The organism is Shimia sp., from assembly GCF_039969785.1.
Taxonomy (GTDB): Bacteria; Pseudomonadota; Alphaproteobacteria; order Rhodobacterales; family Rhodobacteraceae; genus Shimia.
In genome coordinates this window covers 1-113432 of record NZ_JBDVNC010000016.1, presented here as the reverse complement: position 1 = coordinate 113432, position 113432 = coordinate 1, and the positions used below count along the sequence as shown (strand labels likewise).

Annotated in this window: 107 protein-coding genes, 2 tRNA genes and 4 pseudogenes (1 of these 113 running past the window's edge); 69 read left to right on the top strand and 44 right to left on the bottom strand. The window is 57.8% G+C overall.

Annotated elements, in window-relative coordinates; translation table 11 throughout:
• On the top strand, positions 1-1323 hold the 3' portion of the coding sequence (gene hpaE / locus ABJI08_RS07185; protein ID WP_348401138.1) for a 5-carboxymethyl-2-hydroxymuconate semialdehyde dehydrogenase. The gene continues 186 nt to the left of window position 1, outside the view; the window shows 1323 of its 1509 coding nt (coding positions 187-1509); its start codon lies off the left edge, out of view; the stop codon is at positions 1321-1323.
• Between the two features lie 44 nt (positions 1324-1367).
• The gene (gene hpaD / locus ABJI08_RS07180; RefSeq protein ID WP_348401137.1) at positions 1368-2222 is read left to right on the top strand and encodes a 3,4-dihydroxyphenylacetate 2,3-dioxygenase; all 855 of its coding nucleotides are present in this window, start codon (positions 1368-1370) and stop codon (positions 2220-2222) included.
• A gap of 81 nt (positions 2223-2303) precedes the next feature.
• On the opposite strand, the gene ABJI08_RS07175 is transcribed toward hpaD, so the two are convergent.
• The 4 genes from ABJI08_RS07175 to xylF all read right to left on the bottom strand — a co-directional run bounded on the left by ABJI08_RS07175 (position 2304) and on the right by xylF (position 6460).
• Positions 2304-3236 carry an ROK family protein gene (locus ABJI08_RS07175; RefSeq protein WP_348401136.1) on the bottom strand — a complete coding sequence of 311 codons (933 nt, stop codon included), beginning with the start codon at positions 3234-3236 and terminating at the stop codon, positions 2304-2306.
• Positions 3237-3257: 21 nt separating this feature from the next.
• The gene (locus tag ABJI08_RS07170) at positions 3258-4016 is read right to left on the bottom strand and encodes an ATP-binding cassette domain-containing protein (RefSeq protein ID WP_348401135.1); all 759 of its coding nucleotides are present in this window, start codon (positions 4014-4016) and stop codon (positions 3258-3260) included.
• A gap of 11 nt (positions 4017-4027) precedes the next feature.
• Positions 4028-5293: a sugar ABC transporter permease gene (locus ABJI08_RS07165; protein WP_348401134.1), complete on the bottom strand. Its 1266-nt coding sequence runs from the start codon at positions 5291-5293 to the stop codon at positions 4028-4030.
• Between the two features lie 144 nt (positions 5294-5437).
• A complete protein-coding gene (gene xylF / locus ABJI08_RS07160; protein ID WP_348401133.1) occupies positions 5438-6460 on the bottom strand; it encodes a D-xylose ABC transporter substrate-binding protein in 1023 nt (340 codons plus the stop codon).
• Between the two features lie 204 nt (positions 6461-6664).
• Between xylF and ABJI08_RS07155 the strand changes: the two genes are divergently transcribed.
• Positions 6665-7858 (top strand): ROK family transcriptional regulator, encoded by a 1194-nt coding sequence (locus ABJI08_RS07155; RefSeq protein ID WP_348401132.1) that lies wholly within the window; start codon positions 6665-6667, stop codon positions 7856-7858.
• Positions 7848-9374 carry a CRTAC1 family protein gene (locus ABJI08_RS07150; protein ID WP_348401131.1) on the top strand — a complete coding sequence of 509 codons (1527 nt, stop codon included), beginning with the start codon at positions 7848-7850 and terminating at the stop codon, positions 9372-9374. Before ABJI08_RS07155 ends, ABJI08_RS07150 begins: the two co-directional genes overlap by 11 nt.
• A gap of 16 nt (positions 9375-9390) precedes the next feature.
• Here the strand turns inward: ABJI08_RS07150 and ABJI08_RS07145 are convergent, their stop codons facing one another.
• A complete protein-coding gene (locus tag ABJI08_RS07145) occupies positions 9391-10242 on the bottom strand; it encodes an EAL domain-containing protein (RefSeq protein ID WP_348401130.1) in 852 nt (283 codons plus the stop codon).
• Between the two features lie 117 nt (positions 10243-10359).
• Between ABJI08_RS07145 and ABJI08_RS07140 the strand changes: the two genes are divergently transcribed.
• Positions 10360-10959, top strand: coding sequence for a DNA-3-methyladenine glycosylase I (locus ABJI08_RS07140; RefSeq protein ID WP_348401129.1), 600 nt, complete (start codon positions 10360-10362; stop codon positions 10957-10959).
• A 33-nt stretch (positions 10960-10992) separates the two neighbouring features.
• Here the strand turns inward: ABJI08_RS07140 and ABJI08_RS07135 are convergent, their stop codons facing one another.
• The 5 genes from ABJI08_RS07135 to lgt all read right to left on the bottom strand — a co-directional run bounded on the left by ABJI08_RS07135 (position 10993) and on the right by lgt (position 14935).
• Positions 10993-11730: a hypothetical protein gene (locus ABJI08_RS07135; protein WP_348401128.1), complete on the bottom strand. Its 738-nt coding sequence runs from the start codon at positions 11728-11730 to the stop codon at positions 10993-10995.
• 213 nt (positions 11731-11943) lie between these two features.
• A complete protein-coding gene (locus tag ABJI08_RS07130; RefSeq protein ID WP_348401127.1) occupies positions 11944-12084 on the bottom strand; it encodes a hypothetical protein in 141 nt (46 codons plus the stop codon).
• Positions 12085-12246: 162 nt separating this feature from the next.
• Entirely contained in the window at positions 12247-13005 is a 759-nt protein-coding gene (gene pgeF / locus ABJI08_RS07125; protein WP_348401126.1) for a peptidoglycan editing factor PgeF, read from the bottom strand.
• Positions 13002-14060, bottom strand: coding sequence for an SAM-dependent methyltransferase (locus tag ABJI08_RS07120; protein ID WP_348401125.1), 1059 nt, complete (start codon positions 14058-14060; stop codon positions 13002-13004). Before ABJI08_RS07120 ends, pgeF begins: the two co-directional genes overlap by 4 nt.
• Complete coding sequence (lgt, locus tag ABJI08_RS07115) at positions 14057-14935, bottom strand: prolipoprotein diacylglyceryl transferase (protein WP_348401124.1); 879 nt, start codon at positions 14933-14935, stop codon at positions 14057-14059. The genes ABJI08_RS07120 and lgt overlap by 4 nt, the downstream gene beginning before the upstream one ends.
• Before the next feature lie 98 nt (positions 14936-15033).
• On the opposite strand from lgt, the gene ABJI08_RS07110 reads away from it, so the two are divergent.
• From ABJI08_RS07110 to ABJI08_RS07045, 14 genes are all read left to right on the top strand, one after another.
• Positions 15034-15273, top strand: coding sequence for an accessory factor UbiK family protein (locus ABJI08_RS07110; RefSeq protein WP_348401123.1), 240 nt, complete (start codon positions 15034-15036; stop codon positions 15271-15273).
• A 159-nt stretch (positions 15274-15432) separates the two neighbouring features.
• Entirely contained in the window at positions 15433-16836 is a 1404-nt protein-coding gene (locus ABJI08_RS07105) for an efflux transporter outer membrane subunit (protein ID WP_348401122.1), read from the top strand.
• Positions 16837-16912: 76 nt separating this feature from the next.
• Positions 16913-17641: an ABC transporter ATP-binding protein gene (locus ABJI08_RS07100; protein ID WP_348401121.1), complete on the top strand. Its 729-nt coding sequence runs from the start codon at positions 16913-16915 to the stop codon at positions 17639-17641.
• 4 nt (positions 17642-17645) lie between these two features.
• Positions 17646-20009 (top strand): FtsX-like permease family protein, encoded by a 2364-nt coding sequence (locus tag ABJI08_RS07095; protein WP_348401120.1) that lies wholly within the window; start codon positions 17646-17648, stop codon positions 20007-20009.
• Positions 20010-20014: 5 nt separating this feature from the next.
• The gene (locus tag ABJI08_RS07090; RefSeq protein WP_348401119.1) at positions 20015-21247 is read left to right on the top strand and encodes an HlyD family efflux transporter periplasmic adaptor subunit; all 1233 of its coding nucleotides are present in this window, start codon (positions 20015-20017) and stop codon (positions 21245-21247) included.
• A gap of 242 nt (positions 21248-21489) precedes the next feature.
• On the top strand, positions 21490-21990 hold the full coding sequence (locus ABJI08_RS07085) for a YbjN domain-containing protein (RefSeq protein WP_348401118.1): 501 nt from the start codon (positions 21490-21492) through the stop codon (positions 21988-21990).
• A gap of 32 nt (positions 21991-22022) precedes the next feature.
• Positions 22023-22838, top strand: coding sequence for a pyrroline-5-carboxylate reductase (gene proC, locus ABJI08_RS07080; RefSeq protein WP_348401117.1), 816 nt, complete (start codon positions 22023-22025; stop codon positions 22836-22838).
• Entirely contained in the window at positions 22831-23169 is a 339-nt protein-coding gene (locus ABJI08_RS07075) for a tRNA-binding protein (protein ID WP_348401116.1), read from the top strand. The genes proC and ABJI08_RS07075 overlap by 8 nt, the downstream gene beginning before the upstream one ends.
• Positions 23166-24119, top strand: coding sequence for a D-glycerate dehydrogenase (locus ABJI08_RS07070; RefSeq protein ID WP_348401115.1), 954 nt, complete (start codon positions 23166-23168; stop codon positions 24117-24119). Before ABJI08_RS07075 ends, ABJI08_RS07070 begins: the two co-directional genes overlap by 4 nt.
• A 123-nt stretch (positions 24120-24242) precedes the next feature.
• Positions 24243-25028 carry a uracil-DNA glycosylase gene (locus tag ABJI08_RS07065; RefSeq protein WP_348401114.1) on the top strand — a complete coding sequence of 262 codons (786 nt, stop codon included), beginning with the start codon at positions 24243-24245 and terminating at the stop codon, positions 25026-25028.
• Positions 25025-25621, top strand: coding sequence for a metallophosphoesterase (locus ABJI08_RS07060; protein WP_348401113.1), 597 nt, complete (start codon positions 25025-25027; stop codon positions 25619-25621). The genes ABJI08_RS07065 and ABJI08_RS07060 overlap by 4 nt, the downstream gene beginning before the upstream one ends.
• A 17-nt stretch (positions 25622-25638) precedes the next feature.
• A complete protein-coding gene (moaB, locus tag ABJI08_RS07055) occupies positions 25639-26181 on the top strand; it encodes a molybdenum cofactor biosynthesis protein B (RefSeq protein ID WP_348401112.1) in 543 nt (180 codons plus the stop codon).
• A 201-nt stretch (positions 26182-26382) separates the two neighbouring features.
• Positions 26383-27837 carry an HlyD family efflux transporter periplasmic adaptor subunit gene (locus ABJI08_RS07050; RefSeq protein ID WP_348401111.1) on the top strand — a complete coding sequence of 485 codons (1455 nt, stop codon included), beginning with the start codon at positions 26383-26385 and terminating at the stop codon, positions 27835-27837.
• A 4-nt stretch (positions 27838-27841) separates the two neighbouring features.
• Positions 27842-31240, top strand: a complete 3399-nt coding sequence (locus ABJI08_RS07045) for an efflux RND transporter permease subunit (RefSeq protein ID WP_348401110.1) — start codon at positions 27842-27844, stop codon at positions 31238-31240.
• A gap of 49 nt (positions 31241-31289) precedes the next feature.
• Here ABJI08_RS07045 and ABJI08_RS07040 read toward each other — a convergent pair whose 3' ends face one another.
• Positions 31290-32090, bottom strand: coding sequence for a protein-disulfide reductase DsbD domain-containing protein (locus ABJI08_RS07040; protein WP_348401109.1), 801 nt, complete (start codon positions 32088-32090; stop codon positions 31290-31292).
• Positions 32091-32259: 169 nt separating this feature from the next.
• On the opposite strand from ABJI08_RS07040, the gene ABJI08_RS07035 reads away from it, so the two are divergent.
• Entirely contained in the window at positions 32260-32814 is a 555-nt protein-coding gene (locus tag ABJI08_RS07035) for a YqgE/AlgH family protein (protein WP_348401318.1), read from the top strand.
• A gap of 6 nt (positions 32815-32820) precedes the next feature.
• Here ABJI08_RS07035 and ABJI08_RS07030 read toward each other — a convergent pair whose 3' ends face one another.
• The gene (locus tag ABJI08_RS07030; RefSeq protein WP_348401317.1) at positions 32821-33753 is read right to left on the bottom strand and encodes an L-threonylcarbamoyladenylate synthase; all 933 of its coding nucleotides are present in this window, start codon (positions 33751-33753) and stop codon (positions 32821-32823) included.
• 131 nt (positions 33754-33884) lie between these two features.
• Between ABJI08_RS07030 and ABJI08_RS07025 the strand changes: the two genes are divergently transcribed.
• The 5 genes from ABJI08_RS07025 (at position 33885) to ABJI08_RS07005 (ending at position 37993) form a co-directional block, all read left to right on the top strand.
• Positions 33885-35606: an acyl-CoA dehydrogenase gene (locus ABJI08_RS07025; RefSeq protein ID WP_348401108.1), complete on the top strand. Its 1722-nt coding sequence runs from the start codon at positions 33885-33887 to the stop codon at positions 35604-35606.
• Positions 35606-36649 (top strand): MBL fold metallo-hydrolase, encoded by a 1044-nt coding sequence (locus ABJI08_RS07020; protein WP_348401107.1) that lies wholly within the window; start codon positions 35606-35608, stop codon positions 36647-36649. Before ABJI08_RS07025 ends, ABJI08_RS07020 begins: the two co-directional genes overlap by 1 nt.
• A gap of 15 nt (positions 36650-36664) precedes the next feature.
• Positions 36665-37114, top strand: coding sequence for a DUF6173 family protein (locus tag ABJI08_RS07015; RefSeq protein ID WP_348401106.1), 450 nt, complete (start codon positions 36665-36667; stop codon positions 37112-37114).
• Positions 37115-37194: 80 nt separating this feature from the next.
• A complete protein-coding gene (locus tag ABJI08_RS07010; protein WP_348401105.1) occupies positions 37195-37329 on the top strand; it encodes an aa3-type cytochrome c oxidase subunit IV in 135 nt (44 codons plus the stop codon).
• 22 nt (positions 37330-37351) lie between these two features.
• Positions 37352-37993, top strand: a complete 642-nt coding sequence (locus ABJI08_RS07005) for a hypothetical protein (RefSeq protein ID WP_348401104.1) — start codon at positions 37352-37354, stop codon at positions 37991-37993.
• 18 nt (positions 37994-38011) lie between these two features.
• Here ABJI08_RS07005 and ABJI08_RS07000 read toward each other — a convergent pair whose 3' ends face one another.
• Both ABJI08_RS07000 and ABJI08_RS06995 read right to left on the bottom strand, forming a co-directional pair.
• Positions 38012-38338, bottom strand: a complete 327-nt coding sequence (locus ABJI08_RS07000) for an AzlD domain-containing protein (protein ID WP_348401103.1) — start codon at positions 38336-38338, stop codon at positions 38012-38014.
• Positions 38335-39048 carry an AzlC family ABC transporter permease gene (locus tag ABJI08_RS06995; protein ID WP_348401102.1) on the bottom strand — a complete coding sequence of 238 codons (714 nt, stop codon included), beginning with the start codon at positions 39046-39048 and terminating at the stop codon, positions 38335-38337. The genes ABJI08_RS07000 and ABJI08_RS06995 overlap by 4 nt, the downstream gene beginning before the upstream one ends.
• Before the next feature lie 172 nt (positions 39049-39220).
• Here ABJI08_RS06995 and ABJI08_RS06990 point away from each other — a divergent pair, with 172 nt between their 5' ends.
• The 6 genes from ABJI08_RS06990 (at position 39221) to ABJI08_RS06965 (ending at position 45244) form a co-directional block, all read left to right on the top strand.
• Positions 39221-40105, top strand: a complete 885-nt coding sequence (locus tag ABJI08_RS06990) for a formate dehydrogenase accessory sulfurtransferase FdhD (RefSeq protein WP_348401101.1) — start codon at positions 39221-39223, stop codon at positions 40103-40105.
• Positions 40102-40746: a molybdenum cofactor guanylyltransferase MobA gene (gene mobA / locus ABJI08_RS06985; protein ID WP_348401100.1), complete on the top strand. Its 645-nt coding sequence runs from the start codon at positions 40102-40104 to the stop codon at positions 40744-40746. Before ABJI08_RS06990 ends, mobA begins: the two co-directional genes overlap by 4 nt.
• 3 nt (positions 40747-40749) lie before the next feature.
• Entirely contained in the window at positions 40750-41241 is a 492-nt protein-coding gene (gene mobB / locus ABJI08_RS06980; protein ID WP_348401099.1) for a molybdopterin-guanine dinucleotide biosynthesis protein B, read from the top strand.
• The gene (glp, locus tag ABJI08_RS06975) at positions 41238-43343 is read left to right on the top strand and encodes a gephyrin-like molybdotransferase Glp (RefSeq protein WP_348401098.1); all 2106 of its coding nucleotides are present in this window, start codon (positions 41238-41240) and stop codon (positions 43341-43343) included. Before mobB ends, glp begins: the two co-directional genes overlap by 4 nt.
• Before the next feature lie 200 nt (positions 43344-43543).
• The gene (locus tag ABJI08_RS06970) at positions 43544-44620 is read left to right on the top strand and encodes an agmatine deiminase family protein (protein WP_348401097.1); all 1077 of its coding nucleotides are present in this window, start codon (positions 43544-43546) and stop codon (positions 44618-44620) included.
• Between the two features lie 144 nt (positions 44621-44764).
• Positions 44765-45244: a GFA family protein gene (locus tag ABJI08_RS06965; protein ID WP_348401096.1), complete on the top strand. Its 480-nt coding sequence runs from the start codon at positions 44765-44767 to the stop codon at positions 45242-45244.
• A 172-nt stretch (positions 45245-45416) separates the two neighbouring features.
• On the opposite strand, the gene ABJI08_RS06960 is transcribed toward ABJI08_RS06965, so the two are convergent.
• Entirely contained in the window at positions 45417-45839 is a 423-nt protein-coding gene (locus ABJI08_RS06960; protein ID WP_348401095.1) for a VOC family protein, read from the bottom strand.
• A 132-nt stretch (positions 45840-45971) separates the two neighbouring features.
• Here ABJI08_RS06960 and ABJI08_RS06955 point away from each other — a divergent pair, with 132 nt between their 5' ends.
• Together ABJI08_RS06955 and ABJI08_RS06950 are read left to right on the top strand one after the other, a co-directional pair.
• Positions 45972-46343 (top strand): GFA family protein, encoded by a 372-nt coding sequence (locus ABJI08_RS06955; protein WP_348401094.1) that lies wholly within the window; start codon positions 45972-45974, stop codon positions 46341-46343.
• Positions 46344-46651: 308 nt separating this feature from the next.
• Positions 46652-47032: a hypothetical protein gene (locus ABJI08_RS06950; RefSeq protein ID WP_348401093.1), complete on the top strand. Its 381-nt coding sequence runs from the start codon at positions 46652-46654 to the stop codon at positions 47030-47032.
• A 205-nt stretch (positions 47033-47237) separates the two neighbouring features.
• On the opposite strand, the pseudogene ABJI08_RS06945 reads toward ABJI08_RS06950, so the two are convergent.
• From ABJI08_RS06945 to ABJI08_RS06935, 3 genes and pseudogenes are all read right to left on the bottom strand, one after another.
• Positions 47238-48004, bottom strand: a pseudogene (locus ABJI08_RS06945) (tripartite tricarboxylate transporter permease).
• 82 nt (positions 48005-48086) lie between these two features.
• A pseudogene (locus ABJI08_RS06940) lies at positions 48087-48407 on the bottom strand (tripartite tricarboxylate transporter permease); the annotation flags it as partial.
• Between the two features lie 298 nt (positions 48408-48705).
• Positions 48706-49140 (bottom strand): hypothetical protein, encoded by a 435-nt coding sequence (locus tag ABJI08_RS06935; RefSeq protein WP_348401092.1) that lies wholly within the window; start codon positions 49138-49140, stop codon positions 48706-48708.
• A 614-nt stretch (positions 49141-49754) separates the two neighbouring features.
• Between ABJI08_RS06935 and istA the strand changes: the two are divergent.
• Together istA and ABJI08_RS06925 are read left to right on the top strand one after the other, a co-directional pair.
• Positions 49755-51243 (top strand): annotated as a pseudogene (gene istA / locus ABJI08_RS06930) (IS21 family transposase).
• Positions 51240-51853, top strand: a pseudogene (locus tag ABJI08_RS06925) (ATP-binding protein). Before istA ends, ABJI08_RS06925 begins: the two co-directional pseudogenes overlap by 4 nt.
• Positions 51854-52044: 191 nt before the next feature.
• On the opposite strand, the gene ABJI08_RS06920 reads toward ABJI08_RS06925, so the two are convergent.
• The gene (locus ABJI08_RS06920) at positions 52045-53067 is read right to left on the bottom strand and encodes a hypothetical protein (protein WP_348401091.1); all 1023 of its coding nucleotides are present in this window, start codon (positions 53065-53067) and stop codon (positions 52045-52047) included.
• 27 nt (positions 53068-53094) lie between these two features.
• The gene (greA, locus tag ABJI08_RS06915) at positions 53095-53565 is read right to left on the bottom strand and encodes a transcription elongation factor GreA (protein WP_348401090.1); all 471 of its coding nucleotides are present in this window, start codon (positions 53563-53565) and stop codon (positions 53095-53097) included.
• Positions 53566-53817: 252 nt separating this feature from the next.
• Here greA and ABJI08_RS06910 point away from each other — a divergent pair, with 252 nt between their 5' ends.
• The 3 genes from ABJI08_RS06910 to ABJI08_RS06900 all read left to right on the top strand — a co-directional run bounded on the left by ABJI08_RS06910 (position 53818) and on the right by ABJI08_RS06900 (position 58099).
• Positions 53818-55467: an electron transfer flavoprotein-ubiquinone oxidoreductase gene (locus tag ABJI08_RS06910; RefSeq protein ID WP_348401089.1), complete on the top strand. Its 1650-nt coding sequence runs from the start codon at positions 53818-53820 to the stop codon at positions 55465-55467.
• Positions 55468-55587: 120 nt separating this feature from the next.
• A complete protein-coding gene (locus ABJI08_RS06905; RefSeq protein ID WP_348401088.1) occupies positions 55588-57297 on the top strand; it encodes a tetratricopeptide repeat protein in 1710 nt (569 codons plus the stop codon).
• Entirely contained in the window at positions 57287-58099 is an 813-nt protein-coding gene (locus ABJI08_RS06900; RefSeq protein ID WP_348401087.1) for a 4-(cytidine 5'-diphospho)-2-C-methyl-D-erythritol kinase, read from the top strand. Before ABJI08_RS06905 ends, ABJI08_RS06900 begins: the two co-directional genes overlap by 11 nt.
• An 84-nt stretch (positions 58100-58183) precedes the next feature.
• On the opposite strand, the gene ABJI08_RS06895 is transcribed toward ABJI08_RS06900, so the two are convergent.
• Entirely contained in the window at positions 58184-59185 is a 1002-nt protein-coding gene (locus tag ABJI08_RS06895; protein WP_348401086.1) for a polyprenyl synthetase family protein, read from the bottom strand.
• A 58-nt stretch (positions 59186-59243) separates the two neighbouring features.
• Between ABJI08_RS06895 and ABJI08_RS06890 the strand changes: the two genes are divergently transcribed.
• The 3 genes from ABJI08_RS06890 to ABJI08_RS06880 all read left to right on the top strand — a co-directional run bounded on the left by ABJI08_RS06890 (position 59244) and on the right by ABJI08_RS06880 (position 60598).
• Positions 59244-59465 (top strand): DUF2007 domain-containing protein, encoded by a 222-nt coding sequence (locus tag ABJI08_RS06890; RefSeq protein WP_348401085.1) that lies wholly within the window; start codon positions 59244-59246, stop codon positions 59463-59465.
• A complete protein-coding gene (locus tag ABJI08_RS06885) occupies positions 59462-60217 on the top strand; it encodes a methyltransferase domain-containing protein (RefSeq protein WP_348401084.1) in 756 nt (251 codons plus the stop codon). Before ABJI08_RS06890 ends, ABJI08_RS06885 begins: the two co-directional genes overlap by 4 nt.
• A gap of 216 nt (positions 60218-60433) precedes the next feature.
• On the top strand, positions 60434-60598 hold the full coding sequence (locus ABJI08_RS06880) for a YdcH family protein (protein ID WP_348401083.1): 165 nt from the start codon (positions 60434-60436) through the stop codon (positions 60596-60598).
• Here ABJI08_RS06880 and ABJI08_RS06875 read toward each other — a convergent pair whose 3' ends face one another.
• From ABJI08_RS06875 to ABJI08_RS06865, 3 genes are all read right to left on the bottom strand, one after another.
• Positions 60599-61462: an EamA family transporter gene (locus ABJI08_RS06875; protein WP_348401082.1), complete on the bottom strand. Its 864-nt coding sequence runs from the start codon at positions 61460-61462 to the stop codon at positions 60599-60601.
• Positions 61459-62406, bottom strand: coding sequence for a transcriptional regulator GcvA (gene gcvA / locus ABJI08_RS06870; RefSeq protein ID WP_348401081.1), 948 nt, complete (start codon positions 62404-62406; stop codon positions 61459-61461). Before gcvA ends, ABJI08_RS06875 begins: the two co-directional genes overlap by 4 nt.
• Before the next feature lie 372 nt (positions 62407-62778).
• Positions 62779-63669 (bottom strand): LysR substrate-binding domain-containing protein, encoded by an 891-nt coding sequence (locus ABJI08_RS06865; RefSeq protein WP_348401080.1) that lies wholly within the window; start codon positions 63667-63669, stop codon positions 62779-62781.
• An 18-nt stretch (positions 63670-63687) separates the two neighbouring features.
• Here ABJI08_RS06865 and ABJI08_RS06860 point away from each other — a divergent pair, with 18 nt between their 5' ends.
• Positions 63688-63963 carry a hypothetical protein gene (locus ABJI08_RS06860; RefSeq protein ID WP_348401079.1) on the top strand — a complete coding sequence of 92 codons (276 nt, stop codon included), beginning with the start codon at positions 63688-63690 and terminating at the stop codon, positions 63961-63963.
• Positions 63964-64162: 199 nt separating this feature from the next.
• On the top strand, positions 64163-66100 hold the full coding sequence (locus ABJI08_RS06855) for a DUF3604 domain-containing protein (RefSeq protein ID WP_348401078.1): 1938 nt from the start codon (positions 64163-64165) through the stop codon (positions 66098-66100).
• 69 nt (positions 66101-66169) lie between these two features.
• Here the strand turns inward: ABJI08_RS06855 and phbB are convergent, their stop codons facing one another.
• The 3 genes from phbB to ABJI08_RS06840 form a co-directional block, all read right to left on the bottom strand.
• On the bottom strand, positions 66170-66895 hold the full coding sequence (phbB, locus tag ABJI08_RS06850) for an acetoacetyl-CoA reductase (RefSeq protein ID WP_348401077.1): 726 nt from the start codon (positions 66893-66895) through the stop codon (positions 66170-66172).
• A 190-nt stretch (positions 66896-67085) separates the two neighbouring features.
• Positions 67086-68261: an acetyl-CoA C-acetyltransferase gene (locus ABJI08_RS06845; RefSeq protein ID WP_348401076.1), complete on the bottom strand. Its 1176-nt coding sequence runs from the start codon at positions 68259-68261 to the stop codon at positions 67086-67088.
• A gap of 321 nt (positions 68262-68582) precedes the next feature.
• Positions 68583-69845 (bottom strand): cytochrome c peroxidase, encoded by a 1263-nt coding sequence (locus tag ABJI08_RS06840; protein ID WP_348401316.1) that lies wholly within the window; start codon positions 69843-69845, stop codon positions 68583-68585.
• 354 nt (positions 69846-70199) lie between these two features.
• Between ABJI08_RS06840 and ABJI08_RS06835 the strand changes: the two genes are divergently transcribed.
• From ABJI08_RS06835 to ABJI08_RS06815, 5 genes are all read left to right on the top strand, one after another.
• Positions 70200-72701, top strand: coding sequence for a heavy metal translocating P-type ATPase (locus ABJI08_RS06835; protein WP_348401075.1), 2502 nt, complete (start codon positions 70200-70202; stop codon positions 72699-72701).
• Between the two features lie 14 nt (positions 72702-72715).
• Positions 72716-73111: a Cu(I)-responsive transcriptional regulator gene (gene cueR, locus ABJI08_RS06830; protein ID WP_348401074.1), complete on the top strand. Its 396-nt coding sequence runs from the start codon at positions 72716-72718 to the stop codon at positions 73109-73111.
• Between the two features lie 319 nt (positions 73112-73430).
• Positions 73431-73940 carry a TRAP transporter small permease subunit gene (locus tag ABJI08_RS06825; protein WP_348401073.1) on the top strand — a complete coding sequence of 170 codons (510 nt, stop codon included), beginning with the start codon at positions 73431-73433 and terminating at the stop codon, positions 73938-73940.
• Positions 73937-75259, top strand: coding sequence for a TRAP transporter large permease (locus tag ABJI08_RS06820; protein WP_348401072.1), 1323 nt, complete (start codon positions 73937-73939; stop codon positions 75257-75259). The genes ABJI08_RS06825 and ABJI08_RS06820 overlap by 4 nt, the downstream gene beginning before the upstream one ends.
• A 124-nt stretch (positions 75260-75383) precedes the next feature.
• A complete protein-coding gene (locus tag ABJI08_RS06815) occupies positions 75384-75893 on the top strand; it encodes a TrmO family methyltransferase (RefSeq protein ID WP_348401071.1) in 510 nt (169 codons plus the stop codon).
• On the opposite strand, the gene ABJI08_RS06810 is transcribed toward ABJI08_RS06815, so the two are convergent.
• The 3 genes from ABJI08_RS06810 to ABJI08_RS06800 all read right to left on the bottom strand — a co-directional run bounded on the left by ABJI08_RS06810 (position 75890) and on the right by ABJI08_RS06800 (position 78242).
• The gene (locus ABJI08_RS06810; protein WP_348401070.1) at positions 75890-76720 is read right to left on the bottom strand and encodes a universal stress protein; all 831 of its coding nucleotides are present in this window, start codon (positions 76718-76720) and stop codon (positions 75890-75892) included. The two genes, ABJI08_RS06815 and ABJI08_RS06810, sit on opposite strands and share 4 nt — an antisense overlap.
• Positions 76721-77088: 368 nt before the next feature.
• Entirely contained in the window at positions 77089-77712 is a 624-nt protein-coding gene (locus ABJI08_RS06805; protein ID WP_348401069.1) for a hypothetical protein, read from the bottom strand.
• Positions 77709-78242 (bottom strand): DUF2141 domain-containing protein, encoded by a 534-nt coding sequence (locus ABJI08_RS06800; protein ID WP_348401068.1) that lies wholly within the window; start codon positions 78240-78242, stop codon positions 77709-77711. Before ABJI08_RS06800 ends, ABJI08_RS06805 begins: the two co-directional genes overlap by 4 nt.
• A 171-nt stretch (positions 78243-78413) precedes the next feature.
• On the opposite strand from ABJI08_RS06800, the gene ABJI08_RS06795 reads away from it, so the two are divergent.
• Entirely contained in the window at positions 78414-79211 is a 798-nt protein-coding gene (locus tag ABJI08_RS06795) for a LytTR family DNA-binding domain-containing protein (protein WP_348401067.1), read from the top strand.
• Between the two features lie 207 nt (positions 79212-79418).
• Here ABJI08_RS06795 and ABJI08_RS06790 read toward each other — a convergent pair.
• From ABJI08_RS06790 to ABJI08_RS06760, 7 genes are all read right to left on the bottom strand, one after another.
• Positions 79419-79493: transfer RNA gene (locus tag ABJI08_RS06790), tRNA-Glu, on the bottom strand.
• 52 nt (positions 79494-79545) lie between these two features.
• A tRNA-Glu gene (locus ABJI08_RS06785) sits at positions 79546-79620 on the bottom strand.
• A gap of 84 nt (positions 79621-79704) precedes the next feature.
• Positions 79705-81447: a single-stranded-DNA-specific exonuclease RecJ gene (gene recJ, locus ABJI08_RS06780; RefSeq protein ID WP_348401066.1), complete on the bottom strand. Its 1743-nt coding sequence runs from the start codon at positions 81445-81447 to the stop codon at positions 79705-79707.
• Positions 81444-82007 (bottom strand): cysteine hydrolase family protein, encoded by a 564-nt coding sequence (locus ABJI08_RS06775; protein WP_348401065.1) that lies wholly within the window; start codon positions 82005-82007, stop codon positions 81444-81446. The genes recJ and ABJI08_RS06775 overlap by 4 nt, the downstream gene beginning before the upstream one ends.
• Positions 82008-82976 carry a class II fructose-bisphosphatase gene (gene glpX, locus ABJI08_RS06770; protein ID WP_348401064.1) on the bottom strand — a complete coding sequence of 323 codons (969 nt, stop codon included), beginning with the start codon at positions 82974-82976 and terminating at the stop codon, positions 82008-82010.
• A 163-nt stretch (positions 82977-83139) separates the two neighbouring features.
• The gene (locus ABJI08_RS06765) at positions 83140-84426 is read right to left on the bottom strand and encodes a homoserine dehydrogenase (RefSeq protein WP_348401063.1); all 1287 of its coding nucleotides are present in this window, start codon (positions 84424-84426) and stop codon (positions 83140-83142) included.
• Between the two features lie 117 nt (positions 84427-84543).
• A complete protein-coding gene (locus ABJI08_RS06760) occupies positions 84544-84783 on the bottom strand; it encodes a hypothetical protein (RefSeq protein WP_348401062.1) in 240 nt (79 codons plus the stop codon).
• Positions 84784-84881: 98 nt separating this feature from the next.
• Between ABJI08_RS06760 and ABJI08_RS06755 the strand changes: the two genes are divergently transcribed.
• Entirely contained in the window at positions 84882-85469 is a 588-nt protein-coding gene (locus ABJI08_RS06755; RefSeq protein ID WP_348401061.1) for a TetR/AcrR family transcriptional regulator, read from the top strand.
• A 27-nt stretch (positions 85470-85496) separates the two neighbouring features.
• Here ABJI08_RS06755 and ABJI08_RS06750 read toward each other — a convergent pair whose 3' ends face one another.
• Entirely contained in the window at positions 85497-86408 is a 912-nt protein-coding gene (locus ABJI08_RS06750; protein ID WP_348401060.1) for a pirin family protein, read from the bottom strand.
• Between the two features lie 198 nt (positions 86409-86606).
• Between ABJI08_RS06750 and ABJI08_RS06745 the strand changes: the two genes are divergently transcribed.
• The 7 genes from ABJI08_RS06745 to ABJI08_RS06715 all read left to right on the top strand — a co-directional run bounded on the left by ABJI08_RS06745 (position 86607) and on the right by ABJI08_RS06715 (position 93087).
• Positions 86607-88238 carry a long-chain-fatty-acid--CoA ligase gene (locus tag ABJI08_RS06745; RefSeq protein WP_348401059.1) on the top strand — a complete coding sequence of 544 codons (1632 nt, stop codon included), beginning with the start codon at positions 86607-86609 and terminating at the stop codon, positions 88236-88238.
• Positions 88239-88306: 68 nt separating this feature from the next.
• A complete protein-coding gene (locus tag ABJI08_RS06740; protein WP_348401058.1) occupies positions 88307-89047 on the top strand; it encodes a hypothetical protein in 741 nt (246 codons plus the stop codon).
• Between the two features lie 127 nt (positions 89048-89174).
• Complete coding sequence (locus ABJI08_RS06735; RefSeq protein WP_348401057.1) at positions 89175-90164, top strand: nitronate monooxygenase family protein; 990 nt, start codon at positions 89175-89177, stop codon at positions 90162-90164.
• The gene (locus ABJI08_RS06730; RefSeq protein WP_348401056.1) at positions 90161-90832 is read left to right on the top strand and encodes a histidine phosphatase family protein; all 672 of its coding nucleotides are present in this window, start codon (positions 90161-90163) and stop codon (positions 90830-90832) included. The genes ABJI08_RS06735 and ABJI08_RS06730 overlap by 4 nt, the downstream gene beginning before the upstream one ends.
• Before the next feature lie 10 nt (positions 90833-90842).
• Positions 90843-91868 (top strand): phosphotransferase family protein, encoded by a 1026-nt coding sequence (locus tag ABJI08_RS06725; protein ID WP_348401055.1) that lies wholly within the window; start codon positions 90843-90845, stop codon positions 91866-91868.
• Positions 91861-92646 (top strand): SDR family oxidoreductase, encoded by a 786-nt coding sequence (locus ABJI08_RS06720; protein ID WP_348401054.1) that lies wholly within the window; start codon positions 91861-91863, stop codon positions 92644-92646. The genes ABJI08_RS06725 and ABJI08_RS06720 overlap by 8 nt, the downstream gene beginning before the upstream one ends.
• A 21-nt stretch (positions 92647-92667) precedes the next feature.
• A complete protein-coding gene (locus tag ABJI08_RS06715) occupies positions 92668-93087 on the top strand; it encodes a PaaI family thioesterase (RefSeq protein ID WP_348401053.1) in 420 nt (139 codons plus the stop codon).
• A gap of 11 nt (positions 93088-93098) precedes the next feature.
• Here ABJI08_RS06715 and ABJI08_RS06710 read toward each other — a convergent pair whose 3' ends face one another.
• Positions 93099-94490, bottom strand: a complete 1392-nt coding sequence (locus ABJI08_RS06710) for an aminotransferase class V-fold PLP-dependent enzyme (protein WP_348401052.1) — start codon at positions 94488-94490, stop codon at positions 93099-93101.
• A 109-nt stretch (positions 94491-94599) separates the two neighbouring features.
• Between ABJI08_RS06710 and ABJI08_RS06705 the strand changes: the two genes are divergently transcribed.
• The gene (locus ABJI08_RS06705) at positions 94600-95067 is read left to right on the top strand and encodes an Lrp/AsnC family transcriptional regulator (protein WP_348401051.1); all 468 of its coding nucleotides are present in this window, start codon (positions 94600-94602) and stop codon (positions 95065-95067) included.
• 87 nt (positions 95068-95154) lie between these two features.
• On the opposite strand, the gene ABJI08_RS06700 is transcribed toward ABJI08_RS06705, so the two are convergent.
• Complete coding sequence (locus ABJI08_RS06700) at positions 95155-96093, bottom strand: alpha/beta hydrolase (protein ID WP_348401050.1); 939 nt, start codon at positions 96091-96093, stop codon at positions 95155-95157.
• A gap of 146 nt (positions 96094-96239) precedes the next feature.
• Here ABJI08_RS06700 and ABJI08_RS06695 point away from each other — a divergent pair, with 146 nt between their 5' ends.
• The 4 genes from ABJI08_RS06695 to arsJ are packed head-to-tail and all read left to right on the top strand — an operon-like array spanning position 96240 to position 99907.
• Positions 96240-96584, top strand: coding sequence for a metalloregulator ArsR/SmtB family transcription factor (locus ABJI08_RS06695; RefSeq protein ID WP_348401049.1), 345 nt, complete (start codon positions 96240-96242; stop codon positions 96582-96584).
• The gene (gene arsB / locus ABJI08_RS06690; protein WP_348401048.1) at positions 96581-97633 is read left to right on the top strand and encodes an ACR3 family arsenite efflux transporter; all 1053 of its coding nucleotides are present in this window, start codon (positions 96581-96583) and stop codon (positions 97631-97633) included. Before ABJI08_RS06695 ends, arsB begins: the two co-directional genes overlap by 4 nt.
• Positions 97634-97644: 11 nt before the next feature.
• On the top strand, positions 97645-98655 hold the full coding sequence (locus tag ABJI08_RS06685) for an ArsJ-associated glyceraldehyde-3-phosphate dehydrogenase (RefSeq protein ID WP_348401047.1): 1011 nt from the start codon (positions 97645-97647) through the stop codon (positions 98653-98655).
• A gap of 10 nt (positions 98656-98665) precedes the next feature.
• Positions 98666-99907 carry an organoarsenical effux MFS transporter ArsJ gene (gene arsJ / locus ABJI08_RS06680; protein ID WP_348401046.1) on the top strand — a complete coding sequence of 414 codons (1242 nt, stop codon included), beginning with the start codon at positions 98666-98668 and terminating at the stop codon, positions 99905-99907.
• Here the strand turns inward: arsJ and ABJI08_RS06675 are convergent.
• Both ABJI08_RS06675 and ABJI08_RS06670 read right to left on the bottom strand, forming a co-directional pair.
• On the bottom strand, positions 99904-101562 hold the full coding sequence (locus tag ABJI08_RS06675; RefSeq protein WP_348401045.1) for an adenylate/guanylate cyclase domain-containing protein: 1659 nt from the start codon (positions 101560-101562) through the stop codon (positions 99904-99906). The genes arsJ and ABJI08_RS06675 overlap by 4 nt on opposite strands.
• Positions 101563-101727: 165 nt before the next feature.
• Entirely contained in the window at positions 101728-103374 is a 1647-nt protein-coding gene (locus ABJI08_RS06670) for an adenylate/guanylate cyclase domain-containing protein (protein WP_348401044.1), read from the bottom strand.
• A gap of 120 nt (positions 103375-103494) precedes the next feature.
• Between ABJI08_RS06670 and lepA the strand changes: the two genes are divergently transcribed.
• Positions 103495-105309 (top strand): translation elongation factor 4, encoded by a 1815-nt coding sequence (gene lepA, locus ABJI08_RS06665; RefSeq protein WP_348401043.1) that lies wholly within the window; start codon positions 103495-103497, stop codon positions 105307-105309.
• Here lepA and ABJI08_RS06660 read toward each other — a convergent pair.
• A complete protein-coding gene (locus ABJI08_RS06660) occupies positions 105281-105787 on the bottom strand; it encodes a deaminase (protein WP_348401042.1) in 507 nt (168 codons plus the stop codon). The genes lepA and ABJI08_RS06660 overlap by 29 nt on opposite strands.
• A gap of 14 nt (positions 105788-105801) precedes the next feature.
• On the opposite strand from ABJI08_RS06660, the gene ABJI08_RS06655 reads away from it, so the two are divergent.
• The 5 genes from ABJI08_RS06655 to ABJI08_RS06635 all read left to right on the top strand — a co-directional run bounded on the left by ABJI08_RS06655 (position 105802) and on the right by ABJI08_RS06635 (position 109441).
• Positions 105802-106443 (top strand): hypothetical protein, encoded by a 642-nt coding sequence (locus tag ABJI08_RS06655; RefSeq protein WP_348401041.1) that lies wholly within the window; start codon positions 105802-105804, stop codon positions 106441-106443.
• Between the two features lie 139 nt (positions 106444-106582).
• Positions 106583-106981, top strand: coding sequence for a rhodanese-like domain-containing protein (locus tag ABJI08_RS06650; RefSeq protein WP_348401040.1), 399 nt, complete (start codon positions 106583-106585; stop codon positions 106979-106981).
• Positions 106982-107173: 192 nt separating this feature from the next.
• Positions 107174-107443 (top strand): phosphopantetheine-binding protein, encoded by a 270-nt coding sequence (locus ABJI08_RS06645; RefSeq protein WP_348401039.1) that lies wholly within the window; start codon positions 107174-107176, stop codon positions 107441-107443.
• Entirely contained in the window at positions 107440-108648 is a 1209-nt protein-coding gene (locus ABJI08_RS06640; RefSeq protein ID WP_348401038.1) for a beta-ketoacyl-[acyl-carrier-protein] synthase family protein, read from the top strand. Before ABJI08_RS06645 ends, ABJI08_RS06640 begins: the two co-directional genes overlap by 4 nt.
• Positions 108641-109441, top strand: a complete 801-nt coding sequence (locus tag ABJI08_RS06635) for a MaoC family dehydratase (protein ID WP_348401037.1) — start codon at positions 108641-108643, stop codon at positions 109439-109441. Before ABJI08_RS06640 ends, ABJI08_RS06635 begins: the two co-directional genes overlap by 8 nt.
• A gap of 5 nt (positions 109442-109446) precedes the next feature.
• On the opposite strand, the gene ABJI08_RS06630 is transcribed toward ABJI08_RS06635, so the two are convergent.
• Positions 109447-109830 carry a DUF3307 domain-containing protein gene (locus ABJI08_RS06630; protein WP_348401036.1) on the bottom strand — a complete coding sequence of 128 codons (384 nt, stop codon included), beginning with the start codon at positions 109828-109830 and terminating at the stop codon, positions 109447-109449.
• 229 nt (positions 109831-110059) lie between these two features.
• On the opposite strand from ABJI08_RS06630, the gene ABJI08_RS06625 reads away from it, so the two are divergent.
• Positions 110060-113068 carry a cyclic nucleotide-binding domain-containing protein gene (locus tag ABJI08_RS06625; protein ID WP_348401035.1) on the top strand — a complete coding sequence of 1003 codons (3009 nt, stop codon included), beginning with the start codon at positions 110060-110062 and terminating at the stop codon, positions 113066-113068.
• Positions 113069-113432 lie beyond the last annotated feature (364 nt).

Sequence of the window (113432 nt, the reverse complement as noted above, 5' to 3'; positions counted from 1 at the left end):
GCCGCAGCGACAGCGGCGGCGACAGCCTTTCCGGCGTGGCGCGACATGCCAGCGATTGAGCGGCGCAAGATTTTGTTGCGGGTTGCCGACGCGATTGAGGCGCGCGCCGAAGAGATTGCGCTGTGCGAATGTTGGGACACCGGCCAGACGTTGCGATTCATGTCCAAGGCAGCGCTGCGCGGGGCGGAAAATTTCCGCTACTTCGCGGATCAGGTGGTTCAGGCGCGCGACGGCCAGCATTTGCAGTCTCCAACCCTGATGAATATCACCACACGCAAACCCATTGGCCCGGTGGGGGTGATCACGCCGTGGAACACGCCCTTTATGCTGTCCACATGGAAAATCGCCCCAGCTCTGGCGGCGGGATGTACGGTGGTGCACAAACCGGCAGAGGATTCCCCGCTGAGCGCGCGTTTGCTGGTTGAGATTGCCGAAGAAGCCGGGTTGCCGCCCGGTGTGCTGAATACTGTGAACGGGTACGGGCATGATGCAGGCAAACGGCTGACCGAACACCCCGCGATCAAAGCGATTGCCTTTGTCGGAGAGAGCCGTACCGGTTCGACCATCACCAAACAGGGCGCAGATACGCTGAAACGCATGCATCTGGAACTGGGGGGCAAAAACCCGGTGATCGTGTTTGATGACGCTGATTTGGATCGCGCGCTGGATGCCGTGATTTTCATGATTTATTCGATCAACGGCGAACGCTGTACCTCGTCCTCTCGTCTTTTGGTGCAAGACACGATCCGCGAAGAATTTGAGGCGGGGCTGGTGGCGCGTGTGAACAACATCAAGGTGGGTCATCCGCTGGACCCGGCCACGGAAATCGGGCCGCTTGTCACCAAGGAACACTATGACAAAGTCACCAGCTATTTTGACATCGCCAAGGAAGACGGCGCGACAGTGGCCGCGGGTGGGGTCAAGGTTGGGGATAACGGATATTTCGTGCGTCCCACGCTTTTCACCAATGCTTCCAATGACATGCGTGTCGCACAGGAAGAGATTTTCGGCCCGGTTTTGACCTCGATTCCGTTTTCGACTGAAGACGAAGCCTTGGCGATGGCCAATGACACGCAATACGGTCTGACCGGCTATGTCTGGACCAATGATCTGACACGTGCGTTGCGGTTTACAGACAGTCTGGAAGCCGGAATGATCTGGGTGAATTCAGAAAACGTGCGCCATTTGCCGACCCCGTTTGGCGGTGTCAAAGCCAGCGGAATTGGGCGCGACGGCGGCGACTGGTCGTTTGAATTTTACATGGAACAAAAACACATCGGGTTTGCCACAGGTCAACACAAGATCATGCGTCTGGGGGCCTGACGCCGACCCGAAAGATGCGCGACATATTCTGGGAGGAGCCCGCTATGGGAGAGATTGTACTTGCCGCCAAGATGACCCACGTACCGACACTGTTGATGTCCGAGCAAGAGGGGAGAGTGAAGGGAAAACGTCAGCCCGCAATTGATGGTCATCGCGAAATTGCACGCCGTGCCAAGGCGTTAGGCGCCACGACTGTGGTGATTTGTGACACGCATTGGGTGATCAATGCAGGCTTTCATATCAATGCGAACAAGCGGTTCGAAGGGCTGTTCACCTCAAACGAATTTCCGCAATTCATCCAGAACCTGCCTTATGCCTATGACGGTAATCCAGAGATGGGAGACGCGATTGCAAGGATCGCGTCGGACAAGGGCGTCTACACGCTGGCACACCATCTGGACAGTCTGGAACTCGAATATGGCACGCTGGTTCCGATGCGTTTCATGAGCCGCGAGCATGACATGAAAGTGGTGTCGGTGGCGGCTTGGGCGACGGTTCATGACCATGACGAAAGTCGGGTGATTGGTGAGGCCATTCGCGAGGCGATTGAGGCCAGCGACGAAAAGGTGCTGTTGGTGGCGTCAGGGTCGCTGAGCCACAAAATCTGGGCCAACAAGGATTACGCAGCGAACAATGGGACGTTCACCATCAGTTCGGAGTTCAACCGTCAGATGGACCTGCATGTTCTGGAGATGTGGCAGCGGGGAGATCACGCTACGTTCCTGAAAATGCTGGGGGAATATGCAGAATTTTGCTGTGGAGAAGGCTCGATGCACGACACGGCCATGCTGTATGGTGCGTTGGGGTGGGATGCGTACAAGGGCAAATGCGAAGTGGTGACACCGTATTTCCCATCTTCGGGCACCGGTCAGACCAACGTGATTTTCCCGGTAGGTTGATCACATGGCGGATTGCTACGGGCGGTGAAAAACCGCCTTCGGCAAAACGTCGGTATCCCGTCGGTATTGCGTCGGCCTCGCTCAGGCCGGAGCGCTCGCCTTGAGGTGGTGAAAACAACCATGCAACGCGGCGGCGTCTTCGGTGATCAGGGCGACCGGAATGTCGGCCGGGTGCACAACGTCCATACCGGGGGCCAGGAATGTGTCGATGAAAGCTGGCAGAGCGGCTGATTCAAGCACGCCGCGTGACGCGCTTCCTGCAAAGACCAAACCATCGCGGGGCAGGTATTGGCAGATCATGGTGCGCGCCAGTTGGCCCAGACCATTGGCAAACAGATGAACGGTGCGGGTGGCGTCGGGGTCTGTGTCGGCCTCAAACGCGTTCATGATGTCTTCACCGGAAAGCGACCGTCCGGCGACCGCCTGATAAAGCCGTTCCAGACCGCTGCCGCAAAATGCGGATTCGACCGTCTCAAAACGATCTGCCTTGTCGCCCAGTTCGCCGCGCAGAGTGGCCATGACCGATGCGGGAACTTCGGCGTGACCCAGCTCAGCCTCAAATACCACGGTGCGCCCATCAAGGCCGGGTTTGGTCAGGCTGACGTTAAAACCTGTGCCCATGCCAACAACAAGCGCCTGTCCGTTGGTGTTGTCGGGCTGGTGCCCGCAGATTTGCGCGAGCGACAATTGCGGCAGGGCATTGCCCAGAGCCGAAAGATCGTTGATCAATTCGCAACGTGGCGCGCCAACCTTGGCCGCGATTTCAGAAGCCTGAATATCCCAGTCCCGGTTTGTCAGCCGTCCCTGTCCCAGTTGAACGGGACCGGCGATTGCAACACACACACCGTCGAGCGCGTTGCAATCATGCTTTTCCATGTAGGTGCCAATAACGCTGGTCAGGCTATCATGATGTTCGTTGCGGGCGCGCATCAACGTTTCGGACCGCAGCCCGGACGCATCCGCCAATGACAGACGTGTATTGGTGCCGCCCACATCTCCTACAAGATATTTCATGATTCCTGACCTTTGTTAGCCCTAACAGTCCACGCCCTCGGGCCTTTTGCCCAGAATAATCATTCCAAGCAAGTCATCATCTGTCACATCGGACACTTTGACCGTGCCAACCAGCTGTCCGTTTTTCATGACGCTGGCCCGATCACACAGTTCCATGACGTCGTGAATGTCGTGGCTGATCAGGAAAATGCCGATGCCTTCGGCCTTAAGCTGTTGGATCAGTTCTGACACCATTGCCGTCTCGTGTGGTCCCAGCGCGGCGGTGGGTTCGTCCATGATCAGGATGCGCGCATTGAAATACACTGCCCGTGCAATCGCGACCGACTGGCGTTGTCCACCCGAGAGGGCCGATACCGGTTCTGCGAACTTTTGAAAGTTCGGGTTCAACCGGCCCATGATCTTGCGGCATTCCGCTTCCATGGCATCATCGTCAACTGTGCCAAGCGCTGTGACCAGTTCGCGCCCCAGAAACAGGTTAGACGCAGCATCGAGGTTATCGGCCAGAGCAAGGGTCTGGTAGATGGTTTCGATATTGTATTTGCGTGCGTCACGCGGGTTGTTGATGTCGGCCTGTTCGCCGTTGACGTAGATTTCGCCGCCATCGGCTGCATAGGCGCCCGACAGGATCTTGATCAGTGTCGACTTGCCGGCCCCGTTGTGGCCCAGAAGGCCCACAACTTCGCCCGGGTAGAGATCGACCGAGACGTGATCGACTGCTTTGACGCCACCAAACGAGATGTGCATGTCGCGCATTTCGACGAGAGGGGTTTGCTTATCCATAACGTTCTCCCTTATGCGCCGGTACGGCGGCGATAGACGATGTCGACCCAGACGGCAAAGACCAGAACGATCCCGACAACAATATTCTGCAGCGGTGCGTCAACACCCACCGAAGCCATGCCCGATTGCAGTGATTGCATGATCAGCGCGCCGATTACGGCGCCATAGATAGTGCCGGCGCCGCCACTGAGCGCAGTGCCGCCAATCACAGCCGCCGCAATCACGCGCAGTTCGTCCAGCGTGCCCAATCCTACATCAACCGCGTTCAGGCGGGCGGATGCGATGATCGATGCAATGCCGGTCAGCGCGCCCATCAGGGCAAAGACCTTGACCGTCAACAGGCGAGTGTTGATGCCCGACAATTCTGCGGCTTCGGGGTTGCCGCCGGTGGCATAGACATAGCGGCCAAAGCGCGAGCGGCGGGCGATGATAGTCATGACCAACGCGACGATCAGCAAGATCACGACAGGAATGGCCACGCCGTGGTTCCAGGCCATACCATCGGTGTATTCGATGCCTTGCGCGGCGGTGATACGCTTCATCGCGCCTTTGGGGATCGGATAGCTGTTCATGATCCAGACAAAGCACATGATCAGACCAACAGAGATCGCCATCAGGATGCCTTCGGCCCAGACCGGTTTCACCGAGAACCCGTGGCTGGATTTACGGCGACGGCTGAGCAGCATCAGGGCAACCGCTGCAAACGCGGCCACGAGGCCAAATATCCAACTGACAGTCTCGCCCAGTGTGCCTTCGGCACCGCCCCCCAAGAGACGGAAGACAGGGTCAAGCGGGGCTTGGGTCTGGCCTTTGGTGACCCACCACATTGCTCCGCGATAAACCAGAAAACCACCCAGCGTGACAATAAAGGCGGGCACTGCCAGATAGCCGATGATCCAACCCTGAAATGCACCCAGCAGAGCGCCCATGGCGATGGCGGTCAGTGCGGCAATGATCCAGATCGACCAATGTCCCAGACCCAGCACCTGTGGCAACCACTGAACCTGAATCGCGGCCACAGTCATTCCGATGAAGCCCAGCATTGAGCCAACGGAAAGGTCGATGTTGCGGGTTACGATGACGAACACCATGCCGGTGGCCATAACCGCGACAGACGCTGTTTGAACGCTGACGTTGAAAAAGTTGCGAGGTGACAGAAAGCGCCCGTCTGTGAAGACGCCAAATACAATCCAGATGATGAACAGAGCGGCGATCATCCCAAGTAGACGCGCGTCTAACCCAAGCTTGGCAAGGGTTTTTTTTGCCGAATTATCCATAGTGAGGTTCTCCCGGTGGCGAACAACTGGTCCACGCAAAGTTCAGCTGGTTGCAGCGGCGCAGACCGATGCACGTAACTTTACCGCATTTTCCAGGAAGAGGGGGATGTCTCTCCGACGCGAGGTCGGAGAGACGAGGTGTGTTTAGTCGCAGATTGCGATGGACGCGCCCGCACAAACAGCTTCTTTGTTGATCCACTTGGCATCAATCACAACATTCAGGTTGTCCTGAGTGACGGGAACGGGTGCCAGGAAGCGTGCGTGCATTTTGGTGCCTGATGGGGACGTCCAGATGCGCGAGCTGTCCACTTCGGACATTTTTTTGCCTTCCGCCATACGAAGGGCGATTCCACCAGCAGCCATGCCCAGTTCGCGAGCGTCTTTCCAGACAGAGACGGTCTGAGTACCCAGAGCAACACGGTTCAGCGCGGCGTGATCGCCATCCTGACCCGATACAGGGATACCTTCGAGGCCCTGAGCCGTCAGCGCAGCCACAACACCACCGGCAGTGCCGTCGTTAGAAGCGACAACGGCGTCAACTTTGTTGTCTTGCGCTGTCAGGATCTGTTCCATGTTGCGCTGTGCGTTGGCTGGAACCCAGCCATCTGTGTAGGCTTCACCAACAATGGTGATGTCACCTTTGTCGATAGCAGCCTGCAACACTTCCTGTTGTCCACCGCGCAGGAAATCTGCGTTTGGATCGGTGGGCGAGCCTTTGATCATCACGTAGTTGCCGGTTGGCTGTGCGGCCAGAACGGCACGGGCCTGCATGCGGCCCACTTCGACGTTGTCAAAAGTCAGATAAAATACGCGTTCGTCGTCGATCAGGCGGTCATAGGCGACCACACCGATACCTTCGTCCGCAGCAGCCTGAACTGCTGGTCCAATGGAAGCGGCGTCTTGCGCCAGAATGATCAACGCATCAGCGCCCTGAGCGATCAGGCTTTCAACGTCTGAAAGCTGCTTGGCGGACGAGCTTTGCGCGTCTGCGGAAATGTATTTCGCGCCAGCTTTGTCCAACGCAAATTTGATGGCTCTTTCGTCTGTCTTCCAGCGTTCTTCCTGAAAATTCGACCAGCTGACACCGATCACGAGATCTTCGGCCAGTGTTGCGGTTCCGATGAATGCGCCGGCAATGATCGCCGCCGCGGATGCAAATAGTTTCATGAACTTCCTCCCAGTTGTTAACCCGCACCTTCTGTTTGACGTCAGGCGTCAGGTTGAGAAGTAAGTTACGCCATTAAATTTGAAAGTCAAATTAAATAAAGAGCACTTGCAAAAATCTGTGGGATCGGTGCTGTTTGTTGGACGGCTTCATAGCCGGGGTTGAGGCCACGGGGCGGCGACTGGGAAGAGCGATTGGCAGGAAAAATGTCTGTAAATCAAAGAGAAATTGGTCGACGCGTGTTGCTTTCAGACATCCGAAAGGCGCAAAAAATACCGCGTATCTTTCTGGCCGAACGCACAGGAATCAGCCGCGCGACCGTGACCACGATCACCGCTGAATTGCTGCGCGAAGGGTTGATTGAGGAGGTCACCAGCGACTCAGCCGACAAAGATGCGCGCCGGGGCCGTCCAAAAGTTGACCTTAAGATTCGCGGAGATGCCCACCTTATCGGGGGTGCCAAAATCGCCAACAAATCGATCTCGCTTGTCTTGCAGGATTTTGAAGGAAAGCCTCTGGCCGACCACAAGGTTGATCTGAGCAAAAGCGTTTTCGAACCCGAGGAACTGGCGCGGGTTCTGGCCGAAAACGTCGAAGTTCTGGCCGCAAAGGTGGGGCGAACAGCTGACCAGATATCGGGGTTGGGTGTCGGTATTGCCGGGATCGTTGATGCACCACAGGGATTTGTGCACTGGTCCCCGTCGCTGAGCGTGCGCAACGTTGAATTTGCCAAAGTGCTGGAACACCACATTTCTATTCCCTGTTTTGTCGAGAATGACGCGAACCTTGTCGCGGTGGCGGAAAAATCCTTTGGGTTGGGGCAGGATCATTCGGATTTCATCGTTATCATCATCGAAAGCGGTGTTGGTATGGGGATTGTCATCGGGGATGAGATTTACCGGGGCACACGAGGATGTGGCGCGGAATTCGGCCATACTAAGGTGCATCTGGATGGCGCCCTGTGCCGGTGCGGACAGCGTGGGTGTTTAGAGGCGTATGTCGCTGACTACGCGCTGACGCGCGAGGCGATGAGCGCAGGCGGCGGGAGCGACGATCAGCCAATTGAAGCTTTGTTGGCGCGCGCCAGCGACGGCGATCCTGTGGCCAAGTCGATTGTGAATCGGGCCGGACGCATGTTCGCAATGGGGCTGGCCAATCTGGTGAATATCTTTGATCCCGAGCTGATCATTCTGGCGGGTGAGCAGATGCAGTTCAGTTATTTCTATGCGGACGAGGTGATCCACGCGATGCGGAATTCCATTGTGCAGATTGACAAGGCACCGCCCGAGGTCGTGATCCACAAATGGGGTGATCTGATGTGGGCACGTGGTGGCGCGGCCTATGCGCTGGATAAAGTTTCTGAAATTGCGTTGGCGGAGATGTCTGAACATGCGGGTTAATTTGATTGCGGTGCTGTGGTTGGGGGCGACAGCGGCATCGGCGGATGTTGTGTTCGAACCTGTTGATGTGGTGGCGCATGAATATACCGGTGGATGGGAGCATTATGTCGGCGGGGGCGCAGCGGTTTTTGACTGCAACGGTGATCGGCTGCCGGATGTGTTTGCGTCTGGTGGCGCGTCAGCATCGATGTTGTTGCGCAATCAGGGCGGTATGACATTTGCCGCGGATACACCGGACAGTCTGGCCATTGACGGCGTGATCGGTGCCTATCCGTTGGATATTAACGGCGACGGACACATGGACCTTGCGGTGTTGCGGGTTGGTGAGAACCTGTTGATGCAAGGCGACGGGACGTGCGGATTTACGGAAATGGACATGCCCGGGTTTGACGGACGTGATCGGTGGACCACGGCATTTTCTGCGACCTGGGAGGCTGGAAATGGCCTGCCAACGCTGGCGTTTGGCAATTATGTCAACCGCGATGATCCAAAGGGGCCATTTCAGGCCTGCGACGAGAACGAGATTTTCCGGCCAGATGGGGACGGTTATGACATGACCCGGTTGCAGCCGGGGTTCTGCGCATTGTCGATATTATTCAGCGATTGGGGCCGCCAGGGGCGCGCCGCCCTGCGGGTCAGCAATGATCGGCATTATTATGTGCGCGGCGGACAGGAACAGATGTGGGCAATGGAAACCATGCCCCGGCTTTATGGCGCAGAAGAGGGCTGGACCGCGCACAGGCTTTGGGGAATGGGCATTGCGACCCGCGATCTGGATCACGATGGGCGCTCTGAGGTTTTTCTGACCTCAATGGGTGATCAGAAGTTGCAGCGCCTGACAGGTGAGGCAGGACCCGCGTACGAAAATCTGCCGTACAAGACGGGTACAACGGCGCATGTTCCGTATCTGGGCGGGGATGGGCGGCCGTCGACCGGGTGGCATGTGGCATTCGGGGATGTACAAAACGATGGTCTGGACGATGTGTTCATCACCAAAGGCAATGTGGAACAGATGCCGGGCAGCGCGATGGATGATCCCAATAACCTTTTGATTCAAAAACCTGATGGCACATTTGAGGAACAAGGCGGGGCGGCCGGGGTGGCCAGTCTGGTGCGAGGGCGTGGTGCGGGGATGGTTGATCTTGATCTGGACGGGCGTTTGGATTTGGTCGTCGTTAACCGGCGCGCGCCGTTGGAGATTTATCGCAATGTCAGCGAGGGGACAGGGGCGTGGGCGTCTGTATCGCTTGAGTGGAAAAGCCCAAACCGCAACGCAGTTGGCGCGTGGATCGAAGTGAAAACCGGTGCCCGGGTGATGTCGCGCGAAATCACAGTGGGCGGTGGTCACGCCGGCGGTACGGCGGGACCAGAGCATTTCGGATTGGGCAGCGTCGAACATGCAGCCATGCGGGTGATCTGGCCAGACGGCGTTACGTCCGATTGGGCAGACCTGCCGCTTAATGCGTATTCAACGCTGACAAGAAACGGTGACGTGGCGGTACTTGTCCCGCATTGACCGGCGTATATTGGCCTTATCGGCGTGCGGTTTTTGCCGGGCGTTGTTTGGCCCATGGCGGATTGACGGTAGGGGCGCCAAACGCAAACCCCTGAAGGCAGTCAAACCCCAGCGCATGCAGGGTGCGGGCATCTTGCGGCGATTCCACACGGCTGGCGACAGACATCATGTCAAATTTTTCGGCAATGGCAGCGACGGCACTGGCCAAAACCTGATTGGCCTGATCTGTGCAGATATTTCGGCTAAAGCTGCCGTCCAGTTTGATGAAATCAAAGGGAAATTCCCGGAATACAGCAAATGAGGTCATGCCTGCGCCGTAGTCGTCTAAGGCAAAGCTCACGTTTTGTGAACGCATGTCGGTCATGAAATTGCGAACGATGTCGGGCACCAGATTGACCGAATTTTCCGAGATTTCAAGGATCAGCCGGTCGCCCAAAGTAGAGGTGCCGCCGACCGCTCGTTTCAGGATGTCAGCCCAGGGACCATAGCCGATTGAGCGCGCGGACATGTTGATCGACAGCCGCAGGTTTGGGTGCCTTTCCAGCGTTTGCAGCCCCAGTTCGAGGGCGAGACAGTCCAGTTGACGCCCCAGTTCGGTATTCTCGACCGCGTCCATGAAATCTTTGGCCGGTATAATACGGTCAGTTTCGTCCAAAACCCGGATCAACCCCTCATAAAAGGCGGGGGTTGTGGTGTTTTCGGCGCTGACAATCGGCTGATAGGCCAGCATAACCTGTTTATGGCGGATTGCGGATTGTACCATTTCCAACGTGGCGCGATCCCGCGAGGCTACCGCGAAATCCAGTGGATTGCGTTGTTCGCGGGTGGTGGACCCCCGAGGAGGTTTCTTTTTCTTTTGACGGATCATGTGATCACCCGGCAGATTGCTAAGGACGTGGTCAGAATGATGCCAAAACCATGAACGGCGTCTTAAAGATTGCATTTGAATGAATCTCGATAACAGGCAGACAAAAAGGGAAATCGGATGAGCGAAAGATGTGGCTGGGCAGGGCCGGACCCGATCTATCTGGACTATCATGATACTGAGTGGGGTGAGCCGGAATATGACAGCTGCGCGCTTTGGGAAAAGCTGATACTGGATGGTTTTCAGGCGGGGTTGAGCTGGATCACAATCCTGAAGAAACGCGACAATTTTCGCGAGGCTTTTCAGGGGTTTGATCCCTATGTAATTGCCAATTGGGGCGAACAGGACGTTGCGCGTTTGTTGCAGAATGCAGGCATCATTCGCCATCGCGGCAAGATCGAAGCGACCATTGGCAATGCCCAGGCCTGGATCGCGATTGAAGAACGCGAAGGGTTTGACGTTTTTCTTTGGCGCTATGTGAATTTTCGCCCGCTTCAGAACGAATGGAAGACCTTGCAGGACGTGCCTACGCAGACAGAATTATCGCTACAAATTTCAAAGGATTTGAAGAAAGCCGGGTTCCGGTTTTGTGGACCGACCATTGTCTATGCCTTTATGGAAGCCGTTGGCATGGTGAACGACCATCTGGTGGCGTGCCCGTCACGTGAGCGCGTTGCCGGGCGTGCACATAACCCTAAATTTCTGAACCTTTCCGAATAATTCAATCTAAGGATCTGTTGGCGGTGGGCAGCGTCAGTAGCGAAATCTTAGCCCAAGCCCGGCGCCATGATCATAGGGGCGGTCTGCCCCGATCCCGACCAGAAGATCGGCATAGAGCGAGACCCCGGGGCCGATATGTTTGCCGAACTGGAATTCAGCGGTGGCCGGCCAACGGTCATTTTCCCAGTCATAGGGCACTTTCAAATCTGCCTTGACCCAAAACCCTTCGCCAAAGGATTGCAGGGCAATCAGGCGCACGGCGGTCTGGTTGATGTCGGTCGGGCCATTGTAGGACACAAAGTGCTGGGCCAGCGGGATCAGGGTCAGGCCTGTCGCCTCATGCGTGAAGGCAAAGCCGCCAAAGGGTGAAATCTGGTCCGACCCGGAGCCAGTGCCGGTTGTCGGGCTGCCAAAGTCGAGAATCCATTCCAGCCCCAAAGCGGGCTTTCGGCTCCAGCCGCCGGACGAGGTTGGCTGGAAGAACTTGATCAGTTTGAGGCCAACAGAGGAAAAATCTGACTGACGCGTACCGGTGGAATCGGTGGAGAGATAATGCAGTTCGTATTTGAACTTGAGATCAGGGCGCAGCATGTAGGCGCCATCAATAAAGGCGTCTCCGGTGCTGGCTCCGTTGCCAAGGTCAAAATACTGATACCGCAGATCGGTGTTATTCACGGCGGCCAAAGGGTTCGAGGCGTTTTCCTCGCCCCAGACAGGGGCCACTCCCAGCGCGCACAGCGCGGTTGCGATCAGGGTTGTTCGAAAGGGCATAGTCACCTCCTAAGACAATTGGCGCGCATCGGATGAGAAAGCATTGCATGTCCGGGGCGGCGAGGCGAAGGAAAATCACGAAGCGATCGTAATATTCTTTTGGTTTTTCAGGGGGCTGATAACATGTGCCGGTGCCGGTCCCGGCGCATAAAACGGCAACAGGGCCGCGCGGGGGAATCCCGGCGCGGCCCTGTTTGCATAGGCTTAACTGGCTTAGGCGGCTTTTTTCAGGAATACGCCGTTACGCTTAGCAATAAAGGCTGCGCGACGTTCGCCACGGGCCCAAGGCATCTCTGGTGAGCCTGATTTAGATGCTGCAACAACCGATTTGATGAAACGTGTCTGACTGCTCATGTTTTTTCTCCTGTGACCGGTTCCCTTTTAGGAACGCATTGTTTCTGACTTGAGATCAGTTTGTCCTCGGATTGGGGCAGAGATGGGGCAGGAATGGTCAGATTTAAGGAAAATACGTGAGAGATTTTAAGGCAGTCAGATCAAAGTCTGGTCAGAGCCGAATTACAGCCGGATGACGGAGATCAGGCGTCCGTAATCTGCTTCGCCCGCGTGCGTGCTGCGCCGATAAGAGTAAAATCTGTCGGGGTCGGAATAGGTGCAGTGGCGAATCCACTCGGCCTGACCAATTCCGGCGCGACGCAGACGGTGCAGGCCGTAAGCGGGCAGGTCAAACTGCATGCGGTCGTCCTGACCTGCTGCAAAGAAACGGGTGTTGTCGGGGTCTTCCATCTGGAAATCATCCAGAAACTCTGGGCCAACCTCGTAGGCGCGCTGAGAAATAGAGGGGCCGATGGCGGCGTTGATATTCTCGCGGCGCGATCCGAGCGCTTCCATCGCGTCCAAAGTGGCCTCAAGCACACCGTCCAGCGCACCGCGCCATCCGGCATGTGCCGCGCCAACCACGCCAGCCTCGGGATCGGAAAACAGGACCGGCTGGCAATCGGCGGTGAGAATGGACAGGGCCAGCCCCGGTGTGGCGGTCACGATGGCGTCTGCCTTGGGTTTGGCGCCATTGAGCGGCGTATCAACCGTGATCACGTCGGGGGTATGGGCCTGATAGACGGCCACTAACTCGGCGTCAGACACATCCATCGCCTGTGCCACACGGGTGCGATTGATTGCCACGATTTCGGACTGATCCGAGCTGCCGGTACCACAATTCAACCCCTGAAACACGCCCGAAGACGCGCCCCCGCGGCGAGTGAAAAATCCGTGTCGGACCGGGCCTAAGATGTCAGCAGTGAGAATTTCCAGCGTCATGTGTCACATCCGGGTGGTGGCAGGGTGCCCTTGGGAAACAGGGCAAGGACCTTGAACAGATTTCCCATTTCTTCGGGATGCGTCAAGCGGCGATGCGCGCTGATGTGATTTTGTAATGCGTCACCCGACAGGTTTTGCGCCAATGTCTGCGCGCGTTGGGTGATGCCGAGGCGCTCCAGAAACATGCCTTGTGTGGTCATGGGTGCATGCGCACAGGGGGCGGCGTTGGCGAGGGCCTCAAAGTCGACATGCGCGGTCAGGTCGGCGCTGCCGGGATTGCTGAGCGGGTCGACAGGGGTGTGATTGCGCAACGCCTGCAGGGTATCGCCGTTAGAGCGCCAGTCGCCGTAGTCGATGATCAGCGCAGCACCGCCATGGGCCTGAATGCGCCCGCCGATCCCCTGGATCAGGGCCGGGGCGGCGGGGCAGGTTTCGACGATGTTCCCCTCGACGGTGTCGGTCAGGCGGTGGTCGAGGTCCGCGCGGGGTTGTTCCGGGCCCAGCCCGATGGTCAGCGCATTGTCGCGCAGCCCCACCAGCCGCTCGCGCCACCCGGTGGCGCCGCGCAGAAACTGGTGGATTGGCAGGGCGTCAAAGAATTCGTTGGCGATCAGGAACAGGGGCTGATCGGGCAATTGTTCCAGATCGTGCAGCCATGTCGGGCTGGTGCCCAGCAGCTCTTGCTGGCTGGCGCGCAGGGTTGGCGAGGCTTCGACCAGACAGAGCTGCATCGCGTCGTGAAACCCGGGCACGGCGCGGGTGGCGCGCAGGATGTCCGCCATCAGCGTGCCGCGTCCCGGTCCCGGTTCGGCCAGCGTGAACGGCGTTGGGGCACCCTGATCCAGCCAGCTTTGTGCCAGTGACAGGCCGATCATTTCGCCAAACATCTGGCTGATCTCGGGGGCGGTGGTGAAATCGCCCGCTGCGCCCAGGGGATCGCGCGTAGTGTAATAGCCAAAGGTCGGGTGCAGCAGGGCCTCGGTCATGTATTCGGCGATGGTCATCGGGCCGTTGGCCTGCACCCGGGCCATAAGATGCTGCAGCATGGGGGTCATGCGCGGGCTCGTGAAATCAGCCAGACCCCCAGCAGGATCATCGGCAGAGACAACAGCTGACCCATGGTGAAACCATAGCCCGACACCTGCAACGCAAGCCCAAGCGGGTTGCCCTCGGCCACGAAATGCGCGTCCGGCTGGCGGACAAATTCGACCAGAAACCGCGCCAGCCCATAGCCTGCAAAGAATGTACCTGCCACCACGCCGGGCGTTTTCAGCGCGCCGCGTTTCCATGCCAGCCAAAGCAGCACGCTGCCAAGGATCAGACCTTCGAGCAGGGCTTCGTAAAGCTGGCTGGGATGGCGTGCGCACACGCCGGCGACCTGACCACAATCCTGCGCGTAAAAGCCGGGAAATACGACGCCCCAGGGCAGGTCAGTGGCGCGGCCCCAGAGTTCGGCATTGATAAAGTTGGCGATGCGCCCAAGCAGCAGACCCGGCGCCACGCCAAGTGCCAGAGCGTCTGTGAACTGCAATTTGAACAGATTGTATTTGCGGCAGAACAACCATCCGGCCACAACCACGCCCAGCATACCGCCATGAAACGCCATGCCCCCGGTCCAGATCTGCATAATCTCGCTTGGGTTCTGCAGATAATAGGCGGGTTTGTAAAACAGCACATAGCCCAGCCGACCACCAAGAATAACGCCGATGATCGCCCATGTCAGGAAATCCTCGACCTGTTGGGCGGTCATGGGCGCGGTGTCTTTGGGCCACAGTCGCGGCGTGCGTATCGCCGTCAGAACAAGCCGCCATCCGATCAGGATGCCGACAATATAAGCCAGCGCATACCAGCGCAGCGCGAATTCCGCTCCGAAGAGCGAAATTGAAAACAACTCCGGAGAGATGTCGGGAAAGGGAATTTGTGCTCGCATTTGGGGCAACCTTTGGCCACGCCCTGCGGCAACTGTCAACCTTGTGTCTGCCGCCCGGCGTGCCCATATAGGCTTCAAATGCAATGTCGGAGAGAATGATGCAGACCAAGAACAAATTCGTAGATGACATGTCGCAGCTGATGACCAACGCCATGGGTGTGGCCCAGGGTGCGAAAGACGAAGCTGAAAACGCGATGAAGTCACTGATGGACCGCTGGCTTGCGGATCGTGATTTTGTGACGCGCGAAGAATTTGATGCCGTGCGCGCGATGGCCCAGAAGGCCCGCGAAGAGAACGAAGCGCTGAAATCGCGCATTGAGGCGTTGGAAGGCAAATAACCGCGCTGGCCTGCGTGGTTTGAAGGCATCAAGATATCTCGATTGATGAGCGGAGCCCGTTGTGGCTCCGTTTCTTTTTGCGAGTTGATTGCCTAGGGTAATACGGCTTAATTTGGGCCAACGGACTTGGGGCGCTGCTTGGCAGTAGACGGGCATCACATGCACAGGCGCAAATTCATGATGATGGCGGGTGCCCAATTCGGTTGGGTCGCCGGTTGCAGCGTGGGCGAAGATTTTGTTCGGCCCAGCAAAGATGTTCCAGATCAGTTCTTCACGCGGCAAAACGAGTCGTCTGGGCTCGGAAACAGTGCTGATTGGTGGCGGGCTTTCAATGACGACAAGCTGAATAGGTTGGTCGAGTTAGGGTTGAAACAAAATCTTGATATACAGCGCGCAGTTGCACGGGTCGAACAGTCCCAGGCCATTCTTGGCGCCGCCGGATACCCGGTTTCTGGTGTCAGTCGTGTGGGTGAGGCACGGGCGTCGGCGGGTGGCGAAGACGGGCGCACCGAATCTGGGTTTGTACGTGCAGAGGCCAGTTGGCAGGTTGATCTTTATGGAAAGCTGAAACGCGAGAAAGAAGCCGCGTTTTACCGCCTAGAAGGCGCATATGCGGATGCAAATGTGGCACGAACAACCTTTTTGAGCGAGCTGGCTACGGCCTATGTGGATGCGCGGTACTTTCAGGAACTGATCCGCATCCTAAGGCGCGTCGTGGATTCGCGCGAAGAGACGTTGGCCGCAACACTGAAGGCGCGACAGGCTGCAGCAACTGGGGCCAAGCCGGAAGATGGCACGACGCTTCCTGAAGTGTCTGAGCTGGATGTTGCGCAGGCGCGCACATTGGTGGCAACTGCACGGGCGGACCTGCCCGAGGCGCGGATTTTGTTTTTCAAGAATGTATCGCGTGTAGGCTCGTTGTTGGGGCAGGCTTGGAACCAGCCAAGAGAAGGACTGGACCGAACCGCGCCGCAACCAGTCCCGCGCACGCATAGCCTTAGGACAGGTATTCCGGCGGATCTTGTGCGCAATCGGCCGGATGTGACGTTGGCCGAAAACCGATTGGCAGAAGCGGTGGCCTTGGCAGGCGTGGCTAAGGCCGAACTGTACCCTGAACTGCATCTGACCGGGAATATCAATATCGGTTTCTCTGATGACGCATTTGTACCAACAGCCGGATTCCTAAGGGTCGGGCTCGACGTGCCCTTGTTTGATTTGCCAGAGCGGCGTTCGAAAGTGGCTTTTCAAAAAGCGCGGGCCAAAGAGCTTTTGTTTGCATGGGAACGCGAAGTGATCGAAGCAGTGGAAGAAGTGCAGGACGCGTTGGTGAGCCTGAACAATCACGAGGATTCGGTGCGCTATACCGCTGAGGCTGTGGCGCAGACTAAGGAAGTGTTGCGGCTGGCGCGCGAGGCCTATGTGGGTGGTGGTGCAAGCTTTTTACAGGTGTTGGATGCTGAGCGGGCCTTGCTCAGTCTGGAAAATGCTCTGGCTCAGGACCGACGTAATTTCGCCGTGGATTATGTGAACCTGAGTGTTGCGTTGGGAGGCTCTTTTAAGTGACGCCGCGACAGGTGCGGCGTGACGCATGGACATGGCTTGTCCGATTTGCGTAGGCTGAGCGCGAAAGAGGGGCGTTATGGTCGAGGATGCGGAACTTTCTGGGCAAACGACGTTTACCACACGCGGACTTACCAAGGTCTATGGGACCGGACCGGCGGCGGTGCATGCGCTGCGCGGGGTCGATCTGGACATTCCCAGAGGCGAAATCGTTGTGTTGCTGGGGCCAAGCGGGTCAGGCAAATCGACATTGCTGAACATCATCGGCGGGCTGGACCGGGCCACGGATGGCGAGGCTTTTTTTGAAGATCAAAACCTATCGCAGATGAATGACCGCGCGCTGACCCTGTATCGGCGCGATCATGTGGGGTTTGTATTTCAGTTCTACAATCTGATGCCATCGCTGACCGCGCGTGAGAATGTTGAACTGGTGACAGAGATCGCCGAAAACCCGATGGATGTGGAGCAGGCCCTGCGGCTTGTTGGGTTGGGCGAGCGCATGGACCATTTCCCGGCGCAGATGTCGGGGGGCGAGCAACAGCGGGTGGCGATTGCGCGCGCGATTGCCAAAAATCCGACTGTATTGTTTTGCGATGAGCCGACCGGCGCGCTGGACAGCACCACTGGGCGTGCGGTGCTGCATGTGATCAACGATATCAACCGCGAACTGGGCGCCACGGTGATGATCGTGACCCATGCTGCTGCTACTGCACAGATGGCGCATCGGGTGATCCATTTTGCGGATGGTGCCATTCGCGCCGTGGAAGAAAACGATCACCGGGTCAGCCCGGACGAGATTGCATGGTGATCTGATGAGCGCCCTGAACCACAAACTGTTGCGTGACCTGTGGCGGATCAAGGGACAGGCGGGGGCCATTGCGCTGGTGGTCGCGGTGGGCGTTCTGTTGCTGGTGATGATGAGCGGCATGATCTCATCGCTCGAAGAAACCAGGCGCACCTATTATGAACGGTATCGGTTGGCGGATGTGTTTGCGCCGGTTGTGCGCGCGCCGCAGAACATCCTGGATCGGCTGGCTGAAATCCCCGGGGTGGATGCGGTCGAAGGGCGCATTCAGGGCAGTGCTCTGGTTGAAATCGCGGGTCAGGATTTGCCTGTGCGTGCGCAGGTCGTGTCGCTGCCGCCCTGGCGCGAGGCACGTCTGAATGGTGTGTATCTGGCGGATGGGCGCATGCCACAGGCCGGACGCACCGAAGAGGTTTTGGTGCTCAAAAGCTTTGCCGGGGCGCATGGTCTGGGGCTTGGGGATCACCTGTCGGCCACGATGTATGGCAATCGGCGCGCGTTTCGCATTGTCGGGATCGCGCAGGCGCCTGAGTTTCTGTTCACCACGGCACCGGGCGAGTTTGTACCGGATGCGGCCCGGTTTGCCGTGTTGTGGATGAACCAGGACGCGTTGGAAGCGGCCTATGATCTGAAGGGCGCGTTTAACGAGGCGTTGTTGTCGCTTGAGCGTGGCGCGCGGGTTGAACCGGTGCTGGCGGCGGCGGATGCGTTGTTGGACCGGTATGGCGGATTGGGGGCCTATGGTTTGGCGGACCAGATGTCGAACCGGTTTCTGAGCGAAGAGATAAAAGGGCTGCGCACCACGTCGGCGGCCGTTCCGCCGATCTTTATGGGGGTGGCGGCGTTTCTGCTTTATATCGTGGTCAGCCGCATGGTGCAGGCCGAACGCGAGCAGATCGGGTTGATCAAGGCGTTTGGCTATACCGACTGGGAAGTGTCGATGCACTATTTCAAGCTGGTTGTGTCGATTGCCGTCTTTGGCGCTGCGCTGGGGTGTGCCGGGGGCGTGTGGAGCGGGCGACTATTGGCCGGGGTCTATCAATCGATCTATCATTTCCCGTTTCTGGTGTTCCGGGTTGAGCCGTCGGCGTTTGTTTCGGGCGTTTCGGTCAGCGTGCTGGCCGCGATGGCGGGCGGCTTGTTCGTTTTGCGGCAGGTGTTTGCGCTGACACCGGCGGTTGCGATGCGCCCCCCTGCGCCCGCGGATTATTCGCGTACAGGTGCGATGCACCAAAGCCTGAAACGCTGGCTGGATCAGCCGAGCCGTATGGTGTTGCGCCGGGTTTTGCGCAATCCGGGTCGAATTTTTGGCGCGGTATTGGGCATTGCGGCAGGCATGGGGTTAAGTTCGGCGCAAATGTCGGTGATGAGCGGGTTCAATGATGCGCTGAGCCAGACGTTTGATGTGATTGACCGGTCCGATGTGACGGTCACGTTCTTTGAACAGATGCCGGAAAAGACCGCCTTTGCGCTGAAACATGTGCCCGGGGTCATCGAAGTTGAACCCACGCGGGCGGTGGGCGCGGTGTTGCGGCACGGGACCAACAGCTATCGCGGCGGCGTGACCGGGTTGGTGGCGGATGCGCGACTGAACCGGGCGGTGGATGCGGATCAGGCGGAAATTGCCATGCCCGATGACGGCATCGTTCTGGCCACAGCGCTGGCTGATATTTTGAAAGTCGAACCCGGCGATACCGTGACAATCGAAGTTCTGGAGGGGCGTCGCCCTGTGCTGGAGATGCCGGTGGCGCGCATTGCCGACACGATGCTGGGCGCGCCTGCGTTTGTCAGAATGGATGTCCTGAACCGCGCCATGAACGAACCGGGGCGCATATCCGGGGCGTATCTGAGGGTGGATTCCGAACAGTATCCGGGGCTGTTTGCCGCGCTGAAGCAAGTGCCGAGCGTGGCCGGTGTGACCCGCAAATCCGATGCCCGGGCCGCAATGAAAAAGCTGATGGACACTGGTGCCGGCACTATGCGGTTTGTGATGGCCGCAATTGCCGGGATTATTACGTTTGGCATTGTTTATAACTCGGCCCGGATCAGCTTTGGCGAGCAATCGCGTGATCTGGCCAGCCTTCGTGTCATGGGATTCACCCAGGGCGAGGCGTCGTTTATCCTGTTGGGGGAGCTGGCGATTGTGGTGTTTCTGGCAATCCCGCTGGGGGTTGGGGTCGGTTATGGGTTGTCCTTTCTGGTCGCAGAAGGGTTCAGCACCGATATTTACCAGATCCCTACCGCCTTTCGCCCGGACGCTTATGGCGCGGCGGGCGCGGCTGTGGTGGTGGCTGCGGTCATCTCGGGGTGGCTGGTCAAACGTGATATTCAAAAGGTCGACCTTGTGGCGACCTTGAAGACGAGAGAGTGATCAAGATGGCAAAGCGACAGTCTCGGCGGGTTCTGACAATTGCGGCGACGGTTCTGGTGGCCGCTGGTCTGGCGGCTGCTTTCTGGCCCCAGCCGATGTTGGTGGACACAGGCGATGTGCGCCGGGGCGCTATGATCAAAACCGTCGACGAAGAAGCCCGCACGCAGGTGCGCGATCCTTATGTAGTTTCGACCCCAATTGCAGGGCGTCTGATGCGGGTCGAGCTGGAACCCGGGGATTATGTCGAAGCAGGCAAGACGGTGGTGGCGCGCATGTTGCCGACCAATCCGTCTGCGCTGGACATCAGAACACGCGAACAGGCCCGCGCCGCCATTCAGGCGGCCGAGGCGGCGTTGCGCGTGGCCAATGCCGATCTGAACAAGGCGATGGCAGACCGCGATCTGTCAAATGAAGATCTGAAACGTGCGCGCAAGCTGTTTGATCAGGACACGATTTCGCAGGCGGCACTGGACCGGGCGGTCAGCACCAGAAAGTCGGCAGAGGCCACGGTGGACACCGCGCGCGCCGCCATTTCGATGCGGATTGCCGATCTGAACAACGCCCGCGCGCGGCTGATCAGCTTTGACGATCAGGGCGTGTATGACGCTGGGAAAAGTGCAGAAGCGCCACCAATCGCATTGCCGTCCCCCATAACCGGGCGGGTTTTGCGGGTTATTCAGCGCAGCGAAACCACGTTGGCCGCAGGTGCGCCAATCCTTGAGGTGGGAGACACGCAAAGCGATTTGGAAGTGGTGGTTGAATTGCTGTCGACCGATGCGGTGCAGGTCAGCAAAGGCGACCGGGTGATCATCGCCAATTGGGGTGGGCCGGGTGATTTGCAGGGCGAAGTTGAGCGCATTGATCCCTGGGGGTTCACAAAATATTCGGCGCTTGGTGTTGAGGAACAGCGGGTCAACGCGGTGATTGCATTTACCGACACGCCGGAAAAACGCGCCACATTGGGGCATGGGTTTCGGGTTGAGACCCGGATTGTTGTCTGGGAAGCCACGGACACATTGATTGTCCCGTCCAGCGCGCTGTTCCGACAGGACGGCGAATGGGCGGTGTTTGTCATGAGCGCAGATGGGCGCGCCATGTTGCGCAGCGTTGCACCCGGGCGCAACAATGGTATTGACGCGCAAATCCTGGAAGGGCTGGAGGCCGGAGAAACTGTCGTGTTGTATCCTTCGGCCGGGTTAACAGACGGGGCAAAAATCGCGCGGCGCAGCGCAAGCTAGGCGCGGCGCCGGATTTTCCATGGATGCACAAATTGGCGTGAAGACACGGGCAACTCTTGTGCTTTGATACAAGTAATCCACAACTTATTGCGTTATCCACAGATATTTTGCTTTACACAAAGCGCTGGGCACAGCACCATATCTGGTAAGAACTGCGGAGATTTTCGCAGTCTCTAGAGCAGGCACCAAGCGCTAGGGGCGCTGCCAGTCCCTTGACGCAATAGCAAAAAAGAGGTGGCGCCATGGCATTGTCAGAGCAGTTTCTGGAAGAAGATCTTCATCCGATTGATATCGTAGAGCACATCGCAGAGCACCACGACTGGAGCTTTGACCGCATTGCCGATGATCAGATCGCTATGGCGATTGAAGGACAGTGGAAGACATACTCGATCACGCTGGCGTGGTCGGCCTATGACGAAACACTGCGATTGGTGTGTTCGTTCGAAATGGAGCCGCCAGAGGGCAAGCTGCCCCAGTTGATGGAAGCGCTGAACGCCGTAAATGATCAGTGCTGGGCCGGGGCATTCACCTATTGGAACGAACAAAAGCTGATGATTTATCGCTATGGTCTGGTGTTAGCGGGTGGTCAGGTGGCCAGCCCCGATCAGATCGACATGATGATCAACGCAGCCATTGTCAGCGCCGAACGCTTTTATCCCGCGTTCCAGTTGGTCGTTTGGGGCGACCGTGACGTTGAGAATGCCATGCAGGTTGCCATTGCAGAGGCTTACGGGCGGGCGTAACACTTCCCCCCAAAGAGAACAGGGGGGACACCATGAATATGAGCGTTGTGGCGGAAAAAGGTCTTGTGCTGCTGGGATGTGGCAAGATGGGATCAGCCATGTTGCAGGGTTGGTTGGCGGACGGACTGCCGACCAGTTCGGTTTGGGTTCAAGACCCGTTTCCAAGTGACTGGGTGAAGAATTCGGGCGTGCACGTCAATGCGGCACTGCCATCTCATCCGGCGATTGTGCTGGTGGCGGTTAAACCTCAGATGATGGCCGAAGCGCTGCCGGTATTGCGGGCGATGGGCAATGGCGACACGTTGTTTGTGTCAGTTGCGGCGGGCATTTCCATTGAAACCTACGAAACCATGCTGGGCGATCAGACTCCGATTGTGCGCGCCATGCCGAACACGCCTGCGGCTGTTGGCAAAGGCATCACAGCGGTGATTGGCAATGCCCATGCCGGAGAGGCGGGCGTTGCGCTTGCCGAAACGTTGTTGCGGGCCGTGGGGCAGGTGGTGCGGCTGGACAGAGAATCGCAGATGGATGCCGTGACCGGTGTCAGCGGTTCAGGACCAGCCTATGTGTTTCATATGATCGAAACGCTGGCCGCAGCAGGCGAGACACAGGGGCTGGACCCGGATCTGGCCATGGCATTGGCCAAGGCGACAGTTGCAGGGGCGGGCGCGTTGGCCGAGGCCGCCGACGAAACCCCGGAACAATTGCGCATCAACGTGACCAGCCCAAATGGCACCACACAGGCCGGGCTTGAGGTTTTGATGGACACATCCAAGGGATTGCCGCCGCTGATAATTCGCACGGTTGGCGCCGCATCTGACAGATCGCGGGAGCTGGCAAATGGGTGATCTGACGTTTGACGAATTCCTACAGGTGGATATCCGCGTAGGCACCGTGGTGCGCGCCGAGCCTTATCCCGAGGCCCGCAAGCCCGCGATCAAGCTCTGGGTGGATTTTGGGGATGAGATCGGCGAGCGCAAAAGCTCGGCCCAGATCACCAAACATTATGATCCTGAGATGTTGATCGGCAAACAGGTGATGGCGGTTGTGAATTTCCCACCGCGCCAGATTGGCAAATTCATGTCAGAAATACTGGTACTTGGATTGCCGGACACCGAAGGCGAGATCGTGTTGATCGGACCTGACGGGCCGGTGCCAAACGGAGGGCGCATGCATTGAAAACCCTATTGATTACGCGCCCGATGCCGGAACCGGTTTTGGACAAGGCGCGTGCGCGTTTTGAGGTTACGGTGCGCCAGAGCAACCTGCCTTTACAGGATGGCGAACTGCGCGATGCGTTGCGCGACTATGATCTGGTGATGCCCACATTGGGCGATCAGTTTTCACAACAGGTTTTTGTCGACGTGCCCGAACCGCGGTGCAGGTTGTTGGCCAATTTCGGCGTTGGTTATAACCATATTGACGTTAACGCCGCCCAGACCGCCGGCGTCGCCGTGACCAATACGCCGGGGGCCGTGACAGACGCGACAGCCGACATTGCGATGATGCTGATGTTGATGAGCGCGCGGCGCGCCGGTGAAGGCGAACGGCTGGTGCGATCCGGTGATTGGCAGGGGTGGCATCCCACCCAGATGCTGGGCCTGCATATGTCCCGCAAGACGGTTGGTATTATTGGGTTGGGACGGATTGGTCAGGCGATTGCGCACCGCTGTTTCTTTGGGTTTGGCATGACGGTTTTCTATTTCAACCGGTCGGCCAAGTTCATGGAGTTTGAAGCGGAACGCTGCGAAACCCTGCCAGAGCTGGCCTCGAAGGTTGATTTTCTGGTGACGGCGTTGCCGGGGGGCGGTGAAACCCACCATTTGGTCAATTCTGACGCGTTTGACGCGATGCAACCCCATGCAAGGTTCATCAATATATCGCGCGGCGACGTGGTTGATGAACAGGCGCTGATTGCCGCGTTGCAAGCGGGATCGATCGGAGGCGCCGGGTTGGATGTGTATGAGCATGAACCCAATGTTCCCGAGACGTTGCGGCAGTTGGAAAACGTGGTCTTGCTGCCCCATCTGGGTACCGCTGCGTTAGAAGTGCGTACGCAGATGGGTCTGATGGCGGTGGCTAATTTGGAAGCGTTTGATCAGGGTCAGCAATTGCCGAACCAGGTGTGACACGTCGCTATTGTATTTCGCGAAAAACCTGAATCACTTAATGCTGCCTGATGTATCAAGTATTGGGCCAAGTGCTTTAAAGGGCGGTTTTAACCCGGACGGCGGACCAGTAGACTGACAGGCATGGAATCGGCTCTGGACTATCATAGCGCACGTGCCCTGCTGGAATGGCAGGTCGAACTGGGGGTCACAGAAGCCATTCTGGACGCGCCGCTGAACCGCTATGAAGTGCCGGATAAACCTGCAAAGGCCAAACCCGTTGCGACGGCAGAACCGGAAACGCCGGTGGCCGCGCTTGAGGCGGACCCGGTGGCCGAGGCCCGCGCCGCGGCGCAGGGGGCAAGTGATTTGGAGGCGTTGAAAGCGGCGATGGCGGCGTTTGAGCATTGCGAGCTGAAACGGGGCGCGCGCAATCTGGTGTTTTCGGATGGCAACCCGGCGGGCCGCGTGATGATCATTGGCGAAGCGCCGGGGCGTGAAGAGGACCGCGAAGGCAAACCGTTTGTGGGGCGCGCCGGGCAATTGCTGGACCGGATGCTGAGCGCGATCAATATGGGGCGCGATACGCCGCTGTCAAAAGACGCGGTGTATATCACCAACGTGCTGCCCTGGCGTCCGCCGCAAAACCGGGATCCCAAGCCTGAAGAAATCGCCATGCTCAAGCCGTTCCTGCAGCGGCATGTCGAGATTGTCGCGCCGGATGTGATTGTTTTGATGGGAAATATCAGCTGTGACGCGGTGCTGGGGCGGCGCGGTATCACCCGGCTGCGCGGCAATTGGCAAGAGGGGTTTGGCAAACCTGTGTTGCCGATGTTCCACCCGGCCTATTTGCTGCGTCAACCGGGGGCGAAACGTGAATCCTGGGCTGATTTGCTGATTTTGATGGCCAGGCTGGAGGAGATGCCATGAAGGTTTTGGCATTTTCAGACCTGCACCGTTCAGCGCGGGCAGCGCGCGATATTGTCGAGGCCAGCGCCGACGCAGATCTGGTGATTGGAGCAGGCGATTATTGCAATCAGCGTCAAGACCCTGACGGCGCGGTGGCGCTGTTGGAGGGCATCAAGGCGCCTATGATCCTGGTGCCGGGCAATAATGAAAGCGAAGACGAGTTGCGCCAAGCAGCCCCAAAAAATGCGACGGTCTTGCATGGACAACAGGTCGATTTGGACGGGCTGAGCATATTCGGGCTGGGATATGCCGTGCCGGTCACGCCCTTTGTCGACTGGTCCTGTGATCTGAGCGAAGAAGCGGCGGGTGCGATGCTGGAACGCTGCACCCAAACTGACATTCTGATCAGCCATTCGCCCCCCAAAGGGGTTCTGGATCGGGCCTCTAACGGCATGTCTTTAGGGTCTGTAACAGTTCTGGATACGATAAAACGCGTGCAGCCCAAGCTGGTTTTGTGCGGGCACATTCATGATTGCTGGGGCCAAAGCGCCAACATTGGCGAGAGCCGCGTGGTCAATCTGGGGCCGACGGTCAACTGGTTCGAATTCGACTGACGACAAAGGGGTGGGGCATGGGCCGTATCGACGAAAGCAAAGAGTTTATCCCGGTACGCATCGCTGTGCTGACCGTCAGCGACTCGCGGTCGTTGGCCGAGGATCGGTCGGGGGACACATTGGTGGCCCGTCTGCAAGATGCCGGTCACGTGCTGGCAGATCGCAGTATCGTGCAGGACGAACGCACCCTGATAGCGGACAAGCTGCGCGACTGGTGTGCAGACGATGGCGTGGATGTGATCATTTCGACTGGTGGCACCGGATTGACCGGGCGCGACGTGAGCGTTGAGGCGCATCGCGACGTTTACGAAAAAGAAATCGAGGCGTTCGGCACCGTATTCACCATGGTTTCAATGCAAAAAATCGGCACAAGCGCGGTGCAGAGCCGGGCCACGGGCGGGGTCGCGCAAGGCACCTATTTGTTTGCTTTGCCGGGCAGTCCGGGCGCGTGCAAAGATGCATGGGATGAGATCCTGAAATGGCAGCTGGATTACCGTCACCAACCCTGCAATTTCGTTGAGATCATGCCGCGTCTGGATGAACATTTGCGGCGCAAATGATTTGACGCCAAACGGACAATGTCGCGTTTAGATTTCCGTGGTTAAACGCGCACGTGCGGCCCTCAGCGACACTTTTTCGGCATTAGTGCTTTTTTTTGTGACGGAAACTGGCGTAGGGCACGTATAAGTTTCAAGTTGGATTGGTGTCTGCCGGTTCAAGCCTTAGAATTCAGGGCGCAATACACGGTGAAGAGGTCGGCCATGCGATTTTTGCGACAATGTCTGACAGGGTTGTTTCTGTTGTCTTTAACAGCGGCAATGCTGCTTATTGCGGGTCAGATGGTGCGCGATGCAGTCGAAACGCGTTTGGCGCGCGAGACCAAGGCCCCCCCGACGCGCGAGCGGGTGTTCACGGTGAATGTTGTCACCGCCGAGCCGGTTACGGTGACGCCGGAGTTGGTGGCATTTGGTGAGATCCAAAGCCAGCGAAGTCTGGAAATCAGAGCCTCGGCCGCCGGGACAATTGTGAAACTGTCCGAGCATTTCGAAGACGGCACGGATGTATCCGCAGGTGAAACGCTGGTGCAGATTGATCCCACCAAGGCGCGGTATGCGCTTGATCGGATCAAAAGCGATCTACTGGACGCCGAAGCCGAAGAACGTGATGCGGTTCGCACCTTAGAGCTGGCTCTGGATGAGCTGGAGGCCGCTGAGGCGCAGATGGGGTTGCGTACCAAAGCCTTTGAACGCCAGACAGATCTGCGCGAACGTGGTGTCGGCACAGCCGCGGCGGTGGAAACCGCAGAGCTGGCGCAAGCCGTTTCAAGCCAGGCAGTATTGTCCAGCCGTCGCGCGCTGGCCCAGGCAGAGGCGCGGATCGATCAGGCGGAAACCCAGCTGGAGCGGACAAAGATCGCACTGGCAGAGGCCGAACGCGATTTGAAGGACACTGTCATTCAGGCGGATTTCTCGGGCACTTTGTCCGATGTGTCGGCGGTACAAGGCGGGCTTGTGTCGCTGAACGAAAAGCTTGGCCAGTTGATAGATTCCAATGCGTTAGAGGTCGTGTTTCGCGTTTCAACGCCGCAATATGCGCGGCTTTTGGATGCCGACAGCCAATTGCACCAGTCAGAAGTTGCTGTGTCGCTTGACGTAATGGGGGCCGACCTGACGACAACGGGTGTGATTACACGCGATGCGGCGGCGGTTGGCGAAGGTCAGACTGGACGCGTGCTGTATGCGCGTCTTGACGGTGCGCGCGGATTGAAGCCCGGCGATTTTGTGACGGTGCGCGTGCGCGAACCTGAGCTGAGCAATGTTGTGCAACTGCCTGCGACCGCCCTGGACGCGGCGAGCGGCGTTTTGGTTGTTGGCGAAGGCAATCGGTTGGAAGCATTGGAAGTGCGTTTGTTGCGCCGGCAGGGCGATAACGTTCTTGTGCGTGGACGTGGATTGCTTGGGCGTCAGGTAGTGACCCGGCGCACGCCATTGCTGGGCGAGGGTATCGCCGTGAAACCGCTGAGCAACACCGGCGAAATACCGTTGGCACCGGCGATGGTGAAGCTGAGCGATGAAGACCGGGCAAAGTATTTGTCGTTTGTGGAAGGCAATCAGCGGATGCCCGAAGGTGTTAAGAAACGCATGATTACCACGCTGAAGGAACCGGAAGTGCCGGTTCAGATGATTGATCGGCTGAAAAGCCGGATGGGGGGCTAGCGCCATGCGGGAACTGGGTGATCGAGCCGGGGGTATTCTCTCTTACTTCACCCGGCACGCAACGGCGGCCAACCTCTTGCTGGTTGTTCTGATCCTTGCCGGACTGGTGGCGTTTCCACGGATGCGCGCCCAGTTTTTTCCCGATGTCATTATCGATAATGTGACCGTCTCCGTGACGTGGGAGGGGGCGGGGGCCGAAGACGTAGACGCCGCCGTCGTGCAGGTTCTGGAACCTGCCATGCTGTCCGTCGAAGGGGTCGAGCAAACCAATTCCCGTTCGACCGAAGGCAAAGCCACCATCACGCTGGATTTCGAGCCCGGCTGGGACATGGCCCGCGCGACCGATGACGTTCAGGTTGCTGTGGATGCGATTTCGACCCTGCCCGAAGAGGCCGACGATCCGGTTGTGCGGCGTGGGGTCTGGCGGGACCGGGTCACAGATGTGGTGATCACCGGCCCTGTGGGGATCGATCAGATTGCGCGGTTTGCCGATGAATTTGTCGCTCGGCTGTATACCGAGGGTGTGACCCGTACGACCATTCGCGGGCTGGCCGAACGTGAGACCATTGTCGAAGTGTCGTCAGTTGCGCTGATCACGCATGACATTTCCATTGAAGAGATTTCGGACGCCATTGGTGAAGAGGTGAATGCAGACCCCGCCGGAGACGTCAGCGGAGCCTTTGCGCGCGTGCGCACGGGTGTTGAAAAACGGGCGCCGGATGAGATTGCCGGCATTGTGCTGCGCTCAAACCCGGATGGCACCAAGCTGACCATCGGTCAGGTGGCCGATATTCGTGTCGAAGGTGTGAACCGGAACCGATCCTATTTCGTGGGCCAGGACCCGGCGATTTCGATCCGGGTGGACCGGTCAGACAAAGGTGACGCGATTGGTATTCAGACCTCGGTCGAAGAGGTCGCCGCAAAGATGCAGGCGACGTTGCCTCAGGGTGTGGAAATACAGCTGATCCGCACGCGGGCGGAAGCCATCACCGGACGACTGAATATCCTTTTGGACAATGGTGCCATGGGATTGGTTCTGGTTGTGGTGCTGTTGTTCTTGTTCCTGAATTTCCGGACCGCGCTTTGGGTGGCGGCGGGTATTCCGACGGCGATGCTGGCGGCTGTTGCGCTGATGTATGTCGGCGGTTTAACGATCAACATGATTTCGTTGTTTGCGTTGATTATCACGTTGGGCATTGTCGTGGACGACGCCATTGTGGTGGGTGAACACGCGGATGCGCGGGCACGGCGGTTGAATGAATCGCCCGTGGTGGCGGCCGAAAATGCAGCACGGCGCATGTCGATGCCAGTGTTCAGCTCGACCCTGACGACGATTATTGCCTTTTTCGGCCTGACGGTGATTTCCGGGCGGTTTGGCGATTTGATCGGGGACATTCCCTATACTGTGATTGTCGTGCTGACGGCCTCGCTGATTGAGTGCTTTCTGATCCTGCCGCATCACATGGCGCACGCGCTGAAACACACCGCCAAAGAACATTGGTATGATATTCCCAGCCGGGTGGTGAACCGAGGGTTCCGATGGTTCCGCGATGTGATTTTCCGCAGGGTGATAAAGCTGGTGGTGGTGATGCGCTATCCGGTGTTGGCGGGGGCGCTGGTGATTTTTGCAACACAAGCGGTGCTGTTCATCAATGGCGATGTTAAATGGCGGTTTTTCAATGCGCCCGAACGCGGGTCAATCACGGGTAATTTCGCGATGCTGCCCAGTGCGACACGCGCAGACAGTCTGGCGATGATGCAGGAGATGCAACGCGCGACCGAGGCGCTGGGTAAGGAATACGAAGAGCGTCACGGGCTCAATCCGCTGGATTATGTGATTGCCGAAATTGGCGGCAATTCGGGGCGTCCTATTCCGGGGTCAGATACGATGGATGCTGACCTTCTGGGCGGCATCGCGATCGAGCTGATTGATGCGGATCTGCGCCCCTATTCCAGCTTTGCCTTTGTCGGAGAGTTGCAGGACCGCGTGGCGCGCCATCCTTTGGCGGAAACCGTATCGTTCAGGGGCTGGCGATCCGGCCCCGGTGGTGATGCGCTGGATGTGCAGTTTTACGGTGCGAGTGGCGATACGCTCAAGGCCGCAAGCGAGGCATTGAAAACCGCGCTGGACGAGTTCCCCGAAGTGTCAGCTGTCGAAGACAGCCTGAGCTATGACAAAGAAGAGTTGATCCTTGAGCTGACCCCGCAGGGGCAGGCGCTGGGGTTCTCGATTGACGGGCTGGGCAAGGTGTTGCGCCACCGCTTGAACGGGTTGGAGGCTGCGACTTATCCCGACGGACCGCGCAGCGCGCGCATTCGGGTGGAACTGCCTGACGGTGAGTTGACCGCCGATTTCCTGGAAGGCAGCCTGATGCGCACGCCCACAGGGCAATATGTGCCGTTGGCGGATCTGGTCACGGTTCAGAGCCGCACGGGTTTCAGCACGGTGCGACGCGAAAACGGCGTGCGCCAGATCAAAGTGACAGGTGACATTTCCGAGGACGATCCGGCCCGCGCCGAGTTCATTCTGGAACAGTTGCAATCTGACATCCTGCCGACGATCGCCAGTGTACAGCAGGTGGAATGGCAAATGGCCGGTCTGGCAGAGCAGGAAAATTCATTCCTGAGCGATGCGCGCACCGGGCTGATCCTGTGTCTGGCTGGGATTTATCTGGTGCTGGCTTGGGTGTTTTCAAGCTGGACACGGCCCGTGGTGGTGATGGCGATCATTCCGTTTGGGTTGGTGGGCACGATCTATGGCCATTATATGCATGGTGTGCCGCTGAGCATGTTCACGGTTGTCGGGCTGATTGGCATGACGGGGATTATTATCAATGATTCCATCGTGCTGGTCACGACAATTGACGAATATGCGCAGGACCGGGGGTTGATCCCGTCGATCATTGACGGGACGGCGGACAGATTGCGCCCGGTGTTTCTGACGACGGCGACAACTGTGTTGGGACTGGCGCCGCTTTTGTTTGAACGCTCGCAACAGGCGCAGTTCCTGAAACCCACGGTGATTACGCTGGTTTACGGGTTGGGATTTGGCATGGTTCTGGTGTTGATTGTTGTGCCAGCGTTGATGGCCATGCAGGCCGACGTGTCGCGTCAGGTCGCAGCATTGCGTCGGGGCGCACAGGCGCGTGCGTTGCGCGGTTTGCTGTTCGGAGCGGGCAGTATCTTGGTGGGCTGGTTGGCGGTGACGCTTGGCTGGACCGTATGGAAAGGTGGCTTGCACCCCGAATTGGTGGCGCTGGTACCTGCGATGGGCAATGTGCAGGGTATTGGCATGACGTTGGGCGTGTTCGCAGCCGGGGCGCTGGTGATTACGTTGGTGGCCTATGTGTTGGGGCTGTCAGGCGTTCTGCTTTCGCGGCGCCGCGATCGGGCCGCGAGCTGATAGTTGCGTGACTGTGAAGACGTGAAGTGAGCGCCCGGGGTATCCGGCGTCAGCCGGTGCAGCCCTGAATGTCTACCGCGTGGCGGGTGCCAAGAACTGTGATGCGAATGGCGGAGCGGTCCAGAATAAAGGCTGTTCCGTCGACATGCACCAGTTCGGTTTCCGTGATCAGCGCACTGCCCTGACGGCGTGTCGAACCTTCGGCGACCCAGACATGCGGGTTGTCGGTTTCAATCACGGCCACTTCAGAGCCGCCTGCGCTGGGCATGTCCACACGTGCGGTCAGCTTTAGCCCGTCCTGTGTCGGGCTGAGTTTGCAGGTTGCGCCGCGCACGCCTGCCTCGTCACGATGCAATGGTCGATCAACAAGCGCGGCAGCAATTCGCGCGTCGCGTTTGCCGTCAACAGGCAGTTCAGCTTTAACTTTGAACTTCATTGGCACACAGATATCGCGGCACACACCAACATCGAGCACGGCCTTGAGGCGCACTGTTTTGGCTGGCGATTTTGGGGTGATGCGCACTGGCAGGATCAATTTGTCTTCATATCCGATCGAGCGCAAACCGCCTTGCAGAAACACTTCCGGCGTCGGCCAGTTGACCTCAATCGCTGAGAGATTGCGCGATCCGTCCCATCTGATCTGAGGCGGGATGCCCGCATCACCCGGCGCGCGCCAATAGGTATGCCATCCCGGGTTCAGCGTGATCTGAATGGCCGCCACATGGGTGCCATCGGGATTGCGCCAGCCCGGCAGAATGTCGGCCTGGGCCACCTGGTCAAAGGATTGCGCGGTTGCGGGCAGGGTAAAGCCCAGCATCAAAAGCAGGAAGGATAACAATCTAAAGGTCATACACCTCATGTGACTGAAAGCGGGTTCAAAGCCAACTCACATTCCGGCGATATGTCGCGAGCGCTCTGAAACATGGCGATCTGACTTGCGTCCGCGCGCCGGTCGGCACATGTTGGGAACAAGGGACCAAAATCGAGGCAAATGAGTGACCGACACGTCTGACTCTCCGCTGGATCTGACCGGATGCATGTTGATTGCGATGCCGGGCATGGGCGACCCGCGGTTCATGCATTCCGTGGTGTTTTTATGTGCCCATTCCGAAGATGGCGCGATGGGATTGATCGTGAACAAGGCGATCGACAAAATGCGGGTTTCGGATTTGCTCAACCAATTGTCAATCTCGTTGCAGCGCCCGGAATATGACGGCAATCTTTATTTCGGCGGTCCTGTCGAGGGCGGGCGCGGGTTTGTGCTGCACTCGCCGGAATACCGGTCTGATCTGTCGACTTTGCGGGTCAGCGACGGGTTTGCAATGACCGCCACGCTGGATGTCTTAGAGGGCATGGCGCAGGGCAAAGGGCCGGAAAGAACGCTTGTGGCGCTGGGCTATAGCGGTTGGGGACCGGGGCAGTTGGAAAGCGAGATTGCCGCAAATGGCTGGTTGATCTGTGATGCGACCCAAGAGCTGGTGTTTGATCTGCCCAATGCCGAAAAATGGCCCGAGGCGTTGAAAAGCATTGGCGTGGACGCGCTGAGCCTGTCGTCAACCGCAGGGCATGCCTGACCGGCGCTAGTCTCGAGGAGCTGCGGCGCGGGCAAGGCGGTCATTGATCGCGCGCCCCAACCCGTGATCGGGGATCGGTGAGACCGCAATCGTGTCGGCGCCCTTAGCATCCAGCGCATGCAGATGGCCAAACAGATTGGCGGCAGCTTCGGTCAGATCGCCGGCGCGGCTGAGATTGAGCGCGGCGTTGTCCACCGTGCCAAAGCCCAACAGGATTTCATTGGGCTTAAGGTCGGTTGCGTTCAGGCGCATCCTGGCACCCGGCGCATAATGCGACGTCATTTGTCCCGGCGCGGTCAGCGGATCGTCTGATTGATGGGTGGCCACCGGGGTGCCAAGTGCGGCTTCGAGGGCTTCCTGTGGCAGACCGCCCTGACGCAGCAAAATGGGCGTGTCCCACAGGCCCAGAATGGTTGATTCGACCCCAACACCACAGGCCCCGCCGTCCAGAATGGCGGCAATGCGCCCGTTCAGACCATTGTGCACATGTGCCGCCGATGTGGGGCTGATCTTGCCAGACGGATTGGCCGACGGGGCCGCAACCGGGCCACCAAATGCCGACAACAGTGCACGCGCGACCGGGTGTTCGGGCACGCGCACAGCAACAGTGGGCAGGTCGGCTGTGACCAGCGGGGACAGCCCTGATTTTTCACGCAAAGGCAGCACCAGCGTCAATGGCCCCGGCCAGAAGGCGGCGGCGAGCCGGTCGGCTGTTTCGGACCAGTTTACAAGGGCTTTCACGGTTTCGATGTCTGAGGCATGCACAATCAGCGGGTTGAACCGGGGCCGTCCCTTGGCCTCGAATATGCGCGCAACAGCAAGGTCATTGCGCGCATCCCCACCCAGCCCGTAAACCGTTTCCGTGGGAAAGGCGACAAGCCCGCCCGACGCAAGTACATCGCTGGCGCGCGCAAGGCCGGGGTGATCTGGCGTAAGCATTTCGGTTTGCACGGATCGGACGCTCCTGTGACGCTGCGTTTTTCTTTCTTGGGGCGATCCTGCCCCTTACCGTGAAGTAAAAAGCTGCATACAAGCGCCAGCACTCAAAGCCAAGCCAATTGGAGATTGTCATGCCCTTTCGCGCCCCCGTGACTGACTTTCAGTTCCTGTTCGACTATGTTGTCGATTTTGCTCAGGTGACGGCGACGGACCGTTTTGCCGACGCCGACAAAGACGTGACCGAGGCGATTTTGTCAGAGGCCGGGCGCATGTGCGAAGAGGTGCTGTATCCGGTGCAGCGCAATGGCGATCTGCAGGGTGCTGTGTTGGAGAACGGCGTGGTGCGCACGTCGCCGGGATATGCCGAAGCCTATGCCAAAGTGGCCGAGGGCGGCTGGATTTCGACCAGCGCGGACCCGGAATATGGCGGTATGGGCTTGCCCCATTCGATCACCATGGCGGTGAACGAGATGATGAGCGCGGCCTGTCTGTCATTGCAGTTGAATCCGCTGATGACGCAAGGCCAGATCGAGGCGCTGGAACATCATGCCAGCGACGAGATCAAGGCGCTGTATCTGCCCAGGCTGATCACCGGCGAATGGGCCGGGACGATGAACCTGACCGAACCTGCGGCGGGGTCGGATGTAGGGGCCTTGCGTTCCAAAGCAGTGTCCAACGGGGATGGCACGTATGCGGTGTCGGGACAGAAGATATTCATCAGCTGGGGTGACAATGATTTCACCCAAAACATCTGCCATCTGGTTTTGGCGCGTCTGCCTGACGGAGCGCCGGGTACAAAAGGCATCAGCCTGTTTCTGGTGCCGAAATTTCTGCCGGATGAAAACGGCGCGCCCGGCGTGGCCAACAGCCTTAAGGTGGTCAGCCTTGAGCACAAGCTGGGCCTGCATGGCAGCCCAACGGCGGTGATGGAATATGACGGCGCAACCGGTTGGATGATTGGTGCGGAAAATGGCGGCATGCGCGCCATGTTCACAATGATGAACAACGCGCGTCTGGGTGTGGGCGGTCAGGGCATTGGCGTCGCCGAAGGGGCCTTTCAGCATGCGCTGGGCTATGCGATGGAGCGTAAACAGGGGCGTACGCCGGTTGAAGGCGGCAGCGGCACAATTGTGGATCATGCGGATGTGCGGCGCATGCTGGCGACGATGAAGGCTGACATTTTCGCGGCCCGCGCCATTGAAATGGCCTGTGCTGTGGCCATCGATATGTCCACCGCAACAGCGGAAAAAGACTGGGCCGCGCGGGCGGCGTTTCTGACCCCGATTGCCAAGGCCTTTGGCACGGATACCGGCATTGCCGTTGCGGAAATGGGGGTGCAGGTGCATGGCGGCATGGGCTTCATCGAAGAAACCGGCGCGGCGCAATATGCGCGTGATGTGCGGGTGACAGCGATTTACGAAGGCACCAATGGCATTCAGTCGATGGACCTTGTCGGGCGCAAGCTGATGGACGGGGGCGAGGCCGCCTATGCGCTTTTGGATGAGATCGAAGACCGCGCCGAATCGGTGCGCGCCACTATGCCGGATCTGGCAGAACCGCTGTGGCAGGCCACCGAGACACTTCGCGAGGCCACCGAATGGATGGTGACGCAGGACAACATGAATGACCGCTTTGCCGGCTCGGTGCCGTTTTTACGGGGGTTTGCCCGCGTTCTGGGTGGATATTTCCATTTGCGCGCAGCAATTGCCGAAGGCGGCACGGGCCCGCGCAGCATATTGGCGCAGTTCTATATCAAACGCCTGTTGCCCGAACATACCGGGTTGCTGGCGCATGCGGTTCAGGGTGCGGATGACCTCTATGCCTTAACCCCCGAAGAATTGGGCGCCGCGTGATGGCGAAAGGGACGGGTGGTATTCGTTACCCGTGGGAGACGCCTCCGGGTGAAGGCGAAGCCATTGAGGTGGCGGACGGTGTTTTGTGGATGCGTCTGCCGCTGCCGATGGCGCTGGATCACGTCAACATCTATGCGCTGGACGAGGGTGACAGCTGGACGGTGATCGACACCGGTTTTGACAGCAAACGAAGCCGGGCGATCTGGCAGACCCTGATGGATGGACCGCTGGGCGGCAAACCGGTGTCGCGTGTGATTGTGACCCATCATCACCCCGATCATGTAGGGTTGGCGGGCTGGTTTCAGCAAGATTTTGGCGCTGAGCTGTGGACCACACGCACGGCGTGGTTGTTCGCGCGCATGCTGCAACTGGATGAACAGGCGGTGCCACGTCAGGAAACGCTGGATTTCTATCGTAAATGCGGCATGGACGAAGAGATTTTCAACGAGCGCAAAAGCGAGCGCCCGTTCAACTTTGCCGATGTCGTCGCGCCAATGCCGTTGGGATTTCGCCGCATCAAACAAAACGATGTTGTGCGTATTGGCGGGCGGGATTGGGATGTGCATATCGGCAATGGCCATGCGCCTGAACACGCGACGTTCTGGAGCCGAGATGATAATTTGGTGCTGTCTGGTGACCAGATATTGCCGTCGATCAGTTCAAATATTGGTGTTTATGCCACCGAGCCCGAGGCTGACCCGGTGGCGGACTGGTTGGAAAGCTGCGAACGGCTTGCGTTGTTTGCCCGACCGGACCAGCTTGTTCTGGGTGGACATAAGCTGCCTTTTACCGGCGCGCCGCACCGGATGCGCCAGTTGATCGACAATCACCACGGCGCCTTGGCCCGGTTGCAGGAACATCTGGATACGCCGCGCACCGCGGGCGAGTGTTTCCTGCCGTTGTTCAAACGCAACATCGACAAGGGCGCTTATGGGCTGGCGTTGGTCGAAGCCCTTGCTCATCTCAACCACCTTTACCATGTTGGAGAAGTCAGCCGCACGCTGCGCCCGGATGGGGCGTGGGTGTGGCAGAGGCTTGATTAAAGGGGCGCTTTGCCGATGAACGAAGAGATCAAAACCACCGCCGAGATTGCCGAGGCGGCGGCCATGCCGCGCCGACACGAAGTGCATGCCGATCCAAACGTCGCGCCCTGTGCCGTGCCTGACAGTGTGGCCAACACGCCGGTCAAGGAAAAGAGCGCTGCGGAATGGGCCTATGAGCGCCTGATCCTGTATATTCAGAACTTCGAATCCCAGTTGGACAATGAACACGAGGTTGCGATGGGGTTCACTGGCGGCAATGCCGGTGTCTTGCGGATCGAGGGTATGGGTTTCTTTGATCCGGACATGGTGACGTTTTACGGATCTGACTCAAACGGGATCAAAACCCAGCTTGTACAACACGTTACCCAGCTAAGTGTTATGCTGCGGGCTTTGCCACGTCAGGTGGACGAGGGCGAACCAACCCGGATCGGGTTCCGGTTGGCTCAGGATCTGTCGAAAACCTGATCGCCTGCGCCGCAATGACGTGGTGACAGGCCCGGATGAATACGTTATCCAGCAAAAAAAGACATTGAAGGAACGCGAACATGGCGGAACATAAACACGGTTCGATGGACATCGAAGTTCAGGAAAAAACGTTTGAAGGCTTTATCAAAGTGTCAACTTGGGTTGCCTGCGTTTCAATCGGCATTCTGATCTTTATGGCGCTGGTTAACAGCTGACCTGATACGGGCGGGATGTCTTATGAAAACTGTGATGCGCCTGTGTGTGGCGTTGCTGGTTATGGCGTCGCTTTCGGCTTGCGCGGTACGCAACCCGCCTGAAACAAATTCCCCTGACGCAGAAGTTGCCCGGGCGCGTTATGTGCATTCCGGGCCACCCAGCCTGACGTTGTACACCATGATTTCGAACTCGGCGGGATCGGGTGCGCATACATCCTTGATGATCAATGGCAGCGAACGCGTGGCGTTTGATCCGGCAGGCTCCTTTCGCGCTGAAGGCATCACCGCGAAAAATGACGTTGTGTATGGCATGACTCCGTATTTGGTTGATCAATACACCCGGTATCATGCGCGCGAGACGTATCACGTTGTGGTGCAGACCATTCCGGTCAGCGCGCAGGTTGCTGAAATGGCATTGATGAAGTCCAAGACGCTTGGCCCGGTGCAAGAGGCGAAATGCGCCTATACCACCTCTGCGCTGATCGCCAGCCTTCCGGGGTTTGAGGACGCGCCAACATCGTATTATCCGGTCAAGCTGTCTGAATATTTCGCTGAGAAAGGCGCGAGTTATGATCGCCTTTACGAGAATGACAGCGACGATAAATCCAAGGTTCTGGAAGCATTTGTTCCGGAATATGAGCTGGCGAACAAGCGTACCAACTGAACGCTTTTTTGGCTGGGATCAGCCGATGACATAAAGCCCGAGAAACAGCGTGACTGCACCGCAGACAATGCCGAGCAGCACGTTTTTCGTCCAATATCCAATCACCATTGTGACACACGCCGCCGCAATACGCGCCGGTTCCGGTGCGCCGTCATTTGCGGCGGGCCAGATCACCAGCGGGGCCACCAGTGCGGGCAGGATTGCGACTGCCGTATAGCGCAGATGCCGAAGCACCCAAGGCGGCAACGTTCGATCTCCAACCAGCCCAAGGAATAGGAAACGCAGCGAAAAGCTGCCAATGCCAAGCGTGATGATCATGATCCAGAGCGTCATTGTATCTGTCATGACAGGCGCCTTTTCTCAAACCAAAGCTCTGCCTGAGCACCTGCCATCATCCCGGCAATCCCGGCGATGATCAGGCCAAGATTGTAAGGCACAGCCGCAAAGATCAGCGCGCAAGCCACGGACACAAAGGCCGCGACCATATGTGCTCCGGTGCGCAGCATCGGTCCGATCATGGCGATAAAGGTAATCGGCAGCGCAAAGTCCAACGCAAGTTCCGGGGGAATTGTTTTGCCGATCAAGGCCCCGACAATGGAGGCGATCACCCAGCTGGGCGCCACCAGTGACACGTTGCCGACAAAATAGCCATATTTCTGGGCCAGCGTCATATCCGGGGATTGTTCATATTTTACAGAGCTGAGCGCATAGTTCTGATCCACCAGCAAAAAGGCTGCAAATGCACGGTGCCGGAATGGCAATCCCCCCAGGTGCGGGGTCAGGGACGCGGAATACATGGCCATGCGCAGATTGACGGCCAGCGCGGAGGCGATGATCACAATGGTTGGCGCATTTTCCGACATCAGCTGCAGGGCGGTGAACTGGGCCGCACCGGCAAAAACCACAATTGTGAATGACAAAATCTCAAAGACCGACAACCCGCCTTCGGTGGCAACAACCCCAAACAACAGGCCAAACGGCCACACCACCAAAAGAAACGGTGCGCCATCACGCATGCCGCGCAAGAATGCAGAATTATCAAAAACGGAAGACATCAAGGCGCCCTGTTCGTAGCCCAAGTGTCAAAGGCGTAGCGCGGTGACGCACCAGTTGCAATGCGGCGCGCCGATATTGTGAACTGGTCGCGTCGCGCGACCATTCGGTTGTGGCAAAACCCCGGCAACATGCGTAATTTCGCAGGAACATCCAACCAGCGGAGCGCGCATCGTGTCGAGCCTTGATGAATTGTCAGACTATCTGATTGCCCCTGATCCGGGCGCACCCCGATTGACGCGCAGTGTCAGCGGGTTTGACCATGACGGGCAGGCGGTGGACATCTCGGTTGTCGAAGAGCGTCCGCTGACGATCTACCTGAACAGTCAGGAAATCGTGACGGCGATGACAATTGGCGATTATCCCGAATATCTGGCGCTGGGGTTCCTGCGCAATCAGGGCATGCTGGCGGCGGATGAAACTGTGACCGGGGTCGAATACGACGAAGAGCTTGAAGTGGTTGTTGTGCGCACGCTGAGCCAGACCAGCCATGAAGAAAAGCTGAAGAAAAAGACCCGCACGTCGGGCTGTGCCGTCGGCACAGTGTTTGGCGACATGATGGAAGGGTTAGAGGATGTGCGCCTGCCGCAAACCCCGGTGCGCACGTCTGACCTTTATGCGCTGGCACACAAGATAAATCGCACCCCGTCGCTTTATCTTGAGGCAGGGGCGATTCATGGGTCGGTTTTGTGTCAGGACAACCGTCCGCTGGTCTATATGGAAGATGTCGGGCGCCATAACGCGGTCGACAAGATTGCAGGGTGGATGTTTGACACGGGCACAAGTCCGCAGGACAAAATCCTGTACACAACCGGGCGGCTGACCTCGGAAATGGTAATCAAAACCGCGCTGATGGGTATTCCGGTGCTGGCGTCACGATCCGGGTTTACCGCATGGGGCGTGGAAATCGCGCGTCAGGTTGGACTGACAGTTGTCGGACGCATGCGTGGGCGACGGTTTGTGTGTCTGAGCGGCGAAGAGCGGTTGGTGCGCGATGTCGACCCGGCGCAGGTTGCCGAAGAAGACCGCAAAAGCCGCCGCAAGGGAGCGCCCTCATGAAACAGCCATTGGGGGTTATTCTGGCCGGGGGACAGGCCACGCGTATGGGCGGCGGCGACAAGGGGCGGCTGACGCTGGGCAATAAGACGATCCTGTCCCATGTGATCGACCGGCTGGAGCCGCAGGTTGGGGCTTTGGCGCTCAATGCCAATGGCGATGCGACGCGGTTTGCCGATCTGGGATTGCCGGTATTGCCGGATGGGATCGACGGCTATGCAGGCCCTTTGGCAGGCGTTCTGGCCGGGTTGGACTGGGCCGCAGAGCAAGGCGCAGAGACCATCGTGACGGCCGCGGCGGACACCCCGTTCTTTCCCTGCGATCTGGTGCCGCGTATGTTGCTGGCGACCGAAGGGATGACACACCGCCTTGCGCTGGCCGCGACGCCGCGCAAAGCCGGTGACGCGACCAAATCGATGTCGCGGTCTGGCCTAATCCGCCATCCGACCTTTGGCATCTGGCCGGTGGCGCTGCGCGACGATCTGCGCGCCGCGTTGCAAGCAGGATTGCGCAAAGTTGTGCTGTGGAGCGATCCACATGACGGACGGTTGGCCGAATTTGATACGGATGCGGGGGACCCGTTCTTTAATGTGAACACTCCCGAGGATCTGGAACAGGCTCGGATCATGGCAACAGGGGGCTGAAATATGCGCATTTACGGAGTGACCGGGTGGAAAAACGCGGGCAAAACCGGCCTGATGGAGCGGTTGGTGGCCGAGATTTCCGGGCGGGGTTTCAGCGTGTCGACGGTGAAACACGCCCATCACAGCTTTGACGTGGATCAGCCGGGCAAAGACAGCCATCGCCATCGTAGTGCAGGCGCACGCGAGGTGTTGCTGGCGTCGGGAACCCGCTGGGCCTTGATGCATGAAATGCGCGGCGCCGCTGAACCGCCGCTGGACGTTTTGCTGAGCAAGCTGGAACCGGTCGATCTGGTGCTGGTCGAGGGGTATAAACGTGAAACCCACCCCAAGGTGGAGGCCCACCGCGCAGAACCGGGCAATGCGTTGATCGCACCGGGCGATGACAGCATCCGCGCCATCGCTTCGGACATCCCGCTGAGCATGGATCGGCCTGTGTTTGATCTGAATGACACCGCAGCAATTGCGGATTTCATCCTGCAAGACGTCGGGCTTTGAGCACGTTTGACACATTTGTCATGGTGGATTGGTCCGGCGGAAATGACCGGGGACCAACGCCTAAGAAAGATGCGATCTGGGTTGGAGTCGTCCGGCAGGGCCATTCGATTGCCCCTGTTTATCTGCGCAATCGTCAGGTTGCAGAATTATGGCTGGAAGCCCTGATAGCTGAGGAACTGGCGGCTGGGCGGCGCCTGTTTCTGGGATTTGATTTTCCCTTTGGCTACCCAATGGGATTTTGTCGCGCGTTGACCGGGGGGGGTGATCCGCTGGAGCTTTGGGATTGGATTGCATCGCGTATTCAGGATGCGCCCAAGGCCAATAACCGGTTTGATCTGGCGGCAGAGATCAATCAGCGCTTTGGGGGGCGCGGCCCGTTCTGGGGCAATGGGCTTAAGCGCGACATTGCTGGACTGGCGCGGCGCAAGGATGGCTACCATTGTCCTTTCCCGGAACGCCGCGCGGTGGAGCAGGCTGCCAAGGGTGCATTTACCTGCTGGCAACTGGCGGGTGCCGGGGCAGTGGGCAGTCAGGTTTTAATGGGATTGCCGGTGTTGGCGCGGCTGAGACAGCGGTTTCACGGGCAGGTGGCGGTGTGGCCGTTTCAGCCTTTGACGACACCGGTGGCTTTTGTGGAAATCTGGCCGGGGCTGATCAATCCGATTGTGAAGATAGCAGAACAGACCGGTGAATTACGGGATGCAGCGCAGGTCAGATTGGTGGCGCGCGCGCTTTCGCAATTGCATCCGGACGCGTTGGCAGAGATGTTGGACGTGGATGCCCCCGAAGAGGGCTGGATTTTGGGACTTGGACACGAGGACACGCTGATGCGCGCCGCTTCAGAACCGCTGCAACCGCCGCCTTTGACAAATGATTGCTTTGCCTTGCCTGCGGGGGCCCACTGGACGCCAGTTGACGATGCGCTTGAGAACATTCGCGCGCGTTTGCGTCCGTTTGTGGGGCAGGAAAGCGTGGCTTTGGATACGGCGTTGGATCGGGTTCTGGCACAGGATGTGCGGGCCCTGCGCGCCAATCCGCCTTTGCCCAACACGGCTGTGGACGGGTATGGCATGCGCCATGTCGATATTGCAGAGGGTCCGCAAACGCTGCCACTGGTTCAGGGGCGGTCGGCGGCGGGTGATCCGTTTGAAGGCGTGTTGCCCGCAGGGCATGCGGTGCGGGTGCTGACCGGGGCGGCATTGCCCGACGGGGTTGATACAGTCATCCTGCAAGAAGATGTCACCACGGACGGCGCTGCGATTGCATTTCACGGGCCTCTGAAAAAAGGTGCCAACACGCGCAAGGCGGGCGAGGATGTCGACAAGGACGAAATAATCCTGTCAGCAGGGCGGCGGGTCACGCCCGCTGATCTGGCCCTTTTGGCGGCGACGGGTCACAAAGAAGTAGATGTATTTCAACGTCTTAGGGTTGCGGTTGTTTCAACCGGGGATGAGCTGGCCGAGGCCGGAGATGTCGCGCGGGCGGATCAGATTTATGATGCCAACCGGCCCATGTTGCTGGGCTTGATCCGGCGGTTTGGATTTGTGCCGGTGGACATGGGACGCGCGCCGGATGACCGGGCGGACCTGAGCGCCTTTCTTGACCGGGCGGCGGATCAGGCGGATCTGATCCTGACATCGGGTGGCGCGTCGGCGGGGGATGAGGACCATCTGTCGGCATTGCTGAACGAGACCGGTGCGATGGCGCTGTGGCGCATTGCGATCAAGCCGGGGCGCCCGCTGGCGTTGGGGATTTGGGGCGGCAAGCCCGTGTTTGGCCTGCCGGGAAACCCGGTTGCCGCGCTGGTCTGTGCCCTGGTTTTTGCAAGGCCCGCCATGGGGTTACTGGCCGGAGAAGGCTGGCGTATCGCACAAGCGCTGACTGTTCCGGCGGGATTTTCCAAGTCCAAGAAGCCGGGGCGACGCGAATATCTGCGGGCCCGGTTGCGCGATGGCAAAGCCGAAGTGTTCGCTTCGGAAGGGTCAGGTCGGATCAGCGGGCTGAGCTGGGCCGAAGGGCTGGTGGAGCTGCCTGACGAGGCCGTGGATGTGACGCCGGGCACGCCGGTGAAATTCTATCCTTATGGCGCGTTTGGCGTGTGATTCCGTTGCGGCGCTAAGGGGCTGAGTAAGACCGAATTTCATGCATCGGCAAAGCGTCGGTATTTGGTCGGTATTGCGTCGGCGTCAATTTGGCTCGATTGTCCGAATGCTCTTTAGGGGAAGCGCGACCTTGCCTGGTCAAATGTTGGAAATGACGTCGATCTGGCCTAGGCTCAAACTGGAAATCAGGAATTCAGGAGATGCGACGACGAGATTTTTGGATGGCCGGAGGGGCGTGGGCTATGGCGGGTATTTCGGGACGTTCCTGGGCGGCGACAGACGGTTTCTTTGTCCCGGCAGAAGAGAGCCCGCACCAGCGCACATTTATGCAATGGCCGGTGAACCGCCAGGTCTATCGGGACGCCGTTTTCCTAAGCATGACGCAGGACACCATCGCAGACATCGCCAACACCATTTCAGAGTTTGAACCGGTTACAATGCTGGCGGCGCGCGCGGATCATGCCGGGGCCAAACGCAAGCTGTTTGGTGCTGTGGAACTGTGGGACGTTCCGACCGAAGATTTGTGGTGCCGGGACGCGGGGCCGATCTTTGCTGTGAACGCCGAGGGTGATCTGGCGGTGCGTCAAATCCAGTTCAACGGGTGGGGCAAAAAACAGGTTCACCGGCGCGATGCCCGGATCGCGGGGCGGGTTGCAGAGCGGCTTGGCCTGCCGGTGTTGCCGTCGGGGTTGCAAGGCGAAGCAGGCGGCGTGGAACAGGATGGGCATGGGCTTTTGATGGCGCATGAAAGTTCCTGGGTGAACGACAATCGCAATCCCGGGAAGACACGAGACGTGGTTGAAGGGAAACTTCTGGAAGCCTATGGTGCTGAGCGCATGATCTGGTCAGACGGCGTTTGGGACGAGGATATTACGGATTACCACATCGACAGCCTTGCGCGGTTTACCGGACAGGGACGTGTGTTGGTTAATTTGCCAGATGATCCCGACATGACCGATCCTTTTCACATTGCGGCGTTGGACACGCACGACCAGCTGGTTGCGGCGGGGTTGAAAGTTGAGGTCATTCCTGAGCCGCATTATCGCCGTGTCAAAGACCTGGATTTCGTGGCGTCTTATGCCAACTACTATGTGTGCAACGGTGCCGTGATTGCCGCCGCGTTCGGGGATCGCAAGACGGACCAGATCGCGCGGGATGCGCTGTCCAGACATTACCCGGGGCGTGAAATTGTGATGCTAAACGTGGATACGCTGGGCGAATTGGGGGGTGGTATTCATTGCGCAACCCAACAAATGCCCGATCCATCCCGCGCCTGAAGGTTTCAATGTCTGACCGGCGTTCAGGATGCGTTTCTGTTTCGAAAATGGATTGAGATCATCGCTGATCGAAATCCGTGTTATGGTTCTGACGAAGCGCGGTCGTCTGGTTTGAGCGCGCAGGAAAGCTGATAGGGGATAGATATGACCGGGACAGCAAAGACATATTCAGGTGCATGTGGGTGTGGTCAACTGACCTATGAAATGCACGGCGCACCGATGATTGTGCATTGTTGTCATTGCCTTGAATGCCAAAAGCAAACCGGGTCGGCCTATGTTCTGAATGCGATTGTAGAAACGGATCGGGTTCAATTGAAAGGCAACAGAACCGAACACACGCTCTCTACGCCCAGCGGCAAAGGTCAGATTGTGACCAGATGTGCCGATTGCGGTACGGCCGTGGTGAGCAGGTACATGGTGCGTTTGGGCAAGCTGACCTATGTGCGCGTCGGGACATTGGATGATCCCGCAAGCTGTCCGCCCGATGTCCAGATATTTACGTCAAGCAAACAACCCTGGGTGCCGCTGAGTTCCGACATTCCGGTTTTTGATGAGGGTTACAAATTCGAAGACGTTTGGCCTGCAGATGCCTTGGCCCGCATGACAGCGGCGTATGAGAGCTAGGATTTGGAACGCTGTTTTGGGCTTTGATGGGCCGCTTTTCGTTGGTTTCCTGCGATTTATCGGCATCCAAGTTCTTGTGTTGGTCGCAAAGAAGGTGTTCCCGGAAATTACGACACAGTTTTTGAAGGACAAGCTGTCGCTTCAAATCAAACGATATCTTTAGTTGTGGCGGTCAGGACGAGCCATCGCGTCCGGGTTCGTCTGGATTGTCAGAAAACAGCGCGATCTTGTTGCCTTGCGGGTCGCGCAGGTAGCCAACATAAAATTGCGGCCCATATGAAGCGCGGAACCCCGGCTGGCCCTCGTTTGAGCCACCAGCGGCAAGTGCGGCGGCGTGCAGGTCACGCACCTGTTTTTGGTTTCGCGCCTGAAATGCAACCATAGCCCCGTTCCCAGCCGTCGCCGGACCGCCATCGAAGGTCGGTTTTACGTAGAAGTCCGGAGAAACCGGAACCTGACCAGAGGGCACGGGCAGGACGTAACTTAGCCCTTCCGGGCCCTCCTTAAGCCCGTAATCAAGGGTTGGCAGGAAAGCCGAGTAGAACCGTTTCGCGCGGGACAGATCATCGGCTCCGACGGTGACATAGGCAATCATTGTATGTGTTCCACTCGGGCATTTGGCAAAGGCATCAACGTTACTGCGTTGAGCGCAAACCTACCATTCTTTTAGGAGCTTGGAAGTCTGTGTATGTTCGGGGCTTGCAGGTTTAGGGCAAAGGAAATTCAAATGGCAGAGAAAATGACGGGGCAATGTCTTTGCGGTGCATCGACTTTCGACTTCATCAAGCAACCAAAGTTCGCAATTCAGTGCCATTGCCGCGACTGCCAGCAGATTTCCGGCGGCGGTCACCTTCCTCAGGTCGCGGTTCCGTCTGAAAAGTTTGTCGCTCATGGCAAGGTCAAGACCTATGAGACGGTTTCGGACGCAGGCAACACGGTTGGGATTTCGTTTTGCGGCGCATGCGGGTGTTCGTTGTTTAAGGCGACGTCCAAAATGCCCGACGTTAAATTTTTGTGTGCCGGAGCGCTTGACGAAGATTTGGTCGCTGAGCCCTTCCAAAGGGTTCTCGAAGACTGCCAGAGAGTTTGGGACAATTAGGGGGCAATGGCGCGGCTGTGTGGCGCTTGAGAGAAGCCACTCGCGCTGGTAGTTAGTGCCTTTGGGCGGGCAATGTTGGGCAGGGTCTGTGCAGTAGTGACAGTGGCAAGAGCTGGGTTTTGGTATAAAAACTTTCGATATGGTCATCGGAAGACTTAGCCTTCAAATGACATCCAGACTCCTGGTCATCCGGCCTGCGATTTTCCTGATATTTCACGGCCCGATCATTGCACAAATTCTTCCGCGAGATATCGTTTTGGGGCGGGCGTTTGACCGACGCGACGTTTCTGCCCCTGGAATTATTGGCCGTGGCGCTGAACCTTTTGCTGATGGCCACGGGTGGTGTTGCGGGGAAATTCATCACTTTGCCCGCGATCACCAAGCTGGTTGATTGGCTCAAATGGTTCTTGTTTTTTTTCGTTGTCGTCAACACCATCGCCGCGCTGTTTTCAACCACGCTGGTTGAGGTGCTTATGGTGCCAATTACGGCACTATACGCGACCTGCCTTTATAGGATCAGCAAATTTTCGGACGGTCTTGGTACACATGACATTCCTTGGCCGGCAGGGATGTCTGTAATAGCGATCACCCCCGGTTTTCCAGGCAGAATAAGCTTTGAACTCGGTGGCGGTTGCTTCGGCTTCGGCAAAACGGATCAGGAGATCATGAATGGCGTCACGCGAATCTAGGTGTTGTTTTGGACGGTCTGAGGAACACGCCACAATTTAAGATGCCTAGAATGTCCGCAGCGAGCTCAAAGTGTCAAATGCTGCGCAGCGCCTAAACTTGCGCGATGCTCGCTAATTTGCGGTAGGCTGAAACAATCAAGGCCGAACTAGAAACGACATGGATCGTTGCCAAATCACACTCGCATTGAGGCACGATCTAAGTCTGCTATTCGTCCGAGACTATCGCTTTTGACAGTTCGCTTTGTTTAGCTTCGCGCACCCGTTTCATGATGAGATAGACCATTGCAGCCAATAGCAGCACATTGATGATCACCAGTGTTGCCGAGACCGGACGGTCCAAAAATATCCAATACCCGTCGCGAGAGATCAACAATGAGCGGCGCAGGTTGGCCTCAAGAATTGGGCCAAGGATCATGCCAATGACAACGGGTGCCAGCGGGTAGCCGGCTGCTCGAAAGAGAATGCCAATTAACCCGAAAACCAACATAACTTGTAAATCGAATACTGACGCCTGAAGCGCGAAGGTGCCGATTGAACAGAGCAACAAAATACTTGGGATCAGATAAACTTTTGGGATGCGAAAGACATAGACGAAGATCGGGGTCGCAAGGATACCTGCGACGAGCAGGAAGACGTTTGACGCAAGATACATCATGAATATTCCGCCAACGACGTCCGCGTTGTTTTCGAACATGGCCGGTCCGGGTATAAATCCCAGAATGAGGAGCGCGCCCAGAAGCATGGCCGAGGAAGCGTCTCCCGGAATTCCGAGGGACAGTGTCGGCACCAGCGTACCGATACCGTGGCATTGTTCGCGGCTTCTGTTGCAACGACCCCGCCCTCTGCGCCTTCGCCGTAGTTTTCGCCCGGCTTGGCCGCCGCTTTGGCCATCGCATAGCTGGTAAAGGAACTGATGACGCCGCCTGCTCCAGGGATGGCGCCAAAGAATGTGCCGATGGCCGAGGACCGCATCAAGTTGACGTAGTGCTTCATGCTCAGAGATCGCGAACAAACCGACGACGACGGCCACAATATGGAACCCGTTCAACAGATTGTTCGATCCGAAGGTGAATCGAAGGCCCGTCGAGAAAGAGTCTGTTCCTACCGTCGCAAGAAGCAGACCAAAACTTCCCGCCAGAAGGCCCTTTATGATGGACTCGCCCGAGATCACGACGATTGCAAACAGCCCCATGATTGCCAGCATCGCATATTCGGGGGGCGCAAAGTTCGCAACAAAGCTGGCCAAGATCGGGGCACAAAAGACCAATACAACGCCGCCAATTAAACCGCCAATAGCCGAACTGGTGATGGCAATGCCGATGGCATCGGACGCGCGGCCCTGTCCAGCCCATCGGTCCGAGATTCGAAAGCCCAAGATCGATGCCAAGTTCGCCAAAGGTAGGCGCGCCGTGAAAGGCCTTCTTCGAGCTTTCAAGTTCGGACAGAACCAGAAGGATTTTTACCTTGTCAGGGTTAGATCGAAAGTTGCCCACGTTGACAAAGGCAAAGTCCAGCACCTTCGATCCGAAGTCTTTGAAGACATTTCCGTCCTGTGTGTAGGGCACGTTCTGCGCCACGCAGTCATAGGATTGCAGCGCCTTTGCGATCACCATATGCGGCAGATTGTTCCGCGACCCCTAGGAATAGCGCGATTCACCACGGTTTTCTTTGCATTAGGCCATCATCTCTTCGAAACTAGACCACCGGCCCTCATCTACTTGACCTGCAATGGCAAATGCGTTCGCAACGGCGGCGCTAAGCGGTTTGAAGTCTTTGAAATTCCAGTCGGCATTGCCCAGGATCGGTTGCAGAACCAGCGGAGTAACATAGCCTTCAAAGACGGTATATCCATCCGCAGGTTTTCCCATAGCCGTCGTCTGCGCCTTGGTGCCAGCCGCACCTGGCAGCGAGATTACAGGCATGTCCGTACCCAGCTCTTCGCCCATGGCCTTGGCAACAACTTGGCTCATCGCCATAGCATTGCCAGGGCCCCAGGGGTGAATGATCTCAATATTACGCTCAGGGAATTCCGCGAGCGCTGCGGTGGTGGACGCCGCCACGACGGCCCCCGCCAGAAGTGTGCCTTTGAGTGTTCCGAAAAGTTCCATGTTTTTCCTCCCATAGATTTTGGAATTGGTTGCGAATTACTCTCCCGCCAGCGCGACATCTGGTGCACAAGATCGAAATGTGTAAATAGCTCGGGCGGTGCATCATGCATCGCGAAATGATAGGCGATCTCTGCCTCTAGACGCGTTTCCACGGCAGCGTCTTTCAGTGGAGAATCCTGACGAGGGTCTGCGGCGATGTCGTAAAGCGTGGTTTCGCAATCTTCCAACGTGTCGCCGTCCTGACCCACTTGCGTGTTCTTCGGATCAAGCTTCATCCTCAGAGTTGGGGCGCCCTTGGTGAAATTGAATGGTGGGGCCAGCTCGCCTGATTGCAGTTCTCTAATGTCGAAAAGATCGATCATGTGCGCGGGCATCAACGTGTAGAGATGCAAGTCTTTGCCCGAAAGATCCTCTGGGTATCGGTAAGACGTTTAGGTCCCGTCGGTTACACCGACGGGACCGCCAAACATGCCGAAAATCAAACTGTTTCGAAAGGGTGTAAACGTCGGAGCAATACTCGGCCACGGTAGCGGCGGCATTGTGCGGTCGCGGGCGGCGTAAAAGTCGGCCACTTTTGCCCTTTCGGTTTTTGGGAGGGCTTGGGAATATTCACCGTGGATTTGTATTTGAAGGTGCGTCGGGCTCATTTTCAGGATGGTTTGAGCGGACGCCGGATTGCCCGGGATTTTGGCATCAGCCGGGACAGTGTTGCGAAGATGCTGGCCTATTCGGAGCCGCCCGGGTATCGGGGGACGGCACCGATCAGGCGCCCGAAGCTGGATGCGTTCACCGGCCAGATCGACCAATGGCTTGCCGAAGACAAGGCCCGGCCACGCAAACAGCGCCACACCGCAAAGCGTATCTTTGAGCGGTTGCGCGATGAGTGCGGCTTTGCTGGCGGATACACGATTGTAAAAGACTATGTGCGTGTCAGGAAGCGCTCCGGCAAGGAGATGTTCGTGCCTCTGTCGCATCCGGCGGGGCATGCGCATGCGGATTTTGGTGAAGCGCTTGTCGTGATCGGGTGTGTCGAGCGGAAAGCGCACTTCTTTGCCCTTGATCTGCCGCACAGCGATGCGTGCTATGATCAGGCCTGTCCCGCCGCGACCACCGAGGCGTGGCTTGACGGGCATGTGCATGGCTTCGCATTCTTCGGCGCGGTGCCACAGTCGATCCTGTATGACAATGACCGATGCCTGGTTGCCAGGATCATGCCGGACGGCGCCCGACAGCGGACACCGCGGTTCAGCGCGATGCTGTCGCATTATGTGATCCGGGATCGCTATGGCCGTCCCGGCAAGGGTAACGATGAAGGCAAGGTCGAGGGTCTAGTTGGTTATGCGCGGCGGAACTTCATGGTGCCTGTCGGGGCATTCCCGGACTGGGATGCGTTCAACGATTATCTGGAAGAGCAATGCTGCAAGCGGCAGGACGGTGTTCTGCGTGGGCGCAAGGCCAGCATCCGCGAACGGCTGCAAGCTGACCTGGCGGCGATGCGGGGCTTGCCCGGCGCTCCCTTCGAGGCCTGCGACCTGCAAAGCAGCCAGGTCACGTCGACGTCCATGGTGCGCTACCGTGGCAACGATTACTCGGTGCCGGTCGCCTATGGCCACCGCAGGTCTGGATCAAGGGCTTCGTGACCCGTGTTGTCATCGGCTGCGCCGCCGAGGTGGTCGCCGGTCATCCCCGATCCTACGACACGGGCGACATGGTGTATGATCCGGTGCATTATCTGCGCCTGATCGAGCGCAAGATCATGGCTTTCGATCAGGTAGCGCCCCTGCAGAACCGGGAACTGCCAGAAGCCTTCGCCACATCCAGAGATTGCTGGAAGCCCGGCAGGGCAAGGCCGGAAAGCGGGAGTTTGTTCAGATTCTGCGCCTTCTGGAGCGCTTCGAGTTGGAAGTGTTGAACCTGGCAATCAGGGATGCCTTGCGGATGCAGGCGATCAGCTTTGACGCGATCAAGCACCTTGTCCTGTGCCGGGTGGAGCGGCGACCGCCGAGGCTGGACCTGGATGTCTATCCCTTCCTGCCCAGGACCAATATCGCCACCACCTCTGCCGCGTCCTACATGAGCCTGCTGGCAGGGAGGGAGGCATGATGAACGCTCCGGAACTGCTGCTCGTGCATCACCTCAAGACCCTGCGCCTGCCCACTTTCCTGCGCGAGTATGACAAGCAGGCGCGTATCTGTGCCGCTGAAGGCGTGGATCACGTGCGTTACTTGGCCCGGCTGAGCGAGCTGGAACTGATCGACCGGGAGCGGCGCATGGTGGAACCGCGGATCAAGGCGGCAAAACCCATGTCGCCCTCGGGCTGGGTCTGGCTGCCTGCCAGAAAGGATTGCCGGTCGCCTTCGTGACCGCCGCGGCCCTCGTGCACGAGATGATGGAAGCCCGCGATGAAAAGCGCCTCCTGCAGCTCCAGCGCAAACTGGCCAAGGTCAAGCTGCTGATCATCGACGAGTTGGGCTTCGTGCCGCTGAGCAAGACCGGCGCCAAGCTGCTCTTCGAATTGATCTCGCAGCGCTACGAACGCAGCTCAACCCTGATCACATCGAACCTGCCCTTCGAGGAATGGACCGAAACCTTCGGCACTGAGCGCCTCACCGGTGCCCTGCTGGACCGGCTGACGCATCACGTCAACATCCTTGAGATGAACGGTGAAAGCTACCGCCTCAACCAAAGCCGCGCTCGTCTCGCTGTCGCCTGAAAATGACCCTCACAGAATTGGCCTGACGGCCAATGCGCCTCGGAACGCGCTTGCTATATGAGAGCCGCACGCTCCAGGGCACACAGGCGCAGCAGCAGAGAAAGAGCAAATTGTCCTGTATTTCAGACATCGAGATCTGGCTGTTTTGTCGCGTGAAGGGTCTGTTTGCGGGCGGCGCCAATCCGCAGAAGTTAGTCAAAAATCCCTGCCACGCGGCCCAGCAGCATGAAGGCGCGGGAGGTGCGGGTGTCGGCGAGGTCTGCGATTTCGGAATCTGTGGCGGTTTCTTCGAATTCGGCAAAGCTTTTGTCAAAGCGACGCAGGAAATGGTGGGTGGCGTCGCGAAAGATCGGGTCTTGCTTCATTCGGCCTGCCGCCAGCGCCAGTGACGACCGGTCGCGGATGCCGCCCAGCGCAGCAATCGCGCGGCCACGTTCTCCGGTGGCAAACCGGCGCCAGATTTCCGGGCGCGCCAGATCGGGGCGCAGATCGTCCATATAAATGCCGTCCTGGCTGAGCAGGGTCAGCACATCCTGGCTGGCCTGAATAAGCGCCGAGGCCTGACGGTCGCGCAGTGCTTTGCGCAGCGCGTTAAAGCCTTCTTTGTCTTCGGCGGTCTCCGGGAAGTTCAGCGCACGGATGAAATCATTGCGCGGCAGGGGCGGCGACAATTCTTCGGCCGGGGTGCCAAGTGCCAGCGTGCCCTGATCGGCCGCGTCCGCCGGGGCGGGTTCGGGTTCGGGCGTTTTGCGAATGCCTGTGTCGTGATCACGCGAGCTGGAAAATGTCGCCAGCGCGGTTTCGGTTTTGCGCGTGGCCGCGGCAATCTCGTCAAGCTTTTTGGCCACAGAGGGTTCGATCTGGCCTGTTTGCACGGAACCCTGAGACTGCGCCACATAGGTGCGCCGCATGGCATCGATGGCGGCCTGAAGGCGCGCACTTTCTTCGCGCATCACCCGAGAGGAGCGCGCGGCAGTGGCCGCAACCCAAATCATTGCCACCGGCATGAAGATCGCCAGCAGCGTCATCATAAATCGCAGATTGTCGACCTCGCCGCCGGTGCCGGGTTTCAGCACAAGAAAGAACACCACCGTGCCCGCAAGCCAGACAAAGCTGAGCGCAACCGCGATCACCTCGATACCGGTGACTTTTGGCTGTTCCGTCTTGTCATAGATGCCCAGCGGGGTGGGCTTGCTGTCGTTGTCGTCCGTCATGCGAAATAGAGCCTGAACCGTTACGGGTTACACAAATGAGATAGTGAGGACTTCGTAGCTTTTGCCGCCACCCGGCGTGCGCACTTCGACGCTGTCGCCTTCGTCTTTGCCAATCAGCGCGCGGGCGATGGGGGATTTGATGTTCAACAACCCGGCTTCGACATTGGCTTCGTGTTCGCCAACGATCTGCCATGTCTTTTCTTCGTCAGTGTCTTCGTCAACCAGCGTGACTGTCGCGCCAAATTTGATGGTGCCGGACAGCGATTTGGGGTCGATCACCTCGGCCAGCGAAATCACGGCTTCCAGCTCTTTGACGCGGCCTTCGATGAATCCCTGCTTTTCGCGGGCGGAATGGTATTCCGCGTTTTCCTTGAGGTCGCCAAGTTCGCGCGCCGTTGCAATCGCTTCGATGATCGCGGGGCGTTCAACCGATTTCAGCTGCTTCAATTCTGCCTCAAGCGCCGTGTACCCGGCGCGGGTCATTGGTAGTTTTTCCATGGGTTGGGTCCCGTTGGTGGTGGGCCGCGTTGCAAAGGCGCAGCGGATCGTTAATCTGTTTCCAAGGCAGAGTGCCCCGAGCCGTCTTTCAAAAGCAAGAGACGGGTCGGTTTGCAAGCGTAAATATGTCAAATGCTAGCGCGAACACCTGATTTGTCCGCAAATGTCGTCGGGTTCTGATTGACGTTTTGTTCAAGAACGCGATAGCAGATGCGAAACATAATTACGCCAGCGATGCGGGAAGGGAATCCTATGTCGGAAATCGAACGCGAAGCCATGGAATATGATGTGGTCATTGTCGGGGCCGGACCAGCAGGTCTGAGCGCGGCAATCCGCCTGAAACAGCTGGACGCAGACCTGAATGTGGTCGTGCTGGAAAAAGGCTCGGAGGTGGGCGCGCATATTTTGTCGGGAGCCGTCCTGGACCCAAGCGGGTTGGACGCACTGATCCCGGACTGGAAGGAAAAAGGCGCGCCGCTGAACACGCCGGTCACGGAAGACAAGTTTTACATGTTGGGTGAAGGCGGCGAATTGCGCATCCCCAATTTCCCGATGCCGCCGCTGATGAACAACCACGGCAACTATATCGTCTCGATGGGCAATGTGTGCCGCTGGATGGCAGAACAGGCCGAAGCGCTGGGCGTGGAAATATTCCCCGGTATGGCGTGTTCCGAGCTGGTTTTTGGCGATAAAGGCGAAGTCAAAGGCGTGGTTGCCGGTGTATTTGGGCTGGAGCCGGACGGATCGATTGGCGAAGGCACAGAGCCGGGTATGGAATTGCACGGTAAGTACGTGTTCCTGTCCGAAGGCGTGCGCGGATCACTGTCCAAGGAAGTGATCGCGAAATACGACCTGCAGGCCGGAAAAGAGCCTCAGAAATTTGGTGTTGGCATGAAGGAGATCTGGGAGATCGACCCCGCCAAACACAAAGAGGGCTCTGTCACGCACACAATGGGTTGGCCGCTGAATTCCAACGCGGGCGGCGGGTCGTTCATTTACCACCTTGAAAACAATCAGGTTTATGTCGGTTTTGTGGTGCATCTGAACTACAAGAATCCGCATATGTTCCCATATATGGAGTTCCAGCGGTTCAAGCATCACCCGATGGTGGCAGACCTGTTGAAAGGCGGCAAACGCGTGGCGTACGGCGCGCGCGCCATCACCGAAGGTGGATATCAGTCGATGCCCAAGATGGTTGCGCCCGGTGTGGCGTTGCTGGGCTGTGCGGTGGGCATGGTCAACGTGCCGCGCATCAAGGGCAACCACAACGCCATGTTGTCAGGCAAGGCTGCTGCTGAAGCGGCGTTTGACGCGATCCAGGCGGACCGGTCCGGCGATGAGCTGAGCGCCTATGAGGAAGACGTGCGTTCTGGTGCCATTGGCGCTGACCTGAAGAAAGTGCGCAACGTTAAACCGATGTGGTCAAAATGGGGCCTGCTGCCGTCGCTGGTTCTGGGCGGGCTGGACATGTGGACCAATACTTTGGGCTTTTCGCTGTTTGGCACGCTGGGTCATGGCAAAAACGACGCCGAGGCCACCGAACCTGCGGATCAGCACAAGCCGATCGATTATCCCAAGCCCGATGGTAAGCTGTCGTTTGACCGTTTGACCAATGTGTCGTTTGCGATGACCAATCACGAAGAGAGCCAGCCTTGCCATTTGCAGCTGGCAGATGAAAACGTACCGATTGGTGTGAACCTGCCAAAATACGGCGAACCCGCACAGCGGTATTGTCCGGCCGGGGTTTATGAAGTTGTCGAGGAAGAGGGCAAAGACGCCCGGTTTGTGGTGAATTTCCAGAACTGCGTGCATTGCAAGACCTGTGACATCAAAGACCCAAGCCAGAACATCACATGGGTCACACCACAGGGTGGCGACGGGCCGAATTATCCGAATATGTGACCGATCTCACGGGATCGTGGTCAGTTTTGTGCCAATTCCGGGGCGACCAGTGGTCGCCCCATTGCGGTTCTGCAAGGCGCGCATTACCTTTCCGGGGTAATCTGAGCCGAGGAGCCTTTTGTGGCCAATCCATTTTTCCGTTCCGCGACCCTGTCTGTTTTGTTGGCAGCGGTATCGCTTCCTGTGCAGGCCGATGGTCTTTCCGGGTCTTATCTCGCCGCACGTCAGGCCACGATCAACAGCGATTTCGCTGCTGCTGCGCGCTATTACGGGGTCGCTCTGATGCGTGATCCCGGCAATCCGGTCCTGCTGGAAAATGCGGTGCTGGCGTATCTGTCGCTGGGCGAAATTGACCGGGCGCTGCCCGTGGCCCGCAAGATGGATGCCGACGGGTTGAGCAGCCAGTTGGCAAATATGGTGATTGCTGCAGGGCTGGTGCGCGATGGTGCCTATTCCGAACTGCTGGAGCGGCTTGAAGATGACGGTAAGGTTGGCCCGCTGGTGGATGGTTTAATGACCGCCTGGGCGCAAATTGGTCGCGGCGACATGTCCAAGGCGCTGTCGGCGTTTGACGGGGTTGCCAAAGAGCCGGGACTTGCCGGATTTGCCAATTACCACAAGGCGCTGGCACTGGCCTCGGTCGGGGATTTTGAAGGCGCCGAGGCGATATATGCCAATGACGACCTGCACGGTGTTCAGATGACCCGGCGTGGCGTTCTGGCACATCTGGAAATTCTGAGCCAACTGGATCGCAATGCTGATGCAATTGCCCGTATGGATGAGGCATTTGGGTCTGATCTGGATCCGTTCCTGCGCGATATGCACACGCGGCTAAACGCAGGAGAAATGCTGCCGTTTACCCATGTATCGGATGCCTCTGACGGCGTGGCCGAGGTGTTTTATTCTCTGGGCAGCGCGTTGCAGAACGAAGCCAACGCCGACTATACGTTGCTATACACCCGGGTGGCGGAATTCCTGCGCCCCGAACACACAGAAGCGATATTGCTGACGGCGGAATTGCTGGAAATTCTGGGCCGCTACGAGCTGGCGACAAAGACGTTGAAACGTGTCCCCGCGGACCATCCGTCCTTCCATGCCGCAGAGCTGGGGCGCGCCGAGGCGTTGCGCCAGTCGGGCAAGATGGACGCCGCCATCGAAGTGTTGCATCAACTGTCACGCAGCCATTCTGACCTGCCTGTGGTGCACACCGCGCTGGGTGATCTGTTGCGTCAGGAACGAGATTTTGCAGGTGCTGTGACAGCTTACGACAAGGCGCTGGCGCTCTATGAAGGCCAGGAACAGCGGCAGTGGTTTATCTATTACGCGCGCGGAATTTCGCATGAGCGTCTGGAAGATTGGGAAAAAGCCGAATCCGATTTTCGCAAGGCGCTGGAGCTGAACCCAGAACAACCGCAGGTGCTGAATTACCTCGGCTATTCGTTGGTCGAAAAACAGACTAAGCTGGACGAGGCGCTGGATATGATCCAACGCGCCGTCGCCGCCCGCCCGGACAGTGGCTATATCGTGGATTCGCTGGGCTGGGTACTGTTCCGGCTGGGCCGCTATCACGAGGCGGTCGGCCATATGGAACGCGCAACCGAGCTGATGCCGGTGGATCCGGTGGTGAATGACCATCTGGGGGATGTCTACTGGGCCGTTGGGCGGCATCTGGAGGCACAGTTTCAATGGCGTCGGGCGCTCAGCTTTGTCGACGAAGAAAGCGAGGCCGAAGCCAAACCGGATCGCATCCGCCGTAAACTGGATGTGGGGCTGGACGCGGTGCTCAGCGAAGAGGGCGCCGAAGCTCTGAAGGTGGCCAATGACGGTTGAGGCATTTGCCCCGGCCAAGATCAATCTGACCCTGCACGTGACCGGCCAGCGCGTCGATGGCTATCATCTGCTTGATTCGCTGGTGATGTTTGCAGATTTCGGGGATCGGCTCTGGCTGACACCGGGCGCGCAGATGGGTCTTGAGATAACCGGCCCTTTTGCGCTGGGTGTGCCGACAGATGCCTCAAACCTCGTCTGGCGCGCAGCCCGGAGTGCTAGGTGGTGCGGGCAAATCCGTCTTGAGAAAAACTTGCCCCACGGCGCCGGGATCGGCGGTGGCTCATCTGATGCCGCCGCCATTTTGCGCGCGCTTAAAACTGACGACACAGATCAGGCGCTTGCGCTGGGTGCGGATATCCCGGTGTGCATGGCCGGGCACAGCGCGCGTATGCAGGGGATCGGAGAACAGGTGACAGCGCTGCAAGGCTGGCCGTCGCTCAACGCGGTTTTGGTCAATCCCGGCGTTGCTGTGCCCACACCTCAGGTGTTCAAAGCGCTGAAAGCCAAAACCCATCCCGCGATGCCTGCGACCATTCCGCAACTGACAACAGCGGCAGATATCGCGGCGTGGCTCGCCACACAGCGCAACGACCTGCAAACACCCGCGCAACTGCAGCAACCAGTCATCTCCGGCGTGCTTGCAACGCTGTCAAACCAACAAGGCGCGCTGATTGCGCGCATGTCCGGATCAGGCGCGACCTGCTTTGCGCTGTTTGACACCGCCGCCGCCGCTGCGGCCAGCGCACAAAACCTCAAATCCGCGCATCCGGAGTGGTGGACACAGGCCTGCACCCTGTCCTGATCTTCATTTTGCCCAAAATACTCCGGGGGGAGCTTGGAAAACCTGTGGTTTTCAAAGTTGGGGGGCAGCGCCCCCAAATGCGGATCAGTTCAGACGGGCGACCACGTAATCGGCAATATCGCTCAGTAATCCACGAATGTCATGCTCAGGCAGTGTGGCAATGGCCGCCTTGGCTTTGTTGGCCCAGACCAGCGCGTCCTGACGTGTTGCCTCCAAAGTGCCATATGTGTTCATCAACGCCAGCGCATGCTCAAGGTCGCCGTCTTCCTGACGTCCCTTTTCGATGGTGCGCACCCAAAAGGCACGCTCTTCTTCGGTGGCCTGCGCCACGGCCTTGATCACCGGCAGGGTCAGCTTGCGTTCGCGGAAATCATCCCCGACATTCTTGCCTGTGGATTTTGCATCGCCCTGATAATCCAACAGGTCGTCGGCAATCTGAAACGCAATCCCCAGCGCGTCGCCATACTCAAACAACGCCTGCACATGTGTCGGGTCGGCATCTGCAATCACGCCGCCCACTTCGGTCGCCGCTGAAAACAGCGCGGCTGTTTTGCCGCGGACAACTTGCAGATAGACATCTTCATCCGTGCGTAGATCGCTGGCCGCGCTCAGTTGCAGCACTTCGCCTTCGGCAATCGTCGCCGAGGCATTGGACAGAATGCGCAGTACATCGAGTGAGCCGGTTTCTGTCATCAGCTGAAAGCTGCGGGAAAACAGGTAATCCCCAACCAGAACCGAAGATTTATTGTCCCAGAGCAGGTTTGCAGTGGGGCGGCCCCGCCGTTGCGCGCTTTCATCAACCACATCGTCATGCAGCAGCGTGGCGGTGTGAATAAATTCGACCGTCGCCGCCAGATGCACATGATACGGCCCGTCATAGCCACATAACCGCGCCGCCGCCAATGTCAGCATCGGGCGCAGCCTTTTGCCGCCAGCGCCGACAAGGTGCGCGGTCACTTCGGGAATGCGCGGTGCGTGACGGGATTCCATACGCTCTTGTATCAGCGCGTTCACCGCCGTCATTTCATCGCGTAGCAGCGCAGCCAAAGCTTCGTGCGGTTTGTTTGCGGCAATATCCAGACTCATGGTCAAGTTCCCGTCAGAGGGGTCGACAATTGCCGCCCGCTGTTCTTACATCCCTGTTATGAGAGAGCTTTTGCGCAGTAACGACCCGACGATCATTGCCTTTGCCACAGCCCTGCTTCGGGGAGAGGGTATAGACTGCTTTGAAATGGACGTAAATATGAGCGTGCTGGAAGGATCGATTGGCATATTGCCGCGTCGCCTGATGGTGCGGTCTGGTGAATTGGATGCGGCCGAACGTGTCATGCTGGACAATGACATCGCGTTGGGGCGGTCTGTGTGATCCACAACACCACGAAAAACGACTTTTTGGGCGGACGGTTAAGCCTGCGCCAGCCTACAGACGGATACCGCGCGGGTGTCGACCCTGTTTTGCTGGCTGCGTCCGTGCCTGCGAAATCCGGGCAGTCTGTACTGGAATTGGGCTGCGGTGTTGGGACAGCACTATTTTGTCTGAGCGTCCGGGTGACGGGGGTGGATCTGACCGGGGTCGAAATGCAGCCCGCCTATGCCGAACTGGCCGTTCAGAATGCGCGCGACAACGGGATTGACGCCACCATCGTACAGGCTGATCTGGCGCATTTGCCCGATGATCTGCGCCAGAAGCGGTTTGATCATGTCATTGCCAACCCGCCCTACTTTGATCGCGACAGCAGCACCGCCGCACGTGATGCCGGGCGCGAAGTGGCGATGGGCGAAGATACCGCGCTGGATACATGGATTGATGTGGCATCCCGGCGACTTGCCCCCAAAGGCTATGCCAGTTTCATTCACAGAGCCGAACGGTTGCCGGATTTGCTGTCTGGCATCAGCCGTCGGCTAGGATCGCTTCAGGTGCTGCCGCTTCAGCCGCGCATTGGACGTGATCCGGGACTTGTGATCGTGCGTGCGCGCAAGGGCGGGCGGGCTGCTTTTCGCCTTCATGCGCCGGTATTGATGCATGACGGTCTGACGCATGATAGCGACAAAGAAAGCTATACGCCCCGGATTCGGGCGGTTTTACGCCATGGGTCGCCGTTGGATTTTCCACGCTGATATCGCGGGAAAATGTGGGCGTGCTCTCGCGGAGTACCAGAATAATGCAGCGATTCCGGGGGGTTGAAATTTCAATTTTCGAACAGGCCCACGACCGCGGCAAAACGCATTGGCGGAATTCCACTGCTGCTACAAATTCTTCGTACTCCGGGCGTGACAGATGGCAGGATTTGTGCTGGACTGAGCGTGTTGTTTTAACTTGATAGGAGAATAATGATGAGCGTCACCGCGCACCTGGAAGTTTTGAAACGGAAACACGAGACCCTCTCGCATCAAGTCGAAGCCGAACAGCGGTCCCCTGGATCAAGTGATCTGGAAATTGCGGACCTAAAGAAACAAAAGCTAAAAATCAAAGAAGAGATTTCACGACTATCTGTGTGATCATCCCTTTAAGCTGGCGCGCGCAGCAATTATTGCGCCGCCGGTGATCAGAACGGTCGCGGCAGCCAGCATCCAGGTTGGCTCTGCGACACCAACCCCCACCAAAACCAATGTCGACAACAGCGGAGCCGCATAAGATGCGGTGCCCAAAAGCTGAATGTCACCGCGTTTGACCCCCACATCCCAAACATAAAACGCCAGCCCTACCGGTCCGAGCCCCAGTGCAATGGCGGAAAGCCAACCGCCTGTGCCCTGGGGCCAGACGGTTTGTTCAAACATCAGATGCATGGCGCCGGACAGGATTGCTGTTGCAACGCAAAACACGGCCACAGTGGCGGTTGGCGCAGTTCCAAGCCGACGCGAGATGACGGAATAGCCCGACCACGTCAGAGCACAGGCCAGCGCCAGCAGGTAGCCGGGCAGCGCGGCCATATCAAAGCCACCGCCGCCGCCGCCAATAATCAGCGCGGCTCCGGCAAAGCCACACAGCGCGCCCAGCAAATGCCCGTTGCGCAACGTCTCGCCGGGCAACAGGCCGGACAGCAACACGATCAGCAAGGGCCAGAGATAGGCGATCAGACCGGCCTCGGCAGCCGGAGCCAGCCGCAAGGCGCTGAAATACAGCGCGTGATAGCCAAACAGCCCCACGGTGCCAAAGGCATAGACTTTCCAGCTGACCTGTTTCAGGCGCGCAAAGCCGCCGGTACGGGCCGTCCAGATCAGCCCGAGCGTGCCACCAATTGAGAAGCAGATGGTATTCAGCAGCAATGGCGGGGTGGGTGCAGTGCCCACTGTGAACAGCGCCAGCAGCGCCCAGAGCAAAACAGCAATAAACCCGATCAGGGTGGCCTTGTGGCGGGTCATTCCGGGATGTCCTCGATAGGGGTCAAATCAAGCGATTGGGTCACGCTGGTTGTTTTAGCGATTTCTGCAAGGATCCATTCGCGGAAAGCGGCAATATGGGGTCGGTTTTCCGCCCCGGCGCGACAAATAAAGCGAAACCGCCCCTGTAATCGGATGGCGCGGTCATAAGGCGCGACAAGGCGGCCTTCGTGGATGTCTTTGACCACCAGCGCGCGCCGGCCCAGCGTCACGCCCGCGCCAACCATGGCAGCGTCAACAGCGTGGTCAGCGCCGGTAAATCGCGGGCCATGCGTGGTGTCGATGTCGATCTGCATCATGCGAAACCACGCGTTCCAATCCGCGAGCGGTTTAAGAAAGGCGATCGAGTCGTCATGAATGAGCACCGCGTCTCTGAGGCTTTCTGGCGTGGGGTAGCGTTCTGCCAGTTCAGGCGTCATTACCGGAGTGACCCATTCAGGCTCGAGCGGATGAGACCAGAGGCCCGGTTCTGGCTTGTCCAGACCAAAGCGAATGGCCACGTCGACTTCGTCCCGGGTGAAATCAAGCGCGCGCAGAGTGGCCGAGAACCGCAGATCGATTTCGGAATGGGCGCGGGCAAATTCGTAAAACCGGGGCGCCAGCCATTTTGCGGTAAAGGCCGGGCCAGCGGTGACCAGCAAAGTCTGATCATTGACAAGGCGCCGGGTCGCACGCCACGCGGCATTCAGCGTTTGAAAGCTTTCGCGGGTGCCTGGCGCCAGCGCACGCCCGGCTTCGGTCAGTTCAACCGCACGGTTCAGGCGGCGAAACACCGGCGTGCCCAGGTGGTCTTCCAGTGATTTTATCTGAAAAGACAGCGCCGCAGGCGTGACATTCAATTCGCTGGCCGCCATGGCAAATGACATATGGCGGGCGGCTGCTTCAAAGGCGCGCAGGGCGGTAAGTGGGGGCAGGCGGTCTGACATAGTCAGTTAAGTACAACTTAACTGAAGTGGTGAAAAGTCTCGTTTGTGGCATTTAATCATAATGATCATATTCAAGTCAGTTCAAACACGCTTATCAATGAGGTTGATCATGATTGAGTATTCTACTGACGCCCGTATCGCCCGGGCTTACCGCGATGCCCATGCTGAGCGCAGCGCTGTATTCACTGCTATTGTGACCTGGATATTCAGAAAACGGTCTGTTCCGCTGAACCAACCGGTTCTTACGGAGCCTTCCCGCTGCGCCTGATTAACGGGCACTTACGGGATCATGAGGGGCCGTATCCGTCGGATGCGGTCCCTTTCTTTTTGTGCCTGACTTACGCCTGACTTGCGTGTGACATCTGGTGGGAGTCATTGCGAAAATACCTGTTTCAACCAGTCGATAAACACACGCGCCTGTGGGCGGACTGGGCCTTTTGGGGTCACGGCATAGTAATTCAGCGTTTTCAAACCTTCTGTGGGAACCCGGCGCAGGCGATCAGCTGACAGTTCGTCCCGGACAAGCAGTTCGGGGGTGGTGATCAGGCCCAGCCCCTGAATTGCGGCGGAAATTTCGTAAGATGCAGACCCCAGCTCCACCGTTTTAATCTTGGCGGGGTCAAGCCCCAGCGTGCGCAGACGTGCCTCTTCATAGGCGATACCTTGGGTGAACAGCCATGGCAGGTCAGAGATGTCGGGCATGTCCGGGTGCACGATATTCGGCGCGCCTGCCACGATAAGCTGGCTTTCTACCAGAAACTCAGCGTCCAGCCCGGGCCAGTCTGGGGTGTTTACCGTGGCGCGGATGCCAAGATCAAACCCGAGAGCGGCAATATCCACAGCTTCGAGCGACGGCATCATAGAGACCTGAATGTCGGGGTGTTTCTTCCAGAATTCATGTAACCGCGGAAGCAGGACCGATTGGGCGATAAAAGTCGTGACCGAGGCCTGAACCGGTGCGCTGGCTTGCGTTGCGGTTAATTCCTGTATGCCGGATGCGATTGTGGCAAATCCATCGCTCAGATGGGTGGCGAGCTGCGCACCGGCATCCGTCATAGAGATGCTGCGCCCGGCGCGGCGGGCCAGTGAAACGCCCAGATCAGCTTCGAGGCTGCGCACCTGTTGGGCCACAGCGGCCTGTGTCACGTTAAGCGCCCTTGCCGCTTTGGCGAAGCTGCCTGTGCGCGCCGTGGCCTCAAAGGCGCGCAGAGAGGAGAGGGATGGGAGCGTATACCAGTTTGGGTCCAACACAATAGTTTTCATATTGTTTAAGAAGTTTTCATGATTTGGATTATTCGCCAAAATTACCTAAATTGCAAGGGAGAATGGCAGTTTCACGAGGTGCACGATATGCAAGTTTTTCCCACAGAAGAGATGCTGCGCGCGTCTGCAAGGTATCATTCCGACGGACGCCCCGCCGATCCCGCGCGGGAGAAATTCAGCGCGTATATGCAAAGCCGTCGGGCAAAGGCAGGGAGCCGTTCGCGCGTGCGTTTCGCGCTGCTCAACGCGCTTACGAGATTGTTTCCTTCGCCTTCCCGGTTTCGTGACACCTGAAAGGCACAAGGCTAAGTCGGAGGCAGCTGCCCAACCGGGTTGCTAAAGCGCGCTTGCCACGGCGGATCATGGCTTATGAAAGTCAGGCCGTCATGCATAGACCTGTGCGAGACGGCTTTTCATGTTAGAATTGGGCATGCCTGAACAGTTTGGTTCTGCGTATCCTGTTTCCTATTCTTTCGATTTTCTGGTGAGCCTCATGACACTAAAGTTTCTCTTTCCACCCGCGATGTCAGCGGCGGTGGCCGCTGTGGCTTTGACCGGCGTGCCAGAACAGGTCTCAGCGCAAGAACTGGGTCATATTGCCAGTACCGGTGCAGGTGATGTGGAATATTCCCCGTTTCTTGCAGAGGATTTTCCAAATCAGGTTCTTTACGGCGATACGCATTTGCACACCGCCTATTCTGCGGATGCCGGTTTGGTGGGGGCGGTTCTGACCCCGGACGATGCCTATAGATTTGCCAAAGGTGAGGAAATCACCTCTTCAAACGGGCAGCGCGCGCGCCTGAAACGCCCGCTGGATTGGCTGGCGGTTACGGATCACGCCGAAAACCTTGGGCTGCCGGTTGCGTTAGAGGATGACGATCCGGTGTTGGCCAAAAGCGCATGGGGTCGTCGGATTTCCGAGATTTATGCACCGCGCACGGTCGAATCCCGGGTGCTGTCTTATGACACTTGGATGCAAGAGGCGCTGAACATTGTGACCGACCCGCTTAAGGGGTCAGGGTTTGATACAATTATGTGGCCTCGCGTAACCGAAGCGGCCGAGCGTCATAATGTGCCCAACGCCTTTACGGCCCTTATTGGGTATGAATGGACATCCGGCCCCAACGGTAACAACCTGCACCGCAACATTATCTTTCGAGATGGCAAGGACGCGGCGGACATGATTGTCCCGATGAGCGCCTATGATTCCGAAGACCCCGAAGATTTGTGGGCTTGGATGGAAAACTACGAGGCTATTTCAGGCGGGCAGGTGTTGGCCATACCCCATAACGGAAACCTGTCTAATGGTTTGATGTTTGGTGATAAAACCCTGTCGGACGTGGCATTGGATGCGGATTACGCTAAACGGCGCGCCCGGTGGGAACCCATTTACGAAATCACCCAGATCAAGGGGGACGGCGAAGCACATCCGCTGTTGTCCCCGAACGATGAATTTGCTGATTACGGCACGTGGGACAAGGGTAGTTTTGGGCCGGAACCAAAAACCGAAGCGATGTTGCCGCGCGAATATGCCCGGACGGCGTGGCAAAGGGGGTTGGCCTATGAGGCTGATTTAGGTGTGAACCCGTTTAAGTTTGGAGTGGTTGGGTCAACGGACTCTCATACCGGGTTGTCCACGGCAGAGGAATCAAACTTTTTCGGCAAGGTGTCGTTGGTCGAACCCACGGCGGACCCAATCCGGTTTGAAGAACGGATCACGGGTCGGTTCACTCCTGATGACCCCAGCGATGACCTGATCCATGCGGATGGGTTGGCCTCTGGGTTGGCGGCGGTCTGGGCCAGAGAAAACACGCGCGAAGCGATTTGGGATGCGTTGAAACGCAAAGAGGTTTTTGCAACAACCGGCACCCGCATTCGTGTACGTGTTTTCGCAGGATTTGACCTTGCGGCTGCGGATCTGGAATTGCCGAATTTTGCACGTCACGGCTACGAAAACGGCGTGCCAATGGGCGGTGATCTTGGTCCGGATGCAAAAGGTCGGGCGCCAACAATGCTTGTGCGGGCGTTGCGAGACCCGGATGGGGCCAATCTGGATCGGGTTCAGATTGTTAAAGGCTGGGTTGATGCATCAGGAACACGTCAGGAAGCCATCTATGACGTCGCGTGGTCAGATGGCCGGGTGCCGGGTGCGGATGGCAGATTGCCACCTGTGGGCAACACCGTTGATCCTGATACGGCAACCTATACCAATGCGATTGGAACAACATTCCTGCAGGCCGCGTGGACAGATCCGGAGTTCGATGCCGCGTTGCGGGCGTTTTATTATGTGCGGGTGCTTGAAATACCGACGCCGCGCTGGACCACATACGACGCGATGGTATTTGGGGTCGACCGTCCGGCGCATCTGAGCCCGGATCAGCAAGAGCGGGCCTATTCATCCCCCATCTGGTACACGCCCGCCAAAGGCTGAGGCGATATAGTCCAAACAAAAAAAGACCGCCCGAAAAGGGGCGGTCTCTTACATTCGTAAGGGCGCGGATCAGACGAAGAACTGCGCACCGTTGGCCGAGATGGTCGAGCCGTTGATAAAGCCCGCATCGTCAGACGCCAGGAACGCCACGCAACGGGCAATCTCTTCTGGTTCACCCAGACGACCTGCAGGAATTTGCGGGATAATCACGTCGTTCAGAACCTTTTCAGGGATCGCACGCACCATTTCGGTGCCGATATAGCCGGGGCAAACAGCGTTGGCAGTAATGCCTGCGCGTGCGCCTTCCTGTGCCAATGACTTCACGATGCCCAGATCACCGGCTTTGGTCGCGGCATAGTTCACCTGAGCGAACTGGCCTTTTTGACCGTTGATCGACGAGATCACGATAACACGGCCAAACTTGCGTTCACGCATGCCGGGCCAGACAGGGTGCACGGTGTTGAAAACGCCGGTCAGGTTGGTGTCGATGACGTCATTCCACTGTTGTGGAGTCATTTTGTGAAACGGTGCGTCGCGGGTGATGCCTGCATTGGCAACCACAACGTCAATCGGGCCAAGATCGGCCTGAACCTGTGCGATGCCTTCGGCGCTGCTGTCATAGTCGCCAACATTCCACTTATAGGTTTTGATGCCTGTGGCTTCGGTGAACTTGGCGGCAGCCTCGTCATTGCCGGCATAGGTGGCCGCAACGGTATAACCGTCGGCCTGCAAGCGTTTGGAAATAGCTTCGCCGATGCCGCGTGAACCGCCGGTAACGAGTGCAACTCTTGCCATGGTAAATCTCCTGTCTGATGTAATCTCTAAGTAATTCTGTTACGCAAAATTGTGCGGGTGTGCAATAATATTACTCAAACATATTGCCGCATCCCAGATTGTTGCGGAGGTGGTGAAAAACAATTCTACTGGTAAGGACAAAAAAGGGCGCCGTACAGCGCCCTTTTTTAGTAAACGAGAGGCGCGTCGCTTATGGGCGCTCAAGGCACATGGCCACGCCCATACCGCCACCGATGCACAAGGTCGCGAGACCTTTTTTGGCACCGCGGCGCTGCATTTCAAACAACAGAGTGTTCAGAACGCGTGCGCCCGAAGCACCGATTGGGTGACCGATGGCGATGGCGCCGCCGTTCACGTTTACAATCGATGGATCCCAGCCCATGTCTTTGTTCACGGCGCAGGCCTGAGCGGCAAACGCTTCGTTGGCTTCCACAAGGTCCAGATCGCCCACGGCCCAACCGGCTTTGTCCAGCGCTTTGCGTGACGCATAGATCGGGCCAACGCCCATGATCGACGGGTCCAGACCAGCAGTGGCATAAGAGGCGATACGGGCCAGAGGCTCGATGCCGCGCTTTTCGGCTTCATCAGCGGACATCACCAGGGCACCAGCAGCGCCGTCATTCAGGCCCGATGCGTTAGCAGCCGTTACGGAGCCGTCTTTGGCAAATGCAGGGCGCATTTTAGCCATGGCTTCGATATTGGCGCCGTGGCGGATGTATTCATCGCTGTCCACGATGATGTCGCCTTTGCGGGTTTTCACGGTAAAGGGTGTGATTTCATCTGCAAACTTGCCTGCCTTCTGGGCGGCTTCGGCTTTGTTCTGCGACCCAACTGCAAATTCGTCCTGCATGTCGCGGCTGATCTGCCACTGGTTGGCGACGTTTTCAGCGGTCTGACCCATGTGGTAGCCGTTGAACGCATCCCAAAGACCGTCGCGGATCATCGAATCGATGTACTTCACGTCACCCATTTTGGTGCCGGGACGCAGGTTCGCCACGTGGGGCGACATGGACATGTTTTCCTGACCACCAGCTGCAACGATGGATGCATCGCCCAGCTGAACGTGCTGTGCGGCCAGAGCTACGGCGCGCAGGCCAGAACCACATACCTGGTTGATGCCCCATGCGGCGCTTTCTTTGGCAAAGCCCGCGTTGATGTGGGCCTGACGGGCAGGGTTTTGGCCTTGGCCGCCGGTCAGAACCTGACCGAGAATTGTTTCGGAAACTTCCGAAGGGTCGACGCCTGCGCGCTCGACCAGAGCTTTGAGAACAGTCGCGCCGAGATCATGGGCGGGGGTGTTGGCGAACGAGCCGCTAAAGCTGCCGACAGCGGTCCGTGCAGCTGAGGCGATCACTACGTTGGTCATAAATTCTTCCTTTACCAAGTGGCGGGGCGAAACGCGCCGGACCGATGGGACGGCACAAGCGCAAGCTCCTGTTTCCGCGCCGTCAATACCGCATTTGCCGCATTGCGGCAACGGTCAGGGTGTCTCAGGTCGCCCATTATGTTGGCATGGGTCCTGAAACTTTTGCGCGACGCATATACGGCCGCGTCCGGGGAATTGCGGTTATGACTTGCAGAACAAAGGTCTAAGGCATGTTTTGAGTGGGCACCTTAGGCACCCGGAGGGGGGGCGCGCCCGGCAATTGCAGTCGAGATATGCGCTAAGTGCATGGCTTTCGCGCATTTATTGATCAACCAAAAGCCCACTGTGAACAGTCGCAGGGACGCCCAGGCGATTCTCCGCAACCCCGGGGTCCTGCAAAGCGCGCAGGAAGGCGACGATGTCAGATACTTCGGCATCGCTCAGGCTGATGGGGGTCAATTCGTTGGCATGCGCAATTGCGGCAAGGTCTTCAGGCGTATTCTGCAGCGCAAAATCGTTGTCATAATCGGGCGGAAGCAACAACGCCATTGTGGGATCATAGGCGTGCAGGCTGGCGACGGGATCAAGGTGGTGACGCACAACGGCTTCGATGGTCGCATATGCCCCGGCATGGCCATAGGGACCGGTCTCGGGCAGGTTACGCAGCGACGGTGTGCGGAACCGATAAGCGTCTTCGGCAGCACCCGTCACCCGCATGCGGCCCACGTCGCGGTTATGGCTTTCAAATCGTGCGGCTTTGCCGGGGCCGATCTGGGGCATGGCGATCGCATGAAAACCGTGATCGGTCTGAAACTGGCCGGAATGGCAGCTGTCGCATTGTGCCTTGCCGTAAAATAACTCCATCCCTTTGGCCGCTGAAGCAGGCAACGGAGTGGCGTCGCGCAAGTAGGTGTCAAACGGGCTGTTGTCCGCGCGCCATTCAAACCGGATGAAATCGGCCATGACATTGGCGATGTCGTGAAACCGGACAGGCGTGTCGGCGCCGATCACTGTGTCAAAGGAAGTGCGATAGGCGGGGATCGCTTCGACACGTTTTGCCAGAATGTCCCAAGCGCCACCCGGACCGGTCAGGAATCCCTGGCGCACGACCTGTGCGACGTCATTCTCCGAGTAATGCCCGGCCATTTCATCGCCTGACAGAACCGGAAACATGGCTTGAGCGGCAAGGGCCGAGTCAAACCCGGCCTCCATTTCCGTGCCCAAAGGCGTGCGAAACCCTGAGGCGCGGGTGACATCCGTTTCAAGGCGGCCATCGTGGAAAAGACGGGTGAATTCGCTGGCCCCAAGGTTAAAGAGTGCGGGCGCGTTACGGGGGATGCGTTGTTCGGGTGGGTTTTCAGGATCAATCTTGCGATCAATGCCCAGCCCAATCCCGCCATCGCCGATTCCGAGCGACAACCCGTCGCCGGTGCCAAGGCGAGGATGGTGACAGGTGGCGCAGGAAACCGTGCGATTGCCGCTGAGGATTGGGTCATAAAACAGCTGCCATCCCAGCTCGACCCGGGTCATATCTGGTTCGGGGAACACCGCATCGGCAGAGGGCAGGGGCCCCGCGGCGGCCATATGAGGTGTGGCGAGGCTGAGAATAGCTATGGTCCAAGTCGCGAAGCGTGCGCGCAGGCCGGGCATTGTGGTCGACGATTTTTCGGCGGTCGTGGCGGCAAGCGCCCCAATCCCGGATGTGCATGGGCCATTTTCAAGGAACATACTGCCCTCCTCTTGCGTCCGTATATTTAATTAAACGCGCAAATTAAATAGAAAATGGCGTTGCTCTCGAACTTTACAGTTCATGCCACACAGAAATCGAGCAATTTCTGCGGCAAGTCGTCCAATATAAGCTGGATTGTCATGGTAGCCTTGACCTTCCCCTTGCTGGAACCTTTATGTACCCTGACAGGCGGCTCAGTCGGTGAAGTCATGACAGATTCTCAAACGATACAAATTCGAATTCAGGGCCTGAACTGTGCGTCCTGCGCAGGGCGTGCGGAACGGGCGCTGGCGGCCGTCACAGGGGTTGATGTTGCGGCTGTAAATCTGGCCAGCGAAACCGCCAGCGTCACCTTTGACACGCCCGCATCTGTGAACGATCTGGTCGAAGCGCTGGAACAGGCCGGGTATCCGGCGGTTTGTGATATCGCGCGGCTGACCATTGGCGACATGAGCTGTGCAGGATGCGTGCGGCGCGCTGAGCAAGCAATGCAATCGGGGCGCGGGGTGATCTCGGCACAGATCAATCTGGCAAGTGAGACTGCAAATGTGACGTATCTTGCGGGGGCAACAACCCCGCCCGAGATCGCGGCGCTGTCCACGGCGGCGGGGTACAAGGCAAACGTGCCGGGTGATCAAACCGCTGCGCCGGATACCAGCAAGCTTGATGCGTTGCGCGACTTGAAACGGCGCACGGCCTGGGCGGCGATATTGGCGGCGCCGGTGTTTGTGCTTGAGATGGGGTCACATATGATCCCGGGTATGCACCATTGGGTGGCAGCACATATCGGTTTGCAAAACAGCTATTATGCGCAATTCCTGCTGGCCGGGTTGGTGCTGATCGGGCCGGGCCGGGCGTTTTACAGCAAGGGATACCCTGCGCTGTTCAAAGGCGCACCGGATATGAATTCTTTGGTGGCGCTGGGCACATCTGCGGCGTTTCTGTTCTCTGCGATATCCACTTTCGCACCCGGGGTTTTGCCGGTGGGCACCGCCAATGTGTATTACGAGGCCGCGGCGGTGATTGTGGTGTTGATCCTGACCGGTCGCCTGATGGAGGCGCGGGCCAAGGGGCAGACGGGCGCCGCCATTCGCAAGCTGATCGGGTTGCAGCCCCGACAGGCGCGGGTTGTCCGGGATGGTGAAATCTCAGACGTGCCGCTGGCGGCGATTGTGGTGGGAGATCATGTGCTGGTACGCCCCGGCGAAAAAATCGCAGTCGACGGGCAAGTGGTTGAGGGTCGGTCGTGGGTGGATGAAAGCATGATCACCGGCGAACCTGTGCCGGTTGAAAAAGGTCAGGGCACACATGTCTTGGGGGGCACGGTGAACGGGCAGGGCGCATTGACCTTCCGGGCTGAGAAAGTTGGCGCTGATACGATGCTGTCCCAGATCATCCGCATGGTGCAGGACGCGCAGGGCGCCAAACTGCCCATTCAGGGGTTGGTGGATCGGATCACTGCGTGGTTTGTGCCCGCTGTGCTGGCGGCGGCGGTGCTGACGGTAGTGACGTGGCTGATATTCGGACCTGATCCGGTGCTGAGCCGGGCTTTGGTGGCAGGGGTTGCGGTGCTGATCATCGCGTGTCCATGCGCCATGGGGCTGGCCACACCCACATCGATTATGGTGGGCACCGGGCGGGCGGCTCAGCTGGGAGTGCTGTTTCGCAAGGGCGACGCATTGCAAAGCCTGCGCGCTTGTCAGGTGGTGGCGTTTGACAAGACCGGTACGCTGACACGTGGCAAGCCGGAATTGACCGACCTAGAGGTCGCGTCGGGATTTCAGGCAGATCACGTCCTTACGCTGGCCGCAGCGATCGAGGCGGCCTCTGAGCATCCGATTGCGCGGGCTTTGGTGCGTGCCGCCGGGCAGGAGGGCAAAGCGCCGCCTGTGGTCACAGGCTTTGCCGCTTTGGCAGGCTTTGGCGTGCGCGGCGAAGTGGACGGACACAACGTTATGATTGGCGCAGAGCGGCTGATGACACGCAAAGGGCTAGACGTTGGCTCATTGAGCGACCGCGCACAGGCGCTGGCGCAAATGGGGCGCACGCCGTTGTTTATCGCCGTCGACGGCCAGATTGCGGCTCTGGTGGGCGTGGCCGATCCGGTCAAGCCGTCGGCGCGGGTCGCGATCCGTGCGTTGCATGATCTGGGGCTCAAGGTCGCTATGATCACCGGGGACAATCGCCAGACGGCGGATGTGATCGCGGCTGAGCTGGGCATTGATCATGTGGTCGCGCAGGTCCTGCCGGACGGAAAGGTCAAAGCGCTGGAAACCTTGCGGGACCAGCATGGCGCGGTGGCATTTGTTGGCGATGGCATCAATGACGCGCCTGCATTGGCGACTGCGGATGTGGGCATTGCCATCGGCACCGGCACCGATGTGGCGATTGAGGCGGCGGATGTGGTGTTGATGTCCGGCGATGTGTGTGGCGTTGTGAACGCAGTGGCGATCAGCAATCAGGTGATCCGCAATATCCGCCAGAACCTGTTCTGGGCGTTTGGCTATAACATCGTGCTGATCCCGGTGGCCGCCGGGGTGTTGTACCCGTTTGGCGGGCCGATGCTGTCGCCGGTTCTGGCGGCAGGCGCCATGGCGTTGTCCAGCGTGTTTGTGCTGAGCAATGCGCTGCGTCTACGCTGGGTTCACCCGGCGCTGGACGAGGATGTCGGAACCCAAGCGGGCATCCCAACACCGGTTCCGGCGCAATAGCAAAGGAGAATGTCATGAATATCGGAGAAGTGGCCAAACGGTCAGGGCTAACGTCCAAGACCATCCGCTATTACGAGGATATCGGCTTTATCACCCCATGTCGCAGCGACAACGGGTATCGGGATTTTGATGACAGAGACCTGCACCGATTGGCCTTTATCGGTCGTGCTCGTTCGCTTGGGTTCACCATCGAAAATTGCCGTGCATTGCTGGAGCTTTACGCAGATCAGCAGCGCGCCAGTGCCGATGTCAAACGGGTTGCGCAAGAGAACCTGCGCGAGATTGATGCCAAGATTGCCGGACTTCAGGACATGCGGTCGACACTGTCGCAGCTGATCGGGGCCTGCGCCGGGGATGAACGCCCCGATTGCCCGATCCTAAAGGACCTGGATCGCAGTTCTACCAACTGACCCGGATCAAACTGTAGACACCTGAACATAGCAAAATTCAATCTTGAATGCCGGATTTTTATTTGCGCCGGACTCTGGTTTGGAGAACAGTGCAGGAGTTGACTGTGACCTTGGGGGAGAGGGTCTTCGACAATTGGCACCGTTCGCGGCCAGACCAGAGCCAGACCGGTGAACGCAGCTTGCTTGCGCCTTGGGTGACGAAAACCTTGACAGGACAGGTAGATAGTGTCGCATTAGGCATAACACTGCGTGCAACGTCAGCACGGGCAACGCAGAGTAACACAGGACAGGGACGGGGTCACAAATCGCAATGTACCAGATGTTGAACACGGGCACCGGATGGTTGGCGCGCTTTGCAGCCATTTTGGGTGGGATCGTGCTTATTGGCCTGATCATAATGACTTGCCTTTCCATCACAGGGCGCGCACTGATCCCGTTGGGGTTAGGGCCGGTTCCGGGCGACTTTGAGCTTGTCGAAGCCGGGGTCGCGTTTTCCATTTTCGCATTCATGCCGTGGTGCCAATACACCAGAGGCCATGCACGGGTGGACCTGTTTCAGGCCGCCTATGGTAAGTTTGCCAACAAGGTGATTGATCTGATCGCCGATGTAATGATGTTCGTAGCGGCCTATGTGATCGCGTGGCGCCTGTATTTGGGCATGATGGACAAGTACAATTACCACGAGACGACCTTTATCCTGCAGTTTGAGATCTGGATGGCCTATGCGGCAGGCTTTTTTGGCGCTGCTGTCTTTGTCATCGTGTCTGCCTTTTGTGTCTTGCGCAGCCTGCGCGCGATTTTCATTAAACCATCGGAACTGACCGCATGAGCAATCTAGAAATTGGCCTTTGGTCGTTCCCGGTTCTGTTAATTCTGATCTTTATCCGCATCCCGATTGGGCTGGCGATGATGGCGGTTGGGGCTGGTGGGACCTATATTGTCTTTGGCTCCACTATGATGACGATGGGCCAGATGAAGCATCTCGTGTACGGGACGTTTTCCAACTATTCGCTGTCGATTGTGCCGCTGTTCCTGCTGATGGGGCAGTTCGCGACGCTGTCGGGCATGTCCAAGGGGTTGTTTAAGGCGGCGGAAAGCTGGCTGGGGCATCTCAAAGGTGGGGTGGCAATGTCGGCCATTGGCGCCTGCGCAGGATTTGGTGCGATCTGCGGCTCATCTCTGGCCACCGCGGCCACAATGGGGCAAGTCGCCTTGCCCGAACTGCGCCGCTACGGCTATAGCGGGCCGCTCGCCACAGGCACGCTGGCCGCTGGGGGCACGCTGGGCATTCTGATCCCGCCCTCTGTCATTCTGGTGATCTACGCCATTCTGACCGAACAGAATATCGCCAAGCTGTTTGTCGCGGCCTTTATTCCCGGCATCCTTGCGGCGATTGGCTATATGCTGGTGATCGCAATTTACGTGCGGGTGGTACCGGGATCGGGCGATGCGCTGGAACCGCAACCTTATTCGGAACGCTTTAAGGCGCTGATCGCGGTCTGGCCTGTGATCCTGATCTTTCTGGCGGTTGTGGGTGGCATTTATTCGGGCATTTTCACCCCAACCGAAGCGGCAGCCGTGGGCGCAGCAGGCACCGGGCTGGTGGCATTGATCTCTGGCGGACTGAACTGGCAGAAGGTTGTGAATTCAATCCTGACCACAGCCAATTCAACCGGCATGATTTTCCTGATTGTGTTGGGTGCGGGCATGTTCAACAGCTTTCTGGCCCTGACGCAGCTGCCTCAGACGTCGGCGCAGTGGGTGCTGGAACAAGGGTTCAGCCCGTGGTTCGTGTTGTTCTGCGTCCTGTTGCTTTACCTGATTTTCGGGTGCGTGATGGACAGCCTGTCGATGGTGTTGCTGACCGTACCGATCTTTTTCCCAATCATGACCTCGCTGGATTTCGGCATGGGCACCGAAGAGTTTGCCCTGTGGTTCGGTATCATTGTTCTGATTGTGGTTGAGGTTGGGCTGATCACGCCGCCGGTGGGGATGAACCTGTTCGTGATCAACACCATGGCGCGCGATATTCCGATCAGCCAGACATTCCGGGGCACCGCGCCCTTTGTGCTGGCTGATATCGTTCGCGTGGCCATTCTGGCGATGTTCCCGTCTATCACGCTGGCGTTGGTCTGGTTGATTTACTAGCCATGCAATTCCTTAAACGCCCGCCACTCAGGTGGGCGTTTCCCGTTCCCGGGCATTGCGACGAATGGTCTGTGGCGCGCGTTTCTTCAGATGTCAGTATGGCACCGTAACAGGAGGTTTGCGCATGGCTGACGATCAACCGGATATTCGCCCCGGAGAAACAACGCTGGGCTTTGATCCAGGCGCACACACAGACGCAACATTGCGATTTATCGGGCGCATTCATACGCCGTGGCAGCGTGGCGATTGCCCCAAAAACGTCACCTCGGCGCGCGAACGTGCAGCGGCAGAGGGCGGTCAGTTCACAGTCAAACTGGATGAGGGTTTTGCGCCCGGATTGATCGGGTTAGAGCCCGGTCGTGGGATATTTCTGATCTATTGGATGCACCGTGCGCGGCGTGATCTGATCACTCAGGCACCGCGCCATGCTCAATACGCGCGCGGTACGTTTTCGCTGCGATCGCCCAACCGGCCCAATCCGCTGGCGATGTCGGCGGTGACGATCACGTCACTTGATCCCGAGACTGGAGAAATCGGGATTGATGCCATCGATTGTTTTGACGGCACGCCGCTGGTCGATATCAAGCCGTGGACAGCGGGCGTGGATACGCCCGTGCCCCTGGCTGAAGGTTAACGCGACAGAGGCGGCGACATCAGAATGTCGGCAGGTGGATCGCGCAGCAGGTCGGCGGCAAAGCTGCCCAGTCTGTGCAGCGCCAGCCCGCGCGTGTGGGTGCCACATACGATCAGGTCGGGCGCGACTTCGGTCAGCTTGTCCGTCAACGTTTTGGTGACACTGCCTGTGATAATCTCGGCTGGTTCATAGCCTTCCGGCTGTTGATACGCCTCCAGCCAGGCCTCGCGTTTCTGTTCGGTTTCCCGGCGCACAGCGCGCGACATTTCTGTGCCGTGCGACCCGCCTGTCAATCCGGCAAAGGGTACATGCAGGGCGTGAAACGCCGTCATGGTGGCCTCGGGTGCGATCACAGCGGCAGAGCGCAGCGCCGCTGCGCAAGCCTCGGAAAAGCTGATCGGGGCAAGAATGGTGTCATAGTCTGCGTCGGCGAGATCTTTGACAACGAGCACCGGCACCATGCTGGCAGCCACTATGCGTTCAGACGTGGATTCCCGCAAACGGTCCAGAAATCCGCGACGCCGATGCACGCCCAGAACCAGCAGATCGGCCTGTTCACCAATTGCATATTCATTCACCATTTCAACGGGATCGCCGGACAGAACAGTGACAGAGGTGTTTTCAGACGCATCCAGCGTACCGATATAGGTCGTCAGGCGTTCCGAAATACTTTCGGAAAGCTGGGTCACCATATCCTCGGGCATTGCGTCGTCTACGATCGAGACCACATGGGCGTGGGCCTGAAGCTTGGCCGCAAGACGCAAAGCTCGGTGCAACGCGCGATCTGAACGCGGCGACAGGTCGGTGGCAACAACAATGGTTTTCAATGGAACCTCCAGAAAGGGACGGAATGGCAGCGCCGAAATTGGCCTTAGACATAACATAGGACGAATGTGGTGCCTGACAAAGGGAACGTGACGGAAAATCGCAGGTTGCCGCGATTTTATGGGCGAAAGTCGAAATGCGCACACTCTGCCGGGCGTGACTGGCCATAAAACGTGGCAAAAAGATGCTAATACCGCATTCTGCAGCCGGTCAGGATCGTGTTCATTTTTCACGACAGCGCATCAGCACACGATAGGGGATGGTATTGGCGGCGATGCCCCAACGGTCGACCTCGGCCAGAATATCTTCGATCCTTTGGTCAACCGTTGCAAGGCAACCTCCTCCACAAGCCGCAAGCTGAAGCCTTGGCCTAGGATGTCGCCACGAAGCCGGAAGAACGCCAGGCGGAAACACCAATGGCGATAAGGGCTGCGCCAAACGCGGCTGCCGTAATCCGGGCCGCCATCAGGTCGCCGAGCGGGCTGAGGCCAAAACCAAACGCAAGTGAGGCGATTATCATGGCGGTGGCGACCGGTTTGGACAGAATCTTTCCTTTCATCCAGCCAAAGGCCAGCGCGGCATAGCCAAGAACGGTCAGACCTCCGGCGAGCGGGAAGAAGACCGCAACCGGCCCCATTGCATCGCCCGCGCCGTGATCGATGATCACATTCGGATAGTGTCGGGCCAGGTACGGCGCGATCAGAACTTCGTAGTAGTCCAGACCGAAAATCAACATCATCCCAATGAAGAGAGAGACATATCCACCAAGCCCCCAGCCGCCGGAACGGGTGGCGGTTGGTGCATAAAGTGTGGTTGTGCCCAGAAGCCCAAGCACCAAAGACAGCGCAAAGAGTGCATGGATTATCACCCAGAATGTCGAGCCGATTGTTTCCGGAGCCATATGGTGTGGATGCGACACATATGAGTATCCCAAGGCGAAACCGCTGATGATCATACCCGCCGCTCCGGCGCGGGTGATTGTGGTGACGTTCATAGGAATATTCCTTTCTGGATAGGGCGATGTGCGCGGCGACGGCCGACGGCGGCAAGGGCAAATAAAGCCATCAGCGCGGCGGCTCCGGTCGCTGCGATCTGGGCTATAGTGACAAACGCATTGGTTCGCATCGTGATACGTTGGGGCGCGACACCCGTCCCAATATCGAAGGCAACGTCGTCGAATGCGGGCAGCCCGATGCTGGTCCATGTCCCATTCGAAAACCCATAAGGTTCAACCGGAAGACCGAATATTGGCCGGTCCAGCGCGTCGTTTGCGTTTTTGTCATGATGCGCAATGATTGCGTATGTTCCGGGCGCAACCGAGCCAGACCACATTGCCCGCCCGTGCTTGATAGGGACGGACGCAGTATGCGTGACGGGCCGATGACCCGAATAGGCTTCGTTGCCTTCCATCAATACGATCCGGGCTCGCCCGCTGTCGCTGGCAAAGCCGGTCATTGTCAGGTCAACTTGCCCGGCATCAGCGCTGGTTGAGGCAAGAGCGGCGGAGAGTATTAAAAATCGCATGACGCAAGTCATCTGGTGGTGCCTTTCTGTGTTTGGACTGCTGGCATGACGTTGGCGCTTTGCTGATTTTTTGCCAGCAAGCCTTCGGAAACGTTGCGATTTCTTCGTTATCGACGTTCGTGGTACAGTTCACGAAGCGTGACCCGTACAGTCAGTTGGTGGACCAAAACGATGAAAGCGATCAGATCAAATCTTGCTTTGCGCTATGTTGTGGCGATGGCGCTGACATGTGCGCTGATGATCTGGATTTCGATCAACGAAGAAGGCAGCAGGCAGGCGATTCCCGGTCAGATCGTGTTTTGGAGTATTGCGATCACAGCCGGTTGGTTGCAGATGATCCTGATTTCGCGTGGCGTTCGCGCGACTTTTGGAACTGAGATGGTTGCAGGGTGGGTTTTATTGATGGCGACGGCTATTATCGGGGCCGTGCCGCTGACCTTTGAGGTGCGGTTTCTGCTTGACGCAATTGTTGCACCGGTGCGTGGTCTTCCTCCGCCCTGGCTGACCTATCTGAACGTGATGGTCATCAATCTGGTTTTTTGTCTGGTTCAGTACATTCTGATCGAGCGATGGCCTTTGTTTGACGAGCATAAAAAAGATCAGGCAGAAGGTGTTTCGACACCAGCAGAAGAGGGCGGTTCAACAGATATCCGGCCAAACGTAGCCCGGTTAGAGCGGCGGCCCGAAGGGCTTTCCGGCATCATTCAGTTTATGCGCATGGAAGACCATTATCTGCATGTCCATACCAACGAAGGGACCGGGATGATGTTGCACAGGATGAGCGACGCCAAGCGCGAGTTGACCAATACAGACGGGTTGCAGGTTCACAAGTCATGGTGGGTTTCGGCAGCAGCCGTGGACGAGATTCGCCACGAGAATCGAAAACGCGTCATTCGAACCAAGGACGGCACGGAAATACCGGTTGGCCGGTCTTTTGAAGGGGCTTTGAAATCTGCCGGATGGATTTGACCGGTTGCGAAATCGAGGCCGGAGATCGGCGTTCATATCGTCAGATTGAGATCATTGGACCGGCGGTGTTCAACACTAAAATGAGTGTTCTATACACTTGTCGCAAGGACCATCCCGTTGACCAGATGCACACCGCAAAACGTGGTGACACGACCTTGCCGAGCGTATCAGCAGTGGAACCAAATTGAAGGATATCAAGGGATAAAGTGGCAGCCCGTACGAGAATCGAACTCGTCTTTCCAGGTTGAAAACCTGGCGTCCTAACCGATAGACGAACGGGCCATGTGAACCGTTGGTTCCTGAATACTTCCGAAGTTTCGGAAAAATGCTTCGGTGGCAGCCCGTACGAGAATCGAACTCGTCTTTCCAGGTTGAAAACCTGGCGTCCTAACCGATAGACGAACGGGCCGTGCCGAAGCGTGAGCCGGTATTTAGGCAAACAGCCTTCGGTGCGCAAGTGAAAATATCAGACTCGGTTGCGATTTTTTCGGGATCAGGCCGGGGCGGCGTCTTCCAGTCGCAGCTGGACCGACTGGCGTCCACCCCAGCTGTTGATTTCCAGCCGTCCGGCAAGATGAAACCGGGCGCCGCCATGTGATTCCAGCGCCGGACCAAGCGGTCCGTCAAAGGCGCCAAAGCAAATGGCATCGATCCGCGCGCCTAACCCGTCGCCGAACGTGATTTTGAGGTGGCTGTCGCCGACGCGCTTGGCAAAGCGAATCTCTACCTCGGGAAAAGCAAAGCGCGGGGCGGCAGCGCCTGCGCCAAACGGGCCTGCTTTTTCGATGTCCTGAATCAACTCGACCGTTGCGGCGCCCGGCATGAGCAGGCCTTCAACCTTGAGGTCGGCCGGACCGGCATCCCCTGCGCCCTGTTTGACCAGCAATTCGGCCAGCCGCGCCATGGCGGCATCAAGCTGATCGCGGGCCACTGTCAGGCCTGCCGCCATTTTGTGTCCGCCCCCTTTGAGCAAGAGCTCTTCGGCGACCAGTTTCTGGATCGAGGCCCCGAGATCGACGCCAGAGATCGAGCGGCCCGAGCCTTTGCCCTCGTCGCCGTCCAATCCAATGACAATCGCCGGGCGGTTGGTGGCCTCTTTCAGGCGGCTGGCGACAATGCCCACGACGCCGGGATGCCAGCCTTCGCCCGCAGCCCAGACCAGCGGCGCGTCAAGCCCACGTGCTTCGGCCTGTTCCATCGCGGCAGCGCGCACAGCGGATTCGATGTCGCGCCGTTCCGTGTTCAGCTGATCCAGCCGATCCGCCATCGCTCCGGCCTCGGCCGCGTTGTTGGTGGACAAAAGACGCGCACCCAGATCGGCCTGACCGATACGCCCGCCCGCATTGACGCGGGGACCCAGCAGAAACCCAAGATGATAGGTATTTGGCGTGGCGTCCATGCGCGACACGTCAGACAGGGCAACAATGCCGGGACGGTCGCGCCGTGCCATCACCTTAAGACCCTGACGCACAAGCGCACGGTTGACGCCAACCAATGGTGCCACATCAGCCACAGTGGCCAGCGCCACAAGATCCAGAAGTGCGATCAGGTCCGGGCCTGCCGTGCCTTGGCTCCGCATTTGGCGGTTGGCTTCGACCAGCATCAGGAACACCACCGATGCGGCACACAGATGCGCCAGATCACCGGATTCATCCTGCCGGTTCGGGTTCACTACAGCGTAACAATCGGGCAGCGTTTCGCCGCCGAGGTGGTGATCCAGCACAATCACATCCGCCCCAACGGCGGCAGCAATCGGACCATGGCTCAGCGTGCCGCAGTCCACGCAGATGATCAGATCATGATCACGGGCCAGCGCGGCCATGGCGGCTTCGTTGGGCCCATAGCCTTCGTCAATGCGGTCCGGGACATAAAGCGTGGCTTGCAGGTTCAGATCGCGCAGCCACGTGATCAGCAAGGCGGCAGAGCTGCCGCCATCTACGTCGTAATCGGCAAAGACGGCAATGCGCTGGCGCGCGCTGACAGCCGCCAGAAACCGGGTGGCGGCGGTTTCCATGTCTTTGATGCTGCGCGGGTCTGGCAACAAATCGGCCAGTTTGGGCTCCAGAAAGCTGGCTGCGTCCTGCGCGGTCACACCACGCCGTGCCAGCACAGCGCACAGCGCCGGGGGCAGGGTGGTGTCCTGCGCCAGTTGTTCTGAGGCGCGGGTCAGTTCGACCGAGGGGCCAATCCAGCGACGGCCGGTCAGTGATTGTGACACGTCCAGAAAATCGTTCATGTCATGTCTTTCAGAATGTCATCGGTGCTGCGGGCCTGGGCAAATTCTCCGTGCAACATCGAAACCTCTGCATCATGTATTTGTTGCGCGCTCAGGGCAGGCAGGCCAGCGCGCCACGTGGTGCGCGCATGCGTGTCAAACGCGGCGCAGGCGTCATGGGCCAGCCAGACGTCAAAGCCCAGATTGGCCGCCATCCGCACCGACGTCGAAATGCACTGGGGTGTCGAAAGCCCCGCAATCACCACGCCTGTTGCGCCAATCTGGTGCAAATGGGTTTCCAGCTTGGTGCCGATAAAGGCCGAATTGGTCTGCTTGGCAAAGACCGGCTCGGCGCCCACAGGCGCGACAAGTGCTTTGATGGCGTTGCCGCCATTGTCGGGGTGCAGCGGGCTGGATGGGCGTGTCGAGAAGTGCTGAACATGCGCCACAGGAGCCCCGGAAATGCGAAAGCGCGCCAAAAGGCGCGCCGCATTGTCTTCGGCATCGGGATTGTTGCGGGCACCCCAAAGAGGGCTATCCATGCCCTCCTGGATGTCAATCAGGACAAGTGCCCGCGTCATTTAATCCTCGATTGGTGCGCGATAGGACATGCGCCGTACCGAGCCGGATTTCGAGCGCATCAACAGAGTTGTTGTCTCAACCCAGCCGGGTTGGCGTCTGATCGCGGGCAAAAGCGAACCGCCCGTCACGCCTGTGGCGGCAAAGATCACGTCACCGGTGACCATCTCGTCGCGGCTGTAAATCCGGTCCAGATCAGTGATGCCTGCCTTGGCGGCGCGGCCACGTTCGTCGTCGTTGCGGAACGTCAGGCGTCCCCACATCTGGCCACCCATGCATTTCAGAGCTGAAGCTGCCAGCACGCCTTCGGGTGCGCCACCAGAGCCCATATACATATCGATGCCGGTGATGTCAGCTTCGGCGCAGTGCATTACACCAGCCACGTCACCATCAGTGATTAGACGGATCGAGGCGCCGGTTTCGCGCACTTGTGCGATCATGTCTTCGTGGCGCGGGCGTTCCAGAATGCAGACGGTGATGTCGCTTGTGTCACAGCCTTTGGCCGCGGCCAGCTTTTCCACCCGTTCCTTGGGGCTCATCTCCAGGGTGACAACGTTTTCTTCAAATCCCGGCCCAATGGCGAGCTTGTCCATGTAAACGTCAGGTGCGTGCAGCATGGAGCCGCGCGGTCCCATGGCAATCACGGTCAGAGCGTTGGGCATGTCCTTGGCGGTCAACGTGGTGCCTTCCAGAGGGTCCAGTGCGATATCCACACCGGGGCCGTCGCCAGTGCCTACTTCTTCTCCAATGAACAACATTGGCGCTTCGTCACGTTCGCCTTCACCAATCACCACAACACCAGCAATTTCCAGCAGGTTCAGCTGCTCACGCATCGCGTTGACGGCGGCCTGATCCGCGGCCTTCTCATCCCCGTTGCCAATCAGTTTGGCAGACGCAATGGCGGCCTGCTCGGCAACACGTGCCAGGCCGAGTGAAAGCATACGGTCATGAAATTCCGCTTTGTTGGTCATGGAAAATTCCTTGTTTGAGGGTCCAACCCCGGAATAACTCAGTGGCAGCGGTGCTACAACCCCATGTCCGGCATGTTCCCAAATACAAAACGGCGGCCCAAAAACCAATGCACCCAACGGTTTTGCCCGTTGGGTGCGAAAGTTCAGAACATTTAGGGTTTGTTCAGACGCTCTCTATGCGCAGGGCCACAGGGTCGGCGGCCATCACGCCAGAGGCGCGCATCGCATCAATCGCGGCATCCAGATCAGCGCGCTGGGTCTTGTGCGTGACAATCAGAACGGGTGCAGCGGTGTCGTCGTGGCGGGTCTGGCGCATACGGTCGATGCTGATACCGTGTTCGCCCAGGGCGGCGGCGATTTTGGCAAGCGCGCCGGGACGATCCTGTAGCGTCAGGTGCAGATAGTACGGTGCCGGAGAGTTGGACTGGGCGGCTTTGGCCGTGGTCAGTTCAAGCGCCGGGATGCCAAAGGTCGACAATCGGAACCCGCGCGCAATATCACAAACGTCGCCTAAAACGGCGCTTGCGGTCGGGCCTTCGCCCGCACCGGGGCCGCGCATAACAACCTGTTCCACTGCGTCGCCTTCGATGACAACCATATTCGTGCCGCCCTTAAGCTGGCCCAGTGGGCTGTCTGCAGGCACCAGGCACGGCGACATGCGTTGTTCCAACCCGCGACCAGTCATCTGAGCGACACCCAGAAGCTTGATCTTATAGCCAAGATCTTCGGCCTGACGGATGTCTTCGATGGAAATGCGCTGAATGCCTTCCAGCTCGACCCCTTCGAAATTCACCCGCGTGCCAAACGCGATGGACGACAGCAGAGCCAGTTTGTGCCCTGCATCAATGCCACCCACGTCCAGATTTGGATCGGCCTCAAGATAGCCAAGCTTGCTGGCCTCTTCAAAAACCTCATCATAAGGCAGGCCCGCATCCTGCATCCGGGTCAGGATGTAATTGCAGGTGCCGTTCATGACGCCCATGACACGGGTGATGTCATTCCCGGCCAGTCCTTCGGTCAGCGCCTTGATGACGGGTATGCCCCCGGCAACAGCGGCCTCAAACCGGATCACGCGCCCAGCCGCTTCGGCGGCTTCCGCCAAATTCTGACCGTGGTGCGCCAGCAAAGCCTTGTTGGCGGTCACAACATCCTTACCGGACGCAAGTGCCGCCTCGATCGAGGCTTTGGCAGGGCCATTTTCGCCGCCCATCAATTCAACAAAGACATCGACATCGTCGCGTTTTGCCAATGCAACGGGGTCGTCTTCCCACGCATAGCCGGACAGGCTGACGCCGCGATCCTTGTTACGCGAACGGGCGCTGATGGCTGTGATGACCACGGGACGTCCGGTGCGCACGGCCAAAAGATTGGCTTTCTGGCGGACAATCTTGACGACGCCGACTCCGACGGTGCCAAGCCCGGCAATCCCAAGACGCAGGGGGGTGGTCATCTGGCGTTCTCCTTGATGGTGCATTTTTTACTGAGCGCCATGTATCCGGTTCCGATGAGCTGTGCAACGGCGCCACGTCGCGGCCTCGCAAAACAATTTGCACCAATCAGGCGATGCCTATTGAACAGGCGTGTTCCTCAGCTCCTGTGCCCGGCGTTTCAACCGATTTGCCCGCGCTTCCAGTTCGTCTTCGCTGTTTTCGGAAATCCGGGGCGTGTCCAAAACCAGCGTTTCCTCAAGCGGCACCAGATCAGGATAGTCCGCAGCCGCCGCATCACGATCGTCGATCTGTTGACTGGTCGTTTCAGGACTGCAGGCCACCAGAGCGAGAATAGAAAGAAGCAGGGCGTGTTTCATGGGGCCTCGGGATCAAAAGTTGCGCCTGTTTTGCCCCGGCGCAGGCCACAAGGCAAGCAGGGGTTTTATAAGAACACGTGTTCAGATAATCTGACCTCATGGCAAGAACGGCAGGATCACACTCTGACATCACTGGCCCGCGTGTGCGCGCGGCTGCGCTGAAACTGTTTGCGCAACATGGCTATGCTGCAGTGTCGATGCGCCAGATTGCGCGCGATGTTGGGGTGCAGGCGGGCGCGCTCTATAATTACACGCCAGACAAGCAGACGCTGTTGTTTGACCTGATGCGCAACCACATGCACGAGCTGATGCAGGCGCGACAAGAGTTGCCAGCCCCCGAAGATGCGCAATCCGCGCTGGAGCAGTTCACTCGGTTTCACTTGCAATTCCACGCAGAACGCCCGGATGAGGTGTTTATTGCTTATATGGAATTACGCAATCTCAACCCCGAGAACTTTGCAGAGATTGAGACGCTGCGCCGGCGCTATGAGGATGCACTGGAAGACATCCTCAAGACCGGGGTCGCCAGCGGGCAGTTTCAGGTGCACGACACCAAAATCGCAGCCATGGCGGTGATTGCAATGCTGACCGGGGTCAATACGTGGTTTCGTCAGGGGGGGCGTCTATCGCTGGGCGAGGTCGAGAAAATCTACTGGGACATGGTGCGCAAATCGGTGCACGCCTGAGGTCGGAACCGCGCCGCCCAATTTGGATCAATGGGCCGGTTTGATGAATGTGCCGTTGCGCAATTCGGAAAACGCCTGTCGCAGCTCGGCCTGTGTGTTCATCACAATCGGGCCGTGCCATGCCACTGGTTCCTGAATGGGCGTGCCTGAAATCAGCAGAAAGCGCACTCCCTGTTCGCCTGCCTGAACGGTCACTTCGTCGCCTGTACCAAATCGGATCAGCGTGCGGTCGCCCGACATATCGCGGATGTTAACCTCTTCTCCGGCGACTTCTTTCTCTAACAGAATTCCGGTGGGGGTGCTGGCATCAGCAAAGGCGGCGTCGCCTTCGAACACATAGGCAAATGCGCGCCGGTATGTATCAACGGGCAAGGTCTTTTTCACGCCTGCAGGGATTGTGACGTCCAAAAATACCGGATCAGCAGCAATGCCATCCACCGGGCCATTCTGCCCCCAAAAACTGCCGATGATCACACGCACCCGGGTGCCATCATCGTCAATGATCTCGGGGATTTCCCGCGCTGCAACGTCCTGATAGCACGGGTTGGTCATTTTGAGCGCGCCGGGCAGGTTCGCCCACAGCTGAAACCCGTGATTGCCGCCACGCGCGTCGGGTTTTGGCATTTCCTGATGCATGATGCCGGACCCGGCGGTCATCCATTGCACATCGCCTGCGCCCAGATGTCCGGTATTGCCCAGCGAATCCTGATGTTCGACCGCGCCCGACAGAATATAGGTGATCGTCTCGATGCCGCGATGCGGGTGCCAGGGGAACCCGGCCTGATATTTGGCCGGATCATCATTGCGGAAATGATCCATCATCAGAAAGGGATCAAGCTCGTCAGGATCGCGAAACCCAAAGGCGCGGTGCAGATGCACGCCGGCGCCCTCCATCGTGGGTTGGGATTTGCGGGTTTCCAGTATCGGGCGGACGGACATGATAAGTCTCCTTTCGCTTTAGAACCTAAGAACCGCGCGCGCCATCGGCAATCGGCAAGTCTGCGCGCCTGCGAACGGGTGCTGTGCAGGGCGCTGAAAAAATAAAGATCATTCACAAAGTAACCTTTTGCAATCCGCCGCCAAGTGCCTAACGTATCAAGTAGAATTGACATCTTTTACGGCAGGGGAGGGCCGCAATTGCTGGGTTCCATGATGATGCGTCCGCTTAAGATCGCGGATATTTTGACATTTGCCGCTGAGATACATCCAACGGGTGAGATTGTGTCAGCGCGCACCGAAGGCGATATCCATCGTCAAACCTATGCTCAAACGGCCCACCGGGTGGCACAGCTTGCCCATGGTCTGAGGGCGCAGGGCGCGCAGATGGGCGACCGCATTGCGACGCTGGCATGGAATGGATACCGCCATTTTGAGCTGTATTATGCAATCTCAGGCATGGGTGCGGTGTGTCACACCATCAACCCCCGCCTGTCCGCCGAGCAGATGACCTATATCGTCACCCATGCGCAGGACACGATGCTGTTTGTCGACCTGACCTTTGTGCCCATTGTGGCCGCGTTGCGGGATCAGTGGCCGGAGGGTTTGCAAGTGGTGGTCATGACCGACCGCGCCCATATGCCGGACGGGGATTACCTGTGTTACGAAGAGCTTCTTGAGGGGCAACCCGAAGAAATTGACTGGCCCGAATTCCCCGAAGAGACCGCAGCGGGGCTGTGTTATACATCTGGCACCACCGGCCATCCCAAAGGCACGCTTTACACCCACCGCTCTACGGTTCTGCATGCGATGATGGTGGGGCTTTCCTTGCCCCAGACATTGCAACCGGGGCGGCGCATCCTGCCAGTTGTTCCCTTGTTCCACGTCAATGCATGGGGTCTGCCGTATACTGCGCCCCTGACAGGCGCGTCGTTGGTGTTTCCCGGCGCGGGGCTGGATGGCGAAAACCTGTTCCGGCTGATGGAAGATGAAAATGTGTATTCCGCCTGGGGGGTACCTACGGTCTGGCTGGGCCTCTTGGGCGAGGTGCAAAAACAAGGCCGTATGCCCGGCGCGTTGAAAGACATGGTGGTGGGCGGCTCGGCAGCGCCGGCCAGCATGGTGCAGACCTTTGAAGAGGCGGGCGTGAACGTGTGTCACGCCTGGGGCATGACCGAGATGAGCCCGATTGGCACCCAAGGTAATCTGCCGCCGCATCTGGACGATATGCCGACAAGCGAACGGGTTCAGCTTAAGTCCAAACAAGGACGTCGCGTCTTTGGGGTCGAGCTGAAGATCGTTGATGAAGACGGCACACGTTTGCCCCATGACGGGGCGGCTGCCGGAGAGTTGTTTGTGCGCGGAAACGCCATCACCGCCGGGTATTTCAAAAACGAGGACGCCAGCGCTGCGGCATTTGACGACGACGGCTGGTTCGGTACCGGTGATGTGGCGACTATCGATACAAATGGATTTCTGAGCATCACAGACCGAGCCAAGGACCTTATCAAGTCAGGCGGCGAATGGATCAGCTCGCTGGATTTGGAAAACACCGTCATGGCGCATCCCAAGGTGGCCAATTGCGCAGTGATCGCGGTTGCTCATCCCAAATGGGACGAACGCCCGCTGTTGATCGTGGTGCCGTCGCCTGATGGACAACCCGTGGTTTCCGAACTGATGGACCTGCTTGGCGAACATTTCGCGCGCTGGCAGCTGCCTGATGATGTGGTGTTTGTTGATGAGATTCCGCTGACCGCAACGGGTAAAGTTTCCAAGCTGACATTGCGCACTCAGTTTGCCGACTATGCGCTTCCTGACATGCAAAAAGGTTGACAAACAGGCCTGCGACAAAGTGTCTTGTCCGTAATTGCCTTCAAGAATGGGGGTGAAAGGGGGACACGATGAAAGTGAATTTGGCTGTGTTTTTTGCTTATTTGGCGGCGCAAACTGTGTTTGCGGTGTTTTTGTTCGTGTGGCTTGTGCCGCATAAACCGGGCCATATTATGGATCAGTTTTTTGGGCATTTCGGGATGGGCGCCGCGCTTGTCATCGTTGGTGGGGCTGCAATTCTGACGCCGGACAACCGGCCCTTCTATAATCGAATAGAGGCATGGGGCATGATCATCGCAGCCTCGGTATATATTTTGGCGGACACGTTCATCATGCACCCGCCATTGGGCGTTTTTGACGGCGCGGGCCATTCAGAACAAGAGCATGTCTCGCTAATGGGGGCCATTCTGGTGATTGGAATTGGGGGCCTTGTGATGATGCGAAAATTTGGGCCAGACATTTCTCTGGCGATCAATTCCGTGGTGTTCGCAGTGGTGCTCGCCATGGTCTTTCTGAACCACCATCAGCACACGGTGGCGGGAACAATTGCGCATCACGCGACGATCATTTTTGTCTTTGTCGCGGCCTTGCTCAGGTTGCTGGATCGGCATGTTGAATTTGGCATCGCGCTCGTTATTGCGGGTTGGGTGCTTTACAGTTCTCAAATGGGCTTCGCGCATTTTGTTGATATGAACGGCCACAGCGGGGGGGCGTGGGTCGCGCTGTTTTCTCTGCTTGGGTTCCTGTCTGCCATTGGATACATGCTGATGTCTCAACATGAGCCGGAATGGCGGACCAAACCGCGAGCATAACGCGTTAAAAGGCAAGGTTTTGGCCTGATCCCATTCCGGGGCCGGATGTGACGCAATGTCGTTTCACCCTTCTCTTGCCTTGCCCGGCAACGGGTCTACCGTGGCTTTAGGGAACAGGAGACAACATATGCCCGGGGACAGCCACTTGCCTAAGGCGCTTCAGGGATTGCGTATCCCTGCTGTCGCATCACCACTTTTCATCATTTCGGTGCCAGAACTGGTCATCGCGCAATGCAAGGCGGGTGTGATCGGCAGCTTTCCAGCCCTGAACGCGCGCGAGGCCGAAGGCGATCCGCCTTTGCTGGACACGTGGCTGACCCGGATCACAGAAGAGCTGGACCGCTACAATCAGGTCAATCCTGACAGGCCAGCGGCACCATTTGCGGTAAATCAGATTGTGCATCGCTCAAACGTGCGGCTGGATCGGGATCTGGAAATTTGCAACCGCCACAAGGTGCCGATCTGGATCACCTCTTTGGGCGCGCGGGTCGAGGTCAACGAGGCCGCACATGATTGCGGCGGTATCGCTCTGCATGATGTGATCAACAACCGTTTTGCCCATAAGGCGGTTGAAAAGGGCGCTGACGGGCTGATCGCTGTGGCATCCGGGGCTGGTGGGCATGCCGGGCCGCAATCGCCCTTTGCCCTGGTCCAGGAAATTCGCGAATGGTTTGACGGTCCGCTGTTGTTGTCCGGAGCCATTGGCACGGGTGATGCGCTGTTGGGCGCGCTCGCGATGGGGGCTGATCTGGGCTATATCGGCTCGCCCTTTATTGCCACCCAAGAGGCAAACGCCGTGCAGGGCTATAAGGATATGATTGTGCAAAGCGGCGCCGAAGACATTGTGTATTCATCGCTGTTTACCGGTGTGGCTGGGAATTATCTGAAAGGGTCTGTCAGCAACGCGGGCATGGACCCAGACGATCTGCCCGAAGGCGATTTGTCGACGATGAATTTTAGCGACAAGCGCGAAAAGCCTAAGACATGGAAAACCATCTGGGGATCAGGTCAGGGCATCGGCGCGGTCAAAGACGTGCTGCCCACGGCGGCGCTGGTGGACCGTCTGGAGCAAGAGTTTATGACCGCGCAGGATCGCCTGAAAAAGCGCCTGTCATGAGCAGGATGTTCCATTTGGTGCGCCATGCTCAGGCCAGTTTTGGGGCGGATGATTATGACAACCTGTCCGAACTGGGCCATCGTCAGTCGCGCGCGCTGGGCAAAGCACTCAAGGTGCAGGGCGTCATGCCGGACGCGATCTTTATCGGCGCGCAGAAACGCCATCACCAGACATGGGAGGGGATGGAGACTGCGTTGCAGACCGGGCTTACTCCGATTGTGGTGCCCGGGTGGAATGAATTTGACTTTGCCGGCTTGCTTGAGGCGCGTTTTGCCGCGCGCGACGGCAAGCCCGCCGATCTGCACAGCAACCGCAAAACCCATTTCCGCATTCTGCGCGACACGGTTCTGGACTGGCAACGCGACGCGATTGAAAACCCGCCCGAACGGTTCGCAGATTTCACCGCCCGGGTACGTCAGGCGCGCGAAATCGTGGCTGCAAGAGGTGCCAGCACACCGCTCGCCGTCAGCTCCGGCGGGGCCATCGGGCGCACCGTTGCGGATGTGCTGGACGCGCCTGCCCAACAGATGATCCTGTTGCAATTGCAGGTCAAAAATTGCGCTGTGACCCGGTTTGTCATGGCGCGCGATGCCACGTGGTTGCACGGGTTCAACGAAACGCCACATATCACCGCTGAAAATCAGTCTGACATGCTAACCTACAGCTAAGGAGGAACGCATGCACACCAGCCACCTTGACACAGACGCGGTTTCCGACTGGCTTGCGGCCCATATGGCGGGCTTTGAAGGGCCGCTCACGGCTGAGAAAATCACAGGCGGCCAGTCGAACCCGACGTTTTTGCTGACCACGCCAATGCGCCGGTTGGTTCTGCGTCGCAAGCCGCCGGGGGTCTTGCTGAAATCTGCCCATGCCGTTGACCGCGAATTTCGCGTGCAAAAAGCGCTGGCGGGCAGCGACGTACCCGTCGCGCGCATGCAGGTGTTGTGCGAAGATGACGCCGTGATTGGATCAGCCTTTTACGTGATGGACCATGTCGACGGGCGCAGTTTTGACGATCCGCGCCTGCCAGATCTAAGCCCGGCGGCACGAGGGCGGGTTTATGACGAAATGAACCGGGTTCTGGCGGCGATCCACAGTGTTGATATCGCAGCGGTTGGATTGTCAGACTACGGACCACAGGGCAATTATTACGAACGCCAGATCACGCGCTGGACCACGCAATACCGGGCCTCGGAAACCAGGTCGCTGCCGGATATGGACGCGCTGATTGACTGGCTTGCCGCCAATACACCCGCCGATGATGGCTGGCGCACGCTGGTGCATGGTGATTTTCGGATTGATAACATGCTGTTCGCGACAGACAGCGAAACGGCTAAGGCGATGCTGGACTGGGAATTGTCGACCATCGGGCATCCGTTTGCCGATCTTGGGTCGGTGATTATGCAATGGCAGATGCCGCCCGGCGCCGAAGGGCGCGGACTGGCCGGGGTGGACCGCGCGGCGCTGGGCATTCCGTCTGATGCTGCTTTTATCGCCGCCTATTGTCAGCGCATGGGACTGCCCGGAATTGACCGGTTCGGGTTCTATCTGGCGTTTTGCTTCTTTCGTATGGGGGCGATTATTCAGGGCGTTCTGAAACGGGCGCTGGACGGCAATGCCTCTGACCCGGACCGGGCCATGCAACTTGGTGCTTTTGTCCCGCAATTCGCGCGCGCTGGGCTTGAGGCCACGCGCCATGACTGAGCCGTTCAAAAACAAAGTGGTGATGATCACGGGGGCCGCCAGCGGGTTTGGCGCGCTGGCCGCAGCGCGTTTTGCCGCCCGGGGCGCGCGGCTTGCGCTGAGCGATCTGCGCGAAAGTGCATTGTCAGACGTGGCGGACAAGCTGCGCGCGCAAGGTGTCGAGGTGCTGAGCGACCGAGTGGATGTCACCCAGGAAGCGCCGATCAAAACCCATATCGCGCGGATCGCTGACGAAATGGGCGGGTTGGATGTGGCTATTAACAATGCCGGGATGGGCCATGCCGTAAAACCGCTTCAGCATTTGTCGGTCGAAGACTTTGATCGATCCATCGCGGTGAATGCGCGTAGCGTGTTTCTGGGCATGAAATACCAGATTCCATTGATGCAAATGGTCGGGCAGGGCGCGATTCTGAATGTTGCTTCGGCCGCCGGATTGGTAGGCGCAGGGCATCTTGCGGCGTATGCGGCCGCCAAACACGCCGTTGTCGGGCTGACCCGGGCCGCGGCAGATGAAAATGCGCAGCGCGGCGTGCGTATCAACGCGCTGTGCCCGTCGTTTTCCGCAACGCCCCTGTTCGACGAGATGGCCGATCAGGTTGGTGCGCGCGCAGGGCTGAGCCGTGAAGATGCCTATGCCCGCATCGCGAAACGGGTGCCTATGGGGCGGGTGTGCGAACCCGAAGAAGTGGTGCAGGCTATGCTTTGGATTTGTGCGCCGGAAAATTCATTCATGACCGGTCAGGCCATCGCTATCGATGGCGGCTTGACGGCTGTCTGACCATCGGGCATCCCGGATGTTATGACCCTTACCCCTCTTGATCCCGAACTGAATGAGGCGCCCTATGCGCTGCAACGCCATCTTGGTTTTCAACTGACCCACTGGGACAGTGATTTTGCCCGCATAGAGCTGCCGATTGAGCATTTCCTGATGAACCGCGCGGGCATTCCGCATGGCGGGATTTATGCGACATTGCTGGACACAGTTATGGGCTATGCCGGATGTTACACAGGCGATCCGGCGCATAAAAAGCTGGCACTGACCTTGTCGATGACAACCAACTTTCTATCCCGCCCCAAGGGCCATATTCTGATCGCCGAAGGACGACGCACTGGCGGGGGTGCCAGCACGTTTTTTGCCGAGGCAACCGTGCTGGACGAAACGCAAGAGATCATCGCGCGCGGGTCTGGCGCGTTTAAATATCGCAAAACCACGCTGTGATCCGCACGTGGTCAGGCGGCCTGGGCTGTCCAGCCGCTGGCCAGCTCTGCGACAGAGGCCAGAATGAAATCGACGGTTTCATCGTGCATCAGAACGCTTAGGTTCAATCGCACAAAACCGGGTTTGCTGGCGTTGTCGCCATGCAGGATATCCGCGCGGATGGTTGATGATGTGGCGTCATCGATTCCCAGCAACGCATGTACATATGGGCCCGCACAGGAACACCCGCCGCGCGCCTGAATGCCAAAATGATCTGACAGCGCGCGGGTAAAGGCATTGTGGTCAATGCGCTCGCCCTCGTTTGTGTAGGGTACAAATGACAGGATCGGCAGACGTTCGCGCCGCTCTGATGCGAGAATATGAATATTGGGATGTGCGCCCCATGCCGCAAAGGAGCCGCGCGCCAGTTCCCAGTTGCGGGCGTCAAAATAGGCCTGTCCGATCACGTCTTTTGCAATCATCGCCAAGGCGACACGGATGTCGCCGATCACATTGGGCGTGCCGCCCTCTTCGCGCTGTTCAAGATGGGTGACGTAATCGTGCTGATGTGCGTTTACAAAGGCCACGGTGCCTCCGCCGGGGCGATAGGGCACGCTTGTGCGTACCGCGTCACGGCGCAGGATCAGAACGCCGCTGGCGCCCGGACCACCGATGAACTTGTGACCGGAAAACACAATCGCGTCGATGTCGGCACCCGCCTCGGGGGCCATGTCCATTTTCAGATAAGGTCCGCCACCCGCATAATCCCAAACCATCAGCCCGCCATGTCGTTTGACGAGCCGCGTCACCGCAACAACATCAGCGCAAACGCCAGTGACGTTGGCGGCTGCGCTCATCGCGACGATCACCGGGCCTGTTTTGCTATGTGCCTCAAGTGCTGCTTTGAGCGCCGCCAAATCCGGCCCGGCATCAGGGGCTTCAGGGATTTCGATGACCCGCGCGCCGCTTTCGCGCCAAGGCAGCAGGTTGGAGTGGTGTTCGTACGGGCCGACAAGAACGGTGGCGTTGGCATCAACATTCAGCAGATGTACCAGCTGGTTCAGACCGCTGGTGGCGCCGGCGCCGGAAAAAATGACCGCGTTATCGGCGCGTGGCGCGTTTGTCAGGCGCGCAATCACGCCTCGGGCTTCTTCGCGCAACCGCGTGGTGTGGGCGCCGCAAAAGGAGGCTTCGGTGTGTGAATTGGCGTAATAGGGCAGAACCTCTTCCATCACGAACGTTTCGACCTGACGCAGTGCGCGTCCCGAGGCGACGTAATCCGCATAGATCAGCTTGCGCGGCCCAAAGGGTGTCTCGATCAAGGCGTCCCCGCCGATCAGACCGTCGCGCAAAGAGTCGATAACGTCACCTTGCCGGGTGAGCTGGTTGGCGAAACGTTCAAATGCGCTTGGCTGATGGGACATGGGACACCTTTTTCCGTGAGTAATGTAGAGCAAAGATAAGGTGGATCATGTGGGTAAGCTTCCCCTAATTGATATTGAAAAACATCCAATTTTGTGTCATTTGATCGGAATGAAGAGAGAATTAGACCATATTGATCGACAGATTCTGGATTTACTGCAAAAGGATGCCTCATTGTCCCAGCGCGACGTTGCCGAGCGCGTTGGACTGTCGCAAAATGCCATGTGGCGCCGTTTGAAGCGCCTTGAAGAGAGCGGCATTCTTTTAGGTGCGCGTATGCGGCTTGACCCGCAGGCGCTCGGGTTGGATCTGACGGTGTTTGTGATGGTGCGCACGCGCAACCATTCCATGGAATGGGCCGAGGGGTTCCGCAAACATGTCGGGCGTATTCCGCAGGTGGCCGAGATGCACCGTATTGGCGGGGACTGGGATTATATGCTCAAGATCGTCACCCGTGGCATGTCCGGGTATGATGCCGTCTATCGGCGGCTGACAACCGGGTACGAGCTGGACACGGTGACGGGGTTTTTCTCGATGGAGACGATGCTGGAAGACCGGCCATTGGATGTGTTTGGCTGATCGCAGGTGTGGGGGCGTTGCCCCCGCCGCACACCCGTGCCGGGCGCGCGGCTCCCCCGAGTATTTTTGGCAAAATGAAGGTGCGGGTCAGGGTTTGGCCTGGCGCGCAACCTGTCGAACAAAGTCGCAACAGGCGTCGGGCGCGGTGACCGGGATCATGTGACCATGTCCGGGCAAGGTCTGCATTGGCAGGCCAAACTGCGCCATTGGCGCGCCGTGGTGGTCAGGCGACAGGATCATGTCGTCTTGTGCAAACAGAATGGCGCCGGGCGCGTGCAGATCCGTGGCGTAGCGGTCGGTCAGGTGGCGCACATCAGCGCGGGTGCCCATCAGATCAGCTGAGGCCGAGATGAATGTTTGCGGGCGAAATGCCTGAATGCCGCCTGCTTTGATCTGAAAATCTTCGACAACCACGTCCGGCGCGAAAATCTCTTTCAGCATGTGTTTGCGGGTCAGTTTGGTGGTTGGGGCCACCACCGTATGCGCCAGAGCCCGGCGCAGCAGGGGCGATTTAACCTGCAGTGGGCGAAACACGTCAGGCGTATGTGATTGCGGCTGAGTGGCCGGACACAGCAGGGCCAGCGCGCCCACGGCATGCGGACGTTCAAGCGCCATGGCCAGCGCAACCGCGCCGCCAAGGGAATGACCAACCAGAACCGGCGATGTGACGTCGCGGGCATCCAGAAATTCCCAGATCATGCGCGCCTGAACCTGCAGATGTGCCTGATCGTCCGTGTCGCGCAGGGAATAGCCACACCCCGGCCGGTCCAGCGCGATCACGCGGAAATCCTGAGCCAGCGGCGCAACCATGCCATAGGTGAAGTGATGCAGATTGCCCGCCAACCCGTGGATCATGACAACGGTCTGCGCATCCTGGCGCCCTGTTTCGACATAATGGATCGTGCCACCAGTGACGGCTTGCATGTCGCCAGCCGGAGGCAGCGCCATTTCCGCCTGTCGCGCAAGGATCCGTGACAACAGCACAAGCCCGATACAAGTGGCCAGAATGAGCGTTAATACTGTCATGTCGTCTCCGGTTGGGGTTCCGTAGAGGACGCGACAGCGCGCGGGTGATGTCAAGCGTCGCGTCCACCTGAATGTCACAAAAACTTTGCAGAACGGCGCTGGAAAGGGACTTGCGCGCCACTCTATACTTCCATAATTCATGATATATGGAAAAGAGTACCGCTTTGAACGCATTTGCCGCCCTCAGTCAGCCGACCCGGCTGGACGTGTTTCGTTTGCTGATCACCAGGGGCGACGCCGGTATGCTGGCCGGAGAAATCGCTCAGGCGCTGGATGTGCGTCAAAACACGCTGTCGGCCAATTTGTCGGTGTTGTTGAACGCCGGTCTGGTGCGCAATGAACGCCAGGGGCGTGCCATTCGCTACTTTGCCGACACGTATGGCCTGCGCGGATTGCTTGGATTTCTGCTGCAGGATTGCTGTGGCGGCAAACCGGAGCAATGCCAGCCATTGATCGAAATGATTGCCTGTGAAGAGGGACCCTGCGCATGAGCGACAGCACACAGTTAGACGCCGGTTTGGGCACATTTGAACGCTATTTGTCGCTTTGGGTGGCGCTGGCGATTGGGGCCGGTCTGGGGCTGGGGGCGGTGTTTCCCGGCATGTTTGGGTTTCTGGCCGGGTTAGAGATTGCGTCGGTCAACCTGCCTGTGGCGGTGCTGATCTGGGCGATGGTATATCCGATGATGGTGGGGGTCGACTTTGGCGCGCTGAAAAAGATTGGCGATCGTCCCAAAGGGTTGGTGATCACGCTGGTGGTCAACTGGCTAATCAAACCTTTCACCATGGCGGCGTTGGGTGTTTTGTTTTTCAACGTCGTGTTTGCCGGGCTGATCCCACCGGATGACGCGCAGGCCTATCTGGCAGGGGTGATCCTGTTGGGGGCGGCGCCTTGTACAGCGATGGTGTTTGTCTGGTCGAACCTGACACGCGGAGACGCCACCTATACGCTGGTACAGGTCAGCGTGAACGACGTGATCATGGTATTTGCTTTTGCGCCAATTGTGGCCTTTCTGCTGGGCGTGACTGACATAGTTGTGCCCTGGGCCACACTGATCCTGTCGGTCATCCTGTACGTGGCGTTGCCTTTGCTGGCGGGGTTGATCACCCGAAACAAGCTTGTGCAACAGGGCGGCGAGGCGGCAGTTGACGACTTCAAAGCCCGCGTACAGCCGTTTTCCATCGCCGGTCTGTTGGTGACTGTTGTGTTGTTGTTCGGGTTTCAGGGACAGGTCATTTTAGACCGGCCCTTGGTGATCGTGCTGATTGCCATTCCGCTGTTGATCCAGTCTTACGGTATCTTTTTCATCGCTTACGGTGCTGCACGCCTGTGGAAAGTGCCGTTCAACGTTGCTGCGCCCTGCGCCATGATCGGTACGTCGAATTTCTTTGAGCTGGCGGTTGCGGTGGCAATCTCGTTGTTTGGGCTGGGGTCCGGGGCTGCGCTGGCCACGGTGGTCGGTGTGTTGGTGGAAGTGCCCGTCATGCTGTCTCTTGTTGCATTTGCCAACCGTACGCGCGGCTGGTTTCCGTCTGAGTAAGGATTAATTCAATGATCAAAATCGCGATTAACGGCCTTGGCCGCATGGGCAAGCTGGCCATTCGCAGCTTTTTCGATCTGGGTCTGGAGGCCGAGATTGTTTTGCTGAATGATGGGGCAGGGGATGCCGAACTGCACGCGCATTTGCTGGAATTTGACACGGTGCATGGGCGCTGGCGTGCGGATTTCGGGCATGATGCGGACAGCATCACCATTGATGGGCACAAAATGCGGTTCACCTCGACCCGCGATCTGGCTGAGCTGCCGCTGCAGGAGTTGGGCGTTGATCTTGTCGTTGACTGCACCGGCGCGTTTAAGTCCAACGCCAGGCTGCAGCCCTATTTTGATGCAGGCGTGAAAAAGGTCGTGGTGTCAGCGCCGGTCAAAGATGATGGCGTGGCCAACATTGTCTATGGCGTGAATGACGACATTTACGATGCGAACCAGCATAAGGTCATAACTGCTGCGTCCTGTACGACCAATTGCATTGCGCCTGTGGTCAAGGTGATCAACGAACATCTGGGTATTGAGCAAGCCAGCTTTACCACGATCCACGATGTGACCAACACGCAGACCATTGTGGACCGGGTGCACAAGGATGCACGGCGTGCCCGGTCGGCACTGAATTCGCTGATCCCGACCACCACCGGATCGGCCAAGGCGATCATTCAGATATTCCCCGAGCTTGAGGGGCGTATCGACGGCCACGCCGTGCGGGTGCCGTTGTTGAATGCATCATTGACCGACATCGTGTTCGACGTTGCACGCGATACAACCCCTCAGGAGGTGAACGCCCTGTTCGAAGAGGCGTCCAACGGGGTGCTTGAGGGTATCCTTGGCTATGAAACCCGCCCGCTGGTCAGCTGTGATTTCACCAATGACGACCGGTCCACGATCATCGACGCGCTGTCGACACGCGTGGTCAACGGACGACACGTCAAGATTTATGCATGGTATGACAACGAATGGGGCTATGCCTTTCGTCTGGCCGACGTGACCCGCATGGTCATCGCCAGCCTGTGAGCGCCGCCCCATGACCGTTGACAGAAAACCTCAGGGCCTTGCTGCCTATGGCGCGGTCACGGCGGCCTATTGGGCGTTCATGCTCACGGATGGTGCATTGCGCATGCTGGTGCTGTTGCATTTTCACACGCTGGGGTTTTCGGCGGTGCAGCTGGCCTATCTGTTTGTGCTTTATGAACTGATGGGGGTTGTCACCAACCTGTCTGCCGGATGGCTGGCGGCGCGGTTTGGCCTGACATCAACGCTTTATGCCGGGCTGTCGCTTCAGATCGTGGCGCTGGTTGCGCTGGCGCAGCTTGATCCGCGCTGGAGCCTGAGCGCGTCGGTGATTTTTGTTATGTGTGTCCAGGGCCTGTCTGGTGTGGCCAAGGATCTGGCCAAGATGTCTGCCAAGTCGGCGGTTAAGCTTTTGGCCCCCACAGGTAATGGCGCGCTGTTTCGGTGGGTGGCCATCCTGACCGGGTCAAAAAACGCGGTCAAAGGGATTGGCTTCCTGCTGGGTGCGGCCTTGCTGGCGCTCTGGGGATTTGTCGCTTCGGTCTGGATTATGGCAGGCGCGCTGGCTTTGGTTCTGATCGGCGTGACGCTGTTCATGCCGTCGGGCCTGCCGCAGGGCAAGAATTCCGTTAAGTTTTCACAAGTCTTTTCCACGGACGCCAACATCAACCGCCTCAGCCTCGCGCGTATGTTCCTGTTCGGGGCGCGGGACGTCTGGTTTGTGGTGGGCATTCCGATCTATTTCTATGCGGTGTTGTCGGATGGGTCAGAAACGGGCAACCGTGCAGCGTTTTTCATGATCGGCAGTTTCATGGCGGTCTGGATCATCCTTTATGGCATCGTTCAGGGCATTGCGCCCAGACTGTTGAACGCCAGCACCAGCACACCGGCGCAGATCGTGCACAAAGCCGTACTCTGGGTGGCTCTGCTGACCCTGATCCCACTGGCGCTGGCCGGGGCCGCATGGGTTAATCCGCCGGGCCTTACAGGCATTCTGATCGCTGGCCTGTTGCTGTTTGGCTTTGTGTTTGCGGTGAATTCTTCGGTGCATTCCTACCTCATCCTCGCCTTCACCACAGGCGAGCGGGTGACGATGGATGTTGGGTTTTACTATATGTCCAACGCCGCCGGGCGCCTGATCGGTACTTTGCTGTCAGGGCTGTCTTATCAGCTGGGCGGACTGCCGCTGTGTCTGCTGACAGCCGCCGCAATGGCAGCTGGGTCAACTTGGGCGGCCAATAGGTTGCGCCGCTAAACCGGGTCCGCCTGAGGGTGCAACGCTGTGTTAAGCCATTCGAATTCCTCGGGCAACGGAATGCGCTGCGCCGGGATCGAAGCCACTTTGTCCAACGCCTGCGCCGCCTTGCGCGCGGCCTCTAATCCGGGCTGATCGCCCGCCTCGCGGCACACCACTGCGCGCAACAAATGCAGCCCACGATCGCGGGGCGCCAGATTTACCGCTTCACCACTTTCCTGCAGCGCGGCCTCAGTGTCGCCCAGACACAAACGCGTACGCGCAAACAGGCCAAGCCGGGTTAACCGAAATGGATCAGCCGATCCCAGACGCAAATAAGCATCCTGCGCCTCTATCGCATCGCCAAACCGCCCCTCGCGCAATGCAAGCTGCGAGCGCAATTCCACAATGCCCAAAAAGGTCGGGTTGATCCGCAAGGATTGCTCCATGTCGAACCGCGCGCCTTCTAAATCGTCCAGCATGCGCAGCCGGTACATACCGCGCGCCCAGAATACGAAATCGCTGTTAGGAGCATCCGCCACGGCCTGATCCAGATCGCGGGATAGCCAGACGTTCAGCGCCTCGGAATTGTCTTCGTGATCAATCGACCACCGATTGATGCGCGCCTGTGCCCGCATGGCCAATGACATGGTGTCATTGGGCGACAACGCCAACGCTCGTTCCAACGCGCCATAACCTTTGTCCAAATGCTCCAGCGTTTGCTTGAAAAACTCATTGACCGCACGCGCCCGCAGCTCAGAAACGCTCAGCTGGTCGGTGGTCAGATGTTCCAGCCGGTCGCCATCATGCTGAATGGTCTGAATACGCACATCCGCCTCGGCCCGGTCCAGCACATCGTCGCAAAACGCAAACACATCGCTGGTATCGCCCTCATAGGTGTTGGTCCAAACCGTGCTCATGTCCTCGCGAAACAACAGCGACAGCGTGAACCGCCCCTGATCGCGCGCCACCCGCAGCCGTCCGCGCAACAAAAACACAGTTGGCGTGACCGGATCCTGCGCCGCATCCACCGTGGTGATGCCTGTGCGTTTCAGCGAATGCTGCATCAACCCGTCATGCAAATCCGTGGCCAGCGCCTCGGTATCGCTGTCATTTGGCGCAAAACTAATCGCCTCGATACCAATCGAGGGCAGGGCACCCGCATCTGGCGCCGTAGTCAGGTTGGCAGGGCGCCACTGATACAATCGGATCGGCGTGGCGATATTCTTTAGCTTGAACACACCCGCATCGCTCAGCGCGTCACGCCGGTTTTCGGACAGCTGGCGAAACAGATCCTCGCTCAGCATCACCCCACCCGGAGGCGCCTCGGTTTCGATGCGTTGCGCGATATTGACGCCATTGCCGTAAAAATCATCTTCGTCTTCGACAATCTCCCCGATGTGACAGCCAATACGCAGCTTGATCACCTCGTGTTCGGCAAGACCGGTCTGAACTTCTTCCGCACAGCTCAGCGCAGCCTCGACGCCCGGAAACGACAAAATCCAGCCGTCGCCCATACGCTTAAGCACCTCACCGCCATAATTTGCCGCAACAGGTTCCAGCAGCTGCGATTTCAGATCGCGCACGGATTTCACCGCCAGCGCCTCGTCCTCTCCCATCAGGGCAGAGTAGCCAACAAGATCGGCACACATCAGAATTGTCAGTCGGCGGTTCATAATTTCGTCCGGTATTGATTAAAAGCGGTCTGCTTCTGAACAGGTTAGTCTAGAATCTCGGGATGACCAAACGCGGTTGCAAGGGGGCAGGTAAAGTTTCTCGAATATCCGGCGAAAATTTTCCGAAAGGACACCTTTAAGCTATCTTAGTTCGGCTCCGACATTTCAGGCGAGTGGCGCGAGCTTTTTAGCCAGCCACGCGAAGTTCGCTGGCAAAACCGGTCTTCGAGTCGAAATCGCGGGCGAGTAGTCGAGTCTTTTGGCCAAAGCATCCTGATGCTGAGACTCTTCCATTTTGCCCATCGCGCCATAGGCAAGGCTGGCAAGATGATAATGCCCGACCTCATTTGGTCGTAAGTCTGCAGCGACTGTGGCGTCATCAACCGCACCCTGGTAATCCTGATTGCAGAACCGGGCTACAGCACGAAGAAACGTTCGATAAACTTGCAATGGATCGCCTGCACCGCGGTCGACAATTCTTGAAAATGCTCGATCCGCCTCCGCAAAATCCCCCTCGCGCATCGCAATATGCCCTCGCAATTCGTGCGTTTCCAGATAGGTCGGGTTAACTTGAGCACTGCGGGCAAGGTCTGACTTTGCGCCCGCAATGTCGTCAAGAAAAGTTATGCGGAACATTCCCCGGGTCCAGAAGACATAGTCGCTGCGCGGCATCTGAATCACGGCGAAATCCAAATCGGTCATCAACGCTTCGACTTTAGGTGATGGCATGGTTTCGTAGCGTGCAGTGTGGAGCATCAATTCTGCTTCTACCCGCATGGCCAGAGATACTCCGTCCGAAGCATTCAGTGTCAACGCCCGGTGCATGAGCGCCAGCCCTCTGGCCCAGCTTTCGTAAGTTACTTTATAATATTCATTGGCAGCACGCGCCCGAAGCTCTGAAACGCTGAGATCGTTGTCCGGAACACCCGCTAGTCGATCCCCGTCAAAGGCATTGGTTTGAAGTCGCAAGTCACTCTCGGCAAGTTCGAGGATGTTGTCGCAAAACTCAAAAATATTATTTGTTGAAGACTCGTAATTCTCAGACCAGACCGGCCGCCCTTCTTCACGCAACATTAGAGTCAGCGAAAGACGCCCTAATTGTCCTTCCAACCGGAGCCGCCCTCGCAAATCATACGTGGCGTTGTCAGCGGTGCCGGCCAGTCCATCGAACACAGAAACGCCTTTGCGCTTGGACAAACGAGAAATCAGTTGGCTTCGAAGGTCTTCCACAACGCTCATGGTTTCAGTATCTGCGGGCGCATACCCGATAGCGTGAACCTCGATCGAAGGTACGTCGCCCAACTGCGCAACAGAGTTGGGCCGTGGGCGCCACTGAAAGAGTCGAGCTGGTTGAGAAATGTTCTTGAGAGCAAACGTTCCGGCGTCAGAAAAATCACTGTGCCTGGTTTCGGGCAGTTGCCGAAATATATCCTCGGTGATCATCAGCCCGCCCGGCGGTGCTTCGGTCTGAACTCTCTGCGCGATATTAACCCCCGCACCATAGAAATCGTCGTCGTCTTCAATGATCTCGCCGAGATGACAGCCGATGCGAAGTTTGAGGGACTGGTGTTTATATAGGCCAGACTGAACTTGCATCGCACAATCCAACGCGGCAGCAATGGATGGGAATTCTATTATCCAGCCGTCTCCCATCCGTTTCAAAATTGTCCCACCTGCTTTTTGTGCGAAGGGTTCCAGATGAGTCGACTTCAATGTGCGGACCGCATCTATGGCCAGACCGGGGTCCTGATCCATCATTGCAGAATACCCAACTAGATCGACGAACAGTATTATGGTTAGGCGACTCTGCACGGCGTTTCCTTTCATGGTCAGGCCACCTTAAGGTGTTGTGCCGTCAAAGTGCATTGGAGAATGTAACAGATGTCCATATCACCTTGACCAAACCCGCGTTCCCCTCCATATCCCGCAACCATGATCGACCTGACCAAAATCCGCAATTTCTCCATCGTCGCACATATCGACCACGGGAAATCCACCCTTGCTGACCGCCTCATCCAGGAGACGGGCACGGTCAAGGATCGTGACATGAAGGAACAGCTGCTCGACAGCATGGATATCGAGCGCGAGCGGGGCATTACCATCAAAGCCAACACCGTGCGCATCGACTACAAGGCCGATGATGGTGAGACCTATGTGCTCAACCTGATCGACACCCCCGGCCACGTCGATTTCGCCTACGAGGTCTCCCGCTCTATGAAAGCGGTCGAGGGCTCGTTGCTGGTTGTGGACTCCACCCAAGGTGTTGAGGCGCAGACGCTGGCCAACGTGTATCAGGCCATCGAAGCCGATCACGAGATTGTGCCGGTTCTGAACAAGATCGACCTGCCTGCCAGCGATTGTGACCGCGTCGCAGAGCAAATCGAAGACGTGATCGGCATCGACGCCACCGGCGCCATTCAGGTGTCTGCCAAAACCGGGCAGGGCATCCACGAGACGCTGGAATCCATCGTGCGTGATCTGCCCGCACCCGGAGGGGACGCAAACGCGCCGCTCAAGGCGATGCTGGTGGACAGCTGGTATGACGCCTATCTTGGCGTGATCGTGCTTGTGCGCATCATGGACGGCACCCTGAAAAAGGGCCAGCGCGTGAAATTCATGTCAAACGGCACGCTGCACAGCGTGGACCGGGTCGGCGTGTTCCGCCCCGAAATGCAGATGATCGACAGCCTTGGCCCCGGCGAGATCGGCTTTCTCACGGCGTCAATCAAACAGGTGCGCGACACCCGCGTTGGCGACACCATCACCAATGACCGCAACGGCACCGACGTCGCGCTGCCCGGCTTTAAGCCCGCGCAACCGGTGGTGTTCTGTGGTCTCTTCCCGGTGGATTCGGCCGAATTCGAAGACCTGCGCGATGCGATTGACAAGCTCGCCCTGAACGACGCCTCCTTTAGTTTTGAAATGGAAACCTCTGCCGCGCTGGGCTTTGGCTTTCGCTGTGGCTTCCTTGGGCTGTTGCACCTCGAGGTGATCCGCGACCGGATCGAGCGTGAATATAACATTGAACTCATCACCACCGCGCCCTCGGTGATCTATCACGTCTATATGAACGGCAAAGACGGTCAGCCGGGCGAAAAGATCGACCTGCACAACCCGGCGGACATGCCCGACATGTCCAAAGTCGACCATCTGGAAGAACCCCGCATCAAGGCCACGATCCTTGTGCCAGACGAATATCTGGGCGACGTGCTGAAACTGTGTCAGGACCGCCGTGGTATACAGCTTGACCTGACCTATGCCGGCAGCCGCGCGATGGTGGTGTATGACCTCCCCCTGAACGAAGTTGTGTTTGATTTCTATGATCGCCTGAAATCGGTAACAAAGGGTTACGCCAGCTTTGATTACCAGATGGAAGACTACCGCGAAGACAATCTTGTGAAGATGTCGGTGCTTGTGAATGACGAACCGGTTGATGCGCTGTCGATGATGGTGCACCGGGACCGCGCCGAACAGCGGGGCCGGGCGATGTGCGAAAAGCTCAAAGACCTGATCCCCCGCCACATGTTCAAAATCCCGATTCAGGCGGCGATTGGCGGCAAAGTCATCGCCCGCGAAACGCTGTCCGCCCTGCGCAAAGACGTGACCGCCAAATGTTACGGCGGCGACGCATCCCGGAAACGCAAACTGCTCGACAAGCAAAAAGCGGGTAAGAAAAAGATGCGCCAGTTCGGCAAAGTGGATATCCCGCAGGAAGCGTTTATTTCAGCACTGAAGATGGATGATTAGGCAGAGCAATAATAAGAATTTCCACTCCAACTTCCTCAAAAATTTCCTTAGCAATCGTCATTGATTGTAAATGGCGATTGTCGTCTTCCTGTATTTCCGGAGCGACCACCGAGCGGATGCCCGATTGTACAATGGCTCTTGCGCATTCTGCACAAGGAAACAGGGAAACATAAATTCGCCCGCCATCCAAATCAATTTGAGAACGTAGCGCAGAAAAAATAGCCCTACGTTCTGCGTGTTCTAACCAAAAGTACTTTAGGTTACCAACGCGACTAACTCGGTCACCATCTTTTGGACTTTGGGGCGTTACCAACCCGTTGGCCTCGGCCGATACTTTTACCCCGTTTTTATCAAAAATAATTGCCGCAACTTGCCGATCCGGATCATCGCTCTGTTGCATCAAATGTACAAGTGAATCAATAATGCAGGAATCATCTTGTGATTGTTCGACCGGTGGATTGCCAGTTGTAAAACTCATGTGGAGACCCATCAATGCTAGTTGGCGATCAAATTGTATCTCTTGAACTTGTCAGACCGTGTAACCAAGAAAACCTAAAGAATTCCACCTTCGATTTAACTATAGGTGAGTTATTCCCTATGGGATTAGATGGTGGAACCAAGGCGCAGAGTCTAGATGAATTTTGGCTGGAACCAAGTTGCATGTTAGCCGTTCGAACCACTGAGCGGATTGTGTTGCCTGACAACGTAACAGGGCTGGCAACTCTTGTCACTTCCTTGACGCATGATGGCTTACTTTGCCTCAATGTCGGAATTATTGACCCGGGATACGACGGTCACTTAAGTGCATATTTGGTCAACTTTTCAAGGAGGCCAAGAAAAATATGTCTGAGAAACCGCCTTTTCAGAGTTCTATTTTTTGAGCACAATCCCATTTCGAAATTGGAACCTTGGGTTTATCCAAAACTGGAGTACCAGGCGGCTTTGACGAACCGAGCGACGAACGAGTTCTCGAAAACATTTTTAGATTTCAACGGGATAACAGAGCTTGCTGAAAAATCAGCTTGGAAGATAGTTCTTGAAAGTGCAACTAGTAAGTGGCTACCCCCAATTAGCTTGATTGTCGCGATCCTATCGTTAGGTGTCGCTGCATTCAGTTACTACAAGGTTGGCTAAACTATTCTAAAAACAGTAAGGTTGGTATCCTTGATGGATATGCAATCTGCCAAAGTTTTGGCACTGGGAGCGAACCCGATTTGACATACCGCCGCGCAACCGCAACAAGGGCGCGGATGACATAAATTGGAGATGCCCAATGACTCTGACTGCTGCTGCGATGTTGGAAGCCGCCCATGCGGTTGTGCCCCGGATTTCTGTAGAGGACGCGCAGGCCAAGGTGGCCGACGGGGCGTTGTTGCTGGATATTCGCGATGCACCCGAGTTGCAGGCCAATGGCCGGGCGGCGGGCAGTCATCACATTCCGCGTGGGATGCTGGAGTTTCGGGCAGACCCCAAGACTCCGTTTCATGACCCCGAGTTGCGGTTTGACCGTCCGGTGATCCTGCATTGTGCGTCCGGTGGGCGCGCGGCGCTGGCGGGAAAATTGCTCAAAGACATGGGCTATGGCGAGGTCTGGAACCTTGGCGGGCTCAAAGATTGGGCTGAAAATGGCGGAGCGGTTTCAGAACCGGTCGACCCGGGCATGCAAAGCTGATACCGACGCGGTGCCGACGTCATACCAACGTGGTGCCGACAGGTGTTTTTGAGGGGCGGGTGTTGCGACGTGACGCCAAGTTCCGGCTGGAATAATGAGGCATTGCTCAATAAACTTGTGATCTGACGCGTCAGGGCATAATGGTCACTGAATCGAACAGAATATTTAGACAGAACACTTGGAAGGACGGAAATGAGTACCGACCGCGAGACGCTTACCCGGGATTTGATGGCTTTGGTCGCCGATGAAGGTATGGTGGAAGTGTCTGATATTGCTCCGGAAAAAAGATTGGATGAGCTAGACATCCAATCGGCGGATTTTGTCATGATCCTGATGGCGATCGAAGAGAAGTACAATGTGTACATTTCGGTCGATAATGAGCTTACCGATGTTGAAACGGTGGATGATTTGCTCAACCTCGTGATTACCAAGATCGAAGAAGAAGAGGCCGCCGAGACGTGAAGCGGGTTGTCATTACGGGAATGGGAGCCATTTCTGCCTGCGGTCGCGGTGCGGAAAAGCTGATTGAATCCACGCAGTTAGGCATGTCTGGCGTCCGTGGTGTATCGTTTCCTGAGATCGAAGTTCAGCGCGTTGAAACGGCTGCGGCGTTGGCGGATGACGTCAAACAACAGTTGGTCGAAGAGATGAAGCACCGCATGCGGGAGCCGGTGGCCAACTATGCCGTTGTTGCTGCACGCGAGGCGGTTGCGCAATCCGGGCTGACTCCTGATGATTTTGGCGACAAATGTGGTGTTTCCGTAGGATCAGGCTTTGGTGGCGCGCAAACGCTCAACAAGAATTACCTGAAGTTTGGCGCCGAAGGCAGCATGCGTCTGGACCCGATGTCCGTGCCGAAAATCATGAACAACGCGTCGGCCAGTTGGGTATCGATGGAATTTGGCGCAACAGGGCCAGCCTATTGCATGGCGACGGCCTGCTCATCTGCCAGCCAGTCGATTGGTCTGGCATATCAACTTGTACGGTCAGGAGCGATTGAACGCTGTATCACCGGCGGGTCCGAAGCGTGCCTTGAGGGCGGTGTATTTCGGGTTTGGGAATTGCTACGGGTTATGACCGCAGGCAAGAACCGCCCGTTTAGCAAAGACCGGAATGGGATGACGCTGGGCGAGGGTGCTGGCATCTTCGTTATCGAAACATTGGAAAGTGCTCAGGCACGCGGTGCCGAGATTATTTGTGAAATTGCTGGCTATGGAACGAATTCCGACGCAGGTGATCTTTTGCGGCCCGACCCAATTCGGGCGGCGTCCTGTATGCAATTGGCTTTGAACGATGCGGGGGCCAGCCCGTCGGATATTGGGTACATCAATGCTCACGGTACCGGAACGGTAGCAAACGATTTCAACGAAGTTTGTGCGTTGCGGGAGGTTTTCGGGACTGATCTGAGCAACGTTGAAATTTCGTCGACAAAGCCAATTCATGGCCACGCTCTTGGAGCGGCCGGCGCGTTGGAACTGGTCACTGCGATTGGTGCTTTGCGCCAGCAAACTGCGCCGCCAACGATCAATTTCAACGAACGCGATCCCAAGATTGATCTGGATCCTGTGGCCAATGTCGCCCGCAAGATCAATACAGATACTGTGATGTCCAATTCGTTGGCATTCGGGGGCATTAACGCGACCCTGATCATTCGCGCATATGGCTAATAAGGTTCGGGAAACCCGTGTTTCGGATATCCCGTTACCTGATCTGCAAAGCGGCCAGGCTCTGGATGGCGTGCTTTCAGGGCTGATCGGCACAAATGTGTCGATTGAAACGCCTTTGATCGCTCCGGCTATGTTATTGGGAAATCCAAAGATAGCCGCCAACACACTTGCGATGACACCACCTGAACCCCTGGGCGTTATACACGAATTTCAGTTATTTCGCCGAACCAAAGGGGCCGTTTTTCCCGACGTTTCTGATGTTGTGATCAGAGAGGAAGTCAAACCGGCTGGGGTTGTGTTTGATTTTGAAGTTAGTGCGCAGGATGATGTCATCGCGCAGATGCAAACGCGTTTGCGGTTTGTTACCGCGCGCGAGATGCAGGCCCTTAAGGGCGTTGCGTTTGCCAGCAAGTTTGAAACTCCACAAACGGTCTGGGTCGAGACCACCCCAATTGGGGCAGGGGGTGTTAAGGCCTATCTGTCGCTCTCGTATGACACCAACCCAATCCACGTTGATGACGCAGCGGCGCAGGCCGTGGGACTAGCCGGGGCAGTTCTCCCGGGAATGTTGTTATGTGGGCTTGCTGAATATGGCGTGCAGAGCATTTACCCGGATGCTCGTATCTCCGAAATGAAGACACGGTTCATGGCTGCGGTGCCGGTTGGCCAAGTGATCCGATATGCGATTGTTCCCCGCCGTCAAAACGATGAAGGTCGTTTGGAAACGGCGCGCCTGTTTGCGGTTACTCAGGACGAGATGATTGCAGCGATCTTTGATGTTAGCTGTGATTGAGGGCGTCAGCTAAACGCCAGCCATGCCCAGACCATTGCAATATAAGTCAATTGGTGCAGCGCCTGGTCGGTGCCCATTGCGTACCAGTACATTGGTTGTTCCGGCGTTAGTTTGTTATCGACGGAAAACCGCGCTTTGCCCCAGTCAATGTGGAAATGCACCACAAATTCGACAATCACGATCCACAGGATCAGCGTAGGGGCGGTTCCAAACATAACAAAACACAACGCTGACAAGACCACGTGGATTGCAGCGTGCTGTGTACGGCCCATATGCCAGTAGCGTTCGCGTCCCATAATCATCTTGGCATTTTGCAAAAAAAAGTCGGCCACCAGATGCTTGATCTGAAGCGCCGCAAAAAGCAGCAAGATAGCAGAATATTGGTCCATCGGACGTGGCCCCATCTAACCCCATTCCAGACGAGCCTAGCGTCAGAATCTCGTGATCGCAAACTTCTGATTGCCAGATTCGCAAGAAAGCGTTTGAATTCCGCTGCGTAACATTGCTAGCATCGCCTGCGACGGACAGTTTGAAATCCCCTGACAAGGCGGTTCGGGAGAACGGAACATAGAACCCACGTTATTTTCCTTCATTTGGAAATACTCCAAACGGGACCAAATGGTGCTTCTGGCGCTAACGGCGTGCCTGTTTCCATTGCAGTTTCTGACGCTTGAGCTGCCCAAACGCATTATCAACGATGCGATTGACGCGGATCAAAGCTTTATCGATGTGCTGGATTACGAGATGGCGCAGGAGACATTCCTGATCGTCCTGAGTAGTCTGTTCCTGATTTCCGTGCTGTTTCATGGTCTGATGAAAATGCGGATCAACACCATGAAGGGTGTTTTGTCCGAACGTATGCTGCGGCGGTTCCGGTTTTCGCTGATCACGCGCATCACGCGATTCCCGCAACCCTATTTGCGTCGCACATCGCAGGGTGAATTGGTGGCGATGATCACGTCAGAGGCCGAACCGATGGGCGGCATGATGGGCGATGCGATCAGCGTTCCGGTGATGCAGGCGGGGCAGATGATCACGATCCTCAGCTTTCTGTTTTTGCAAAGTGTCTGGTTTGGTCTGGCGGCAATTGCGCTGATCCCGTTTCAGGCGTGGCTGATCCCCAAACTTCAGCGGCAGATAAACCTGCACAACAAAGATCGTATTCAGGAAGTGCGCTATCTGGCGGCTGAGATTGGTGAAACGGCCTCGGGTGCACCTGAGTTGCGCGTTAACGGTGGATGGCGGTTTAGGCTGTCGCGCATTACGCGCCGTCTGGGGACGTTGTTTCTGATCCGTCTAACGATCTATCAGAAAAAGTTCTTTATGAAGTTCCTCAACAACTTCATTACCCAGCTGACCCCGTTCTTTTTCTATCTGGTTGGCGGCATCCTGGTTATTCGCGGTCAGGTGTCGCTGGGTGCGTTGGTTGCTGCGCTGGCGGCGTACAAAGACTTGTCGGGGCCCTGGAAGGAACTGCTGAACTATTACAACCGTGTTCAGGATCTGTCGCTGCGCTGGATACTGATTGGCGAACGCTTCACACCTTCGGGTATGGTCGACGAGGAACTGATCGAAGACGAGCCTGACGAAATTCCGCGCCTGAAAGGCGACATCAGGCTGACGGATGTTTATGTCCGTGATCATGACGGCGACTCGGTTCTGGAAAACCTGAATGTAACGTTCCCGCAGGGATCGCTGGTCGCGATTTCTTCTAATGACGCCGAAGAACGGCGTGCAGTTGCCGAGCTGTTTACGCGTGAAATCCTTCCAATGTCCGGGCGCATCGAGATTGGTGACACGCGTCTGTCGGAATTGCATCAGCGGGTGGTGGCCACGCGCATCGGTTATGCTGATCCGTCTCCTTATGTGTTTGAGGGGACGTTTGGACATAATGTGCTGATGCCTTTGAAACGGCAGCCCCTTTCGGATTTACCTGATCCGCTCGGCGAAGCCGAAGACAAGAAACGCGCCTATGAATCCAAGCGCACCGGCAACAGCCAGGATCGCTTCTATTCTGAATGGGTCGACCCGGCCCTTGCGGATATGGCCGACGAAGACGAGGTGCATGCATGGTGGTTGGAGCTGATGGACGCCACGGGGGCAGGCAATGCATTGTTCCGCCGTGGGTTGGACCAGACCTTCAAACAGGCTGATCATTCTGATCTGGCCAAGGCGCTGGTCCGGATGCGGCCTCAGATCGAGCAAAAGCTGATCGAGGCGGGGCTGGACAAGGTCTATTACCGGTTTGATCCGGCCGAATATAACCCGGCGCTTCCAGTCGCCGCGAACCTGTTTTTTGCCACGCCGCGCGAACCGATCTATGAGCCGTCCGCAAGCGCGATCAACGATTTTCTGTCCTTGCTGCATGAATTGGGTCTGCAAGAAGGCATTCTGCGTATGTCGCAGGAAGTCATTGAGATGCTGAACCAGACCTTTGGCGTTGACGGTACAGATCACCCCTTGTTCCGCCAACTTGGGCTGAACCCGGACGAGTTCACCAACAAAGTGGCTCTGGTCGAGAAGAGCAGAGAGGTCGGGCTGGACGCAATGGAGCGCGACGAGCTTGCCCAGATGCTGGCCTTGCCGTTTGAAGTGTCCGCCGAACGCATTGGACCCGGATTTGACGACGAACTTAAGGCGTCCATTCTGAAACTGCGCCAAAAGAAATCGGAAAAGCTGGCCGAATGGCTGGTGGTGCATTTCGCACCGCTGGAAGAAGATAAGTATGCGCCGGGGCTGAGCGTTCTTGAGAACGCCATTTATGGCAAGCTTTCTGCGTCCGCCGGGCCACGTGGCGAAGCCATTCGCGATATTGTGGCAGCCGCGCTGGACGAAGCAGGAATGAAGCAACAGGTTGCCGAGCTTTTGTATGCGGTGCCATCCGGGATTGCCGGTGCCGGCTTGCCAACATCGTTCTCGGAGCCCCTGGCCATCAGCCGGGCGGCCATCAAAAAGCCTGACGTGTTGATTCTGAACCGCTGTCTGGCGGGTATTGATGAAGAAGACCGGCCGCGGATCATCGACAATTTGCGTCGGTTGTTGCCTGACACGACCCAGATATTCCTTGAGGACGAGTTCGAAGATACCGACGCGTTCGATATATCGCTTGAGATTGAACACGGGCGGATCAAAGACGGCGATGGAGCGGCCTTTGAAGAGACCGACAATGCCGCCAGCGCCGACTTGCGCCGCAAGATGCGGGCGCTTGTTTCAACGGACATGTTTGCGGGCTTGTCGCGCCGGCAACTGCGCCTGCTGGCGTTTGGCGCGCAGTGGCACAAGGCGAGTAGGGGGGAGTATCTCTTCCATATGGGGGATGACCCTTCGGATGGGGCGTATCTGATCCTGGAAGGTGAAGCTGGGCTTGGGTATCAGGGCGAAGATGGGACGAAGCATCTTATTGCAGTGGCCGGACCGGGGACACTGGTGGGTGAACTGGCATTGCTGCGTAAAGAAAAACGCGCATTGGATATGTATGCCCAGACAGACCTGGACATGCTGCGGCTTGGGGAATCGGAATTCATGGCTGTGGTCGAAAATGACGCCTCTACAGCATTCCGAATCCTGCAGGCCGTTTCTGGCTATGTGGGCGCTCCGAAACAAAGCGAGTCGCAAGACGAGTCGTGAATCGGCTGCAAATCGGGCCGATTCAAAAAAATCAGACGATGGAAACCGAAAATCCGGCCGATTCACGGGGATTCCCGGACATGAATCGCGGTGTAGGGCCGCTTGCGGGCACGATTCCTCGAATATTCCCGGCGAAACTGCCTCGCAAACAGGCGTCGCACCCGTGGTTTTTAAGGAAAAATGGCCTTTGCAGAGTTTTTTTGCAGAAACCTCAAAAAAGCACTTGCGGCCATGGCGATCAAACCGTAGAACCCCCCTCACCGGCGGCGCAGAGATGCACCAACGGGGCGCCAGACGGAGCGGCGGACGGGATCGAGAGAGACAGTTCGGAAGCGAAGCGCGGCGGAAAATTTTGAGGTTTATG

Bases quoted from the DNA above. Each gene is read 5' to 3' on its own strand.
- ABJI08_RS06855 (WP_348401078.1), top strand. From the start codon at position 64,163: ATGACACTAAAGTTTCTCTTTCCACCCGCGATGTCAGCGGCGGTGGCC.
- ABJI08_RS06910 (WP_348401089.1), top strand. From the start codon at position 53,818: ATGTCGGAAATCGAACGCGAAGCCATGGAATATGATGTGGTCATTGTC.
- ABJI08_RS07075 (WP_348401116.1), top strand. From the start codon at position 22,831: ATGGGTGATCTGACGTTTGACGAATTCCTACAGGTGGATATCCGCGTA.
- ABJI08_RS06835 (WP_348401075.1), top strand. From the start codon at position 70,200: ATGACAGATTCTCAAACGATACAAATTCGAATTCAGGGCCTGAACTGT.
- ABJI08_RS07050 (WP_348401111.1), top strand. From the start codon at position 26,383: ATGCGATTTTTGCGACAATGTCTGACAGGGTTGTTTCTGTTGTCTTTA.
- ABJI08_RS06860 (WP_348401079.1), top strand. From the start codon at position 63,688: ATGATTTGGATTATTCGCCAAAATTACCTAAATTGCAAGGGAGAATGG.
- ABJI08_RS07170 (WP_348401135.1), bottom strand. From the start codon at position 4,016: ATGGATAAGCAAACCCCTCTCGTCGAAATGCGCGACATGCACATCTCG.
- ABJI08_RS07140 (WP_348401129.1), top strand. From the start codon at position 10,360: ATGAGCGAAAGATGTGGCTGGGCAGGGCCGGACCCGATCTATCTGGAC.
- ABJI08_RS06815 (WP_348401071.1), top strand. From the start codon at position 75,384: ATGGCTGACGATCAACCGGATATTCGCCCCGGAGAAACAACGCTGGGC.
- ABJI08_RS06960 (WP_348401095.1), bottom strand. From the start codon at position 45,839: ATGATTGCCTATGTCACCGTCGGAGCCGATGATCTGTCCCGCGCGAAA.
- ABJI08_RS07145 (WP_348401130.1), bottom strand. From the start codon at position 10,242: ATGATCCGTCAAAAGAAAAAGAAACCTCCTCGGGGGTCCACCACCCGC.
- ABJI08_RS06710 (WP_348401052.1), bottom strand. From the start codon at position 94,490: ATGTCCCATCAGCCAAGCGCATTTGAACGTTTCGCCAACCAGCTCACC.
- arsJ (WP_348401046.1), top strand. From the start codon at position 98,666: ATGACCGTTGACAGAAAACCTCAGGGCCTTGCTGCCTATGGCGCGGTC.
- ABJI08_RS06880 (WP_348401083.1), top strand. From the start codon at position 60,434: ATGAGCGTCACCGCGCACCTGGAAGTTTTGAAACGGAAACACGAGACC.
- lgt (WP_348401124.1), bottom strand. From the start codon at position 14,935: ATGCGAGCACAAATTCCCTTTCCCGACATCTCTCCGGAGTTGTTTTCA.
- mobB (WP_348401099.1), top strand. From the start codon at position 40,750: ATGCGCATTTACGGAGTGACCGGGTGGAAAAACGCGGGCAAAACCGGC.
- ABJI08_RS06660 (WP_348401042.1), bottom strand. From the start codon at position 105,787: ATGAGTTTTACAACTGGCAATCCACCGGTCGAACAATCACAAGATGAT.
- ABJI08_RS06935 (WP_348401092.1), bottom strand. From the start codon at position 49,140: ATGGAACTTTTCGGAACACTCAAAGGCACACTTCTGGCGGGGGCCGTC.
- ABJI08_RS07065 (WP_348401114.1), top strand. From the start codon at position 24,243: ATGGAATCGGCTCTGGACTATCATAGCGCACGTGCCCTGCTGGAATGG.
- ABJI08_RS07135 (WP_348401128.1), bottom strand. From the start codon at position 11,730: ATGCCCTTTCGAACAACCCTGATCGCAACCGCGCTGTGCGCGCTGGGA.
- ABJI08_RS07020 (WP_348401107.1), top strand. From the start codon at position 35,606: ATGGCGAAAGGGACGGGTGGTATTCGTTACCCGTGGGAGACGCCTCCG.
- ABJI08_RS07090 (WP_348401119.1), top strand. From the start codon at position 20,015: ATGGCAAAGCGACAGTCTCGGCGGGTTCTGACAATTGCGGCGACGGTT.
- ABJI08_RS06895 (WP_348401086.1), bottom strand. From the start codon at position 59,185: ATGAGTCTGGATATTGCCGCAAACAAACCGCACGAAGCTTTGGCTGCG.
- ABJI08_RS07060 (WP_348401113.1), top strand. From the start codon at position 25,025: ATGAAGGTTTTGGCATTTTCAGACCTGCACCGTTCAGCGCGGGCAGCG.
- ABJI08_RS06625 (WP_348401035.1), top strand. From the start codon at position 110,060: ATGGTGCTTCTGGCGCTAACGGCGTGCCTGTTTCCATTGCAGTTTCTG.
- proC (WP_348401117.1), top strand. From the start codon at position 22,023: ATGAATATGAGCGTTGTGGCGGAAAAAGGTCTTGTGCTGCTGGGATGT.
- ABJI08_RS06865 (WP_348401080.1), bottom strand. From the start codon at position 63,669: ATGAAAACTATTGTGTTGGACCCAAACTGGTATACGCTCCCATCCCTC.
- xylF (WP_348401133.1), bottom strand. From the start codon at position 6,460: ATGAAACTATTTGCATCCGCGGCGGCGATCATTGCCGGCGCATTCATC.
- ABJI08_RS06970 (WP_348401097.1), top strand. From the start codon at position 43,544: ATGCGACGACGAGATTTTTGGATGGCCGGAGGGGCGTGGGCTATGGCG.
- ABJI08_RS07120 (WP_348401125.1), bottom strand. From the start codon at position 14,060: ATGACCCCCATGCTGCAGCATCTTATGGCCCGGGTGCAGGCCAACGGC.
- ABJI08_RS07085 (WP_348401118.1), top strand. From the start codon at position 21,490: ATGGCATTGTCAGAGCAGTTTCTGGAAGAAGATCTTCATCCGATTGAT.
- ABJI08_RS06755 (WP_348401061.1), top strand. From the start codon at position 84,882: ATGGCAAGAACGGCAGGATCACACTCTGACATCACTGGCCCGCGTGTG.
- ABJI08_RS07165 (WP_348401134.1), bottom strand. From the start codon at position 5,293: ATGGATAATTCGGCAAAAAAAACCCTTGCCAAGCTTGGGTTAGACGCG.
- ABJI08_RS06875 (WP_348401082.1), bottom strand. From the start codon at position 61,462: ATGACCCGCCACAAGGCCACCCTGATCGGGTTTATTGCTGTTTTGCTC.
- ABJI08_RS06995 (WP_348401102.1), bottom strand. From the start codon at position 39,048: ATGTCTTCCGTTTTTGATAATTCTGCATTCTTGCGCGGCATGCGTGAT.
- ABJI08_RS07025 (WP_348401108.1), top strand. From the start codon at position 33,885: ATGCCCTTTCGCGCCCCCGTGACTGACTTTCAGTTCCTGTTCGACTAT.
- ABJI08_RS07105 (WP_348401122.1), top strand. From the start codon at position 15,433: ATGCACAGGCGCAAATTCATGATGATGGCGGGTGCCCAATTCGGTTGG.
- ABJI08_RS06655 (WP_348401041.1), top strand. From the start codon at position 105,802: ATGCTAGTTGGCGATCAAATTGTATCTCTTGAACTTGTCAGACCGTGT.
- ABJI08_RS06750 (WP_348401060.1), bottom strand. From the start codon at position 86,408: ATGTCCGTCCGCCCGATACTGGAAACCCGCAAATCCCAACCCACGATG.
- glpX (WP_348401064.1), bottom strand. From the start codon at position 82,976: ATGACCAACAAAGCGGAATTTCATGACCGTATGCTTTCACTCGGCCTG.
- ABJI08_RS06800 (WP_348401068.1), bottom strand. From the start codon at position 78,242: ATGCGATTTTTAATACTCTCCGCCGCTCTTGCCTCAACCAGCGCTGAT.
- ABJI08_RS06675 (WP_348401045.1), bottom strand. From the start codon at position 101,562: ATGAACCGCCGACTGACAATTCTGATGTGTGCCGATCTTGTTGGCTAC.
- ABJI08_RS07100 (WP_348401121.1), top strand. From the start codon at position 16,913: ATGGTCGAGGATGCGGAACTTTCTGGGCAAACGACGTTTACCACACGC.
- arsB (WP_348401048.1), top strand. From the start codon at position 96,581: ATGAGCGACAGCACACAGTTAGACGCCGGTTTGGGCACATTTGAACGC.
- ABJI08_RS07095 (WP_348401120.1), top strand. From the start codon at position 17,646: ATGAGCGCCCTGAACCACAAACTGTTGCGTGACCTGTGGCGGATCAAG.
- ABJI08_RS06735 (WP_348401057.1), top strand. From the start codon at position 89,175: ATGCCCGGGGACAGCCACTTGCCTAAGGCGCTTCAGGGATTGCGTATC.
- ABJI08_RS06900 (WP_348401087.1), top strand. From the start codon at position 57,287: ATGACGGTTGAGGCATTTGCCCCGGCCAAGATCAATCTGACCCTGCAC.
- gcvA (WP_348401081.1), bottom strand. From the start codon at position 62,406: ATGTCAGACCGCCTGCCCCCACTTACCGCCCTGCGCGCCTTTGAAGCA.
- ABJI08_RS06805 (WP_348401069.1), bottom strand. From the start codon at position 77,712: ATGAACGTCACCACAATCACCCGCGCCGGAGCGGCGGGTATGATCATC.
- ABJI08_RS07015 (WP_348401106.1), top strand. From the start codon at position 36,665: ATGAACGAAGAGATCAAAACCACCGCCGAGATTGCCGAGGCGGCGGCC.
- ABJI08_RS06715 (WP_348401053.1), top strand. From the start codon at position 92,668: ATGACCCTTACCCCTCTTGATCCCGAACTGAATGAGGCGCCCTATGCG.
- ABJI08_RS06650 (WP_348401040.1), top strand. From the start codon at position 106,583: ATGACTCTGACTGCTGCTGCGATGTTGGAAGCCGCCCATGCGGTTGTG.
- cueR (WP_348401074.1), top strand. From the start codon at position 72,716: ATGAATATCGGAGAAGTGGCCAAACGGTCAGGGCTAACGTCCAAGACC.
- ABJI08_RS07155 (WP_348401132.1), top strand. From the start codon at position 6,665: ATGTCTGTAAATCAAAGAGAAATTGGTCGACGCGTGTTGCTTTCAGAC.
- ABJI08_RS07110 (WP_348401123.1), top strand. From the start codon at position 15,034: ATGCAGACCAAGAACAAATTCGTAGATGACATGTCGCAGCTGATGACC.
- ABJI08_RS06795 (WP_348401067.1), top strand. From the start codon at position 78,414: ATGAAAGCGATCAGATCAAATCTTGCTTTGCGCTATGTTGTGGCGATG.
- ABJI08_RS06730 (WP_348401056.1), top strand. From the start codon at position 90,161: ATGAGCAGGATGTTCCATTTGGTGCGCCATGCTCAGGCCAGTTTTGGG.
- hpaD (WP_348401137.1), top strand. From the start codon at position 1,368: ATGGGAGAGATTGTACTTGCCGCCAAGATGACCCACGTACCGACACTG.
- lepA (WP_348401043.1), top strand. From the start codon at position 103,495: ATGATCGACCTGACCAAAATCCGCAATTTCTCCATCGTCGCACATATC.
- ABJI08_RS06820 (WP_348401072.1), top strand. From the start codon at position 73,937: ATGAGCAATCTAGAAATTGGCCTTTGGTCGTTCCCGGTTCTGTTAATT.
- ABJI08_RS06740 (WP_348401058.1), top strand. From the start codon at position 88,307: ATGAAAGTGAATTTGGCTGTGTTTTTTGCTTATTTGGCGGCGCAAACT.
- phbB (WP_348401077.1), bottom strand. From the start codon at position 66,895: ATGGCAAGAGTTGCACTCGTTACCGGCGGTTCACGCGGCATCGGCGAA.
- greA (WP_348401090.1), bottom strand. From the start codon at position 53,565: ATGGAAAAACTACCAATGACCCGCGCCGGGTACACGGCGCTTGAGGCA.
- ABJI08_RS06705 (WP_348401051.1), top strand. From the start codon at position 94,600: ATGAAGAGAGAATTAGACCATATTGATCGACAGATTCTGGATTTACTG.
- ABJI08_RS07000 (WP_348401103.1), bottom strand. From the start codon at position 38,338: ATGACAGATACAATGACGCTCTGGATCATGATCATCACGCTTGGCATT.
- ABJI08_RS06685 (WP_348401047.1), top strand. From the start codon at position 97,645: ATGATCAAAATCGCGATTAACGGCCTTGGCCGCATGGGCAAGCTGGCC.
- ABJI08_RS06700 (WP_348401050.1), bottom strand. From the start codon at position 96,093: ATGACAGTATTAACGCTCATTCTGGCCACTTGTATCGGGCTTGTGCTG.
- ABJI08_RS06825 (WP_348401073.1), top strand. From the start codon at position 73,431: ATGTTGAACACGGGCACCGGATGGTTGGCGCGCTTTGCAGCCATTTTG.
- ABJI08_RS07005 (WP_348401104.1), top strand. From the start codon at position 37,352: ATGAAAACTGTGATGCGCCTGTGTGTGGCGTTGCTGGTTATGGCGTCG.
- recJ (WP_348401066.1), bottom strand. From the start codon at position 81,447: ATGAACGATTTTCTGGACGTGTCACAATCACTGACCGGCCGTCGCTGG.
- ABJI08_RS07030 (WP_348401317.1), bottom strand. From the start codon at position 33,753: ATGCTTACGCCAGATCACCCCGGCCTTGCGCGCGCCAGCGATGTACTT.
- ABJI08_RS06965 (WP_348401096.1), top strand. From the start codon at position 44,765: ATGACCGGGACAGCAAAGACATATTCAGGTGCATGTGGGTGTGGTCAA.
- ABJI08_RS06760 (WP_348401062.1), bottom strand. From the start codon at position 84,783: ATGAAACACGCCCTGCTTCTTTCTATTCTCGCTCTGGTGGCCTGCAGT.
- ABJI08_RS06725 (WP_348401055.1), top strand. From the start codon at position 90,843: ATGCACACCAGCCACCTTGACACAGACGCGGTTTCCGACTGGCTTGCG.
- ABJI08_RS07130 (WP_348401127.1), bottom strand. From the start codon at position 12,084: ATGAGCAGTCAGACACGTTTCATCAAATCGGTTGTTGCAGCATCTAAA.
- ABJI08_RS07175 (WP_348401136.1), bottom strand. From the start codon at position 3,236: ATGAAATATCTTGTAGGAGATGTGGGCGGCACCAATACACGTCTGTCA.
- ABJI08_RS06845 (WP_348401076.1), bottom strand. From the start codon at position 68,261: ATGACCAACGTAGTGATCGCCTCAGCTGCACGGACCGCTGTCGGCAGC.
- ABJI08_RS06955 (WP_348401094.1), top strand. From the start codon at position 45,972: ATGGCAGAGAAAATGACGGGGCAATGTCTTTGCGGTGCATCGACTTTC.
- ABJI08_RS06630 (WP_348401036.1), bottom strand. From the start codon at position 109,830: ATGGACCAATATTCTGCTATCTTGCTGCTTTTTGCGGCGCTTCAGATC.
- ABJI08_RS06890 (WP_348401085.1), top strand. From the start codon at position 59,244: ATGAGAGAGCTTTTGCGCAGTAACGACCCGACGATCATTGCCTTTGCC.
- ABJI08_RS07010 (WP_348401105.1), top strand. From the start codon at position 37,195: ATGGCGGAACATAAACACGGTTCGATGGACATCGAAGTTCAGGAAAAA.
- ABJI08_RS06765 (WP_348401063.1), bottom strand. From the start codon at position 84,426: ATGACCACCCCCCTGCGTCTTGGGATTGCCGGGCTTGGCACCGTCGGA.
- ABJI08_RS06840 (WP_348401316.1), bottom strand. From the start codon at position 69,845: ATGGCCGCCGCGGGGCCCCTGCCCTCTGCCGATGCGGTGTTCCCCGAA.
- ABJI08_RS07040 (WP_348401109.1), bottom strand. From the start codon at position 32,090: ATGACCTTTAGATTGTTATCCTTCCTGCTTTTGATGCTGGGCTTTACC.
- mobA (WP_348401100.1), top strand. From the start codon at position 40,102: ATGAAACAGCCATTGGGGGTTATTCTGGCCGGGGGACAGGCCACGCGT.
- ABJI08_RS06635 (WP_348401037.1), top strand. From the start codon at position 108,641: ATGGCTAATAAGGTTCGGGAAACCCGTGTTTCGGATATCCCGTTACCT.
- ABJI08_RS06645 (WP_348401039.1), top strand. From the start codon at position 107,174: ATGAGTACCGACCGCGAGACGCTTACCCGGGATTTGATGGCTTTGGTC.
- ABJI08_RS07150 (WP_348401131.1), top strand. From the start codon at position 7,848: ATGCGGGTTAATTTGATTGCGGTGCTGTGGTTGGGGGCGACAGCGGCA.
- ABJI08_RS06920 (WP_348401091.1), bottom strand. From the start codon at position 53,067: ATGACGGACGACAACGACAGCAAGCCCACCCCGCTGGGCATCTATGAC.
- ABJI08_RS07045 (WP_348401110.1), top strand. From the start codon at position 27,842: ATGCGGGAACTGGGTGATCGAGCCGGGGGTATTCTCTCTTACTTCACC.
- pgeF (WP_348401126.1), bottom strand. From the start codon at position 13,005: ATGACGCTGGAAATTCTCACTGCTGACATCTTAGGCCCGGTCCGACAC.
- ABJI08_RS06695 (WP_348401049.1), top strand. From the start codon at position 96,240: ATGGAAAAGAGTACCGCTTTGAACGCATTTGCCGCCCTCAGTCAGCCG.
- moaB (WP_348401112.1), top strand. From the start codon at position 25,639: ATGGGCCGTATCGACGAAAGCAAAGAGTTTATCCCGGTACGCATCGCT.
- ABJI08_RS06775 (WP_348401065.1), bottom strand. From the start codon at position 82,007: ATGACGCGGGCACTTGTCCTGATTGACATCCAGGAGGGCATGGATAGC.
- ABJI08_RS06720 (WP_348401054.1), top strand. From the start codon at position 91,861: ATGACTGAGCCGTTCAAAAACAAAGTGGTGATGATCACGGGGGCCGCC.